Source organism: Streptomyces sp. NPDC045778 (assembly GCF_056431945.1).
This window is the reverse complement of sequence record NZ_JBWKJZ010000002.1, coordinates 170397-285739: the sequence shown is the minus strand read 5'-3', so window position 1 is coordinate 285739 and position 115343 is coordinate 170397. Positions and strand designations below refer to the sequence as shown.

The following is a 115343-nucleotide window of genomic DNA, read 5'->3' as shown; positions in this document are numbered from 1 at the left end:
GCGGTGCCCCGGGGCACTCCGGTGTACGCCATCGGCTCGGGCGTCGTCGTGCTCGCCCGCTGGTCGGGGGCGTACGGCAAGGCCGTCACGGTCCGTATGCCGGACGGCCACTACGCGGTGTACGCGCATCTGAACCGCATCTCCGTGCGGCGGGGCGCGCGGATCCGCACCGGCACCCGCATCGGCAGCAGCGGCAGCACGGGGCGCGCCACGGGCCCCCACCTCCACCTGGAGATCAGGTCCCGGCGCGGCTACGGCTCGGACATCAACCCGGTCAGGTATCTGGCCCGGCGCGGGGTGCGGCTCACCTAGCGCCGGGCCGCCCCGTGCTCAGGTCTGTACGGCGGGGATCAGCTGGGTCACCGGCTGCACCAGGTCCGTGACCTGGTGCAGCTCGTTCAGCCGGTGCAGGCCGCCGAGCTGGCTCGACACCGTCGGCAGGGCGTCGTGCTGTGCCTCGGGCAGCGGCGTGCGACCCAGCTCGTCGAGGGTGGCCATCGGCGAGATCTCCTTGGCCGGCTGAGCGCCGGTGGCCGCGTGGGCGGCGGGCGCCACGAGCGCCGCCGCGCCGGCGGCGAGGGACACAGCGGCCAGAATGCGTCGTGCTGAAGTCATGCCCTCAGCAACGGCGGAGCCGTCCGCGGGACACGGTCGCGTGCCCCATTCCGCTCACCGCTGGCACTAATGGCCTACAGAAATATTGCCCGAGCCGCCGCAGGTGTTCGATATCCAGAAGATCATCGACGATTTCACGCCGTTACTTCACATCAGAGCAACGCGTTAGAGGAATCGCGGCCACACCCACGCGGCCGTGCTTTCCAATTCGAAGGAGAACGTGATGTCTCGCATCGCGAAGGCAGCCGCCCTCACGCTCGGCGCGGGCGCCGTCGTGCTCGGTGGCGCCGGACTCGCCACGGCCGACGCCGGCGCGCACGGCGAAGCCAAGGGTTCCCCCGGCGTCCTCTCGGGCAACCTGATCCAGGTCCCGGTCCACGTCCCGGTCAACGTCTGCGGCAACACCATCGACGTCATCGGTCTGCTGAACCCCGCGTTCGGCAACACCTGCGTCAACAACGGCGGCACCGGCGGCGAGGGCGGCTACGGCCACTGAGCTAGTCCCCAGGAGAAGCCCCCGGCGAGTACCGTCGCCGGGGGCTTCCCGCTTTCCTGCGCGGCGGTGGTCCCGCTCGCGTCCTACGTAGCGGTGGATCGTCATACGTAGCGGTAGATCCGCTCGTGGTCGAGCATGTCGCCCGGTGTCGTCCGCCACGGGGGCATCGGCTCGTTCCGCGCGACGACACGGCCGTGCCCCGGCTCGCCGAGGCCGGGCGGGCGCTCAGGCAGGAACCGCGCGCCCCTGCGGTGCTCGCGCTCCCAGCGGCTCCACAGCAGGTCCACGAACGCGTGGTTCAGCCAGAACACGGGGTCGTTCACGGATCCACCGCCCAGCATGTGTCCGCCGACCCAGCGGTGCACGCGGTTGTGGTTGCGCCACCGCGCGGTGCCCACGCCGGACGTCCAGCCCTCCAGCTTGTTGCGGAAGCCGCCGTCCGCTCGCGAGTCCCAGGGCGGGACGTCGTACCGGGTGTCCTTCATCGCCCACTCCACGTCGGCGGGTGTGGGCAGGTCGATGGGGTTCGAGGGATTGCCGAACGCGCGGGTGAGGAAGTCCCCGTCGGTGACACTCTCCTTGATCGGCCAGTGGCCGTTGCGGCGGGCGAACGGGCCGGTGAGCACCTGCCGGTCGCTCTCACGCCCGTTCCCGCCAAGGAAGTCCTCGCCCCACAGGGACGCGGCCGGGGTGCGGTCGCGCGTCCAGTCCCAGTACGGGACCGTGACCGCGTCGTCGACGCGCTGGAGCGCCCGCTCGAAGTCGAGCAGGAAGCGCCGGTGCCAGGGCAGGAACGTGGGCGTCATGTGGGCGACGCGGAGCCGGTCCTCGCCGTCCGCCACGTAGAAGTCGATGTGCGTACGGACGAATTCGTCGTACTCGCCCCGGCGCTTGAGGCTCAGTACCGCGTCCACGAATCTGCGCCGCTCGGCCCCGGTCAGCCGGTTCTGGTTCTTGCGTGTGTAGGCCACGCGCGCCCCCTTCACGTTCCCGTGCGCCCCGTGCGGTCGGTCCGTCAGTGGGTGTGACCGCTCAGCCTCTCCGTCACCCCCAGCTCGTCCACGGCCCCGCGGGCCGCCGCGAGCGGGGTCTCGTACGAGCCGTAGTGGTCGACCATGGTCAGATAGCTGCCGTCGGCCCGGCGCATCAGGCCGAGCCGGCGGCCGTCGACCGTGACGTGCCACTCGGACGGGGCCGCGCCGCGCTCGCCGAGGACCGGGTCGCCCTGGATGCGCCGGCCCCGGTACATCTCGTCGAACGAGCCCTCGTCCGGGGCGCCCGGCGGGGTGGCCCGCGCCCAGCCGGCCCGCATCACCCCGACGGCGGCGAGTGTGGCCGCGGCCGCGGCGCCCAGCAGGTGGCGCCGCCCGAGGCGGTGGATCAGTGGCGTACCGGGCGCTGCGGTCATGTGCTCCCTCTTCCGCTGCCATGTGCTTCGGCGGCCATGTGTTTCATCGGCCACCCGCTTGGGCGGCCATCCGCTGCCAGACCTCTAACCACCCGACCCCCGCCGCGCGTTACGGCCCTGACCGCCAGGGGATCGGGCCCGCCCGGTCCACCGGGCCCGCGGGCGTCTAGTTGAGGCCCAGGTCTGCGGCCGGCTGGGCGCTCAGCAGGGGCTGGTGCAGGCCACCGCCGGGCAGGTTGAGCGGCGGCAGGGCGGTGCCGTCGGCGCCCGGGGCTGCCAGCGGGGCCTCCAGGGTGGCGCCGGGCGTGAGGGCGTACACATCGGAACCGCGCGCCGACAGGCCCACGCTCTTCAGGCTGTCCTCGCCCACCACGTCCGTCAGCGGGGCGGTGATCTGCACGTCGGGCAGCGCGTTCCGGACCGGGATCTGCGGGACGGCCCGCTCGGGCAGCAGCTTGCCCTCCACATAGCGGGGGCCTTCGAAGTCGCCGCCGGGCAGCGGCACCGGGAGGGTGCTGGTGATCTCGGGGGTCTGGAGGCCCAGGGAGTGCTTCACCCCGTCCAGCGGCACGGTCACGCCGGGGTGGTCCGCCGCGGCCGCGGTCGACGCCGCGCAGGCTGCCGCGGTACAGGCGAGGGCCGTGACGACGGCCCCCCTCGTGGTGTGCTTCATGGCTCGGATCCTTTCGCTCACGGCGACCACTCGGTTCGCACAGGTTCAACGAGCCCGCACCGCGCACCAGCACAAACTTCGCCCGAGCAACCGAATACTCGCTTTAACGGATGATCCCCTCGACTGATCTCCGCGCCGGATTTCCCCGGCCGCGCGGGTTCAGCCGGTCCAGAAATCCCACCAGCGGGTCAGGATCAGCACACCGACGCCACCGATGTGCACCACGGGAAAGGCCCAGGAGAATTCACCGAGAAAGGCCTTCACGGGCTCCGGCGCGGGCAGGAAGCCGTTGCGGACGTTGAAGGCGGTCACGTACCAGAACATCAGGATCGTGGCGACCCACGCCAGGCAGCACCACAGGCACAGCGCGTTGATCCGGTACAGGGACTGGAACTGCAACCACGTGCAGAACCCCACCCCGAACAACGTGCCCGCGTTGAACGTCAGCCAGTACCAGCGCGGGAAACGCGCCCCCGCCAGCAGACTCATCCCGACACCGATCACCACGGCGTACGCCGCGAGCCCCAGCATCGGATTCGGGAACCCGAACGCCTCCGCCTGCTCGCTCTTCATGATGCTGCCGCAGGCCACCACCGGGTTGATACTGCACCCGGGCTGGAAGTTCGGGTCCTTCAGCAACTCGAACTTGTCGAGCGTGATGATCCACGACGCCCACAGCCCCGCCACACCCGTGACCACCAGAAGCAACGCGAACGCCCGGCTCCCGCCGGCCGGGCCGGGCGCGTGACGAGGGGCGTGCGCCGGGCTCTCCCGGCCGGGCGGGCTCTCCTGGGCAGGCGTGTTCTCCTGGGCAGGCGTGTTCTCCTGGGCAGGCAGCCGGGCGGGGTGTCGCGTGGCCTGACGCGACGGCGCCGGGGCGCTCATCAGACGCGCAGCCGCTGCACCGGGAGCAGGCAGTGCGCGGCGTTGGTGAGGGTCTCCTCGTCGCCCGCGAAGGAGCGGAGGTTGTCCTCCGACACGGGTGTGCCGGGCGTACCCTCCGGCCACGCGCGCGTGGTCATGATGAAGTACGCGTGTCCGCGCTCCTGTACGGCGGCGAGCCACTCGGGCGGGACCACGCACTGGGCGTTGACGTGCGGCATGCTGACGACCGCCTGCCCGGCCTCGACGAGCAGTGTCACGGGCAGGCTGGGGTTCCGCGCGCCGTCCAGGAGCGGGCCGCCGATCGGCAGACCGGAGTTGTGCAGCAGCGTGCCGACCGCCTCCGCCGACGCGTCCGGGCCGCCGGCGGCATCCCCCAGGGGATAGGCCATGAGAAAGGCCATGTCCTTTTCTTCCTCGGGGTGTTCACCGCTCCAGGCGATGACACCGAGGGTGCCCATGTCGGCCGCCCGGAAAGGACGCTGCTCGCTCGGTTTCGTGGTCATGGGCGAAACCGTAGCGACGCCCGCGGCACGGATTTCGCGCTTGTCACCTAAGTGGCCGTACTACCGATCCGCATCACACGAAGGAGGGATCCGGTCGAACGCGTGCGCTGAGTACGCCTAAAGGTCATCGGTCTCGCGCAACGATCGGCACGCGGAAGGCCGGCCCGCGGAAAGAGTTCCGCCGACCGGCCTTTGAGCACCGCGTTCGCCCGGGGAGAGCGGGGTGCGGGCGCGGCGCGAGCGCGGGGAGCGCGAGGCGCCGCGTGTTGCCGCGTGGTGGGGCGTGGTGGCGCGTGAGGTCACGTGACACGGTGGGAGACCGCGTGCTGTCACGTGGCTTCACCACGCTCCGTGAGCGAAGGTCAGTCGTTCACACCGTTGTTGCCGAACGCCGGGTTCAGGGCGCCGATCAGATTGGCGGTGTTGCCCACGACGTTGACCGGGACGTTCACCGGGATCTGGCCGATGTTGCCCGAGCCGACGCCCGGGGAGTGCACGGCGTCAGCGGCGGCGTCGGCGTCGGCGAAAGCGGTCCCCGACGCGGCGCCCGCGGCCATACCGGCGGCGGCGAGGGCGAGAGCAGCCTTCTTGGCAGTGTTCATCATCAAACCTTCCCTTAGGGTTTGGCTGAAGCCTAGGGGCGCAATTCAGGGGATTCCTGGAATAACACGCCCAAGCATTTTCGGTTTCCCGTTCGGATCAGCCCACCGGAAGGGAAACGGCAATTCGGCGCCTAGTTGGCGAGCGGCAGGCCTCCGAGCAGCTGCGTCGGGCCCCCGCTCGCGTTCAGCCCGTCCGTGGCCTGCTTGACCGCGTTGACGACGGAGTTCTTGTTCTCCGTGTCCAGCATGTTGGTGTTCAGCGGCGCCGCGTCCAGGGTCGGCTGGCTGAGCAGCGTGTCAAGGCCGCCGTTCAGGCTGGTGGGCGTCATGTCGTTGGCGAACGCGGGCGCGGCGGCACCGGCGATCGCCATCGATCCAGCGAGGACAGCGGCAGCCTTCAGGGGCTTCATCGTGTTCCTTTCCTGGTAACTCTTGTCACCGTTGGCCGGGTCACCAATGGGTTTCACTACTCAGGCAATTACTTCTGCCTGTCACGTCTCTCACCAGTCCTAACGAGCGGAACTCGGCACGGAAACCCCTGGAACTCAAACTTCCCGGAACCCACTCGATGGCAGGGAACCCGCATTCTTCTCATATCAACAGGACTAAGCACACGCGAAGTTGACGAACACCTGACGGGTCCGTGCACGACGAGACCCGCCGCTCCGGAACGGGCCGGTGTGGCGGGTCTCGTCATGCGCGGACCCGGCGGAAAAGCCTTGCCGGACTACTCGCGCCGCCCCGGTTACTCCTCCACCGGCAGCTTCGGCACCTGGGGCAGGCCGGGCAGGTTCGGGGCGGGCAGACCGCCGCCGAGGACCGTCGCGACGACCGTGTTGACCAGGCTGGTGAGGACACCGGTGACGGCCGGGACAACCTTGGTCACATCGCCGCTGGTGACGGCCTTGATCAAGTTGTCCACCGCGGTCTGGAGCGCCTTCAGGGCGTCGTCCTTGATGTCGAGAGGCACCTGCGCGGCCTGTGGTCCGCCCAGCGGCAGCTTCGGCAGCGAGGCGGGCAGCTCCGGCACGGCGGGAGCCGGCGGGACGGCGGGCGCGGCCGGAGTCTCCGGGACGGCGGCGGCAGGGGCCTCGGGGACGGCGGGAAGGGCGGCGGGGACCTCGGGCACGTCAGGCAGGGCGGCGGGCTTGGGGACCGGAGCCCCGGCTTTGATCTTCTCGATCGCTTGCTTGACCGCGTCGGCGAGCTTGGTGGCCTCGGGGGCGGGCACCTGACCGTTGTCGGCCTTGAGCACCTTTTCGAGGAGGCCGGTGACGGGGGTGAGGACGACACCCAGGTCCCCGAGCGCCTTCACCTGGGCGAGCAGCGCGTCCGCCCCGGGGACGGGGGCCTTCGCGGCCGTCGCTTCCTGGCGGGTCTCCGCCTGCATGGCTATGGCCGGACCGGCCGTGCCGAGGAGAAGCGCCGCGCAGAGCGTGGTGGTCGCGATACGCCGTGCGGGTAGTGCACGCATAGGTCGTTCCCTTTCGGTGGTCCGTCGGATCTTGTGATCACCGTGAAAGGGGGTCTCGCCCTCCGCAACCGAGCGGGCGCGCCGCGTCGCCCGCTCCTTCCGGCCGGCCGGGCGTTTACGCAGGTGGGAAGCGGAAGTACGGGGCAGACCAGGGGTGTTGTGGCCAGCCGCCATTCGTGTACGGGTCCGGGAGCGCGACACGCCGACGCCGCCCGGCCGGCACGCGGCCACCGCCGCCTGGCCGTTCACCCGGATGCGGCACGGGGTGAGGATGCGGGGCCACATGGAAAAGGCCGCCCCGCAGGCTGCGGGGCGGCCTTACCGATCGGCGCGTCAGCTCAGTCGTTGACGCAGGTGTTGCCGAACGCCGGGTTCAGCAGGCCGATCACGTTGATCGTGTTGCCGCAGACGTTCACGGGGATGTGCACCGGCACCTGGATGACGTTGCCGGAGACGACGCCGGGGGAGTTGGTGGCGGCACCCTGCGCGCCGCTGTCGGCAGCGGCGACACCGGCGCCGCCGGCCACGGCGGCGGCCGCGACGGCGGAGAGGGCGAGAGCCTTGGTGGTACGCGACATGGAGAGTTGCTCCTTGGTCATATGACGCTTGTGCCGTGCGGGATGCCCGGCGCGTGGATCAACGGCCACGCCTGACGGTCGGTTGTGCCCCGGACGGGTGATGGATGGGGCGAGCCATTTCGGTGACAGCCGTGTCGCCGTGTTGCCACGCCGTGCCGCTCACACGGGCGGCGTACGCCCACGGACCCCCTCCCGCCAGGGAATTGACCACGTGCTTCACCGTTTCGACACACGCGGCGTGGTCACGGAGAAGGCTCTCGGCTCCCGCTACAGTTGCGCTTCCTCTTGAGGAATTTCAGCCATAGATGTGCTCATGCCACAAATGTGCATATTCGCTCGGTCAGCCCACATCACGCCCCCCGCACTCCCCTTCGCCCGCCCCCGTGCTCCTCAGCGTTTCTCCGTCCCTCCCACTCCGGAAGGCCAACGCCGTCATGTGCCACTCCCCGGGCCCGCGTCGCGTCCTCGCCGTCCCGCCGCCGTGCGCCGCGTTCGCGCTGGTGCCAGGGCATGCGGCGGCCGCGCCACCCGGTGGCGGGGAGAAACACGGTGAGTCGGCAAAGAGGTATCACGCGCCGCGTCGTGGAAGGGCCGTACGCGCCGCCACCCGGGCGATCACTTACCGCCGGGCGGTCACCCGGACGGCCGCGCCGGGCCCCGCCACCGGGCCTCGCCCCCTGGCCGGTCTCCGCTCCCCGGCGGGTCTTCGCTCCCCGGCGGGTCTTCGCTCCCCGGCGGGTCTTCGCTCCCCGGCCTGCTTCCGCTCCTCGGGTGGTCCTCGCTCCTCGGACGGTCCTCGCCCCTCGGGCGGCCTTCGCCCCTCGGGCGGTCCTCGCCCCTCGGACGGTCCTCGCTCCGCCGCGCGGCCCCGCGTCGTCCGGGCCGGGGTCATCGCGGCCGTCGACGCGCGGCGGTAACGCACCTTGCCTCGCACCCACCCAGAGGAATCGCGCATGCCGCAGCCGTCGGTCCTCCCTCCCCCACGTGTCCTGCACGTCAGCCAGCCCGTGGACGGCGGCGTGGCCCGTGTGGTCCTGGACCTCGTCGAGGCCCAGCGCGCCGCGGGCCTCGACGTCCACGTGGCCTGCCCCGGCGGCGTCCTCGGAGGCGGACGCGGCCACGCCTGGGCGGCGAGCCGCGCCCCCGGGCCCGCGCTGTGGTCCGAGGTCCGCGAACTGGCCCGCGTCATGACCCTCGTACGCCCGGATCTCGTCCACGCCCACAGCGCCAAGGCGGGTCTCGCCGTGCGCCTTGCCGTCCGCGGGCGCGTGCCCACCGTCTTCCAGCCGCACGCCTGGTCGTTCGAGGCCGTCGGCGGCGTGACGGCGGCGCTCGCCCGTGCCTGGGAACGGCACGGCGCGCGCTGGACCACCCGGCTCGTGTGCGTCAGCGAGGCCGAGCGGCACACCGGGCTGCGCGCGGGCGTCGGCGGCACGGCCCGGGTCGTCCCCAACGGCATCGCCGTCGACCGCTTCCCGCCCCAGGACAGGGCAGCGAGCCGGGCCGCGCTGCCGCTGCCCCCGGCGCGCGACGCCGCCACGCCCCTGGTGGTGTGCGTGGGGCGGCTGTGCCGGCAGAAGGGGCAGGACGTACTGCTGCGGGCCTGGGCGGCCGTCACCGCGGCACTGCCCGCCGCCCGCCTCGCCCTCGTCGGCGACGGTCCGGACGCCCAGGCCCTGCGGACGCGCGCCGACGACTCGGTGCTCTTCGCCGGCGCCGTCCCGGACGCGGCGCCCTGGTACCGCGCGGCCGACGTGGTCGTGCTGCCCTCGCGCTGGGAGGGCATGGCGCTGGCCCCGCTGGAGGCCATGGCGAGCGGCAGGCCCGTCGTGGTCACCGAGGTGAACGGCGCGAGAGAGAGTCTGCCGCCCGACCTCGCGCCCCACGCCCTGGTGCCCCCGGAGGACGCCGACGCCCTGGCCCGCGCGCTCATCGCCCTCCTCGGCGACCGGGCGCTGGGCGACCGGCTCGGCGCCCGGGCGCGCCGCCACGTCCTCGACCACCACGACGTGCGGCACACCGCCCGCGCCGTCGAGGAGGTCTACCGCGAACTGCTCGGCACGGCACCCCCCACGTACGCGGCCGCCACGAAGGACAGGGAGTCCACCAACCCGTGAGTGCGGAACGAACCGTCGCCACCTCGTCAGGGGAGCTGAGACAGCACCAGCAGGACCCGGCCGCGGCCGTCGTCGTGGCGCCCCGGGAGGCGCTGGCCACGCGCGTCGGGCACGGCTCGTGGCGGCCCGCGCGCCACCGGCCGGTGGTCTGGCCGCTGCTGGCGGCCGACGGGGCCGCCGCGGTACTCGGCGTATGCGTGTACGCCGTGTCCGACACCGCCGTCTCCACGTCAGGGGCCTCTTGGGGGCCGGCCGCTCCCTGGCCCCCCGTCTCCTGGGCCGCCGCGCTGGCGCTCCTGGCCACGGCCGTCGTCGCGCTGCACGCCCACGGCGGTCTCTACCGGCCCGCGCGGTTGCCCGCCGTGCTCGACGAACTGCCCGCGCTCTGCGGGCGCGTGGCCGTCGCCTGGTGCGTGACGGCCACGTGCGCGACGTCGCTGTCGGGGCTGCCCGTCCTGCCGCCGCTCGCCCCGCTCGCCACTCCTTCGCCCGCCCCGCTCCTGCTGGCGTGCGTGGCCCACTGTGCGCTGAGCGCGGTCGGCCGGGCGCTGGTGTACGGGCGTTTCCGCGGGTCCCTGGAGCGCGGGCCCCGGCCGGTGCTCGTACTCGGCCACGGCCCGCGCGCCCGCGCGCTCGTCGGCGCGCTGCTGCGCCAGCCCCGGTGCGGGATGCGCCCGGTCGGTGTCGTCTGCGACCCCGCCGACCTCGCCGCCCAGGACCAGGACGCGGCGCCCGGCCTGCCGGTGCTCTCCACCCCGGGCGAACTCCAGCGCGCCGCCATCCAGAACGACATCCGTACGGTGCTGATCGCCACCGGCCGCGGGGAATCCCGCGAGCACTGGCTGCCCGCTCTGCGCGCCCTCGGCTGTGACCTGTGGGAACTCGCCCCGGCGCAGGCCCCCGCGCGGCACCAGCACGTGGCCGGGTTCCCGTGCCGGCCGCTGCCGCCCGGCGGGCCCCTCCGCACCAGCTTGCGCAAGCGGGCGCTCGACGTGCTGGTGTCGGCCGTGCTCCTTGTCGCCGCCGCGCCGGTCCTGCTGCTGTGCGCGGCACTCCTGCGCGTGCTGGAGGGTCCCGGGATCGTGTTCCGCCAGGAGCGTGTCGGCAAGGACGGGCGTCCGTTCACCCTGCTGAAGTTCCGCACCCACCGGCCCGCCGACCCGCAGGAGGCCGCGACCCGCTGGAGCGTGGCCGACGAGCACCGGATGAGCGCGTACTGCCGCTTCCTGCGCCGCACCTCCCTCGACGAGCTGCCGCAGCTGTGGAACGTGCTGCGCGGCGACATGAGCCTGGTCGGACCGCGCCCCGAACGCCCCTACTTCGTGGCCCAGTTCAGCCAGAAGTACCCCGACTACGCGCACCGCCACCGCATGCCCACCGGCATCACCGGGCTCGCCCAGATCCACGGCTTGCGCGGGGACACCTCCATCGAGGACCGCTGCCGCTTCGACAACACGTACATCGACAGCTGGTCCTTCTGGCAGGACCTGTGCATCCTGCTGCGCACCGTGGGCTGTCTCGTACGACACTCGGGGAGCTGACCCACGGTGCCCACCGCCGACCACGCGCTGGCGCCGCCGCCCGCGTCAGCTCCGCCGTTCCTCGCCGCGCCGACGGCCGCCGTGCGGCGGGCCGCTCCCGTGCTGCCCGTCGTCGCCGTGGTGGCGCTGCTCGCGCTTCCGGTGCCCGCCGGCGGCTCCGGCGACGGCCCGCAGATCACGGTCGCCGACGTGGCCTCCGGGCTCGTCGTGGCCCTGTGCGTCCTGACCGCCGTACGTTCCGCGCGGCGCCCGCTGACCCGGGCCGCCGCGCTGCTGTTCGGCCTGCCCGTGGTCGGTGTCACGGTCGCCGCGTGCGCCGCGCCGACCGGCGGTGCCGCGCTCGCGGGGGCCGCCCGCTACCTCCAGGTCTTCGTCCTGGTGCCGCTCGCCGTCCTCACGCTGCTCCGGGACGGCCGTGACGTACGCCTGGTGGCCTGGTCGTTCGTCGGGCTCGCGGGGTGGCAGGGCGGGATCGGCGTGCACCAGTACGTCACCGGCACGGGCGCCTCGTACATGGGTGAGGACATCCGCGCGGTCGGGACGTTCGGGCCGACCGACGTCATGGGGATGGCCACCGTGGTGTCGTTCGGGGTGGTCTGCGCGCTGGCTCTTGCCTTCCGTGACGGCGCTCCCCGGCAGCGGGCCGCCGCGGTCACCTGCGCGGCCCTGCTGCTCGTCCCGCTCGCCCTGTCCTTCAGCCGGGGCGCGTGGATCGCCACGGCGGCGGCCTGCGGCGTGGTCCTGGTACTCGCCGGGATCCGGCGGGCGCTGCGGGTGCTGCTCGCCGCGACCGCCGCGGCCGTGGTGCTCGTCGGCGGCTTCGGCGTGGGCTCGCAGATGCTCCAGCAGCGCCTCGGCAGCATCACCGAAGTCGCCGACGCGCCCGACCAGTCGGTCACCGACCGGTACACGATGTGGGCCGCGTCGCTCGCCATGTGGCGCGAGCACCCGGTCACCGGCGTGGGCCTCAAGGGCTTCCCCGAGTACCGCGACAGCCACGCGTCGGTCGCGCTCTCCTCCGGCAGCGACACCGCGGGCGCGGGCCAGGGCTTCGCCCGCCAGCCGCTGCTCTCCCCGCACAACATGTATCTGCTGGTCCTCAGCGAGCAGGGGCTGCTCGGCCTGTCGGCCCTCGCGGGCTGCTGGGTGGGCCTCCTGGTGTGCGGGCTGCGGCGCTGGGCCCGTACGCGCGCGCTGCCCGCCGCGCCCGGTGACCGCCTCGACTGCGCGCTCCTGGCCTGCGGCCTCCTCGTGTGGCAGCTCGTCGACTTCCTGTACGCCGACATCGGCGGGCCCTCGACGGTGCTCACGGCCGTCGTCATCGGGGTCGCGGCCTGGTGGGGGGTCGGCGACCACACGCGGCGGCGGGAGGTGCCGGCACCATGATCACGGCCTCCGGGGGCGGGGACACGGGAGCGCTGCGGCCTCCCGGGGAGGCACCCGTCGACGCCCCTCCACAAGAGACGGCCCCTGAGGAGGAGGCGGGCCCCGGCGGCGCCGGGCCCGCGCGGGGCGGCAGTTTCCTCGCCAAGGCCGCGCTGGTCACGGCGGCGCTCTCCGTGGCCGGTTCGCTGCTCGGGCTCGCGCGGGACCAGGCGCTCGCGCATTTCTTCGGCGCCGGGACCGACACCGACGCGTTCCTGGTGGCCTGGACCGTGCCGGAGATGGCGGCGACGCTGCTCATCGAGGACGGCCTGGCCTTCTTCCTCGTCCCGGCGTTCAGCCTGGCCCTCGCGCAGCGCGGGCGCGGCCCGGGGCGCGACCCCGTGCGGGCCCTCGTCGCCGCGTCGCTGCCCCGGATGTGCCTGTGCTTCGCGGCCGCCGCCCTGGCCCTCGCCCTCGCGGCGCCCTGGGTGGTGGCGGCCCTGGCGCCCGGCCTTCCGGACCAGCGGCTGGCCGTGGACTGCACGCGGCTGACGGCGACCTGCGCCTTCTCGTTCGGCCTCGCGGGCTACTGCAGCGCCGCCCTCCGCGCCCACCAGCGCTACACCGTCCCCGCCACGATCTACGTCGTCTACAACGCGGCCATCATCGCCACGCTGGCCCTGCTCGCCGCGCGGTGGGGGGTGCGCGCGGCGGCGGCCGGGGTCGCGGTGGGCGGCACGCTGATGGTGGTCGCGCAAGTGCCTTCGCTGTGGCGGCAGTTGCGACGCGGCAGCGGATCGGGCAACGCCCGGGTGCGCGCCGAACCGGCGTCCGCGCGGCTGCGGACCACCGTCATCTGGACCGTGCTGCTCTTCGCGCTGTGCCGCCAGTCGCAGGTCCTCATCGAGCGGTTCCTGGCGTCGTCGCTGCCCGGTGGCGCCATCTCGCATCTGAACTACGCGCAGAAGGTCGCGCAGATGCCGATGGCCCTGGCCCTGATGCTGTGCACCGTCACCTTCCCCGTCCTGGCCCGGGCTCAGGCCGAGGGCCAGACCCTCAAGGCGCGCGACCGCGTGGAACGGGACGTCGTGATGGCCGGGTGCGTGGTGCTGCTCGGCGCCTCCGCCGTGATCGCCGGGGCGCATCCGACCATTCAACTCCTCTTCGAGCGCGGCGCGTTCACGCCCGAGGACACCGCCGCCACGGCCTCCGTCATGCGCGTGTACTCCATGGGCCTCCTCGGTCACACCCTCGTCGGCGCCCTCGCCCGCTCATACTTCGCCGGGGGCCGTGTCACCTGGGCACCGGTCAACGCGATGGGCCTCGGCATCGTCGCCACGGCAGGCCTCGGCGTGCTGAGCGTCGGCACCTTCGGCGTGTACGGGATCGCCGCCGCCAACGCCATCGGCATCTGCCTCACCGCCACGCTGCTGCTGCGCGGCATGGGCCCGCGCACGGTCCCCATCCGCATCCCCAAGGTCGTCGCGGAGCTGGCCGGGCTCGTCCTCGCCGCCGCCGTCGCCACGCTCCTGGGCGCGCTCTGCGCACGTTCACTGACCTCGCCGGTGCCCGCCCTGCTGGCCTGCGGCCCGACCGTGCTCCTGAGCTTCGTCCTGGTGGGCTGGTTCCTGCGCGTCGGCCCGCTGGTATCCGCCGTCTCCGCCCTCGGCCCCGCCCTACGAAAGCTGGCTTCGCGTCATGACCGCTGACACCAGACCCGCCCCCCGCACCCCCTCCACACGGGCGTGGATCGCGATGTACCACTCCGTGGACCGCTGCCCCGACGATCCGTACCGGATCACCGTCACCCCCGAGCGCCTCGACGCCCAGCTCGCCCGGCTGCGCCGCCGCGGCTTCACCGGGGTGTCGATGGCCGAGCTGCTGCGCGCCCGCGCCGAGGGCCGCGCGGACGGGCTCGTCGGCCTCACCTTCGACGACGGCTACCAGGACTTCGTGGACCACGCCTTGCCGCTGCTCCACCGCCACGGCTGCACCGCCACGCTCTTCGTCCTGCCTGGCCGCCTGGACGGTGACAATGCCTGGGACCCGCTGGGCCCGCGCAAGCCGCTCCTCGGCGCCGCGGGCATCCGCGCCGCACACGACAGCGGCATGGAGGTCGCCTCGCACAGCCTGACCCATGTGGACCTCACCCAGGCCGACGACGAACAGCTCCAGCGCGAGGTCGCGGGCAGCCGCAGCGCCCTCGTCCAGCTCATCGGTGCCCCGGTGGACGGATTCTGCTATCCGTACGGGTACGTCGACGCCCGGGTCCGTGACGCGGTGCGCGCGGCCGGGTACCGCTATGCCTGCGCCATCGACTCCGGCCCGCTCACCGGCGACTTCACCCTGCCGCGCGTTCACATCGGGCAGCGGGACATCGGCGTACGGCTGTGGCTGAAGGAGCGGCTCAACAGGGCCCGGGGAAGAACGCTGCCGACGGCGGGAGGCGCTTCGGCAGGCGTGCCCTGCGGGCATGTTTCACGTGAAACAGCCGCAGGCGGGCCCCGCGAGTCGACCGCGGCCGTTTCACGTGAAACGGCCGCGCGTGTTTCACGTGAAACACCGACCGGTGCGACGCCCGATACCCGCTCCCCGTCGAATTCGGCGACCACACCGCCCAAGGCGGTGCAACCGTGAGGGCCCTGCACGTCATCACCGGCCTCGGCATGGGCGGCGCGGAGCAGCAACTGCGTTTGATGTTGCGGCACTTGCCCGCACGCTGCGACGTCGTCACGCTCACCAACCCGGGTTCCGTCGCCCGTCAGATGATGGCCGAGGGCACCCGCGTCACCCACCTCGGCATGTCCGGCAACCGTGACCTGTCCGCCCTGCCCCGCCTCACCAAGCTGATCCGCGCCGGGCGCTACGACGTGGTCCACACCCACCTGTACCGGGCCTGTCTGTACGGCCGGATCGCCGCCCGCCTCGCGGGTGTCCGCGCGGTGGTGGCCACCGAGCACTCGCTGGGCGAGTCGCAGATGGAGGGGCGCCCTCTGACCGGCGGAGTGCGTGCCCTGTATCTCGCCGGGGAGCGCCTCGGCCGTGTCACCGTCGCCGTGTCGCCCGCCGTCGCCCGGCGTCTGCACCGGTGGGGAGTGCCCCGGCAGCGCATCAGCGTCGTACCGAACGGCATCGACGCGGAGCGCTTCCGCTATGACCCGGCCGCTCGCGCGACCACGCGCCGCCGTCTGGACCTGCCGGACGACGCCTATGTCGTCGGGGGAGTGGGCCGCCTCACGCCCGGCAAACGCTTCGACGTGCTGCTGCGTGCCGTCGCCCAGCTCCCGGGCGACGTCCTGGCCGTCCTCGTCGGCACGGGGCCGCAGGAGGACGAGCTGCGGGACCTCGCCGAGCGGCTGCGGATCACGAGCCGTGTGCGCTTCGCGGGGGAGGCCCGGCACGAGCCCGAAGGCGCCCTGTCGGACGGCACCGACCTGCCCGCCCTCCTGTCGGCCATGGACGCGCTCGCCTCGCCGTCGCCCGAGGAGGCCTTCGGACTCGCCCTCCTGGAGGGCCTGGCCAGCGGGCTCCCCGTGCTCTACGCCGACTGCCCCGCCATCGACGCCCGGCCCTGCGCCGAGCGCGGCCTCGCCATGCCCTGCGCGAGCGACCCGGACTCCTTCGCCCGCGCCCTGCACACCCTGCGCCCGCGCGGCACGGCACCCCGCACGGCACCACCCGCCGCCCACCACTACAGCATCGCCCGCAGCGCCGGGCAGCTGATGAACGTCTACGAGTCGGCCCTCTCCGGCTCGACCTCGGAGGTGACCTTCGATGCTTAACCCCTTCCCCGCCCGGCTCGGTGACGCGCGCGCCCGACTGGCCCGGCTGCCCCGGTGGTGGCCGCTGCCCGCCTGCGCCCTGCTCGGCGCCACCGCGGGCGGCGCGTACGGCGTCCTGCACACCCCGCAGTACACGGCGACCAGTTACGTCATCGCCGTACCGCAGGACCGCACGGACCCGTCGGCGGCTCTCGGCTACGCGCAGGCCTACGGCCGGGTCGCGACCCAGCTGGCCGTCCTCGGCGACGCCCAGGTCGCGGCGGGCATGTCGGCCACCCGACTCAAGGACAGCGTGCGCGTGGCGACGTCGCCGGACGCGCCGATGATCGCCATCACCGCGTCATCGGCCCACCCGGGCGAGGCCGCGCTCACCGCCAACGCGGTGGCCCGCTCCCTCACCGTCAGCGCCAACCACGCCAAGAAGAGCACCCAGATCAAGCTGCTTCCGTTCTCACGCGCGCTGAAGCCCACCGCGCCCTCGTCGGTGTCGACGCCGGTGAGCGCCCTGGTCGGCACCAGCGCGGGCGGCCTTGTCGGCGGACTCGCCCTCCTCGTCAGGCCCCGGCGCCCCGCCGGGCGAGCGGGGACGGCGGCCGTGCCCGCGCCGGCTCCGGTCCTGGCCGGGGACGCGGTGTGACGGCGGGGGACGGCCGCATGACAGTCGAACTCTGCGTACGAGAGGAGGAGTTCGAGCGCGTGAGCACGGCGTGGGGCCGGCTCTACCGGGCGTGCCACGCGGCGACACCGTTCCAGAGCCACGCCTGGCTGTCCTCCTGGTGGCAGTCGTACGGCACCCGGGGGCGGCTGCGGGTCCTGCTGGTCCGGGACGGTGAGCGGCTGGTCGCGGCGGCCCCCCTGATGCGGGCGCGCGGGCCGCTGCCCGTGCTCACCCCGCTCGGCGGCGCCATCTCCGACTTCACCGACGTACTGCTCGACGAAGCGGCCGGCGACGACGGCCTGCGCGCCCTGACCGAGGGCCTCGCGGGTCTGGCGCGCGGCGCGCTGCTCGACTTCCGCGAGGTGCGTCCGGGCGCCTGCCTGGAGCGCGTGCACGCGCGCTGGCGCGGGCCGCGCCACGTCGTGGACGACTCCCCGTGCCTCGAACTGCCCCCGCTGCCCATGGAGGAGCTGCTCGCCCGGCTGCCCGCGCCCCGGGCCCAGCGCGTCCGCGCCAAGCTGCGCAAACTCGCGAAGATCGGCGTGGAGTCACGTGTCGTACCCCCGGAGGACGTGCCGGAGTCCCTGCACACGCTGCTGCGCCTGCACCAACTCCAGTGGCAGGGACGGAAGGTGACCACCGAGCACCTGCGTCCCCGCTTCCGCGAGCACCTCATCCGCTCGGTGCGGCCCATGGTGGCCGCGGGTGAGGCGGTCGTCACCGAGTTCCGCCTGGACGGTGAGGTGATGGCGGCGGACCTGACGCTCCTGTCCGGCGGCTTGGCCGGGGGCTATCTGTACGGCGCGCATCCGCTGCTGCGGGAGCGCAAGGCGGACGTGGCGACCATGCTCCTGGAGGCCTGCACCCGGCATACCGCGGGCGAACGGCCCCGCACGCTCAGCCTGTTGCGCGGCACCGAGCCGTACAAGCGGCACTGGCGGCCCGAGCCGGTCGTCAACCGCCGCTACCTGCTGGCCCGTACCGGCACGGCCCCGCTGCTCGCCGCCGCGGCCACCGCGGCGGCCGGGCGCCGCTGGGGCAAGCGGCTGCTCGACGCCCGGCGTGAGCGTCGCGGTGACGCGGCCCCCGAGTAGGTCCGCGCCACCGCGACCGACTGTGCGGCCCGCCTCAGCGGTCCCTGCGCCACCAGTCGAAGCGCAGGCACAGCTTGCCTCCCAGCCAGTACTCGACCCAGTCGCCGAGGTCCAGTGGCGAGCACTCGGTCGGCTTGGGTGTCGGCTCGGTCGGTTTCGGCGGCGTGTCCCCGCGTCCGGTGAGGAGTTCACGGTAGACCCGCGAGGACTTGGGGTTGCTGGAGCACTGCCACACGCCGTGCGGGCAGTAGTCCGTGATGGTGTTGTAGAGCGGCTGCTTCTCGTCCATCCAGGCCAGCATGCGGCGCATGTACTCCGCGTTGTCGCCGTTGCGGAACAGGCCCCATTCGGGATACGAGATGGCCTTCTTGTGCCGTGCCGCGAACTCGACGTGGTGCTGGAGCCCGTACGGCTCGCTCACCTGCTCGTCGAACGGCATGCCCTGCGGCTGGTCGTACGAGTCCATGCCGATGATGTCGACGACGTCGTCACCGGGATAGCACTCGGTCCAGGGGATGGCGTCACGGCCGCGGCTGGGCGTGAAGTCGAACTTGAACTTCTGCCCCGGCACCGCGCGCATGGCCGTGACGATGCGCTTCCAGTACGCCTTCCAGGACTCCGGGTCGGGAGCGCACCGGTGCGTGTACGTGATGCCGTTCATCTCCCAGCCGAGGACGAGGACCGTGTCCGGCACCCCGAGGTCGACCAGGCGCCGCGCGAGCACCCGGTAGTGCTCGTCGAACTCGCCCGCCGCGCCCCGACGCAGCAGCGAGCGCACCTCGTAGTCACCGACGCCCTCCTCGTTGCGGTCGAGCATCGGCACGTTCAGGACGAACAGCCGGTCCTCCCGCTCCTTTCGCCAGTCGGCCCAGCTCTCCAGGAAGGTGGGAGCGCCCTCGATGTTGCTCCACTGGTCCCCCGGCAAATACGTGTGTCCGACCCGCAGTTTCGCGCCGCCGAGCCACTCGCTGAGTTCCTGGATGCGGCGGGGGCCGCGCGAGCCGTAGTCGACGTACGCGCCGAAGATGCCCGCCCTGGCGGGCTCGGCGGCCTCGGCGGGCGAGGGCACGGCGGGAGCGGCGGGCGGCCGCGGGGCAGCGGGGCTCGCGGGTACGGGGCCGGCAGGGGTCGCGGGGGTCTCCGGCACCCCGGGGGCCTCCGGGGTGCCGGGGGTCTTGGGTGTCGCCGGAGCAGCCGGGACCGGGGTGGCGGGCGGCGGCTCGTCGGCGCGCTGGAGATCCACCGTGTATCCCGGCCCGGTGGCCAGCACGGCCGACATAATGGCTCCGGCGGCGATAAAGACCGCGCGTTTCCCGCGTCGGTGACTGTGTCGGGTCCTCATGCCTGCTCCTCGATTCCGCCTCCGCCTACTGACGCTCAGTCATTTTTATGTTTATTGCGCCAATCGAGCTTCTAATCCTCCGCGCCGGCAGATCGCCCCTTTGGGCGATCGAACAGTAAGGGCGAAAGTGCAGCGTCTGGATACACGCATCCCTGCGGTCCTGCTGCGGATCGACAGGAATCCCTTCCACCACGGAACGCTGGGCGCGGTGCGTTCCCTCGGGCGTGCGGGAGTGGAGGTACACCTGGTCGCCGCCGACGCGCACAGCCCGGTGGCCCACTCGCGCTATCTGCACCGGATGCACCCGCCGCCCGCGCCCACCGCGGCCCCGGCGGAGGTGGCCACCGTGCTGCTCCGCGTCGCCGCCACCCTGCGCGGGCCCGCCGTCCTCATCCCCCTGGACGACGCGGGCTCACTGGCAGTCAGCGCCCTGCGCACCGAGCTGAGCGACCGCTTCCTGCTGCCCGCGATGGCGTCCGGTACGGCGGAGAGCGTGGCGGACAAGGCGGCGCTCGCCGAGCTGTGCGCGACCGCCGGGGTGCCGCACCCGAGGACGGAGCTGCCGGACTCGGCGGTCCGGGCGGCGGCGGTCGCCCGCAGCCTCGGCCCGGCGGCGGTGGCCAAGTGGAGCCGCCCCTGGTGCCTGCCGCGCGGCGCGGGCCTGCACAGCACGGTGGTCGTCCGCTCCGCCGGCGAGGCCGCGGCCCTGTTCGAGCGCGGCGCGGAGGCGGGCAGTCCACTGCTGCTCCAGGCCTTCGTGGCGGCGGGCGGCGGCGCCGACTGGTTCGTGCACGGCTATGTGGGCCGCGACGGCCGCGTGCACGGCGGCGGCACGGGCCGCAAGCTGCGCGCCTGGCCCCGGGCCGCGGGCATCACCGTGCACGGCGAGTGGGTGCCCAACCCCGCCCTTGAGGCACTCGCCGCGCGCCTCATGGCGGCGGTGGGCTACCGGGGCGTCTTCGACCTCGACTTCCGCCAGGACACCGCGACCGGCACGTACCACCTGCTCGACTTCAACCCGCGCCCCGGCGCCCAGTTCCGCCTCTTCGCCGACGGCGCCGAGCTGGACGTGGTGCGCGCGCTGCACCTGGACCTGACGCACCGCCCCCTGTCCGCGCCACGCCCCCTGCCCGGCCGCACCTTCCTGGTGGAGAACTACGCCCCGCTCACCGCGCTCCTTCCCCGCCAAAGCGCGGCGCGGGAGCTGGCCTGGCACGCCCCGGACGACCGCGCCCCCGGCACGGCCCTGCGCAGCCTCTGGGGCCGCAATGTCGTACGACGTCTGCGTGAGCGCGTCTCCGTACGCGCCGTGCCGGCGTCGCGGACGGACGTACGGGAACCGGAGCGGCTCGGAAGCTGAGCGGCCGCCGGGGAGGCTGAGCGGCCGCGGAAACACGTGAAGCGCGGGGCGCGGACCCGGTCGGGGTCGGCGTCCCACGCTTCACGTGGCGACGGTCAGTCGGGTACGTCCGGCTGTCGGCGGGCAGGGCCCGTCGGCGTACGCCTGCTACGGGCGGGCCGTGGCGCGACCGCGTCGGTAGAGGACCGCGCCGGCGGCGAGCAGTCCGGCGCTGGCCGCGGCGGCGCCGAGCAGCCCCGGCTCCGCGCCCGTCTGCGCGAGCTGGGCCCGGGGGGCGGGGACGACGTCGACCTCGGTCGCGGGCGGCGCGGCCGGGGCCTCGCGCACCGGCTCGGGAGCCTTGGGCGGGGTCACCGACCGGGGCGGAGCCTTCGGTTCCGGCACCGTGGGCTCTGCGGGGCGGACCGGCGGCTTCCCGCGCGGGGGCACCGGCGTGTGCTCCTTCGGCGGGGCGGGGGTCAGGTCCACCTCGCAGTGGTTGCCGAAGACCGGGTTGAGGGCCGCGACGACGTCCACGGTGTTGCCGCAGAGGTTCAGCACGGGCTCCAGAGGCACCTGTCCGAGGTTGCCCGACAGGAGACCGGGCGAGTGCGAGGCCTCACCCGTGGCCGTGGCTCCCGAACCGGTGGGCCGGGGCGCCGGGGACGACGGCGTGGCGGCGGGCTTGGAGACGGACTCCGCGGCGGGCCTGGGGACAGGCTTGGCCGCGTGCTTGGCGGCGTGCTTGGCGGCCGGCTTGACCGCCGGGGTCTGTGGACTCTGCGCACGGGGAGCCGCGTGCTTCGGAGCCGCGTGCTTCGGGGCCGCGTGCTTCGGGGCCGCGTGCCGGGGGGACGCCTGCGGTCGGGACTCTTGCGACTGGGGCTTCTGCGGCTGGGACTCCTTCCGCGGGGCCGGGGGCACGGTCGGGCGGTGGGAGGAGCGGTCCGCCCGGTCGGACGCACCCGCGTGCTCTCCATAGGCGGGCGCCACCGACGACTTGCGCTCCCGCGGGGGCGCCGCCTTGGGCCTCGGGGAGGCGGGCTTGGCGGCCTCCTGTGCGGGCTTGGCGGCCTCCCGGGAAGGCTTCGCCTCCTCCTGCGCGGGCTTCGCCGCCTTGCGGGCGGGCTTGGCGGCCTCCTGTGCGGGTGCCGTGGTCGCCCGGGCAGGCTTCGCCGCCTCCCGGGCGGGCTTGGCGGCCTCGCGGGCGGGCGCCGCGGGCGGCTGCTGCGCACGGGCGGCGGCACGCTCGGGTGCGTCCGACCGCCCCGTGTTCGCGCAGTTGTTGCCGAATGCCGGGTTGAGGCCTGCCGCAGCATCGGCGGTGTTGCCGCAGACGTTCACCGGCACTTCCACCGGGGCCTGCACGCTGTTGCCCGACAGAACGCCGGGAGAACCGTGGGCCGCTCCGCTCGCGTCAGCCGCGAGGGCGGAGGTGCCAGACAGAGACAGGATGCTCGAGGCCGCGGCGGCGGAGAGCATTCCTTTACTGAGGGCCTGTCGCAATCTAGTGATCTTCCTCTGTGCGGTGGAGCCGGCCTTGGCACCATGCGGTAGACCAAGGCCGGCGAAGGCGCAGCCTGAACAGCTGGGCTGGCTGCGTCAGTCGTTGACGCAGGTGTTGCCGAACGCCGGGTTCAGCAGCGCGATCAGGTCGAGGGTGTTGCCGCACACGTTCACGGGAACGTGGACGGGAACCTGGATGACGTTGCCGGACAGCACACCCGGGGAGCCGTGCGCGCCACCCTTGGCGTCGGCGTCGGCGAACGCCGGGGAAGCCATACCCAGAGCCAGAACCGCGCCGGCGACAATGGCCGCGCTCTTTTTGAGCTTCACAACATTTCCCTTCTGTCGGGTCACGCCTATACGGCGGTCGAAACCGGGCGGTCAATATTTGCTTCCCGCACCGTGACCTGAGCCCTGTTAACGAGTGACGCCGGACGAAGCAACCGCGATATTGACACGATGAGGAATTTCACTCGATTGACTCAGCGCCCCAATGCACCCTGAAGAAAGGAGAGTTGGGCCCTCGCCGCCCATAAAAAGCCGCCCGGGCCGCCGACCCCGAATATCGGGCTGGACGGCCCGGGCGGCCCGGGTCACGCGGCGGATCAGCCGTTGTTCACACCGTTGCCGGACAGCGCCGAGATGTCGTCCAGGATGTGCGACAGCGGCTCGTCGCCCTTGGCCTGCGTCGAGTTCTCGACGCACTGCTGGTTCTGCGGCGCCGACAGGATCGGGATGTCCTGGACGGCGATCGGGACCAGGCCGACGATCGAGCCGATGTTGGCCTTGACCGGCAGGCCGACACACAGCTTGTTCACCGAGCCCTGGACGGCCGAGAGCTGCGGGCTCATGTTGCCGTGCGTGGACGAGTTACCGAAGGCCGACTTGGCGTCGTTGCCGCTCATCGAGTGGGTGCCGTTGTCGTCACCAATGGCCAGCGCGGTGGGCGCGGCGGCGGCAGACATTCCGACGACGGACGCGGCGACCGCGGCCGCTGCCATTGACTTCTTAAGCATTTCCTGTTCCTTTTCCTGGACAGAGACACGGCTTGCTTCAGCCCGGTTCAACAGGCCAACCAGGTGGACGGTTGCGCATGTTCACCCCATCGGATCCTTTTCCCGGAGGGAACTCGACACCGCACCTGACAACGCGTCCGCAGCACAGAAATCAGCTGATCGCACCACCCTTGTCCTTTTGTCATTTCTTCTGCAATCCGCTGTTTCTGCAGGGAAGTACGAGTTTCGTATCCCGCACGTGCGCCATCCGGGTGAACCGGAGCAACCACTGGCCATAGCGACAGTTACCCAAAGTGCTCCTGGAAGGGGCTGAGACGGGGCTCATCAGAAGGGAAATCCTGTGCTCAAGAAGGTTATGACCGCGACCGCGGTCACCGCTTCCGCAGTAGGTATGACCGCAGCGCTCGCGCCCACCGCGAGCGCCATCGGCAACGACCACGGCACGCACTCGATGAGCGGCAACGACGCCAAGCAGGCGTTCGGCAACTTCGCCACGCACGGCAACATGAGCCCGCAGATGGCGCTCATTCAGGGCTCGTTCAACAAGCCCTGCATCGGCCTGCCGGCCAAGGCCAACGTCGGCTCGCTCGTCGGCGTGGTCCCGATCGCCGTCCAGGACATCCCGATCCTGTCGGCGCCGCAGAACCAGCAGTGCGTCGAGAACTCGACGCAGGCCAAGGGCGACGAGCCGCTGTCGCACATCCTCAACGACATCCCCGTCCTGTCCGGCAACGGCGCGGGCAACCACTGACGTCCGCCCGTCGCCCCCGGTACCAGCGGGCCGCCACGCTCTCCTCGGCGGCCCGCTGTGCTGTGGGGGTTCCCCTAGGGCTCGCCAAGGCCTCCTCGGGGCTCCTCAGGGCTGCCCGCCAAGGACCCCCAAGGACCCAAAGGGAGCCCCGAGGGCCCTCAAGGGCTGCTCACCGGGGCAGCCCTCCCGGGCTCGGCCCGACTCAGGGCCGGGGCCAGAAGTCGCGTCCCACGAGCTTCTGCCACTCCTGATCGGGTCGGCCCGGAACTGTCTTTCCCTGAGCACTCCACTTGTGCAGCAGTGATTCATAGATCGGCTCCACCCGGCATTCCGAGGGTCGCCTGCTGACCGGAATGACACCCTGCCTTTTCCATTTCCCGCCAGGGTTGCTCATGCCCTCACCTCGACACCGTGAAAGATTTCGCCGACTTACGTACGCGATCGCCTTTTGCGTACTTGACCTACATACCTGATTACCCGCCCGGCAAAACGGCGGCCGACCGCTTCGGATACGCGCAGGTGACGCCCATGTCCTACGTGAGCGGCAGCCCGGTCGGTTCCACGATTTCACGTTCTGAGCGATGAGCCCACTAATGGGCCGACCAGGTCAAGGGGCGCAACTCCGGCGCCACCACTCAGTTGATCATCACGCGGCTCCGTAACGGAGCCTCTTTCCGAAGGGAACCCACATGAAGAAGGTCCTGGCCTCCGCCGCCATCGCCGCGTCCGTCGCGGGCATGTCGGCCGTCGCGGCCCCGCAGGCCCTCGCCATCGGCGACGACACGGGCACCACGTCGAAGAGCGGCAACGGCGCCTCGCAGGCGTTCGGCAACTCCTCGACGCACGGCAACATGAGCCCGCAGATGTCACTCGTCCAGGGCTCGCTCAACAAGCCCTGCATCGGTCTGCCGGCCAAGGTGAACGCGGGCTCCATCGTCGGCCTGGTCCCGATCGCCGTCCAGGACATCAACGTCCTGTCCGCCCCGCAGAACCAGCAGTGTGTCGAGAACTCGACGCAGGCCAAGGGCGACGAGCCGCTGTCGCACATCCTCAGCGACATCCCGATCCTCTCGGGCAACGGCGCGGGCAACCACTGACACCTCCTCCCTCCCGCCATCGTTCGGGGCCGGCCACCGCCGTGGCCGGCCCCGAACGCGTCTCCGGAGGTCCCGCGCCCGCGGTTCGTCTTCCGGTCGGGTGAAGGCACGAGCGGCGCGCATCCCCTTCCGCGAGTCATCGACGGCGGAGCAAAAGTGCCCTGTTTGGATGCAGATTAACCAGATTGTCTGCATGGAGGAACCTGTCATGCGAGTTCTGAGAAAGTCCGGGACGGCCGTGGCCATGGCCGTCGGCACGGCCTGCGCCGTCGGCGTCGCGTGCGGCACCGCACTGGCCGGGGACGCCGACCAGGCACCGGGAGCAGCCAAGGTGCACGCGCCTCCCGCGGCCGCCGCGGCACCGCCCGCCCTGACGGGGTCCTCCGCGCGGAAGGCCGAGTCCACGGCGGGCGACACCACGCCCGACGGCGCGGTCGCCAAGCGAGCCGAGCCACCATCACCCGCCACCGCCAAGCGGGCTGAGCCACCGTCATCCGACAGCGGAAACAGCAACCACGGCCCGGACGCGCCCTCCTCCTCGCACCACGGAGACTCGACGGACCACGGGGCCCTGAGGGATCCCGGCCATTCCGGACGTGACCACTCCGGATACGACGACTCCGGATACGACGGCACGTACGGCTCCGACCACTCCGGAAACGACGGCACGTACGGCTCCGACTACGGCGATGCCGACGAGCACGGCCGCCACGACGACCGTGAAGTCGGCTACGGAGACGGCCACAGGGACAGCGACGAGCCCGGCGGCTACGGCGGCCCCAAGGATTCCGGTTACGGCGACGACGACCACGGCCCCACCGGCTACGGCGACACCCCCACCACTCCGCCGCCCACGACTCGACCGCCGACGACCCCGCCCCCGACGACGCAGCCGCCCACCTCGCAGCCGCCCACGTCGCACCCCCCGACGTCCCAGCCCCCCACGTCCACCCCGCCGACGTCGCAGCCGCCCACGACCCGGCCGCCCACCTCGCGGCCTCCGTCCCCGTCGCCCAGCACCTCGCGCCCGCCTGAGATGCCCCAGACCGGCTCCGGCAGCACCATCGCCCTCGTCACCGCCAGCGGCCTCCTCATCGGCGCCGGAGTGCTCGTACGCCGTCTGAACCGCCGGTTCGGTGACCGAGCGTAATGATCTGAACTAGGGTCAGCGCCCTCGCAAACCCCACCTCAACCACCCCTGACCTGCGGAAACACTACGAAGATCACCCTGGGGCCCGCCTTGCCACCGCAAGGCGGGCCCCCTGCCGGTTGCGTAAGTGAACACGTGCGCCCGCCCACCCACCCACAGGGCAACCGGCAGGCTGCGAGCCTTCCCATACCGGGACATTCTTGAGAGAAACGGCCCTCACACGGCCGGACCCCGGAGCGGGAGGCACCGCGATGAGCGAGAACACCCCGTCGGGCGTGGGGCACGGCCGGTCGGTGGTGCCGCTCGTGCCCATGACGGCCCGGCGCCGCGACGAACCGCACCGCACGGCGACCCCGCTGGAACTGCTCTTCGACCTGTGTTTCGTGGTCGCGGTGGCCCAGGCGGGCGCCCGCCTCGTGCACGCGATCGCCGAAGGCGACCCCGGCCACGGGATCGGCGGTTACCTCCTGGTCTTCTTCGCCATCTGGTGAGCCTGGGTGAACTTCACCTGGTTCGCCTCCGCCTACGACACCGACGACGTCCCCTACCGGCTCGCCACCCTCGTGCAGATGGCAGGCGTCCTCGTCCTCGCCGCGGGCATTCCCCGGGCCTTCGACCACGGCGACTACGCCGTCGCCGTCATCGGCTACGTGATCATGCGGGCGGCCCTCACCATCCAGTGGCTACGTGCCGCGCGCGGCGAGACGGGGGCCGCCCGGCAGACCGCCCTGCGCTACGCCGCCGGGCTCGTGGCCGTACAGATCGGCTGGGTCGTCCTGCTGCTGCTCCCCGACGGCGCCTGGTGGTGGGGGTTCGTGCCGCTGGCCGTCGCCGACCTCGCGGTCCCCGCCTTCGCCGAGCAGCACTACCGCACCACCTGGCACCCGCACCACATCGCCGAACGCTACGGCCTGTTCACCCTCATCGTGCTCGGCGAGACCATCGCCGCCGCCACCGTCGCGGTGCGCACGGCCCTGGACGAGTCCGCCGCCCTGGACGAGCTGCTGCCGATCGCGGCCGGCGGGCTGATCATCGTCTTCGCCGCGTTCTGGATCTACTTCGCCGTGCCCATCCACGAGTACCTGGCCACCCACCAGCACCCGTTCCTCTGGGCCTACAGCCACTACGTGATCTTCGGCTCGGCCGCCGCGATCGGCGCGGGCATCGAGGTGGCCGTCGAGCAGGCCACCCATCACGCCCACGTCTCCACGCTCACGGCGTCCCTCGCCGTCACCGTGCCCACAGCCCTGTTCATGATCACGACCTGGGCCGTGCACGCCCGCCACTTCAAGCGGGGCACCGCTCAGCACGCCGTCCTGCCCGTCGGGGCCACCCTGGTCCTGGCCAGCAGCTTCGTCGGTCACTTGGCCGTCCCCCTGGCGGGCCTCGCCATGGCCTGCACGGTCGCCACCGGCCTCCGGCTCGCCGCCCGGCCCTCCGCCGCACAGCCCTGACCCGCATCGCAAAAGAGCCCCTTCGCCCTACGTTTCCGCAGGTCAAAGGGGCTCTCCAGGGGTGGAGCCTAGGGGAGTCGAACCCCTGACATCTGCCATGCAAAGACAGCGCTCTACCAACTGAGCTAAGGCCCCGGACAACGACACCGCTCTGTGAAGATCACGGCCCGGTGAGCGTCGCAGACCAGAGTACCGGGTCCCCGGGGGGATCTCGCAAAAGGATTGGGGGTCCCCGTGCGCGACCACTCTCCGTAAGATGCTCGACGTGGTTCGCGGCAGCGAACCACGGTCCAATGGGGAAGCGATGGGGAGACGCAACATGGACGCTGCACAGCAAGAATCGACCGCAAGAGCACGGGAACTCCAGCGGAATTGGTACGGGGAGCCGCTGGGCGCACTCTTCCGTCGCCTCATCGACGACCTGGGCCTGAACCAGGCACGCCTTGCCGGGGTGCTCGGTCTGTCCGCGCCCATGCTGTCCCAGCTGATGAGCGGCCAGCGCGCCAAGATCGGCAATCCGGCCGTGGTCCAGCGCGTCCAGCTGCTACAGGAGCTGGCGGGGCAGGTCGCGGACGGCAGCGTGAGCGCCGCCGAGGCAACCGACCGCATGGACGAGATCAAGAAGTCCCAGGGGGGTTCCGTACTGACCAACACGACCCAGACCACGTCGAGTTCGGGCGCCCCCACGGTGAAGCGCGTGGTGCGCGAGATCCAGTCGCTGCTGCGCTCCGTCGCGGCGGCGGGCGACATCATCGATGCCGCGGACTCCCTCGCCCCGACCCACCCGGAACTGGCAGAGTTCCTCCGGGTGTACGGGGCGGGCCGCACCGCGGACGCCGTCGCCCACTACGAGGCGCACCAGAGCTGAGCCGTCGGCCGGGCCGCTGCCGGGCGGCCCGGAAGGGGAGCGGGGCACGACCATGGGTGAGGTCTTCGCCGGCCGGTACGAACTCGTCGACCCGATCGGGCGCGGGGGAGTAGGCGCCGTATGGCGTGCCTGGGACCAGCGGCGGCGCCGGTATGTGGCCGCCAAGGTCCTCCAGCAGCGCAATGCCCACACGCTGCTCCGCTTCGTGCGCGAGCAGGCACTGAGGATCGACCATCCGCACGTGCTCGCCCCCGCCAGCTGGGCCGCCGACGACGACCAGGTCCTGTTCACCATGGACCTGGTCACCGGCGGCTCGCTCGCCCATGTCATCGGCGACTATGGAGCGCTGCCGCCCCGCTTCTGCTGCACGCTCCTCGACCAGCTCCTCGCCGGGCTCGCGGCGGTGCACGCGGAAGGCGTCGTACACCGCGACATCAAGCCCGCCAACATACTCCTCGAAGCCACCGGGACACGGCGCCCGCATCTGCGCCTTTCCGACTTCGGCATCTCGATGCGCAAGGGCGAGCCGCGGCTGACCGAGACGGACTACGTGGTGGGCACGCCCGGATATTTCGCGCCCGAGCAAATGCTGGGCGCCGAGCCGGACTTCACCGCCGATCTCTTCGCCGTCGGCCTCGTCGCCCTCTACCTCCTCCAGGGCGCCAAGCCGGACGCCAAGGCCCTCATCGAGCACTTCGCCGCACACGGCACCCCGGGCGCTCCCCGCGGCGTGCCCGAGCCGCTGTGGCAGGTCATCGCGACGCTGCTGCAACCCGATCCGCAGGCGCGCTTCCGCACCGCCACGGGGGCGCGCAAGGCGCTCGCCTCCGCCGCCGAGGTGCTGCCGGAGCCCGAGCCCCACGAAGAGCTTGTCGAGATCTTCGACCAACTGGGGCCGCTGCCCGAGGGGTTCGGCCCCGACGGCCCTCTCGTCTCCGCGCCCCAGCCACCACCGACACGGCCGCCCGCGACTCAACACTCTGGGTCTCAGCATGCTGGGTCTCAGCATGCTGGGGCTCAACATGCCGTGCCTCCACACAGCACGCCTTCGCATTCCGCTTCTCAATACTCCGGGTCGCCGCTGTCCGCTTACCGCCCCTCCGAGCCGCAGGCGCCCGGGCCGCAGGAATCCGCATCCCAGCAGTCCTCCGCTCACCTGCCCGCTGCTCAGCTGCCCTCGTCCCAGCCGCATACTCCGCCGCCGTCCCCACCTCAGCCACCTGCGGGGCAACCGTCCGTGGACCGGCCTTCCGTGGTCCAACCGATCGCGGGCGGACCGGCCACGGGCCAGCCAGTCACCGGCCACCCTCCCCTGGGCAGGCCGCCCATGGGCCAGCCGCCCTTGCCCCAACACCCTGCGCCTCAACCAACCGCGCCACCCGCGTCGCCCCCTCCGCGCCCCCCGATGTCGGAAACCGGAAGCTTCCACCTTCCCCCGCCGACGCAGGCGCCCCCACAGCCCGCGCAGCCGCCCACTCCCCCTGCACAGCCCCCGCTCCACGCCGAACCCGCCCATGCGGCATCCCCCCGTCAGACCGCACCGACGACGGCGGAGGCAGGTCCCTCACAGGTCACCGGCTCCTCGGTGCAGCGCCCCTACGCATACGCTCCTACTCCTCAATACACCGCTCACCCGGGGCAGGTTCCCAACCCGCTCAATCGAATTCGGGGACCAGCCACGCCCGTTGAAGCTCAGCCTTCACCGCCATCGGCCCCGCTGCGGGAGGCGGCCGAGCCCCCGCCGAAGGAGCGACCCCCTCGCCCCCGCGCCGCTCGCTCCCACGCGGCCCGCCCCCAACGCACCGGCCCGCCCGTGAAAGTGGCGCTGCCCATGCTGCTCGCCGCGCTGGCCTGCTTCGCGGTGGGTTTCTGGGCCCTGTCCCGCATCTGAGGCCCCACGCAGGGCGCCCCTCAGGCCTAAGCCCCCCGCCCCGCCGCCCGTCTCCGTCCCACCAGCGTCCACACCCCCAGCACGCCCAGCAGGACCGTGCCCGTACCGATGCCCGCGGCAGCCAGCACTTTCATCGCTTCGTCGCCGCCCGCAGCCGCCGCCTCACCGGGCCCGCCGGGGGTCTCGGCCCCTCCGGCGCCGCCCCGCCCCGCCGTCTCGTCCCGCTCGGTCACGCCGAACGCGTCCGCAGGCCGCGCCGCCCCCACATACGCGGGTCCCGTACGCCGCTCCCCGGCGACATCCACCCGCAGGGTCAGGCCGACCGCGCTGTCGCCGAACTGCGCGCCGACATCCGGGTCGAGGGAGACCGCCAGGTAGTACCACCCGGCGAAGCGCACGTCCGCGACCCGGTCGATGGGCGCGTACCGGTTCTCGTAGGCCACGGGCGGCAAGGTCGGCAGCGTGGTCGACTTCTGGCTGCCGTCGTACCCCGTACTCATGTCGTCGACCGGCCCGCGCGCGGGGTTGAAGACGGACACGACGAGCGCGGACGTGATGTACGCGCGCTCTCCGCCGCCGCCCGCCCCGGGCGCGCTGGACCCGCGGGAGCCATCGGCTCCACCGGAACTCCCGATACCGCCGGGGCGCCCCGCACCCTGGGCTCCGCCCAGCTCGACCGTGGTGGAGAGGCGCTGCCCCCAGTCCACAGGCACGCGGTAGTAGCGCGTGTGCCCCGGCTCGACCCGGTCGCCCCAGACGCCCTTCTCCAGGGCCTTGGCCGTGCTGAAACTGCTGCCTCCCGCGCGTGGGCGGGCCGGGCCCCCGAGAGGGGCGGGCTCGGCGGGCGCCTCCGTGGGGGGCGGCGTCGTCGCGCTCCGCTTGGCGAGCGCGGGCTCCGACGTGACGTGCAGCTCCAGGTCCCAGCTCTCCGGAGAAGAGGCTCCCGCTATCGCGTCCTCCGTAGTGGTGGAGGAAATCGACGGCCTGGAGGCAGCGTTCCGCTCGACGACCACGTAGAAAGTGCCTGCCGTGGCGCAAGGGCCCTCGTCCGCCCCTACGGCACGCAGAGCCGACGCGGTGAGGGGGCGAGGGCTGCGTGAGGCGCCGAAGCGTGCGGAGCCCGCGTCGCATTCGAAGCCGTTCGCGTCCTCGACGGAGACCTGGATGCCGTCCGCGGAGCCCACCTGGCTGCCGAGGCCGGGGAGCGCGGTGACAGAGACGTACACGTTGTCCTTGGCGCCCAGGTCGAGCCGGTAGTAGAGCTGCGTCGTGCCTCCGGCGCCGGGGTGCTTGATGGAACTCCGGTAGGTCGATCCCGGTGTGAGCGCGCGGCTCCCGGTGCTGCTCGGCGTGCCCGGGACGGTGCGTACGCCGTCGGCGAAGGCGTACGGCTGAGGAGTCTCGGCCGCTTCGGCGGCTCCGGGCGACGCGGCCACGCACCACACCGCACTCAGGAGCGCGGCCCCCGCCACCGTCCGACGGCTCGCCCGGTGCCGCGTCACGCCGCTCTCCACCTCACCCTCCATTGATTTGCCCAAGCAAGCAATGAAATTGCGTAAGTGAATCAGGGGGCCACGGCTGCCGCGGAGGCGCCACCGCCCCCTCCCGGCGCGGCCGGGGAGCGGCCCCACCCGCAAGCCGGCAGACGCGGCCGGGGCCCGTAGCGGAAGCGGCAGGGCGCCCTAGACGGACACCCCAGGGCGCCTCACGCCCGCAGGCCGGAGGACGTCAGCGACCCGACTCGGGACAAGCGGAACAAAAGCCCCCTCGCACAGCGCAGGGCCCCGACCGCTCTAGCGACCGGGGCCCTGCGACGAGACTGCTGTCGATACTCACGAACCCGTGGGCACGGAGTCAGTCGCCTCCGTCCACAGATCCTGCTCGGCGCGATCCGCCTGGATCTGGCGGTACACGAGGAGCCCGCCGATGGCGGCCAGTGCGACCAGGAGAAGCTTCTTCACCGCGCGACCTCGTCTTTCCTTGACGTAGGGGACTTCTGGCGCCCGACTATACACACCGACCGATACCGATCGGTGACCTGGATCGGCCTCAACTCCCCTCAGGGACACCGCAGTAGATGCGGACCGAATCCCTCCGCCTACGCTCCGTTCCCAGGAGGGTTCGCCGAGCTTGCCCCGCTTCCCGGCTTTCTCGGGCCTCCTGCACCCATCTGGGTGGTGTTCATCTGAACATCGGCGCGACGGGAGCGTCGGTCCCCCACCATCGGCCTCGCATACACATCATGAGGAAAGTACGCAAATCGCCCAACCCGAAAGTGAGAGGTCATGCCCGCCACCAAGGCCATGAAGCTGTGGACCACACTCGTCTCCGCCGTCCTCGCGCTGTTCGCCGCGCTCGGCTTCGCCTCATCGGCGACCGCGGCCACGCCGGTACAGGACGTCACGACGACGTGCAAGAGCATGACGAGCGCACAGGAGCACGTGCTCGCCGCGTGGGCGATGGCGTACGAACGGTCCCTGCCGCCCACCATGAAGCAACGCATCCGCGCCGAGGCCCACGGTTCGACGCCGAGCTGCCGCCACCTCCCCACGACGGACGCTGAGACCGCGGACGACGACTCGGGGGCCCTCACGAGCGCGAGCCTCGCCGCGGAGCCGTAAAGCCGAGGACCGTGGAGCCGCACTCGACGCGGCGGACGTCACACACGCGGAAGACCCCCAGCCGGTACTGGCTGGGGGTCTTCTTGCTGAGAGGGCTCAACGGGATATGCCGTGAGCCCACCAGGCCGGGCGCGCGCCCAGGGCCTTTCACTGCTGCCGCTGGCCGAGGATGCAGAACTCGTTGCCTTCGGGGTCTGCCATGACGACCCATGACTGGTCGCCCTGGCCGATGTCGACGCGCTTCGCGCCGTGCGCCTCGAGGCGGGCCACTTCGGCGGCCTGGTCGTCAGGCCTGAAGTCGAGGTGCAGCCGGCTCTTGAACGACTTGCTCTCGTCGACCCGTACGAAGTCCAACCCTGGCAGGCGATCCGGGGCCGGACGGATCTCGTACTCGTCATCGGAGGAGTGGACCACTACCCAGCCCAGCGCCTCGGCCCACCACTGTCCCAGGGCCTCGGGGTCCACCGAGTGAACGATTACCTGTTCCCATTCCAAGGTCATCCGGCGAGTGTAGATCTCGCGGGGCATCGCGAACAGGTGTTTTCAGCGTCGGCAGGAGGCCGCGCAGCGGTCGCCGAGGAGTCCCGTCCAGCGACCGAAAGGGAGCCCCGCGCAGCAGCTGGCCGATCAGCCTTACGAGCTACCGCCAGGCCACTGTGTGAGCGGCAGCAGGGGCCCACAGATCCTGAGTACATACATGCCGAAGGCCCCCAACCGCAATCGATCGGGGGCCTTCGTGCTGGTGGGGCTAACAGGATTTGAACCTGTGGCCTCATCCTTATCAGGGATGCGCTCTAACCAACTGAGCTATAGCCCCGCCGCGCTCTGCGGGTCGCCCCGCGCGCTGACCTCTGAAGATTAGCGCACGTGGGGGCCAGTCCCAAAATCGATAGCCCGGGGGCCGGTGACCTCGCCCTTGTCAGGGGTGCGCGCGCCCGTCGATCACGGTAGGTCACGAGCCGGGACGCGGTGACCGGCGCGCGCCGGTCACCGTGCCGCCGCTACTCGTCCTCGGCCAGCGTCAGCTCCACACCGCCGACGAAGCCCGCCGAGAGGTTGTAGATGAACGCGGCGAGGGTCGCGAGGGCCGTCGCAAGGACGACGTCGATGACCGCGATGATCGAGGTGAAGATCAGCACGCGCGGGAGCGAGAGGAACGCCTGGAGGTCGAAGCCGTTGGACTCGTTCGACCCCGTGGCCTCGGAGATCGTGCCGCCGACGGTGGAGAAGACGCCCATGGCGTCCATGACCATCCACAGCACGGCCGCCGCGACGATCGTGCAGATGCCGAGCGCGATGGACAGCAGGAAGCTGACCTTCATCACCGACCAGGGGTCGGTCTTGGCCACCCGAAGCCTCGCCTTGCGCGTGCGCGGGGTGGTGCGCGCCCCCGTGCGGGGACGGCGGACCGCCCCGGCCGGGGCCGCCTGATAGGCCTGCGGCGGGTGGTACGGCTGCGAACCCTGCTGCTGGGGCGGGCGCTCGCCGGGCAGGGCGCTGGCTCCGCCCCCCGCGGAGGCGCTCTTCTTGGCGGTCCCACCCTTGGCGGCTCCGCTCTTGGCGGCTCCGCCCTTGGTGCCACCCTTGGCGGCCCCGCTCTTGGAAGCCCCGCTCTTGGCGGGGCCCTCGGTCTCGGACGTCTGCGTGCCCGGACCTCGGGTGTCTGTCACAGTCCCCCCCTGGGATCCATGAGACTCGTGGGAGTCGTCATCAGTGGCGGAGCCACGGGCACCTTCTGTGCTGGTTCCACGCGATCCAGCCGCTCCGGCGCCCGTGGCTCCACTCACGATGACTCACTCCTCGCGCTACTCGGCCGGGGACGCTGTGCCCTCGTCCGTACCGACGGCCGGAGTGCCGTCAGACGATTCGTCGACCCCGTCGACTTCCTCGGCCTCGCGCCCCGCCTCGGCGTTACGAGCGATGCCGACGACGGCATCGCGCTTGCCCAGGTTGATCAGTTGGACGCCCATGGTGTCACGGCCCGTCTCCCTGACCTCGTTGACTCGCGTGCGAATCACACCGCCGGAGAGGGTGATGGCGAGGATCTCGTCGGTCTCCTCGACCACCAGCGCGCCGACCAGCTCACCGCGGTCCTCGACGATCTTGGCGGCCTTGATGCCGAGACCACCGCGGCCCTGGACGCGGTACTCGTCGACGGCGGTCCGCTTCGCGTACCCACCATCGGTGGCGGTGAAGACGAACGTACCGGGCCGGACCACATTCATCGAGAGCAGCTGATCGCCGTCGCGGAAGCTCATGCCCTTGACGCCGGAGGTCGCGCGGCCCATCGGGCGCAGCGCGTCATCCGTAGCGGTGAACCGGATCGACTGCGCCTTCTTGCTGATCAGCAGCAGATCGTCCTCGGCGGACACCAGCTCCGCGCCGATCAGCTCGTCGTCCGAACCGTCGTCCGTCTCGCGCAGGTTGATGGCGATGACACCGCCGGAGCGAGGCGAATCGTAATCCTTAAGAGGCGTCTTCTTGACCAGACCACCCTTGGTGGCGAGCACCAGGTAGGGCACGGCGTCGTAGTCACGGATCGCGAGGATCTCGGCGATCGCCTCGTCCGGCTGGAAGGCGAGCAGGTTCGCGACGTGCTGTCCGCGCGCGTCCCGCCCGGCGTCCGGCAGCTCGTACGCCTTGGCGCGGTAGACGCGGCCCTTGTTCGTGAAGAACAGCAGCCAGTGGTGTGTCGTCGACACGAAGAAGTGGTCGACGATGTCGTCCTGCTTCAGCTTCGTGCCGCGCACGCCCTTGCCGCCGCGCTTCTGCGAGCGGTAGTCCTCCGTCTTGGTGCGCTTGATGTAGCCGCCGCGCGTGATGGTGACGACGATGTCCTCTTCGGCGATCAGGTCCTCGATGGACATGTCGCCGTCGAACGGCACCAGGGCGGAGCGACGGTCCTCGCCGAACCTGTCGACGATCGCGGCCAGCTCATCGCTGACGATCGCGCGCTGCTTCTCCGGAGAAGCCAGGATCGCGTTGTACTCGTTGATCTTCTGCTGAAGCTCGTCGTGCTCGGCGACGATCTTCTGGCGCTCCAGGGCGGCGAGTCGGCGGAGCTGCATCTCCAGGATGGCGTTGGCCTGGATCTCGTCGATCTCCAGGAGGCCCATCAGGCCCTCGCGCGCGACCTCGACGGTGTCGCTGCGCCGGATGAGCGCGATGACCTCGTCGATGGCGTCCAGGGCCTTGAGGAGGCCCCGCAGGATGTGGGCGCGCTCCTCGGCCTTGCGCAGCCGGAACTTCGTGCGCCGGACGATGACCTCGATCTGGTGGCTCACCCAGTGGCGGATGAACGCGTCCAGGGACAGGGTGCGCGGCACGCCGTCGACGAGCGCCAGCATGTTCGCGCCGAAGTTCGTCTGGAGGTCCGTGTGCTTGTAAAGGTTGTTCAGGACGACCTTGGCGACCGCGTCCCGCTTGAGGACGATGACCAGGCGCTGGCCCGTACGGGACGACGTCTCGTCGCGGACGTCGGCGATGCCGCCGACCTTGCCGTCCTTCACCAGGTCGGCGATCTTCTGCGCGAGGTTGTCCGGGTTGACCTGGTAGGGCAGTTCCGTGACCACCAGGCACTGGCGGTTCTGGATCTCCTCGACCTCGACGACCGCGCGCATCGTGATGGAGCCACGGCCCGTGCGGTACGCCTCCTCGATGCCCTTGCGGCCCACCACGAGGGCGCCGGTCGGGAAATCGGGGCCCTTGATGCGCTCGATCAGGGCGTCGAGCAGCTCCTCGTGCGTGGCTTCCGGGTGCTCCAGGGCCCACTGCGCGCCGGCCGCGACCTCGCGGAGGTTGTGCGGCGGGATGTTGGTCGCCATGCCGACCGCGATGCCCGCCGAGCCGTTGATGAGCAGGTTCGGGAAGCGGGACGGCAGGACGGTGGGCTCCTGGGAGCGACCGTCGTAGTTGTCCGTGAAGTCGACGGTCTCCTCGTCGATGTCCCGGACCATCTCCATGGACAGCGGCGCCATCTTGCACTCGGTGTAGCGCATGGCGGCCGCGGGGTCGTTGCCCGGAGAGCCGAAGTTTCCGTTCGAGTCCACCAGCGGCATGCGCATCGACCACGGCTGCGCGAGGCGGACCAGCGCGTCGTAGATCGAGGAGTCGCCGTGCGGGTGGTAGTTGCCCATGACGTCGCCGACGACGCGGGCGCACTTGTAGAAGCCCTTCTCGGGCCGGTACCCGCCGTCGTACATCGCGTACAGGACGCGGCGGTGCACGGGCTTCAGGCCGTCACGGACGTCCGGCAGCGCGCGGGACACGATGACGGACATCGCGTAGTCGAGATACGAGCGCTGCATCTCGGTCTCGAGCCCGACGGGCTCGATGCGCACCGTCTGGCCTTCGCCGTCCTCGGCAGGGATGGGGTTGTTCTCGTCGGCCATGGCCGGTCAAGATCCTTTCGTACGTCAGTCAGCAGCCGTCGGGGTGCCTGACCGGCTCAGATGTCGAGGAAGCGGACGTCCTTGGCGTTGCGCTGGATGAACGAGCGGCGCGCCTCGACGTCCTCGCCCATGAGGACCGAGAAGAGGTCGTCGGCCTGGGCGGCGTCGTCGAGCGTGACCTGGCCGAGCACGCGGTGCTCGATGTCCATCGTGGTGATGCGCAGCTCCTCGGCGTTCATCTCGCCGAGACCCTTGAAGCGCTGGACCGAGTCGTCGCGGATCCGCTTGCCGTTCTGGCGGCCCAGCTCGATCAGCGCGTCGCGCTCGCGGTCCGAGTACGCGTACTCGAAGTCGTCCTTGCCCCACTTGATCTTGTAAAGGGGCGGGCGCGACAGGAAGACGTGGCCCGCCTCGACGAGCGGACGCATGAAGCGGAAGAGGAACGTCAGCAGCAGGGTGTTGATGTGCTGGCCGTCGACGTCGGCGTCCGCCATCAGGATGATCTTGTGATAGCGGAGCTTCTCGATGTCGAAGTCCTCGTGGACCCCGGTGCCGAAGGCCGAGATCAGCGCCTGGATCTCCTGGTTCTGGAGGATCTTGTCGACGCGGGCCTTCTCGACGTTCAGGATCTTGCCGCGGATGGGCAGGATCGCTTGGTACTCCGGGTTGCGGCCGGACTTGGCCGAGCCGCCCGCGGAGTCACCCTCGACGATGAAGATCTCGCACTTCGTCGGGTCGTTCGACTGGCAGTCGGAGAGCTTGCCCGGCAGGGAGGCGGTCTCCAGGAGGCCCTTGCGGCGGGTGAGGTCACGCGCCTTGCGGGCGGCCACGCGCGCGGTGGCGGCCTGGATGCCCTTGCGGATGATGTCCGCGGCCTCGTTCGGGTTCCGGTCGAACCAGTCGGTCAGGTGCTCGTGCACGACCTTCTGGACGAACGTCTTCGCCTCGGTGTTGCCGAGCTTCGTCTTGGTCTGGCCCTCGAACTGGGGCTCGCCGAGCTTCACCGAGATGATCGCGGTCAGACCCTCGCGGATGTCCTCACCCGTGAGGTTGTCGTCCTTCTCGCGGAGCAGCTTCTTGTCGCGCGCGTAACGGTTCACCAGACCGGTCAGCGCGGCACGGAAGCCCTCTTCGTGGGTGCCGCCCTCGTGCGTGTGGATCGTGTTGGCGAAGGAGTACACACCCTCGCTGTACTGCGAGTTCCACTGCATCGCGATCTCGACCGAGAGCAGGCGCTCCTTGTCCTCGGCCTCGATGTCGATGACGGTCGGGTGGACGACCTCGCCCTTGCGGGAGTTGAGGTACGTCACGAAGTCGACGATGCCGCCCTCGTAGTGGTACGTGACCGTGCGGACCTCTTCGACCGTGTCATCGGTGGCCTCGGCGGAGTCGGCGCCCGCCGTGGCCTTGGCCGACTCGCGCTCGTCGGTCAGCTTGATCGTCAGGCCCTTGTTGAGGAAGGCCATCTCCTGGAAGCGCCGCGACAGCGTCTCGAAGGAGTACTCGGTCGTCTCGAAGATGTCGCCGTCGGCCCAGAAGGTGACGGACGTGCCCGTCTCCTCGGTGGCCTCGTGCCGCTCGAGCGGTGCCGTGGGGGCACCCCCCTTGTAGTCCTGCGTCCAGCGGTATCCGTCGGTCCTGATCTCGACGGACAGCTTCGTGGAGAGCGCGTTCACCACGGAGACACCCACGCCGTGCAGACCACCGGAGACGGCGTACCCTCCGCCGCCGAACTTGCCGCCGGCGTGCAGCACGGTGAGCACGACCTCGACGGCCGGCTTCTTCTCGACCGGGTGGATGCCCACCGGGATGCCACGGCCGTTGTCGACGACGCGCACGCCGCCGTCCGCCAGGATCGTCACGTCGATGGTGTCCGCGTGCCCGGCCATGGCCTCGTCGACGGAGTTGTCGACGACTTCCTGGACCAAGTGATGCAGACCACGCTCACCGGTCGAGCCGATGTACATGCCGGGCCGCTTGCGGACCGCGTCCAGACCCTCGAGGACGGTGATGGCGCTGGCGTCGTACGAGGCCGTGCCCTCGCCGGAGGCCTGGATGGCCTCGGGGGGTACGGCGCCGTCGCCGGCGGCAGTGGACGGGATGTTCTCGTTGGGGTTGCCGGAATCGGCCACGAAGCGCCCTTTCTGGCACAGCACAAAGCCAAGCTCCCGGCGCTGGCCGGAGCGGCTGCGGCGTGTTGCGTTGGTAAGCCTGGTTCAGCTCTTGCTCAGCTTCTCCCGCTGCTCCCCACGACTGGGGCGGGATTAGCTTCCAGTCTACCGGTAGCGCCGACAGTGATGGGGGTTTGCCGGTACCTGAGTCCGCATGTGCCGCCCTGAACCGGCATCAGCCGACTCCCCATATGCGACCCCGGGCCCTAAGAGGCTCACAGCGGCACTCAGCGCTTCGGGCGGTCAACCCCCAGCTACGGACCGGATCTCGTCATCCGTAGGTGTCGCCTGGACCCGTGCTGCCGGGCGCCCGCAAGGGTCCGAAGCGGCGCGCGGGGCCACCGGGTCCGAGGACCTTGATGAGGCGTACGGTGCCGTGCCCCAGGTCCTCGTTCAGGCGCGCGACCAGCTGCGGAGCGAGCAGGCGCAGGTTCGTCGCCCAGGCCGTGGAGTCGCACTGCACGGTCAGGACGCGCTCGTTCTCGTCGTACCGCTGCGGTACGCAGTGCTTGGCCAGGTCCTCGCCGACGATCTCGGGCCAGCGGCCCATCACACCGCCGACGGCCGCTGGGGTCTCCCAGCCGCGCTCGGTGATCAGCCGGTTGATGGCGGAGCCGAGCGGCAGCGGGTCGCGCCCGTCGGAGCGCGCGCCCGAGCGCAGGCCGCCGCGCCGGGCCTGCTTCTTCTGACGGGTCGCGTCCCCACGCGCTCGTGCCTGTTCCTTGGCGGCGCGCAGGGCTACGCGGGCGAGGTCGACGCCGGAGGGCTCGGGCGGCGCGGGCTTGGCCGCTCCGGCCTCGGCGGGCTCCGAGGGGCGGGCCGATGCCTGGGCGGGCCCCGATGCTTCGGCGGGCCCTGACGGCTTGGCGGGCTCCGACGGCTTGGCGGGCTCGGTCATACGCGCTCCACCTCGCCTCCGGACACCGCGTACCGCGCGCCCGCGAGCACAGCCGGTACGTCGTCGTTCACGGCGGCCGTGACCAGGACCTGCTCCCCGGGGGCCACCAGTTCCGCGAGCCGCTCGCGCCGGCGCGCGTCCAGCTCGGCGAAAACGTCGTCGAGGACGAGGACCGGCTCATTGCCCTCGGCCCGGAGCAGGTCGTACGAGGCGAGGCGCAGGGCGAGCGCGTAGGACCACGACTCTCCGTGGGAGGCGTATCCCTTCGCGGGCAGCTGGCCAAGTTTGAGTAGTAGGTCGTCCCTGTGGGGTCCTACGAGGGTGACGCCCCGCTCGATCTCCTGTTTGCGGGCCTCTTCCAGGGCGGCGATCAGCTGCTCGTACAGCTCCTCGCGCGCGTGGCCGACGATGCCGGGCGAGGACGGCTTGTAGTCGAGGCCGAGCGGGCCGCCGCCGGGGGCCAGCTGTTCGTATGCCTTGTCGGCGAGCGGCTGGAGCGCGGCGATGAGGTCGCGGCGCTGGGCGAGCAGCTCGGCGCCCGCCCGGGCGAGGTGCTGGTCCCAGACGTCGAGGGTGGACAGGTCCATGGAGCGGCCGCCGTGGCGCCGGGCGAGGGCGGCGGACTTCAGGAGCGTGTTGCGCTGCTTCAGGACGCGGTCGTAGTCGGAGCGGACTCCCGCCATGCGCGGGGAGCGGGCGGTGATCAGCTCGTCGAGGAAGCGCCGCCGCTCTCCGGGGTCGCCCTTGATCAGGGCCAGGTCCTCGGGGGCGAACAGGACCGTACGCACGATGCCCAGGACGTCACGGGGCCTGACCTGCGAGGATCGGTTGATGCGGGCGCGGTTCGCCTTGCCCGGGTTCAGTTCCAGCTCGATGAGCTGCTGGCGTTCGCCCTGCCGGACGGCGGCCCGGATGACGGCACGGTCGGCGCCCATGCGTACCAGGGGCGCGTCCGAGGAGACGCGGTGGCTGCCGAGCGTCGCCAGATAGCCGACGGCTTCGACGAGGTTGGTCTTGCCCTGGCCGTTGGGCCCCACGAACGCGGTGACGCCCGGGTCGAGCGGAACCTCGACCCGGGCGTACGAGCGGAAGTCGGCCAGGGACAGGTGGGTGACGTGCATGGTGTGGCGCCGACCTCCCCCGGCTTTCCTGCTTGTGGCTACGGGCCGCCGTGGCCTGGATGCCGGCGGCCCACCCGCCGCGGCCCGCCACGGTCCACACAGGCTGTGGACAACGGGCCGCGCGGGCTGTGGATCAGTGTTCGCTCTTGGACTCGACGGCGTGGCCGCCGAACTGGTTGCGCAGGGCCGCGATCATCTTCATCTGCGGCGAGTCGTCCTGCCGCGAGGAGAACCGCGCGAACAGGGAGGCCGTGATCGCGGGCAGCGGCACCGCGTTGTCGATGGCGGCCTCGACCGTCCAGCGGCCCTCGCCGGAGTCGGCCGCGAAGCCGCGGAGCTTGTCCAGGTGCTCGTCGTCGTCCAGGGCGTTGACGGCCAGGTCGAGCAGCCAGGAACGGATGACCGTGCCCTCCTGCCAGGACCGGAAGACCTCGCGCACGTCGGTCACCGAGTCCACGGCCTCGAGCAGCTCCCAGCCCTCGGCGTAGGCCTGCATCATGGCGTACTCGATGCCGTTGTGGACCATCTTCGCGAAGTGGCCCGCGCCGACCTTGCCCGCGTGCACGGAGCCGAAGTCGCCCTCCGGCTTGAGCGCGTCGAAGATGGGCTGGACCTTGGCGACGTTCTCCTTGTCGCCGCCGTACATCAGCGCGTAGCCGTTCTGCAGGCCCCAGACGCCGCCGGAGACGCCGCAGTCGACGAAGCCGATGCCCTTGGCAGCCAATTCCTCGGCGTGCTTCTCATCGTCCGTCCAGCGGGAGTTCCCGCCGTCCACCACGACGTCGCCGGGCGACAGCAGCTCGGCCAGCTCGTCGACGGTGGACTGGGTCGCGGGACCGGCCGGGACCATCACCCACACCACGCGCGGGCCCTTGAGCTTGCTCACCAGCTCTTCGAGGCTGTGGACATCCGCGAGGTCCGGATTGCGGTCGTATCCGATGACGGTGTGGCCTGCGCGGCGAATGCGCTCGCGCATGTTGCCGCCCATCTTGCCGAGGCCGACGAGACCGAGCTCCATCAGTGCGTTCCTAACTAGCGATGTGGCGTGAAGGCACGTCACGGCCGCTCGGCGCTGAGCGGCTCCACGTACCCGCGGCACGTTCGTACCCGCGTCCGAGCCTACGCCCGGACGCGGCCACACACCTGTGGGCTCAGCCGCTCAGACGTACCGGCATGATCAGGTACTTGTACGCCTCGTCCGCCTCGGCGTCCACGGCCGGCTTGCCGCTCAGGAGCGCGGGCTTCGTCGACGTCGTGAACGACAGCTGGGCGACCGGGGAGTCGATCGCGCTCAGGCCGTCGAGCAGGAACGTCGGGTTGAAGGCGATCGAGATGTCGTCGCCATCGAGCTGGGCGTCGACCCTTTCCACAGCCTGTGCGTCGTCGCTGGAACCGGCCTCCAGGATGAGCACGCCCTGCTCGAAGCTGAGCCGCACCGGGGTGTTGCGCTCGGCGACGAGGGCCACGCGCTTGACGGCCTCCACGAAGGGGGCGGTCTCGATGACGGCGACCGAGTTGAACTCCGTCGGGAAGAGCGTGCGGTACTTCGGAAGGTCGCCCTCCAGGAGGCGGGTCGTCGTGCGGCGGCCCGCGCCCTCGAAGCCGATGAGGCCCTCGCCCGCACCGGAGCCGGACAGGGCCAGGGTGACCGTGTCGCCGCTCGTGAGCGCCTTGGCGGTGTCCAGGAGCGTCTTGGCGGGCACCAGGGCGACGGCGGATGTCTCCGGGTTCTCCGGCTTCCACAGGAACTCGCGGACCGCGAAGCGGTAGCGGTCGGTGGAGGCCAGCGTGACCGTGTCGCCCTCGATCTCGATGCGGACACCGGTGAGGACGGGCAGGGTGTCGTCGCGGCCCGCGGCGATGGCGACCTGGGAGGCGGCCGAGGCGAAGACCTCACCGGGGACGGTGCCCGTGGCGGTCGGCATCTGCGGCAGCGCCGGGTACTCCTCCACAGGCAGGGTGTGGAGGGTGAAGCGGGAGGAGCCGCAGACCACCGTCGCCCGTACACCGTCTGTGGAGATCTCCACCGGGCGGTTCGGCAGGGCGCGGCAGATGTCGGCGAGCAGGCGGCCGGAGACGAGGACCGTGCCTTCCTCGTCGACCTCGGCGTCCACGGAGACGCGGGCCGAGACCTCGTAGTCAAAGCTCGACAGGGAGAGGGCGCCCTCCTCGGCCTTCAGCAGCAGGCCCGCGAGGACGGGCGCTGGCGGCCGAGCCGGGAGGCTGCGTGCCGCCCACGCCACCGCCTCCGCGAGTACGTCGCGTTCCACCCGGATCTTCACTTAGCCGCCCTCCTGCTGTTGCTGGCACTGGGGACCAGTCTGACGCACCGCACTGACAGCTGGTGCCCGTCGGGGTCAAGTCGTGCCGAGAGGTCGTGGCGGCCGGAGCGGCGAGTTGTACACAGCCCCCACTTCAAAGCGGAAACCTGACTCTCTCTAGTCGGGAGTAGTAGTAGGGCCTGTGGAAACCGTGGATAACCGCGAATGCGCAGGTCAATGCCGGTTTTTTGTCCACTGGCCCTGTGGGCGGCGGCGGTGGACAACCGGGGGTAACTGTGGACGGGCGAAAGTTCTGCACACCCGATGCACAGGAGAGGGGGACTTCTCCCCAGGCCTGTCCCCAGCTTTACCCAGCTTCCCCACAGGCCAACCCGGCACCTTTGTGTGATGCCTTTCACTCGACCCGGTGAGAGCGCGCGTCGCGTTGCCGAACAGTGGACAGGGCTGGGGAGAAGCTGTGCACAACGGGCCTCAGCCTGTGGGCCGCCGGTGGACAACTTTTCCCACCCCCTGTGGACAAGATCTTCGTCCACAGTCTGTGGACAGTCTTCGTCCACGAATCCACAACCACCTGACCTGCCCTGATGGCCATTCAGCAGGGTGCCCTGTGGACACGGTTGGGACAACTTCCCAGTCCCCAGGGTGTGGAGGGCGAAAAGGCCCCAGATCTGTGGAGAACCCGGGTGAGGTGACCATGAATCGAACAGAAGATGACGAACAGGTCGCGGGAATCAGGGGTGATCGGGGCCGTGCACAGCGGTCTGAGCGGGGTGGGAGCGGCTTCCGCGGAGGTGCCAGTGGCTCTCAGGAGGGCACTGAGGGAACCCGCGAGGGGCTTCGAGGCCTGCGGGGCATCGCCCCACAGGACGGCTCCTGCCGCGTAGGCACTGCGGGTCCTGCCGCCTGGGCACTACGGGCGCGCTACGGGTGCTGATGGCCTTCTACGTAGGCATCGAAAACGCGAGCTGCGTAGATCAGGGAAAACGTGAACTGCGTAGGCCTGGTAAGACGCGAACTGCGTAGGCCCGCAAAACGTGAAGGGCGCCCCGGAGACATGCCCCTGGGCGCCCTTCACATGGCGTACCGGCCTTGCTGTCAGCCGTTCTTGATGCGGTTGGTCAGCTCGGTGACCTGGTTGTAGATCGAGCGGCGCTCGGCCATCAGCGCGCGGATCTTGCGGTCCGCGTGCATCACCGTCGTGTGGTCGCGGCCGCCGAACTGCGCGCCGATCTTCGGCAGGGAGAGGTCGGTCAGCTCGCGGCACAGGTACATGGCGATCTGGCGGGCCGTCACCAGGACCCGGCTGCGCGACGATCCGCACAGGTCGTCCACCGTCAGGCCGAAGTAGTCGGCGGTGGCCGCCATGATCGCCGTCGCCGTGATCTCCGGAGCCGCGTCCTCGCCGCCCGGGATCAGGTCCTTCAGGACGATCTCCGTGAGACCCAGGTCCACAGGCTGTCGATTGAGCGAGGCGAACGCCGTGACGCGGATCAGCGCGCCCTCCAGCTCACGGATGTTCCGTGAGATGCGGGACGCGATGAACTCCAGGACCTCCGGCGGGGCGTTGAGCTGCTCCTGGACCGCCTTCTTGCGCAGGATCGCGATGCGCGTCTCCAGCTCGGGCGGCTGGACGTCGGTGATCAGACCCCACTCGAAACGATTGCGCAGCCGGTCCTCCAGGGTCACCAGCTGCTTGGGCGGCCGGTCGCTGGAGAGCACGATCTGCTTGTTCGCGTTGTGGAGCGTGTTGAAGGTGTGGAAGAACTCCTCCTGCGTCGACTCCTTGTCCGCGAGGAACTGGATGTCGTCGACGAGCAGGATGTCCATCTCGCGGTAGCGCTTGCGGAAGCTGTCGCCCTTGCCGTCGCGGATGGAGTTGATGAACTCGTTCGTGAACTCCTCGGAACTCACGTAGCGCACCCGCGTGCCCGGGTAGAGGCTGCGCGCGTAGTGCCCGATCGCGTGCAGCAGGTGCGTCTTGCCGAGCCCTGACTCCCCGTAGATGAACAAGGGGTTGTACGCCTTCGCGGGGGCCTCGGCGACGGCGACCGCGGCCGCGTGCGCGAAGCGGTTCGACGCCCCGATCACGAAGGTGTCGAAGAGGTACTTCGGGTTCAGCCGCGCGGTGGGCTCGCCCGGGCCGGTCGCGGGCGCGGGCTGTGCCGCCAGAGGGCCGGGAGCGCCGCTGGAGGCGGGCAGGGGGGTGCCACCGTGGCCGACGGGGCCCGAAGGCCCTCCAGGGCCCCCGTGAGGCCCTGAGCCGGGGCCCGCGCCGGCGGGGGGCTCGTGCCGGTCGCGGCGGTCGTGCTGCCGCTCGTGTCGCTCGTGGCGTTCGTGCCGTTCCTGACCTGGCCGCTCGGAGCGCTGCTGCTCGTACGGCGAGCGCTCCTGCGGCGGCTGCGAGCGGTAGTCGTGCTGAGGCTGCCCGGGGCTCGCGTACGGGTCGCGCTCGGGGAAGCCGAGGCGCGGCTGCTGCCAGCCGTAGTCGTCCTGCGGCTGCTGCGGCCAGGCGCCGGGGCGCTGGTAGTCCGGATACGCCGGGCGGGCCGCCGGCAGCTGGTCCGGGCGCGGGCCAGCTGAGCGCTCGTCCCCGGGGCGGCGGCCGTACCCGTCGTAGCTGTCATGCCCCTGCCCGGAGGCGGCCGGCATCTCCGGATCCTCGTAGCGCGGCGCGGGCTCTTCGTAGCGAGGCGGCTGCTCTTCGTAGCGGGAGGGCTGGTCCTCGTACCGCGACTGCTGTTGCTGGACCGGCGGCGCGGGCGGGCTCTGCGGCTCGCCCACGGAGTCGTCGACCGTGATGGCGATGCGGATCGGGCGCCCGCACTCCCGGCTCAGCGTCTCGCTGACGACCGGGGCGAGGCGGCCCTCCAGGACACCCTTCGCAAATTCGTTCGGAACGGCGAGCAGTGCGGTGTCGGCGACCAGCGCGAGCGGCTGGCACCGTCGGATCCAGTGCTCGTCCTTCGCCTCGACGCCCTGCCCCCGCCCTTCGCCCAGCAGCTGCTCCAGAACCCTTGGCCACACTGCGGCAAGATCGGCAGGTACGTCAGCCACAGGGCACGCTCTCTCACAGGTCCCACGAAGGTGTGGTTCTTGGGACGGGTCGGGACGGAAATCGGGAGGGGCAGGGGGAAGGGAACGAAACGGAGTTCAGCCACGGTAGTCAGGGCGACGGGTGCGGTTCAAGTTGTTGTCCACAGGCTGTGCACAGTGTCTCCCCCTGACCGCTGGTTTGACCGGATGGCGTAGCCCCGCGTACCGTAACCAGGTCGAGTTGTCGATGGCTGCTGCCGCCTGCCTCCGATGGGCAAAGATCACGATCCGTGATTGTGAAGCGGTGCACTCGGTGCCTATACGCGAGCTTCTCCGAGCTTCTCGTGGGCGCACGGTGACAGCCAGGCGATACCCGCCACCACACGAGTCATTTCTGGAGCCCCCGAGTGAGCAAGCGCACCTTCCAGCCGAACAACCGTCGTCGCGCGAAGACCCACGGCTTCCGGCTGCGTATGCGCACCCGTGCCGGCCGCGCCATCCTGGCGTCCCGCCGTAGCAAGGGTCGCGCCCGCCTGTCCGCCTAAGCGCAAATTAGGTCATGACGTCGTGCTGCCTACCGAGCATCGGCTGAGGCGGCGCGAGGATTTCGCGACCGCGGTACGCCGAGGACGCCGGGCCGGACGCCCGCTACTCGTCGTCCATCTACGCAGCGGTGCAACGGACCCGCACGTGCCAGGGGAGAGTGTTCCCCCGACACGTGCGGGTTTCGTCGTGAGCAAGGCCGTGGGTGGAGCCGTCGTACGCAATACGGTCAAGCGCAGACTTCGCCATCTGACGCGCGACCGGTTGGCCTTGGTGCCCCCCGGTAGCCTGGTAGTCGTACGAGCGTTGCCCGGCGCGGGCGACGCCACCTACGCACAGCTGGCCGACGACCTGGACGCCGCCCTGCGGCGCCTCCTCGGAGGGGGCGCGCGATGAAGTACCCGCTGCTGGCGCTGATCAAGCTGTACCAGTGGACGATCAGTCCACTCCTCGGCCCGGTGTGCAAGTACTACCCGTCGTGCTCCCACTACGGCTATCTGGCCATCGACCGGCACGGTGCGATCAAGGGAACAGCGCTCACTGCCTGGCGCATCCTGCGATGCAATCCGTGGTCGCTCGGTGGCGTCGATCACGTTCCGCCGCGCAAGCGTCCGCGGTGGCACGAGATGCTGCGCGCTGCCTGGCGCGAACGCAAGGGCGGGCCCTCCGCCGCTGGCGTGCCGACCGGAGACCTCCCACCGGCTCCCACGAGCCCGGCCGCCGAGACCCCGTCCCATGCTCAAGGAGCCTGATTAGTGGACACGATTGCCGGTTTCTTCAGCTTCATCACGACACCCGTCTCCTGGGTCATCGTGCAGTTCCACAAGCTGTACGGTGCGATCTTCGGCCCTGATACGGGCTGGGCCTGGGGCCTGTCGATCGTGTCCCTGGTGATCCTGATCCGAATCTGCCTGATCCCGCTCTTCGTGAAGCAGATCAAGGCGACCCGGGCCATGCAGACGCTGCAGCCCGAGATGAAGAAGATCCAGGAACGCTACAAGAGCGACAAGCAGCGTCAGTCCGAAGAGATGATGAAGCTGTACAAGGAGTCGGGCACCAACCCGCTCTCCTCGTGCCTTCCCATCCTGGCGCAGTCGCCGTTCTTCTTCGCGCTGTACCACGTGCTCAACGGCATCGCGTCCAACAAGAAGGTCGGCGTCATCGACCAGCAGCTGCTGGACAGCGCCCGTGACGCCCACATCTTCGGTGCCCCGCTCGCGGTGAAGTTCACGGACAGCGCCGACAAGGTCGCCTCCCTCGGCGCCTCGCTCACCGACGTACGCGTCGTGACCGCGCTCATGATCATCATGATGTCGGCGTCGCAGTTCTTCACCCAGCGCCAGCTGATGACGAAGAACGTCGACACCACCGTGAAGACGCCGTTCATGCAGCAGCAGAAGATGCTGATGTACGTCTTCCCCATCATGTTCGCCGTCTTCGGCATCAACTTCCCCGTCGGTGTCCTCGTCTACTGGCTGACCACCAACGTGTGGACCATGGGCCAGCAGATGTACGTGATCCGCCAGAACCCGACGCCCGGCTCCAAGGCCCAGGCCTCGTACCTCGAGCGTCTTCAGAAGCACATCACGACCGCCGGCAAGACCCGCGGCCGTGGCCAGGTCCGGGCCGTGAAGGCCATCGTCGCCAAGGGCCGCGACCGCAACGAGTACGAGCGGAAGTTCATCAACGGCCTGAACAAGGCCGGCTTCGCCGCCCAGGCCGACGGCACCGTGATCGTCAGCGAGACCGTGGCCACCACGACCGAGGACGGTGCGCCCGCCGCCGCGGCCCCGAAGCGGCAGCAGCCCAAGCGCCAGAGCAAGTCCCAGCGCCAGTCCGCCACCGCCACCGGCGGCAAGACGGACGGCGGTTCCAGGCCCGCCCCGGCCTCCGACGCTCCCGGCACGAAGGCGTCGCTGACCAAGGCCGGGGACGACAAGCCCCAGGGCGCCGCGGCCAAGGGCAAGTCCGCAGGCGGAGCCTCGGGCAGCCAGCCCGGCCAGGGCACCCGCAGCAAAGCCAAGTCCGGACAGCGCAAGGGTCAGCAGCGGCCCAAGCACCCGTCCAAGAAGTAAAAGGAGTCCATCCCGTGACGGAAGGCACCACCACCTCCGCCGAAGCCGAGGTCGGCGACGCTCTGACCCGCCTCGAGCAGGAGGGGGAGATCGCGGCGGACTACCTCGAGGGTCTGCTGGACATCGCCGACCTCGACGGCGACATCGACATGGACGTCGAGGCCGACCGGGCCGCGGTGTCGATCATCAGCGACGCCGGCAGCCGCGATCTCCAGAAGCTGGTCGGCCGGGACGGTGAGGTCCTGGAGGCGCTCCAGGAGCTGACCCGCCTCGCGGTCCACCGGGAGACCGGCGACCGCAGCCGCCTGATGCTGGACATCGCGGGCTACCGCGCCAAGAAGCGCGAGGAGCTGTCCGAGCTGGGTGCCAAGGCTGCCGCCGACGCCAAGAGCTCCGGTGAGCCGGTCAAGCTCAAGCCGATGACGCCGTTCGAGCGCAAGGTCGTGCACGACGCGGTCAAGGCCGCGGGCCTGAGCAGCGAGTCCGAGGGCGAGGAGCCGCAGCGCTTCGTCGTGGTCCTCCCCGCCTGATCTGTACGTCTCATCCCGGCCCCGTCTGTTCGCAGACGGGGCCGGTCTTTGTCAGCCTGATAGTCAGCGACCCAGTGCGGTACGGAAGGACGGTCCCCGTGACGGAGGAAGCGGAGCTCCCCCCGGCGCCGGAGCAGGCGCGCGCGGTTTTCGGCGAGCGATTCCCGGACGCGGTCCGGTATGCGGAGCTGCTTGCCGAGGCTGGAGTGCGGCGCGGCCTGATCGGCCCCCGTGAGGTTCCCCGGCTGTGGGAGCGGCACCTGCTGAACTGCGCCGTGCTGTCCGAGGTGGTCCCCGAGGGCGTCACGGTGTGCGATGTCGGCTCCGGGGCCGGACTGCCCGGCATCCCGCTCGCGCTCGTCCGCGAGGACCTCAAGATCACGCTTCTTGAGCCGCTGCTGCGGCGCACGAACTTCCTGAGCGAGGTCGTCGAGCTGCTGGGGCTCGACCACGTCACGGTCGTGCGGGGTCGCGCCGAGGAGGTCCTCGGCAAGCTGCCGCCGGTCCACGTCGTGACCGCGCGTGCCGTCGCTCCCCTGGATCGCCTCGCCGGATGGGGCGTCCCGCTGCTGCGTCCGTACGGGGAGATGCTGGCGCTCAAGGGCGACACGGCCGAGGAAGAGGTCAAGGGGGCAGGTGCCGCGCTGAGCAAGCTCGGCGCGGAGTCCGTCTCCGTCGTACAGGTGGGCGAAGGGGTCGTTGACCCGCTGTCCACCGTCGTGCGGGTCGAGGTGGGCGAGAGCCCCGGTGGTGTGCGCTTCGCCGCCAAGCGAGCCAAGGCCGCGCGCACCGGACGTGCCCGCCGCCGTCGCTGATCAGACATCGGCGCCGCTGTCGACGGGGACCTGCCGTGCTGGCGATGCCCGTTGGAGCGCCTGGCTGACGCGTGTTGACGTTCGTCGCTGATCCGTCCTGACGACGAGCCGTACTCCACAAAAGCTGTCAAACGTACGCGTACCGGGGTGTCGCACCAGCGGCACCCCGGTCGCCATGCATCGTGTTTCACGTGAAACGTCGCTCACTGCTGCATGGCATCATCAGTCGCGGTCGCGCTGCCGAACCTCGCGAGCGTCGGCCACTTGGTTCCCTCGATAAGGGAACGGAGTTGTCCACAGAGACGGATTCGTCCACAGAAGACCGGGCCTCGCTGGTTCACGACCCCGAAAGCATGGGAGGCTCTGTTCATTGCGAGCCTGAAGTCGAGGAGAGTGAATCCTTGCGGTCCGACGCCAACATCGCGGGACCGATGACCGATCCGGTCCCCGGCCCCCGTACCGAATCGGCGGGGGAGGATGTTTCACGTGAAACACCGAGCCCGATGGACGACACCCCCATCGGTCGTGCTGCCCAACTGGCGGTGGAAGCGCTTGGCCGCGCGGGCGAGGGTCTGCCTCGGCCTGACGACACGCGAGTCATGGTCATCGCCAACCAGAAGGGTGGAGTAGGCAAGACGACGACAACTGTCAACCTTGCCGCCTCACTGGCCTTGCACGGCGCGCGTGTTCTGGTGATCGACCTCGACCCGCAGGGGAACGCCTCCACGGCACTCGGCATTGACCACCACGCCGAAGTTCCCTCCATCTACGACGTGTTGGTCGAGAGCAAGCCTCTCGCTGAGGTCGTCCAGCCCGTCCCGGATGTCGAGGGCCTCTTCTGCGCCCCGGCCACCATCGACCTGGCCGGCGCGGAAATCGAGCTGGTGTCGCTGGTGGCTCGGGAAAGCCGGCTCCAGCGGGCGATCCAGGCGTATGAGCAGCCGTTGGACTACATCCTCATCGACTGCCCGCCGTCGCTGGGACTGCTGACGGTGAACGCCCTGGTGGCCGGCGCGGAGGTGCTGATCCCCATCCAGTGCGAGTACTACGCCCTGGAAGGCCTCGGTCAGCTTCTGCGCAACGTCGACCTGGTGCGGGGCCACCTCAATCCGCGCCTGCATGTGTCGACCATCCTGCTCACCATGTACGACGGCAGGACCCGGCTCGCATCCCAGGTGGCTGACGAGGTGCGCAACCACTTCGGCGACGAGGTGCTGCGGACGAGCATCCCGCGCTCGGTGCGCATCTCCGAGGCGCCCAGCTACGGCCAGACCGTGCTGACCTACGATCCAGGATCAAGCGGTGCCCTGTCGTACTTCGAGGCGGCGCGAGAGATCGCGCTGCGCGGAGTAGGCGTGCGGTACGACGTGCAGCACGCCCACACGGGCATCCAGAACGACCAGAACATGACGGAGGGGATCCAGTGAGCGACCGACGAAGAGGGCTGGGCCGTGGCCTCGGCGCTCTGATCCCTGCGGCTCCGACGGAGAAGGCGGCTGCCCCGAGCACGGGTGGGGCCTCCACGTCACCGACGGCCGTACCGGTCCTCACCGCGGAGCGCGGTGTGGCGGCCGCCAAGGTCGCCTCGCTTCCGCAGAGTACCCTTGCGCAGCCGCCCGCCGCCCAGGAACCGGAGACGCCGGACCATGGGACGGGGGAGGAACTGCGGAGCCCGGCCGGTGCGCACTTCGCCGAGCTGCCGCTCGACTCCATCACGCCCAACCCGCGGCAACCGCGTGAGGTCTTCGACGACGACGCCCTCGCCGAACTGGTGACCTCCATCAAGGAGGTCGGGCTCCTCCAGCCTGTGGTCGTACGGCAGGTGGGGCCTGCGCGATACGAACTCATCATGGGTGAGCGGCGCTTGCGGGCTTGCCGTGGCGCGGGCCTGGAGCACATCCCCGCCATCGTGCGGGCGACGGAGGACGACAAGCTCCTCCTGGACGCGCTCCTGGAGAATCTGCACCGCGCTCAGCTGAACCCGCTGGAAGAGGCCGCGGCCTATGACCAGCTGCTCAAGGACTTCAAGTGCACGCATGACCAGCTGGCGGACCGGATCGGCCGGTCCCGCCCCCAGGTCTCCAACACCCTGCGTCTCCTGAAGCTGTCGCCGAAGGTGCAGAACAGGGTGGCGGCCGGAGTGCTGTCCGCGGGTCACGCCCGAGCGCTGCTGTCCGTCGAGGACCCGGAGGAGCAGGACCGCCTCGCGTACCGGATCGTGGCCGAAGGGCTCTCGGTGCGGGCCGTCGAGGAGATCGTGACCCTCATGGGGTCGCGGCCGCAGACCAAGCCGAAGGCCAAGGGGCCTCGTGCCGGGGCACGGGTGTCTCCCGCGCTGACGAGTCTGGCCACGCGTCTCTCGGACCGGTTCGAGACACGGGTGAGGGTCGACCTGGGCCAGAAGAAGGGCAAGATCGTCGTCGACTTCGCCTCGCTGGAGGACCTGGAGCGCATCCTCACCACCCTCGCTCCTGAAGAGGGCTCGGTCCTCAAGCGGGGCCTGGCCGAGGCCGCCGCCGAGGAAGCCTCAGAGGGCGAGCAGGACTGAGCAGCGACAGCTCCTCCTCGGGGGCGTAAGCGCTGGGTCGGAAGCTTTCGGGAGGCCGTCCGTAGCTGACTTCCGTGGCGTATGTGAAAGCGGGCCGTGTCCGGTGTGTGCCGGAACACGGCCCGCTCTTTGCTTTCTTCCGGTATCGATGCAATCACATCGTGGATACGATGCGCTTGGGTATGGCGCAATCACCTGACGGCACCTCTTAGGGGAGGCGGGGGCCATGCGATCGGTGAGCCGCACCGGACTGATGACCGCGGGGTTCGGCCTGGGCGCGGTCGGAGGGTTCGTCGGCAGCCTGCTCAGGGAACGGAGCGCACTGACAGCTGCTCGTGGCGTCGCGGGCGAGGGAAGTGAGGAACCGCCTTCATGGGGCGACGGCTCGTACCGCTCACGCTGGACAACCTTCCGGACCTTCCCAGGCGTTGCCGCGCGTGTGTCTTCTGGGAACTGGACCCGGTCAGCGGCCAAGCCGCGCTGAAGGCCGGAACGCCCGAGCTGGAGAAGGAAGCGTGGATCTCCGCCGTCCTGCTGGAGTGGGGATCCTGCGGCCGGGTCGTCTACGTCGACGATGTCCCGGTGGGTTTCGTCCTCTACGCTCCCCCCGCCTATGTGCCGCGGTCCACGGCGTTCCCGACGAGCCCCGTCTCCCCGGATGCCGTTCAGTTGATGACTGCCTGGATCATGCCGGGCTATCAAGGGCAGGGGCTGGGCCGTGTCATCGTGCAGACGGTCGCCAAGGACCTGCTGCGCCGGGGGTTCAAGGCCATCGAGGCATTCGGTGACGCGCGCTGGGAGAAGCCGGCGTGTGTGCTGCCCGCGGACCATCTCCTCGCGGTGGGCTTCAAGACGGTCCGCCCGCACCCCGCCTACCCGAGGCTGCGACTGGAGCTGAGGACGACGCTCTCCTGGAAGGAAGACGTCGAGCTGGCGCTCGACCGGCTGCTGGGAGCGGTACAGAAGGAACCTGCTCTTCGGCCGCTCTAGGCGGTCCAGACATACGGCAGACCTCAGCGGCAGACCGGCCGACGGCCAGCGGCAGATCGGCCGGCGGCCAGCGGCGGGCCGGTCAGCGGACAACCGAAGGGGCCAACCCCACGGAGTTGGCCCCTTCGTGTTTCACGTGAAACATCGCTCTCCGCCACTGCGGCGGACACCGATGACGTGGTGCCTTACTCGGCGATGAAGTCCGCCAGGTCGCGCTCGATGGCGGCCTTCGGCTTGGCACCGACGATGGTCTTGGCGACCTCGCCGTTCTGGTACACGTTCAGCGTCGGGATCGACATGACGCCGTACTTGGCGGCCGTGCCGGGGTTTTCGTCGATGTTGAGCTTGACGATCTCGATCTTGTCGCCGTGCTCCTTCGCGATCGCCTCGAGCGACGGCGCGATCTGGCGGCAGGGACCGCACCAGGCGGCCCAGAAGTCCACCAGGACGGGCTTGTCGCTCTTGAGGACGTCCTCCTCGAAGGAGGCATCGGTCACGTTCTTCAGGTTGGCCACGGCGGGCTCCTCACATGGTGGTGCGGGTGGGGGCGGAAGAGGGTCAGACAGCAGCAGCGGCCGCGGTCTCGCTGTCCGCGAGGGCGGCGAGGAAACGCTCGGCGTCCAGAGCGGCGGCACAGCCGGTGCCGGCGGCCGTGATCGCCTGGCGGTAGGTGTGGTCGACGACGTCACCGGCGGCGAAGACACCGGGGATGTTCGTCCGGGTCGACGGCGCGTCGACCTTCAGGTAGCCCTCGCCGTCCAGGGTCAGCTGGCCCTTGAAAAGCTCAGTGCGCGGGTCGTGACCGATCGCGATGAACAGGCCGGTCACCGGCAGCTCGGACGTCTCGCCCGTCTTGACGTTGCGCAGGGTGAGACCGGCCAGCTTCTGCTCGCCCTTGATCTCAGCGACCTCGCTGTCCCAGACGAACTTGATCTTCGGGTCGGCGAAGGCGCGCTCCTGCATCGCCTTGGAGGCCCGGAGGCTGTCGCGGCGGTGGACGACCGTCACGGACTTGGCGAAGCGGGAGAGGAAGGTCGCCTCCTCCATCGCGGTGTCGCCACCGCCGATGACGGCGATGTCCTGGTCCTTGAAGAAGAACCCGTCGCAGGTCGCGCACCAGGAGACGCCACGGCCGGACAGCGCGTCCTCGTTCGGCAGGCTCAGCTTGCGGTGCTGGGAGCCCGTCGTGACGATGACGGTCTTCGCGCGGTGCACCGTACCGGCCGTGTCCGTGACGGTCTTGATCTCACCGGTGAGGTCGACGGAGACCACGTCGTCGGGCACCAGCTCGGCGCCGAAGCGCTCGGCCTGGGCACGCATGTTGTCCATGAGCTCCGGGCCCATGATGCCGTCCTGGAAGCCCGGGAAGTTCTCCACATCGGTGGTGTTCATCAGCGCGCCGCCTGCAGTGACGGCACCCTCGAAGACCAGGGGCTTCAGTGACGCGCGCGCGGTGTAGAGCGCCGCCGTGTAGCCGGCGGGCCCGGAGCCGATGATGATCACGTTACGGACGTCGGTCACGGCTTGATTCCTCGTCTCTGACGACTGCTGCGTACTGCTGGCGGGTGCCTGTCTCAGGGCTCTCACCCCACCCAACGGATCCTACGGGGCGCGCATTCCCAAACGTGTCCGAGCACACGGAAGCCACGGCATAGGGCGTAGGGGCGAGATCGACGCGTGCCCGCCGGGCCGGGTGCCGCTCAGTTGCGGGGGTAGGACTCGGTGAGCAGGACCTCGCCGGTGGCGTTGGGCGACGAGGACGCGTTCGTGCACGCGGCATCGACGATATACGCCGAGACCTTGGTGCTGTCGGACTCATGCGTCACGACGACGAGGTAGGCGCTCTTGCCTTCGTAGGTGCCCCTGTCGGCGGCCAGTGGTGCCCGACCGCCTAGGCTCCGCTCGATACAGGCGGGAATCTCGACGTAGTCGTCGCGCGTCGTCGAGCCCTTCTTCGGGCCGTTCGGGCTGGACTGCGATCCCACGCTCGGCTTGGGAGAGGGAGTGGTGTCAGTACCCGCGATCGAACGCTCCTCAGGGAGCATCTCGTTGACGCGGTCCTTGAGCTTGCCCCTGGAGAACGTGTCGGCGCTTGCCGATCGGCCCGCCGCGGCCTCCTTCGAGCCCTCAGCGTCGTTGTCCCACGGCTGAATCAGCAGTGCTCCCAGACCTAGGGCGGCGGCGGTGAAAACGGCGCCCAGGGCTGCGGTACGGCGACGCCGTCCCCGGAGGCGGCCGCCCCGGCCCGGACCGGTGGCCGCACGAGCGTGCCCGGACGGGCCGTGAGCGCCGCTGCCGCTGCCGGTGGTGGCCCCGGCTGAGACCGTGGACTTGCTCGACGAAGCGGCCGCTGTGCTCGGCTCGGAGGTCGATGTTTCACGTGAAACATGAGCAGGGGGCTGAGCAGCTGGCTCGGTGGCGACCTCTGGGTCGGTGACGGCTGCGACGACGGCTTCGCGGTCGGAAGCTTCCTCGGCCTCACGGGTCGGCAGGGCAGTGCCCACGTCCTCGGCGACGGCGGAGTCGAGGAGGGCCTCAGCCGCAAGGGCCGCGTCGATGCGCTCCGCGACATCGGCGGGCATGCGCGAGGGGCCGGGCAGGGTGCCGAGCATGCCGCGAATCTCTTCGAGGGAGTCGTAGACATCGGTACAGAGCGCGCAGCCGTCCAGGTGCTGCCGGACGTCGAGGGTGCGGATCGGCGAGAGCAGGCCTTCGGTGAGGTCGGAGATCTCGGAGACGTCCGGGTGCCCAGCCGAGTCCGTCGTCGTGGTCACGCTCGCCCACCTCCGCCCTTCACTGCCGCTGAATCGCCGGGTCCGGCGTCTGGGGACGACCCCGTACGTGAGGGGTCCGCTGCCGGTGGGACGGTTGTCCCCTGCGTCCGGTTCCTTCCTGGCGCGGCATTTTTTCCGTCGCCCGGGTTACCGGCGCGTCTCTCGCCCGGCGGCTCCGTCCGCAGATGGGTCAGGAGGGGCAGGAGCCTGGCTCTGCCCCGTGCGCAGCGGCTCTTCACCGTGCCGGTGGGGACGTCGAGCACCCGGGCGGCCTCGGCCACGGGGTAGCCCTGCATGTCGACCAGGACGAGGGCGGCCCGCTGGTCGGCCGGCAGGGTGCTGAGCGCCCGTAGGAGTTCGCGGTGCAGATCTCCGCGCTCGACCGGTGCCGCCGCGGACTCGTGCGGCTCCAGGAGCTGGTCCAGGCGCTCGGTGTCGTCGACAGGCGAGGTTTTCCGGGAGGCGGCCTTGCGTGCCCGGTCGAGGCAGGCGTTCACGGTGATGCGGTGCAGCCAGGTCGTCACGGCGGACTGGCCGCGGAAGGTGTGCGCGGCCCGGTACGCGGAGACCAGAGCGTCCTGGACGGCGTCCGCGGCTTCCTCGCGGTCTCCCAGGGTGCGCAGGGCCACGGCCCACAGCCGGTCGCGGTGGCGGCGGACCAGCTCGCCGAAGGCGTCCTTGTCGCCGTCGACGTGGCGGGACAGGAGGTCGTGGTCGCTCAGCTCACCGTGCGCGGCGTCATCCGCCACCTCGAACCCCCTCCCCCCACCGAGACGCGCGGGCCCTCAGGCCTTGAAGCCCTTGAACTGGACGCCCGTGATGCCCTGCCGGAAGCCCGGGTCCCGGTACTGCTCGGCTCCGACCGACGGAACCGCCGTCACCCAGAGGAGTACGTAACGGGCCTTGACCTTGGGGTTCGCCTTGATCTTCAGAGAGGTGCCGGTGGTCTTGCCCTCGCCGATCTTCTTCAGCGAGCTGACCGACCCCCTGGGCGCCATCGAGTCGGCCGCGTACAGCGAGACCGACGTGTGGTCGCCGTCGTACAGGAGCTTGATCGTCGCGTCCGAGAGCGTCTTCTCCGCTCCCAGGTCGTAGACGATGCCGGCGCCGGGCCTGTAGGGGGCCAGGGCCGGGCCCGCGTTGTACGTCGCGGTGCGCCAGAGTTCGGCGCCGCCCTCGGTGGACTTCTTGAACTCTCCGCCCATGCCGCTCGCCTGGGCGTTCTGGATGGAGATCGGCTTGCCGGGCTTGGGCTTGTTCTTGTCGCCGTCCCCGGACGTCTGCGACGTGCCGGAGTCCCCCGACTTGTTGTCGTGGTCCATGAGGGCGTCCGCCAGCTGCCAGCTGCCCAGGCCGAGCGCGGCGATGAGCAGCGCCGAGACCGCCCACTTGAGAGCCTTGCCCGTACGGCTCTGCAACGGGGGCGGCGGGGGCTGGATGACCTGGGTGGCGCCCGGAGGCGGTGTGCCGCGGCCGTACGTGCCCTGTTGGTACGTCGTGCGCTGGTACTCGGGCGGTGCCGTGAAGGCGGGCTCGGGCGGACGGATGCGGGGCATTTCGCCGACGGCCTTCACCAGGTCGTCCGGAGTGGTGCAGGCGGGTTCCTGGCGGGAGGCGGTCGCTCCGTCGTTGGCGAGCGCGCGCATGGACAGCTCGGACAGACCCCGGTGCACCCCGGCGCGGACCTGGTCCGGCGGGATGAGGCCGACGCCCTTGGGGAGGCCGGACAGGCCGTGCGCGTCGTTCTCGTACGGCCAGCGCTGGGTCAGGGCGGCGTACAGGAGGGCGCCGATGGCCTCCGTGTCGGTGCGCTGGGGGGTCTCGGAGGTGATGCCGCGCAGCGCGGCGTTCACGGCGAGTCCGCGGATGCGGTACTGGCCCGAGGAGGTGCGCAGCACGGCGCCGGGCGTCAGCCGCAGATGGGCGAGGCCCTCGCGGTGCGCGGCGGCCATGGCCTGCGCGACCTGGCTGACGAGCTGGTAGGCGTCGTGGGCCTCCAGCGGGCCCGAGGCCAGCAGTGTGGTCAGCTCCGTGGCGTCCGGAAGCCATTCGTGCACCACATAGACGAGGTCGTTCTCCTCGACCGCGTCCAGGACCTGCACGAAGCGCGGGTCGCCGAGGAGTGCCGCGGACCGGGCCGCGGCGAGCACCGAGCGCCCGCGGGGGTGGTCGGCGGGCAGCACGTGTACACCCACCGCCCGGCGGAGCTTCTCGTCCACCGCGCGCCAGCTGCTGAAACCGTCCAGACGGGTGACGCACTCCTCGAGGCGATAGCGTCTGGCGAGCTTGTGGCCGCTGTGCAGTTCAGGGGGCGTGGTCGCCCCGGGCGGACTCGAGGGCCCCTTCGTCTCCGCCGCGCTGTCGTCCGCCGTGTCCCGCTCCCGGGTCTGGGCCACCCCGTCGGCCGTGGACTGCTCCGCCTTCGCGGTCAGCGGCTCGTCGCCGCTGTTGTCTGCCACGTCGACGGCAGCCGTGCTCCGTTCCGCCACCGTCGTTCCTGCCTCCCCATCCGTTGCGCTTCGTCAGACGCCAAAGCCAATTGTGCCCACAGTCCGCCGCTATGCACGACACGCGGTAGCCGTCGATGGTTGTGCGGACCGCCGCGCCTCAGCGTCCCAGGCGCCCCCGTACCGTGCCGACCAGTGAGTTGAGTTCCTGGATGCGCAGGCGCCGCGCGACGAGGAAGAAGACGCCGAACAGTACCGCGCAGCCGACGACCAGCGCGGCCAGCGAGCCGAGGACGCCCTGTCCCAGCGCCTTGGTGATCGCGTACCCGGCCGCGGCGCCGAGAATCGCACCGGGCACCGAGGCGATCACGAGACGGGCGTACGTACGGACCACGTTCGCACCGTCCAGGTCGCCCCCCAGCCGCTTGCTTAGCCGTCGCCAGGCAACGCCCACCCCGATCGCGTAGGCGAGGCCGTACGAAGCGGCCATGCCCGCTACGGCCCAGCGGGCGGGCAGCACCATGTAGCAGAGCGCGGAGGCGGCGGCGTTGAAGGCGGCCACGATGACCGTGTTGTAGAAGGGGGTGCGCGTGTCTTCGTACGCGTAGAAGGCGCGGAGCACGACGTACTGCACGGAGTACGGGATCAGGCCGAGTCCGAAGGCCATCAGCATGTAGCCCATGCGGGTGGCGCCGTTGACGCCGGACGAGCCGAACATGAGCGTGCACATCGGGATGCCGAGGGCGACGAAGCTGAAGGCGACCGGCACGATCGCGACGGCGGAGGTGCGCAGGCCCTGGGAGATGTCGTCCCGGACCGCTCCGGCGTCGCCCTCGTGGGCCGCGCGGGAGAGCCGCGGCAACAGGGCGGCCATCAGGGAGACCGTGATGATCGCCTGCGGCAGACCCCAGATGAGCTGGGCGTTGGAATAGGCCGAGAAGCCGGTGCCGTCCATGCCGGAGTGCTTGACCGCCGCGGTGCCCAGCTGGGTCACCACGATCGCGCCGGCCTGGTTGGCGAGGACGAACAGGATCGTCCACTTGGCGAGCATGGCGGCCTTGCCGAGGCCCTGGCCCTTCCAGTCGAAGCGCAGGCGCGGCTTGAAGCCCGTCTCCCGTAGGTACGGGATCATCGCGAGCGACTGGACGACCATGCCGAGCAGGACGCCGACGCCGAGGAGACGCACGCCGTCGTCCGGGATGGACGTGACGCGCATGCCCGACTTCTCCGAGGTGCCGTACACCCACAGGAACATGCCGAGCGTCGCGATGATGACGATGTTGTTCAGGACCGGCGTCCACATCATCGCGCCGAACTTCCCGCGCGAGTTGAGGATCTGGCCCATGACGACGTGGATGCCCATGAAGAAGATCGAGGGCAGGAAGTAGCGGACGAAGGTGATCGCCACTTCGTTGGCCGCCGGGTCACTGGCGACCGGGGTCGACAGCAGGTGCACCAGGGCGGGCGCCGCGAACCAGCCGACCACGGTGAGGAAGCCGAGCGCCACCATGACGAGCGTGAGGAGGCGGTTGGCGTACGCCTGGCCGCCGTCCTCGTCGTCCTTCATGGCGCGCACGAGCTGCGGCACGAAGACCGAGTTGAGACCGCCGCCCACGGTGAGGATGTAGATCATCGTCGGCAGCTGGTACGCGACCTGGAAGGTGTCACCGAGCAGACCGATACCGAGCGCCGAGACGATCATGGCGGAGCGGACGAAGCCGGTGAGCCGGGACACCATCGTGCCCGCGGCCATCACGGCGCTCGACTTCAACAGGCTGGACGCGCGGCCGCCGGACTTCGCCGCGGGCGCCGCGGGCACGGGTTCCTGCGCCGGGGCCGGCACGGCGGGGGACTCGCCGGGGGGGCGCGAGATGTCGTACTGCTGCGGGTCCTGGTACGGCTGGCCCAGCTGGTTCGGGTCCTGGTAGTAGCCGCCCGCCTGCTGGTTCGCGTACGGGGCGTTCTGGTGGTTCACGTACGGGGTGCCGCTCTGGGGGTAGTACTGGGGGTCGTTCTGCGGATACGCGTACTGCGCGCCGCCCTGCTGGTCGAGGTACGGGACCGCGCCCTGTTGCTGGTCGGCGTACTGTGCCGCGCCCTGCTGCTGGTAGGGGTACGCGCCGCCCTGGTCGTAATAGGCGGCGGGCTGCTGGCCCTGGTACGCGGCGCCCTGCTGGCCCTGCTGTTGCTGGTAGCCGGCGTCCTGCTGGTGCTGATAGCCGCCCTGGTCGGGGTAGCCACCGGGCTGGTACGCCTGGCCGCGCGGGTCCTGCTGGTAGCCGTCGCCCAGGTGCGGGTCCTGCTGGTGGGCTCCGGCGCGCGGGTCGGGGTAGCCGCTGCCCTGCTGGTCGCGGAAGAGGTGGGCGAAGGCGTCCGGTTGGTGGCGCTCCTCGCCGGCCTGGGTGACGAGGTCGTCGACGCCGACGTACTGCGTCGTGCGCGGGTCGTCGCCGTACGGGAGGTGCCGGGTGGCGCCGTCCGGCTCCGGGGGCGGCGGCTGGGCCCACACGCGGGGGTCCGGGGCGTGCTGGGGCGACGGCGGCTGGGCGTAGAGCTGCTGCGGGTCCTGGTACGTGCCGGGCGGGGGCGGGGGGTGCGCGGCACGGTCGTAGAGCGCCTCGGCCACCGGGTCCTGGGCCGAGAGGTCCTGGGCGCGGTAGGGGTCCTGCGCGTAGGCGTCCTGGAGGTAGGCGTCAGGCGCCTGCTGCTGGGGTGCCTGGCCGTCGTCATGAGGTCCTGGCGGCGGGCCCCCGGCAGCGCCGGAGCCGCCCGCGCCCTGGCCGCGCTCACCGTCGTACGGCGCGTTCATGGTTTACCCCACCTCATGGTCCCCGGGCCCACCGGCCACGACATCGCTCAACGGTCCACTCTCTCACCCGTGTGCGACGGCTCGGTGCTTTCGGGAGCGGTGTCCGGGGTCGGGTCACTCGGCTGCTCGGGTTCACCCGTGTCGGGGCCGGCGTCGGGCGCGGGGTCGTCCGTGGCGTCGCCGTCGCCGTCGGGGCCGCCGTCCGGGCCCGCCTCGGCCTGCTGCCGCGCCGCGCGCTTGCGCTGGGTGTACATGCGGAACCCGGCGAGGACGAGGAGCAGGACGCCACCGGCGATGACCAGCATCACCGTGGGGGTGACCTCGGTGACGTTGACGTGGAAGTACACGGGGTCGCCGTACGGCTGGTTGTCCTCGGTGAAGAGCTGGGCGTACACCTGGACCGGACCGTTGGCGTTGGCCGTGGTGGTGAACTTCACCGACTGGGTGTGACCACCGCCCGTGATCTTGACCGGCTGCTCCTCGTAGAGGCCGTCGCCGATCTTCAGACGCGTGGGGTTCGTCGACGTCAGCCGGAGCCTGAGGTGGTCGACGCCTCTGACGAGGTTGTTCTGCACCGTCACCGGGATCGTCGCGCTGCGGCCCGACAGCTTCGCGTCGGACTTCTTGATCAGCGAGACCTGGTGCATGAGGTTGGTCAGATAGCCGTGCACGCTCTTGCGGTAGTCCTGCGCCGCCGTGGCGCGGCCGCGCCACGATGTGGACATCTCGCGGTCCATGGCCCGGCCGAGGGGCGTGATCACCCGGTCCGGCTCGGCGAGGATCATCTTGAAGACGTCGAGCTTGTCCTGGGTGCCCCGGATCTCCTCGAACGCCGACCGGGGCAGCTCCTGCTTGCGCAGGGAAGAGGGGTAGGCGGCCGCCGACGGCACCTGGGTGGTGGCGCCCGGGTCCGGCTTGGCCTTCGCGGCCGCGGACAGGTCCTGCGGCGTCGACCAGCGCTCGTCGTCGAGGGCGGTCAGCGCCTTGGCCATCGCCTGCGCCTGGCTCGTGGTGGGCGTGCGCTGCGGGGCGACGACGATGTTGCGCTGCTTGCTGTCCTGCAACGTGATCATGAAGCTCTGGGCGAGGAACTCCTGGACCGCGAGGGTCGCGTTCTCCGACCGCGTCATGTCGCCCTGGAAGGCCGTGGAGAGCCGGGCGTCGGCGACCACGGCGGTGGTGCCGCCGCCGATGGGGCGGGCCGCGTTGGGTGTGTACAACAGGCCGTGGGTCTCGCGCAGGCTGTCACTGCGGGCGATCACGCGGTGGGCGCCCGCCGACGTGGCGACGTCGACGACCGAGGGGTCGACGGCACCGTCGGCGGGCCAGGCGAAGTCGGTCGTCGGCTTCACGAAGAGGATGTCGCGCACGGCCTTGGCGCCGACCTCGGTGGCCTCCTTGAGGTGGCCGAGGGACCCGGAGACCGCCTTGCCGGTGTGGGCGAGCGAGGCGAGGTCGGGGTCCGCGAAGGGCAGCGCGACGACCTTCCTGCCCTTCACCGTCTTCTGCAGCTCGGTGAGCCACTGCTTCGCGACCGACTGGTAGCGGCCGGGAACCGTCGTCCCGCCCGGCCCCTCGACCTCGTATTCGTCCGCCATCGCCTCGACGGAGACCAGCAGGTCCGGGTCGACGACCCAGGTGACGTCGAGCTGCTCGCCGAGCGTCACCAGCTGTTCGAGGCGGCCGCCCGGCTGGATCTCCTTGGCGAGGTCCTCGTTCTTGAAGACGGGCGTCTGCTGTTCGTCGGAGCGCGTCTGCGCGGTGAGGTGCGTGGTGGAGATGAGCGGCCACAGGTACGTGGTCTTCGTCTTCGTGTCCGCGGACCCGTCCTGCCACGGCAGGAACGTCCGCTCGATGCCGAGCACCTGCGGGTACGGCTGGGCCGCCGTCTGGCCCGTCAGCGACACACCGAGCTGATAGACGCCGTCCATGCCGAGATCGAGGGCACTGACGGGCACGGAGATGCTGAAGTGCTGCGGGACGCCCGGGGCGAGCTTGGCGATCTTCTCGACGTACTTGCCGCCGACCTCCGTGCCGTCGCTCCCCGGCTGGAACCCCTCGCGCTCCGCGGCCGTGTCGATCGCGGTGCGGCTGCCGAGGGGAGGAGCGACGCGCAGGCCGACCCGCGCCGCGGTCACCGGCTGGCGGCCCTCGTTCGTGACCGTGCCGGAGACGGTGACGGTGTCGCCCTTACGAGGCGCGCTGGGCGTCAGGGCGTCCAGGGAGACGTCAACGGTCCGGGACCCCGTGGCGGCGGCCTTGAGGCCCGTCCGCACGCCGTGGGCGGCGCTCTTCACGCCCGTGGCCGCGGCCTTCACGTCCGGCGTGGCGGCGACCGCGGAGGAGCCCGCGGGCACCTGGAGCAGACCGGCCAGCAGGGGCGCTCCGGCCAGCAGTGCCGTTGTGCGCCGGAGCCACCGGCGGGCAGGTGAGGGGGTGGTCCCCGGGAAGTCTGCCGCCTCGGCCACGCGTTGCCCGTCCCTCGTCGTCGTCAGTGTCGGTGGTTGTCGGATGCTGCGTCCACGCATGGTAACGAGGCGCGCCGGGCCTGAGTGCCGCGGACCACTCCACAAGATCGGAAGACCGCGCCCGGCGGGCCGCAAGGGCCGAGGTGAGCGCTGTGGACGGTCTCCGCGGTGGCCGGGGAAATCGGGGCGGCCGCGGGGCGCCGGGGCACGTACCCTTTTCTGTTGTGCCGAACGCCAACGAAGACAACCCCCGTGCCCTGAGTCAGGTGCAGCAGCGTGCCGTGAGCGAGCTGCTGCGCGTGTCCCCTGTCGCAGACGACCTCGCCCGCCGCTTTCAGGAGGCCGGGTTCTCGCTCGCCCTGGTCGGCGGTTCGGTCCGGGACGCCCTCCTCGGCAGGCTCGGCAATGACCTGGACTTCACGACGGACGCCCGCCCCGAGGACGTACTGAAGATCGTCCGCCCGTGGGCGGACGCGGTCTGGGAGGTCGGGATCGCCTTCGGCACGGTGGGCTGCCAGAAGGACGCCCGCGTGGACGGGGCCGAGCAGCGCTTCCAGATCGAGGTGACGACATATCGATCGGAGGCGTACGACAGGACCTCCCGCAAGCCCGAGGTGTCGTACGGCGACTCCATCGAGCAGGACCTCGTGCGCCGCGACTTCACCGTGAACGCCATGGCCGTGGCGCTCCCGGAGAAGGAGTTCATCGACCCCCACGGAGGTCTGGACGACCTGGCGGGGCATGTCCTGCGCACCCCCGGCACCCCCGAGGAGTCCTTCTCGGACGACCCGCTGCGGATGATGCGGGCCGCGCGCTTCGCCGCGCAGCTGGACTTCGACGTGGCCCCGGACGTCGTCGCCGCGATGAAGGCGATGGCCGAGCGCATCGAGATCGTGTCCGCCGAGCGCGTCCGTGACGAGCTGAACAAGCTGATCGTGGCCGCGCACCCCCGCAAGGGCCTCGCCCTCCTCGTGGACACCGGCCTCGCGGCCCACGTGCTGCCGGAGCTGCCGGCCCTGCGCCTGGAGCGCGACGAGCACCACCGGCACAAGGACGTCTACGACCACACCCTGATCGTCCTCGAGCAGGCGATGGCCTTGGAGACGGACGGCCCGGACCTGACGCTGCGGCTCGCCGCGCTGCTGCATGACATCGGCAAGCCGAGGACGCGCCGCTTCGAGCAGGACGGCCGGGTCTCCTTCCACCACCACGAGGTGGTGGGCGCCAAGATGACCAAGAAGCGGATGACGGCTCTCAAGTACTCCAACGAGCTGGTCAAGGACGTCTCCCGGCTGGTGGAGCTGCACCTGCGCTTCCACGGCTACGGCACGGGCGAGTGGACGGACTCCGCCGTACGCCGGTACGTACGCGACGCGGGTCCGCTCCTCGAGCGCCTGCACAAGCTGACCCGCTCCGACTGCACGACCCGCAACAAGCGCAAGGCCAACGCGCTGTCCCGGGCGTACGACGGCCTGGAGGAGCGCATCGCCCGCCTCCAGGAGCAGGAGGAGCTGGACGCGATCCGCCCCGACCTCGACGGCAACGAGATCATGGAGATCCTGAGCGTGGGCCCGGGCCCGGTGATCGGTCAGGCCTACAAGTTCCTGCTGGAGCTGCGCCTGGAGAACGGCCCGATGGAACGGGACGCGGCGGTGACGGCGCTCAAGGGGTGGTGGGCCGCGCAGGGTACGGAGGGTTGACCGCTGGGGTGGGGTGCTGTGTTTCACGTGAAACACAGCACCCCACCCCAGCAGCAAGCGGCACGGTTCGGGAAACCTGATACCTGTTGCCTTGTTCTGGCGGCTACGCAGTCTTGAGAGTTCCCGTGGTGGTGCCGTAGATGTTGGACTGAATCGTCTGCTTCTTGTCTATCTGCCAGATTGTTCCCTTGTATTTGATGCTGCCCTCCCAGACGATGGCAGCGTTTGCATGGTGGCCTCCGCTGCAGCTGCCCCCCACTGGGCACCATCCCCAATTGCTTCGCCATGTCTTCGGTATGCCCTTGGAAATGTCGACGGTGCCGCTGTAGTTCCGCTTCGAACCATCGGCGTAGTTCACCTTGGTGATGTCTCGGCCGTTGGTGTGGAAGTTCATCCAGATCTTCAACTGGAGGAACTTGATTCCGAGCAGTTTGAAGTTGGACGTGTACGTGACTGTGTGGTTTCCCTTACGAAGCGGCTTCGACTTCTTTTTCGTTGTCAGCCCAGTCACAGTGCGCTTGGACTCAACGGCGACGTCACCGTTTCTCAGTGAACTTGAGTAACTGAAGTTTCCAGAAGCGTCAGCCATTTTGTCGGTCTGGCCTGACGCTTGGTTCAGAATCTCCTTGAGGAGGGAGGGGTCTTGAAGGTAATTGACGAACTGCTTCTGCTGATTCGGCTTGAGGGCTTGAAACTCTGAGAGGGTTTCTGACGCTCCCGCCTCATCAGAGTGGCGGAGGTAGTCCGCGTAGGCGGCCGGACTTTGGGCCGGGCTGATTCGAGTGGGTTCGACAGCTGATGCCTGGCCGACAGAGCCTGCAAGGATTGAGCAAGTCCCGAGTGCTGCGGCCAGCCATCGGGCAGTGTGACTCTTCATGAGTGTTCCCCCACGTTTCGAGTAGTGCAGCTTCTGTCATCTGCGTGGCGGGAGGTCGGCCCCGCCGGTAGCGATCTTCGTGACAGATGATCATGATGGCAAATCGGTTGGAGCGGTTCACGATGGAGGCTGAGGCTCGCCAGCGGCTGACGCGTGGTGCTGGGGGCAGAGTCGGTCATGTCGAACCGCGAAGGGCGATGTTTCACGTGAAACATCGCCCTTGAGTGTGCGCGGACCTCGGGTCACAGGAGTGCGAGGGTGTGCGGGGGATCAGGACCCAGACGGTACGTACGGCTTCAGGCAGAGAGTGAAGTCATCGCCGCCGCCCGTCTCCCGGTACTCGGCGTACTTGGTGCGGTCGCAGGACCCGCTGTCCTTCTTCTCCATGACCTTGTACCTGGCCTTCTTGTCGCCGCAGTCCACGATCTTCAGGCCCGGTTTGGTGGAGCTCTCCGGGTTACTGATGCTCATGCAGTCGCCGACCTCGGCTGCGGCGGCCTCGTCCTGACCGGCGATGACGGCCGTGACCACGAGGCCGACGACCGCGGCGAGGGCCACGCCGATGAATATGAACTTCTTCTTGCCCTTGCGCGGGGCCGCCGGGTCCGGGCCGCCCTGGTAGAAGGGGACGCCCTGCTGCGGCACACCGATGCCCTGCTGCGGCGCGCCCGGGTGCTGCGGGTACGGCGGAGGCGTCTGGCCGTAGGGGGCCGCGCCCTGGGGCTGCGGAGCACCCGGGCCCTGCGGCTGGCCGTAGGGCTGCTGGCCCTGGGCGAATGGGTTCTGGCCCTGGGGCGGCGGCGGAACGGACACGGGGATCCCCCTAGAAGAGAGCAGGACGAAGGGAAAAGAGCGCGAGGGCGCGAAAGACCTCCGTAAGTTATCCGTCTCCCGCAGGTAAGACGAAGCTCAGCGGGCCTCTGTGGCATTGATGTGACACTTACTGGGCGTCAAACCTGGCCATAGCGCCAGCAATTGCCGCGTAGACCAGTGCCATCGAGGCAACCAAAGGGACTGATTTGCCGTCCGGGGGCAGCATCAGCGCCGCCACGCCCGCCGCCCCGACGAAGGCGACGTTGAAGAGCACGTCGTACAGGGAGAAGATCCGGCCGCGGAAGCCGTCGTCGGCCGCCGACTGCACGACCGTGTCCGTGGCGATCTTCGCGCCCTGCGTGGTGAGCCCGATGACGAACGCGGCGACGAGTATCGGGCCCGGTGCGAAGGGCAGCAGGAGCGCGGGGGCGAGCACCGCGGCGGTGGCCGCGCAGACGACCATCCAGCCCCGCGCGCCGAACCTCCCGACGGCCCACGGCGTCACCACGGCGGCCGCGAAGAACCCGGCGCCGGAGACCGCCACGGCGATCCCGAGCAGGGCGAGTCCGTCGTCGTCCGTCGACGACCACGCGTAGCGGCACAGCATCAGCACCATGACGGTCAGGGCCCCGAAGCAGAACCGCATCAGGGTCATCGACACCAGGGCGTGGGCGGCCGTGCGGCGCTCGGCGAGGTGGCGTACGCCCGCCAGAAGCCCGCGTGCGGTGCCGGCGAGCGCCACCCCCAGACGTGGTTGCACCAACTCCTTCTCGGGCCCGAGCAGTGCCCGCGGCATGCGCAGGGAGGCGAACGCCGAACACAGGTAGAGCGTGGCCCCGAGGAGGACGACGGCGGCGTCCGAGTCCGCGGCGACGATGCGGACGACGAAGGCGAGGCCTCCGCCCGTCGTCGCCGCGAGCGTCCCGGCGGTCGGTGACAGGGAGTTGGCCATGACCAGGCGGTCGGCGTCCACGACGCGCGGCAGCGCCGCCGAGAGACCCGCCAGGACGAAGCGGTTGACGGCGGTGACGCACAGCGCGGAGGCGTAGAAGAGCCAGTCGGGCGCGCCACCGAGCATCAGGACGGCCGTCAGGGATGCCAGCGCGGCCCGCAGGACGTTGCCGTACACGAGGACCTGACGCCGTCGCCAGCGGTCGAGCAGGACGCCCGCGAACGGGCCGACGAGCGAGTACGGCAGCAGCAGGACCGCCATCGCGGAGGCGATTGCCGTGGGAGAGGTCTGTTTCTCCGGTGAGAAGACCACGTACGTGGCGAGCGCGACCTGGTAGACGCCGTCCGCGCCCTGGGAGAGCAGGCGTACGGCGAGCAGCCGCCGGAAGTCCCGAAGGCGCAGCAGAACGCGCAGGTCACCGACGACAGCCATGGCGCACAGCCTCACATACGAGAAGGGTCCCCGGGCCGACGACCCGGGGACCCTTGGCAGGTCAGGTGTTCAGCGCGGTCAGCGCTCGACCTCGCCCTTGATGAACTTCTCGACGTTCGCGAAGGCCTCGTCGTCGAAGTACTGCACCGGCGGGGACTTCATGAAGTACGAGGACGCCGACAGGATCGGGCCGCCGACGCCGCGGTCCTTGGCGATCTTCGCGGCGCGCAGGGCGTCGATGATGACACCCGCCGAGTTCGGGGAGTCCCAGACCTCGAGCTTGTACTCCAGGTTCAGCGGGACGTCGCCGAAGGCGCGGCCCTCGAGGCGGACGTACGCCCACTTGCGGTCGTCGAGCCACGCCACGTAGTCCGACGGGCCGATGTGGACGTTCTTTTCGCCCAGCTCGCGGTCGGGGATCTGCGAGGTGACGGCCTGCGTCTTCGAGATCTTCTTGGACTCGAGGCGGTCGCGCTCCAGCATGTTCTTGAAGTCCATGTTGCCGCCGACGTTCAGCTGCATGGTGCGCTCGAGGCGGACACCGCGGTCCTCGAACAGCTTCGCCATGACGCGGTGCGTGATGGTGGCGCCGACCTGGGACTTGATGTCGTCACCGACGATCGGGACGCCGGCCTCGGTGAACTTGTCCGCCCACTCCTTGGTGCCGGCGATGAAGACCGGCAGGGCGTTGACGAAGGCGACCTTGGCGTCGATGGCGCACTGGGCGTAGAACTTCGCCGCGTCCTCGGAACCGACGGGCAGGTAGCAGACGAGGACGTCGACCTGCTTGTCCTTGAGGACCTGGACGACGTCGACCGGGGCCTCGGCGGACTCCTCGATGGTCTGGCGGTAGTACTTGCCCAGGCCGTCGAGGGTGTGGCCACGCTGGACCTGCACGCCGGAGTTCGGCACGTCGCAGATCTTGATGGTGTTGTTCTCGCTGGCGCCGATGGCGTCCGCCAGGTCGAGGCCGACCTTCTTCGCGTCGACGTCGAAGGCGGCGACGAACTCGACGTCACCGACGTGGTAGTCGCCGAACTGGACGTGCATCAGGCCCGGGACCTTGCTGTCCGGGTCGGCGTCCTTGTAGTACTCGACGCCCTGGACCAGCGAGGCGGCGCAGTTGCCCACGCCGACGATGGCTACGCGAACCGAACCCATTCCGGTTGCTCCCTGTGTGATCTCGGTATTCCGGATGGCACCCCGCGAGTGCGGGGTGTCACTTGGCGGTGTCACCGGACGTATCCGGCGGCGGGTTGTCCTCCCGCCGCCGGGGCAGGACGTCCGACTCCCCAGATGTGCTGTTCTGCTGAGCGGAGCTCCCGGAACCGGACCGTTGCTGGTCGCGGCCCGCGCGCTCGCTCTCGATGAGCTCGTTCAGCCAGCGCACTTCGCGCTCCACGGACTCCATTCCGTGGCGCTGCAGCTCAAGCGTGTAGTCGTCGAGGCGCTCCCGGGTGCGGGCCAGGGAGGCGCGCATCTTCTCCAGGCGTTCCTCCAGGCGGCTGCGGCGGCCCTCGAGCACCCGCATCCGCACGTCCCGCGAGGTCTGGCCGAAGAAGGCGAAGCGGGCGGCGAAGTGCTCGTCCTCGTACGCGTCGGGGCCGGTCTGCGAGAGCAGTTCCTCGAAGTGTTCCTTACCTTCCGCTGTCAGCCGGTAGACGATCTTGGCGCGGCGCCCGGCGAGCGGAGCCGCCGCCAGGGCCTCCGCGGTGGCGGTTCCCGACTCCTCGATCAACCAGCCGTTGGCAACCAGTGTCTTCAGGCAGGGGTACAGCGACCCATAGCTGAAGGCGCGGAACACACCCAGTGAGGTATTGAGCCGTTTGCGCAGCTCATAGCCGTGCATCGGGGACTCGCGGAGCAGGCCGAGGACGGCGAACTCGAGGATGCCGGAGCGCCTGCTCATGGTCTCCTCCTGTCTGTCCCGGTCTGACTCGCACGGCCTTTATGCCGACCTGATGTATCGACTCGATACATCACGACGATAGAACGACGTGCCTGCTGCGACAAGAGGGGGAACGGTGAACGGCGTCACATCACCGATTCGTAGGAAGTAACTTGCCTGATTTGGGGTGAACTTCAGCGCTAAGTGGGTTTTGACGGTGCGTAGTCTGTGCGCCATGCATACCGCCGGGAACCAAGTGACGTGAGGTGGCGTTACTGTCCCGGTGCCGTACGGACGAGTGCCGGAATGGACTCGTCAGTACGTCGGGGGGACCGGAAACCAGCTGCCGTTTCCAGGTGCGGACCACCGCGCCTGCCCGAGGAGTAGTCGTTCGATGAGCGAGCACCGTCGCAAGCCGCCGCAGGGCGGCGGACGCGCCGCGGCCAGGCGGGGCGCGTCCGGCGCGCCGTCCGGCCGTCGCGCAGCACCGCGAGGCGCCACCGGATCGCCGCCTTCGTCGTACGGACCTTCGTCGTCGTACGAGTCCGGCGCCCCCGAGGACGAGGAGCGGTCCCACGGGGGGCGCGCGGAGGCCAGGCGCGCCGCCCGCAACGCCTCCGTGGGCGGAGGCCGACGCCGGGCGCCGGAGAGCGGCGGACGCGGCCGCGGGCGGGGCTACGGCCCTCCCAAGAAGCGCTTCATCGACTATCCGCGCGCGGGCCGGAGCGGGCCGCGCCGCTGGATCCCGTCGTGGCGCCTGGTCACGAGCCTGATCGTCGGTTTCTTCGGCAGCCTCCTTGCGGTCGCGGGCATCGCGTACGCGCTCGTCCAGGTCCCTGAGGTCGCCAACGCGGCCAAGGCGCAGAACAACGTCTACTACTGGGCCGACGGCTCACAGATGGTCGCGACCGGCGGGGAGACCAACCGGCAGATCATCAAGTACGAGGACATCCCCGAGGCGATGCGCAACGCCGTCATCTCGGCGGAGAACAAGACCTTCTACAAGGACAAGGGCGTCGACCCGATGGGTATCGCCCGCGCCGTGGTGAACATGGCCAAGGGCGGCCAGACCCAGGGCGGCTCGACCATCACGCAGCAGTACGTGAAGAACGCCCGGCTCGACGACCAGTCGCAGACGTTCAGCCGGAAGTTCAAGGAACTGTTCATCTCCATAAAGGTCGGCCGGACCGTCAGCAAGGAAGAGATCATGGCGGGGTACCTCAACACCGCCTACTACGGCCGCAACGCCTACGGCATCCAGGCCGCCGCGCGCGCCTACTTCGGCAAGGAGGCGCAGAAGCTGAACCCGAGCGAGTGCGCCCTGCTCGCCACGGTCCTCAAGGGCGCCACCTACTACGACCCGGCGGGCTACCCCGAGATCGACCCCTCGGCCAACTCGCAGGCGAACACCGAGCGCGCCAAGAAGCGCTGGGCGTGGATCCTCGACGAGGAGGTCAAGGACGGCAGCATGGACGCCGCCGAGCGGGCCAAGTACACCGAGTTCCCGACGCCGCAGAACCCGCGCTCGAACGTCAAGCTGAGCGGCCAGATCGGCTACCTGGTCTCGCTCGCCAAGGCGTACGTCGTCAACAACACCAACATCTCCGCCCGGGAGCTGGACCAGGGCGGCTACGAGATCCACACGACCTTCAGCAAGAAGAAGGTCGCGGCGCTCGAGAAGGCTGTGCAGAAGGTCCGCAAGGAGAACATCAAGCCCAAGCTGCGCCCGGACAAGGACAAGCACGTCCAGTTCGGTGGTGCCTCGGTCAACCCCGATACCGGTGCGATCGAGGCCATCTACGGCGGTGAGGACGCGACCAAGCACTTCACCAACAACGCCGACACGACCGGCGCCCAGGTCGGCTCCACGTACAAGCCCTTCGTGCTCGCCGCGGCCTTCAAGAACGGCATCCGAAGCAAGACCGGAGGCCCCGAGCAGGACAACAGCCAGCGCACCATCATCGACCCGAAGAGCCTGTACAGCGGCAAGAACAAGCTGAAGATCCAGAACTACGACGGCACGGTCTGGACGGACAAGGACGGCAAGGAGTGGTTGCAGGCCAACGACGGCCAGCAGTCCTACAACCCGCCGACGTACAAGATCGACTTGCGTGAGGCGATGCGGGAGTCGGTCAACTCCGCCTACGTCCAGCTCGGCATGGACGTCGGGCTCGACAAGGTGAAGGCCGCGGCCATAGACGCGGGCCTGCGGGACGACGACTCCATGGCGGGCGCCACTTATCCGTCCTTCTCTCTCGGTACGTCGTCCCCGAGCGCGATCCGGATGGCCGGCGCGTACGCCACGTTCGCGGCCAGCGGCAAGCAGCACGACCCGTACTCGGTGAAGGAGATCGAGAAGGAGGGTCAGACGGTCTACCGCCACCGCTCCAGGGCCAAGTCCGCCTTCGATCCCGCGGTGGCGAACAACGTCACGGATGTCCTGCGCACCGTCGTCGAGAAGGGCACGGGCACCTCCGCCAAGCTGCCCGGCCGGCAGGTGGCGGGCAAGACCGGTACGACCGACGGCAACAAGTCGGCCTGGTTCGTCGGCTACACCCCGCAGCTGTCCACGGCGATCAGCATGTACCGGATGGACGACGACGAGACCAACAAGAAGCGCAAGTTCCTGGAGATGTTCGGCACGGGCGGCCAGGAGAAGATCCACGGCGCCTCGTTCCCCGCCGAGATCTGGCAGGACTACATGGCCGTCGCGCTCAAGGGCCAGCCCGCCGAGAGGTTCCCCACGCCGGAGCCCATCGGCGAGATCGTCGGCCAGCCCGTCGTGCCCACGCCCACGCAGACCGAAGAGGAAGAGGAGCCGAGCGACTCCCCGACGCCCACGCCTACGGAGACCAAGTCCTCCTCGCCTCCCACGACGAAGGCCCCCGACCCGACGGACACCTGCAAGCACGGGAACCCGTCCTGTGAGGACGACGGCGGTGCCTCGGAGGGCGGGGACGACAACGGCGGCGTCATCGGTGATCCGGGCGGTGAGTCACCACCGCCCACGGGTGACAACGGCGGCAACGGAAACGGCAACGGGAACGGACACAACGGCAACGACGGAGGAATCTTCGCCGGCCCTACCGGAGGAGACTGACCGCCGAGCACGCCGCGTGTTTCACGTGAAACAAGGCCGCCGCACCCTCGTGGTGCGGCGGCCTTGTCCGTCCCTGAGCGTCCGGTGGAGCACATTGGCCTGCCCGCTGTGGCGTCCTTGAGGCCCGTCGCCGCCCGGCTGAGGGCCTCGCACGCCGACGGGGCGCGTTGGTGCTTCCAGGGTCTGACAGGGTCCGTACGGCAGGATGTGCGCCATGCCCAGCGCAGAGAAGACGCCCCCCACACGCGCACATCCGCCCCTGAGCGAGCGGGTGCCGCAACCTGTGCTTCCCACGAAGCAGGACGAGGTCGCCGCCTCCGGCAGTGAGCTGATCGGCGGGCCCATCGGCCGCAGAGCACTCCTCATGGCGACCTGGTGGACGCCCGTGCGCGTCATCGCACTGGTCGCCCTCGGCATGTTCGCACTCGGCATGGTGCAGAAGGCCCCGTGCTACAACGGCGCCTGGTTCGTCGGTGCCAGCTCGCAGTACACCCACGCGTGCTACTCCGACATCCCCCACCTCTACCAGGGCCGCGGTTTCGCCGACGGGCTCACGCCGTACTTCGACAAACTGCCCGGCGACATGGAGTACCTGGAGTACCCGGTGCTCACGGGGCTGTTCATGGAGGTGGCCGCCTGGCTGACGCCGGGCAGCGGCAGCCTGCAACACCAGGAGAAGTTCTACTGGATGGTCAACGCCGGGATGCTGATGGCCTGCACGGCCGTCATCGCCGTCTGTGTGACGCGCATCCACCGGCGCCGCCCCTGGGACGCGCTCCTGGTCGCCCTGGCGCCCGCCTTCGCACTGACGGCCACGATCAACTGGGACCTGTTCGCCGTGGCCCTCACCGCCGCCGCGATGCTGATGTGGTCGCGCGGGCGCGCGGTCGCCTTCGGCATCCTGCTGGGGCTCGCGACGGCTGCCAAGCTCTATCCCGCGCTGCTCCTCGGCCCGCTGCTCGTGCTGTGCTGGCGCGCGGGCAAATGGCGGGAGTTCGGGAGCGCGCTCGTCGCCACCACGGCGGCGTGGCTGGTGGTGAACCTGCCGGTGATGCTGCGGGCACCGGACGGCTGGGCGAAGTTCTACAGCTTCAGCCGGGAGCGGGGCGTCGACTTCGGCTCGTTCTGGCTCATCCTCGCCCAGCGCATGGACGACCCGCCGACCACGGACACGGTGAACAAGCTGGCGATGGTGCTCATGCTGCTCGCCTGCCTCGGCGTCGCCGCGCTCGGCTTCACCGCCCCCAGGCGCCCGCGCTTCGCGCAGCTGGCCTTTCTGGTGGTCGCCGCCTTCATCCTCACCAACAAGGTCTACTCGCCGCAGTACGTGCTGTGGCTGATCCCCCTCGCCGCTCTGGCCCGTCCGCGCTGGCGGGACTTCCTGATCTGGCAGGCGTGCGAGGTCGCGTACTTCCTGGGCATCTGGCTGTACCTCGCGTACACGACCAGCGGTGACGCCCACAAGGGACTGCCGACCGAGGGCTACCAGGTGGTCATCGCCGTCCACCTGCTGGGGACGCTGTACCTGTGCGCCGTGATCGTCCGCGACATCCTCCTGCCGGAACGGGACGTGGTGCGGCGGACCGGTGAGGACGACCCTTCGGGCGGGGTCCTGGACGGGGCGCCGGACGTGTTCGTACTCGGTCCTGCCGGGCAGTCACCGCGGTACGACGGGGTGCGGGCCGGTGAGGAGACGTACGTGAAATGGGGGACGGCAGGAAAGCGTTCGCCCTGAGCGAACACGTTGATCCCGGATGGCGGTGCCGAAGCGGTCGTGGGGCCATGGCCGCGAAGGGCTCGAACGCCGAGGGGCCGGCAGGGGAAAGGGCCGGGTGCGAGAGGTCTCGCGCCCGGCCCTTTCACCGTTCAGGGGCGTGCCCTTCGGCATGGATGCCGCGTGGGTCAGCGGTCGACGATCCGGTCGAACTGCGTGGTCGTGTGGCGCAGATGGGCCACCAGTTCCTCGCCCACCGTCGGCTCCGGCGCGTCCGACGGCACGAACAGGATCGACACCTGCATGTGCGGCGGCTCGGCGAACCAGCGCTGCTTGGCGCCCCAGACGAACGGCGAGAGGTTGCGGTTCACGGTCGCCAGGCCCGCGCGGGCCACGCCCTTCGCGCGCGGCATCATCCCGTGCAGCGCCTTCGGCGCCTCCAGGCCGACGCCGTGCGAGGTGCCGCCCGCGACGACGACGAGCCAGCCGTCGGACGCGGCCTTCTGCTGCCGGTAGCCGAACCGGTCCCCCTTGGCGACGCGCGTCACGTCCAGGACGGAGCCCCGGTACTCGGTCGCGTGGTGGTCGCCCAGCCACAGGTGCGTGCCGATCCGCGCCCGGAAGCGGGTCTGCGGGAACTGCTGCTGCAAGCGAGCCAGTTCATCGGCCTTGAGGTGGCTGACGAACATCGTGTGCAGCGGCAGCCGAGCCGTGCGCAGCCGGTCCATCCAGCCGATGACCTCGTCGACAGCGTCCGTGCCGTCGGGGCGGTCGAGGGGCAGATGGATCGCGAAGCCCTCGAGGCGCACGTCCTCGATGGCGGCGTGGAGATGCGGCAGGTCCTGCTCGGTGATGCCGTGGCGCTTCATCGAGGACATGACCTCGATGACGACGCGGGCGCCCACGAGCCCGTGCACGCCGTCGAGCGACGACACGGAGCGGATGACGCGGTCGGGCAGCGGCACGGGCTCCTCGCCCCGCCGGAACGGGGTGAGGACCAGCAGGTCGCCGCCGAACCAGTCCTTGATCCGAGCGGCTTCGTAGGTCGTGCCGACGGCCAGGATGTCGGCGCCGAATCGCGTGGCTTCCTCGGCGAGGCGCTCGTGGCCGAACCCGTAGCCGTTGCCCTTGCAGACCGGGACGATGCCTGGGAACTGGTCAAGCACGTGCTTCTGGTGTGCCCGCCAGCGCGCGGTGTCGACATAGAGCGTGAGCGCCATGGCTGGTCCCGGAACCTTTCTGGTGGCTGCGGTGTAACAGAGATATGGAAGGAATTACGGAAGACGACTGCGCGGGATCAGCGACGCGACATGTAGATGTCGAGCGCCTTGTGCAGCAGCTTGTTCAGCGGGAAGTCCCACTCGCCGACGTACTCGACGGCCTCGCCGCCGGTGCCGACCTTGAACTGGATCAGGCCGAAGAGGTGGTCCGTCTCGTCCAGCGAGTCGGAGATGCCGCGCAGGTCGTAGACCGAGGCGCCGAGGGCGTAGGCGTCGCGCAGCATCCGCCACTGCATCGCGTTCGAGGGCCGCACCTCGCGGCCGATGTTGTCGGAGGCGCCGTAGGAGTACCAGACGTGACCGCCCACGACGAGCATCGTCGCCGCCGAAAGATTCACGCCGTTGTGGCGCGCGAAGTACAGCCGCATGCGGTTGGGGTCCTCGGAGTTGAGGGCCCGCCACTGCTGCTGGAAGTAGCTCAGCGGCCGAGGGCGGAACTTGTCGCGGATCGCCGTGATCTCGTAGAGGCGCTGCCACTCGGGAAGGTCGTTGTAACCGCCCTGGACGACCTCGACACCGGCCTTCTCGGCCTTCTTGATGTTGCGGCGCCACAGCTGGTTGAAGTTCTTGAGGACCTCGTCCAGCGAGCGGTTGGCCAGCGGCACCTGGAAGACATAGCGGGGCTGCACGTCACCGAAGCCGGCGCCGCCGTCCTCGCCCTGCTGCCAGCCCATGCGGCGCAGCTTGTCGGAGACCTCGAAGGCACGCGGCTCGATGTGCGTGGCCTCGATGTCGCGCAGGCGCTTCACGTCGGGGTTCTGGATGCCCGCCTTGATCGCGGGGGCGTTCCACCGGCGGATGACGACCGGCGGGCCCATCTTCACCGAGAAGGCGCCCTGCTTCTTCAGGTGCGCGAGCATCGGCTGGAGCCACTCGTCCAGGTTCGGCGCGTACCAGTTGATGACCGGACCCTCGGGGAGATACGCGAGATAGCGCTTCACCTTGGGCAGTTGGCGGTAGAGCACCAGGCCCGCGCCCACCATGTGACCGGTCCTGTCGTCGAACCAACCCAGGTTCTCCGAACGCCATTCACTCTTCACGTCTGCCCATGCGGGGACCTGGCAATGGCTCGCCGAGGGCAGGCTCTGGATGTACGCCAGATGTTGCTCTCGGCTGATGGTCCTCAGGGTCAGGCTCATTCGCGGCGCTCCTCGGGCTGGTGTGTCCCCATGGGTACAGGGGCTCCGGCTCTAGCGCCGAAGCCTACTGCGCCCTGCGAGCGCCCCGTCTGGGCGTATCGCACCTTCGCCCCTGGCCTGTCTCTGACCAGGGGTGGTGCCGGCCGGTCAACGGCCGATTCGGAGGGGGCCGCGCGGCCGGGGAGTGCTCATCCTCGGCCGCCGCCGGTCACCAGAGTCCGCCGAAGAGGCCGCCGTGCGCCATGCCGAGGAAGAAGCCGATCGCGCAGGCACCGAGACCGACGATCAGGAAGAAGCGCTCCCGCGTGGTCACCGAGATGAACTGCCCGTACGCACCGGTGAAGATGCCGACCAGGCCGGTCCAGGAACTGAGCAGATGGAGGTTGTGGAACATCGCGGACACGAAGGCGATGGCGCCGAGGATCAGCGTCACGCCGAGCAGTGTGTCCTGGAGGGGATGGGGCTTGCCGTCGGTGGCGAAGAGAGAACCGGCGGTGTCGCGTCGCAATGTCTGTGCCATGGAGACACCTCCTGCGGAAAGCAGCGCATCGTAGCGCCATACACACCCGATGTGTACAGATTCTGCCCTCCCACCGACGGATTTCAACCGGAAGCCTAGGTGCGGGTAGTCTGTACCGTCTGCACCGGTGTCTGCCCAGGCCAGTCACTGATCCGTCACTGACTGGTACAGCCACACGGCACGGCTCCCCCTCGGACCTCCGCTCGGGGCGGTCGATTGTCAGTGGCGGCCGATACCGTTGCGTACGCATCACGACCCTCCTGCCACGGAACGACCGTGGCCGCTGAGTCCAAAGGAGGTGGGTTCCACATGCGTCACTACGAGGTGATGGTCATCCTCGACCCCGATCTCGAGGAGCGCGCTGTCTCCCCGCTGATCGAGAACTTCCTCTCCGTCGTCCGTGAGGGCAACGGAAAGGTCGAGAAGGTCGACACCTGGGGCCGTCGTCGTCTCTCGTACGAGATCAAGAAGAAGCCCGAGGGCATCTACTCGGTCATCGACCTGCAGGCCGAGCCTGCGGTCGTCAAGGAGCTCGACCGCCAGATGAACCTGAACGAGTCGGTCCTCCGGACCAAGGTCCTCCGCCCCGAGACCCACTGAGCCAGCCGGCTCAGACCCGTTGAGCCGCGAGGCTCGGCGGCACTCGGGATTCGAGTAGCAGCACCAGCAGCCAGCAGCAAACCCGCCGAGAGGTTCCCCCAATGGCAGGCGAGACCGTCATCACGGTCGTCGGCAATCTTGTCGACGACCCCGAGCTGCGCTTCACCCCGTCCGGTGCGGCGGTCGCGAAGTTCCGCGTCGCGTCCACTCCCCGCACCTTCGACCGGCAGACCAATGAGTGGAAGGACGGCGAGAGCCTGTTCCTGACCTGCTCGGTCTGGCGTCAGGCGGCGGAGAACGTCGCCGAGTCGCTCCAGCGAGGCATGCGCGTCATCGTGCAGGGCCGGCTGAAGCAGCGGTCCTACGAGGACCGTGAGGGCATCAAGCGCACGGTCTACGAGCTGGACGTCGAGGAAGTCGGCGCCAGCCTGAAGAACGCCACGGCCAAGGTCACCAAGACCACCGGTCGCGGCGGCCAGGGTGGGTACGGCGGCGGTGGCGGCGGTCAGCAGGGCGGCGGCTGGGGCGGTGGCTCCGGCGGCGGTCAGCAGCAGGGCGGCGGCGGTGCTCCCGCCGACGACCCCTGGGCGACCGGTGCGCCGGCTGGCGGCGGCCAGCAGGGCGGCGGCGGTGGCGGCTGGGGCGGAAGCTCCGGCGGCTCCGGCGGCGGCTACTCGGACGAGCCCCCCTTCTAGGACCCAGGGCCCCGCGCCCGGGACGAGAAGGCGGGTCGTACCCACACTTCTTGATCACACAGGAGAAACACCATGGCGAAGCCGCCTGTGCGCAAGCCTAAGAAGAAGGTCTGCGCGTTCTGCAAGGACAAGGTCACGTACGTGGACTACAAGGACACGAACATGCTGCGGAAGTTCATTTCCGACCGCGGCAAGATCCGTGCCCGCCGCGTGACCGGCAACTGCACGCAGCACCAGCGTGACGTCGCCACGGCAGTCAAGAACAGCCGTGAGATGGCGCTGCTGCCCTACACGTCCACCGCGCGATAAGGGAAGGGTGACCGACACATGAAGATCATCCTCACCCACGAGGTCACTGGCCTCGGTGCCGCTGGCGACGTCGTCGACGTCAAGGACGGCTACGCTCGCAACTACCTGATCCCGCGGAACTTCGCGATCCGCTGGACCAAGGGTGGCGAGAAGGACGTGGCGCAGATCCGCCGCGCCCGCAAGATCCACGAGATCGCGACCATCGAGCAGGCCAACGAGATCAAGGCCCAGCTCGAGGGCGTCAAGGTCCGCCTGGCCGTCCGCTCCGGCGACGCCGGCCGTCTCTTCGGCTCCGTCACCCCGGCTGACATCGCTTCGGCGATCGAGGCCGCCGGTGGCCCGAAGGTCGACAAGCGCCGCGTTGAGCTGGGCGCGCCGATCAAGACGCTGGGCGCCCACGCGACGTCCGTGCGTCTGCACCCCGAGGTTGCCGCGAAGGTCAACGTCGAGGTCGTCTCTGCCTGAGTGCCGCGTTAGCGCTGCGCTTCGCAGGATTGCGCGAGAGGGCCGCACCTATGGTGCGGCCCTCTCGTCGTGCCCGGACAGGGTTCAGCCAGGGCCTGCCAGACGTCAGCGCGGGATTGTGGTGCACACGGGTCCGCTGGGGGCTTCTGTCAGTGGGCCCTTGCTGGAACGTCCTGCTGCGGTCGCGACCCGCCGGCTGTGTATGAGGCTGCGACCCAACGCCGCGTATGCGTCTGCTTCGGCCGCCGCTCAGGAAACGGCGCTCAAACCGAGCGCACGTTTCACGTGAAACATCGCCTCAGCGCGTGGCCCCAGTGACGATCCAGCGGCCCGAGCGGGAGCGCAGCCACAGGGTGAGCATGCGCACGGTCATCATGAGCGTCATCGCGACCCACAGGGAGGTCAGCGCTCCGCCGAGCGTGGGGACGAGCAGGGCCGCGGGTGCGAAGACCGCGAGGGTGATCAGCATGGCCCAGGCCAGATACGGCCCGTCTCCCGCGCCCATGAGGACGCCGTCGAGCACGTAGACGATGCCGCAGATCGGCTGGGCGAGGGCTATCACGATCAGGGCGGGCAGCGCGGCGTCCTGGACGGCGGTGTCGCTGGAGAAGAGGGGGACGAACACGGGCCGGGCCAGGACGACCAGCAGGCCGAGGACGATGCCTGAGGCAACGCCCCACTGCACCATCCGGCGGCAGGCGTCACGGGCGCCCTGGGTGTCACCCGCTCCCAGATAGCGGCCGATGATGGCCTGCCCGGCGATGGCGATGGCGTCCAGGGCGAAGGCCAGCAGGCTCCACAGGGACAGGACGATCTGGTGAGCGGCTATGTCGGCGTCACCGAGCCGTGCCGCCACGGCGGTGGCGATGATGATGATGGCCTTGAGGGAGAGTGTGCGGGCCAGAAGAGGGACGCCCGCCTGTGCGCACGCCCTTATGCCTGCGGCGTCCGGACGCAGCGAGGCGCCGTGGCGCCGGGCGCCGCGGACCACGACGGTCAGGTAGACGGCGGCCATCGCGCATTGGGCGAGGACGGTGCCCCAGGCGGATCCGGCGATGCCGAGGCCCGCTCCGTAGACGAGGAGTACGTTGAGCAGGCCGTTGGCGACGAAGCCGCCGATGGCGACGTACAGCGGTGTCTTGGTGTCCTGGAGGCCGCGCAGGACGCCGGTGGCGGCGAGGACGGCCAGCATCGCGGGGATGCCGAGGACGGAGATCCTCAGATAGGTGACCGCGTACGGCGCGGCGGAGTCCGAGGCCCCGAAGAGGCCTACGAGGGCGGGTGCTGTGGGCAGGGCGACGGCGATCACGGCCACGCCGAGCAGGAGGGCGAGCCAGATGCCGTCCATGCCCTGCCGGATGGCGGCCTGGAGGTCACCGGCGCCGACACGTCGGGCAACGGCGGCGGTGGTGGCGTACGCGAGGAAGACGAAGACGCTGACGGCGGTTGTCAGGAGGGCCGAGGCGATGCCGAGGCCGGCGAGCTGAGCGGTGCCGAGGTGGCCGACGATGGCACTGTCGGCCATGACGAAGAGCGGCTCGGCCACGAGCGCGCCGAAGGCGGGAACGGCGAGTGCGACGATCTCGCGGTCGTGTCGTCGCCGGGCGGCCTTGGGCGCCGCGGGAGCCTGTGTCATGAGCACCAATCTAATCTTCCACAGGTAAGAGATGCAATTGACTTAGGACCCTTACTCGGGCTGCGGGCGGGTGTGGGGACGGGTGCTGTTCGATGAGATCTTGGGCCGACCGGGAAAGTTTTTCTTCTGCACAGCCGGTGGACGGGAAAAGAGCAGGTCAGGGCGGCTTTGGAAAGTCACCTGAGGGCTTGTTCACAGGGCTGTCCACCGGCCCGTGCACAGGTTTCCCGGGGTTCTCCACAGCATCGGGCCAGTCATCCACAGTGCCTGTGGATAACCAGATTGGCTGACGGTGCCGACGGGCCTACGGTTGTGCGGCGCCCGCCTCGTCCTGTCATCGGGGAAACCACGCAAATCCGACGCGTCAGAACCGGAGTTGGGCCCCCTTATTTGTCAGTGTCGTGCCGTAGGAAAGAGGGGCACGGCGAGGTCCGCGCGGCGGACGGGAGGAGGTGGCCCGGTGAGCATTTCCGAGCCCTTGGACGACCCGTGGGCCGAGAGTGGACCGGGGGACCGGCTGCCCGTGTCCCGTCCGCGCCGCGACGGCGGCCGGAGCCGCGAGGAGCAGCACGAGCGAGGCTGGGACGGAGGGAGCCCCTCCTTCGAGCGCGTACCGCCCCAGGACCTGGACGCGGAGCAGTCGGTGCTCGGCGGCATGCTCCTGTCGAAGGACGCCATCGCCGATGTCGTCGAGGTGCTCAAGGGCCACGACTTCTACCGCCCGGCCCACGAGACGATCTACACCGCGATCCTCGATCTGTACGCCAAGGGTGAGCCCGCCGACCCCATCACGGTCGCCGCGGAACTGACCAAGCGCGGTGAGATCACCAAGGTCGGCGGCCCCTCATATCTGCACTCGCTGGTCCAGACGGTCCCGACCGCGGCGAACGCCGAGTACTACGCGGAGATCGTGCACGAGCGCGCGGTCCTGCGCCGCCTGGTCGAGGCGGGCACCCGCATCACGCAGATGGGATACGCGGCGGACGGCGACGTCGACGAGATCGTCAACAGCGCCCAGGCCGAGATCTACGCCGTCACCGAGCAGCGCACCAGCGAGGACTATCTGCCGCTGGGCGACATCATGGAAGGCGCCCTCGACGAAATCGAGGCGATCGGTTCCCGCAGCGGCGAGATGACGGGTGTGCCCACGGGTTTCACCGACTTCGACTCGCTCACCAACGGCCTGCACCCCGGCCAGATGATCGTCATCGCGGCCCGCCCCGCCATGGGTAAGTCCACGCTTGCCCTCGACTTCGCACGTGCCGCCTCCATCAAGCACAACTTGCCCAGCGTCATCTTCTCCCTGGAAATGGGGCGCAACGAGATCGCGATGCGCCTGCTGTCCGCGGAGGCACGCGTGGCGCTGCACCACATGCGCTCCGGCACGATGACGGACGAGGACTGGACCCGGCTCGCCCGCCGGATGCCCGAGGTCTCGGCGGCGCCGCTCTACATCGACGACTCCCCGAACCTGTCGATGATGGAGATCCGCGCGAAGTGCCGCCGCCTCAAGCAGCGCAGCGACATCAAGCTCGTGATCATCGACTATCTCCAGCTGATGCAGTCCGGTGGCTCGAAGCGCGCCGAGAGCCGTCAGCAGGAAGTCTCGGACATGTCGCGAAACCTGAAGCTGCTCGCCAAGGAGCTGGAGGTCCCGGTCATCGCGCTCTCGCAGCTGAACCGTGGTCCCGAGCAGCGCACGGACAAGAAGCCCCAGGTTTCCGACCTGCGAGAGTCCGGTTCCATCGAGCAGGACGCCGACATGGTGATCCTGCTGCACCGCGAGGACGCGTACGAGAAGGAGTCGCCGCGCGCGGGCGAGGCGGACATCATCGTGGGCAAGCACCGTAACGGCCCCACGGCGACGATCACCGTCGCCTTCCAGGGCCACTACTCGCGCTTCGTGGACATGGCGCAGACCTAGCGCACAGGACGCGGACCTGGCGCTCGGGGCGGGGCATGGCCGTCGGGCTATGCCGCTTTGCTCCCGCGCGGGGTCAGCTTCACGAGGCTCGGGTGGCGCTGGGCCGACAGGGCGCCCCGGACGATGAATTCCTTGTACCAGGCGGCGACGCGGCCCGTGAGGACGCGTTCGACCGCGCTGTCGTCGTCCCGGACGAACTGGATGAGGCCGTCACGTCGGCCCAGGCTGATGCACTGGTTGACGTACCGGAAGCGCAGCGGGCGCGGGGTGCGGCCCGCCAGGCGGTCGCTGATCGACCGCGCCACGTGGGCCGCCGCCGGCAGGCCGGTGGCGCAGGCCATGCGCAGTTCCTGCCCGTCCTGCCGACGGGCGGCGGCCGCGTCGCCGATGGCGTAGACGTCCGGGTGCGACACCGAGCGCAGCGTCGGGTCGACGAGCATACGGCCGTGGTCGTCGACCGCGAATCCGGCCTCGCGCGCGATCTCCGGTACTCCGAAGCCTGTCGTCCACACCACCGTGTCCGCGGGCAGCAGCGCGCCGTCGGCGAGGAGCACGCCGTCCGCGCGGATCTTGGCGACCCTCGCGTGGTCGCGTACCTCGACACCGAGCCGGGCGAAGACCCGCTGGAGGTGTCGTCGGCCCCGCTCGGAGAGGGGCGCGCCGACGGCCTCGGCGGTGACCAGGCGTACCTTCAACTCCGGCCGTGTCTCAGCCAGTTCGGCCGCGGCCTCGATGCCGGTCAGACCGCCGCCGACGACCGTGACCGTGCCGCCGGCGGCCAGTCGCGTCCGCAGGCGGTCGGCGTCCTCGGCGACGGCCAGCGGGTAGGCGTGCTCGGCCGCCCCCGGCACGGCGTCGTGGGCGGCGTGGCTGCCGAGCGCGTAGACCAGCGTGTCGTAGCCGAGGGGCGCGCCCTCGGCCAGGGCGATCTCATGGCGCTCGGCGTCGATGGCGACGACGCGGTCGACGACGAGCTTCACCGGCGAGCCCGCGAGCAGTTCGGCGATCGGCCGCTGCCGCACCTGCTGACCCACCACGACCTGGTGCATCCGCACCCGCTCGACGAACCGGTCACTCGCGTTCACCAAGGTCACCTGGGTGCCGGTCTGCTTGGCGATCGACTTGGCTGCGACCACGCCCGCGTAGCCCGCTCCCAGTACCACGATGTGCGCTGCCATCACGCTCTCCCTCCGTTGCTTGCCGTCGATGCGGCGTCGAAGGGTTGACCGGACAAGGGTGCCGATCCGTGACAGGTGCTGACGAGACGTGGGTCACATGGCTGGAGAGGTGGTCACGCGGGCTGGGCCGCGGCGAAGGCGAGCTTGGCCGGGTTGACCACGTTGTGCATGGCCTGGACGCGCCCGTCCTCGATCTCCATGTGCAGCACGGCGATGAGTTCCCCCGCCAGGTGCGCCACGATCGCCGGCTCGCCGTTGACCGTACGGATGTCCACGGCCGTGCCGGTCGCGCGTGGGTGTGTGGCGAGACCGACCAGGTAGCGGGCGACCTTGTCGGCCCCGGTGATCGGGCGTCGCGCGGCGGAGGCCTGGCCACCGCCGTCCGCCCAGACCACGACGTCCTCGGCGAGCAACTGTTCGAGCCCCGTGACATCGCCCTCCGCCGCGGCAGCCAGGAACCGGCGCACGATCTTCAGGCGGTGCTCCGGGTCCGCGACGAACCGTCGCCGTGGCTGCTGAACGTGTTCACGGGCCCGCCGGTACAGCTGTCGCACGCGTGTCTCCGGTACGTCCAGGACCTCGGCGATGTCCGCGTGCGGATAGCCGAAGGCCGCACGCAGGACGAAGGCCGCGCGCTCGGCCGGCGTCAGTCGCTCCAGGAGGACGAGCAGCCCGACCGAGACCGAGTCACGCTGCTCGACCGTCTCCAGGGGCCCGAGCTGGCCGCCGTCGGTGAAGACCGGCTCGGGCAGCCATGGCCCGACATAGCTCTCGCGCCGTGCGCGTGCCGAAGTCAGCCGGTTCAGACAGAGGTTGGTCACCACCTTCGTCAGCCATGCCGCGGGCACCTCCACCGGGCCGCTGTCCGCCCAGCGCACATAGGCGTCCTGGAGCACGTCCTCGGCTTCAGCGGCCTCACCGAGCAGCCGGTAGGAAAGGCCGAACAACCGCGCACGGTTCTCCTCGTACGTGGCTAGCTTGTCCATCGGCGCTGCTTTCCGATCTTGACTCGTGGGAGGGAAGACCACTTTCTCCGGACGCACCCCCCTACGCAAGAGGGGAAGTTTCACGTGAAACATGCCGTGGCCAGGCGGGATGTGGACCCGATGGTGTCCCTGCGGCCACGTAAGCGTTCGTAATGGACTCGACGCTCGGGTACTCGCGCGTATGAACTGGCCCCATGGAAAACGAAGAACTGCTTCCCTCTACGCGCCGGGCCCTGACGCATCGGATCGCCACTGCTCAGGCGGAGGGGCGGGCGCCGTCCTTGGTCGCTGCCGTCGTGCGGGGAGGCGAGCTGGTGTGGGCCGGCAGCCGGACCTCGGTCGAAGGTCATGCGCCGGACGAGAACGTCCAGTACCGCATCGGTTCGATCACCAAGACCTTCACCGCCGTCCTGGTGATGCGGCTGCGTGACGAGGGCGTGCTCGATCTCTCCGATCCCCTGGAGAAGCACCTGCCGGGTACCGGCGTCGGTGAGGTCACGATCGCCGAACTCCTCTCGCACCGAGGGGGCCTTGCGGCCGAGACGCCGGGGCAGTGGTGGGAGCGCAGCCCCGCGTCGCTGCGGCCCGAGCTGAGCGACGTCCTCGGGGAGCAGCCCTTCAAGCACCCTGCGGGGCGCCGCTTTCACTACTCCAACCCTGGTTACACACTGCTGGGTTCGCTGGTTGAGGCGCTGCGTGGTGCCCCGTGGGAGGAGGTGCTGCGCAGGGAGGTCCTGGAACCGCTCGGTTTGAACCGTACGAGTGGGCAGCCGATGGCGCCGCACGCGGGTGGCTGGGCGGTGCACCCGTGGGCCGATGTGCTGCTGCCGGAGTCCGTCGAGGACTTGGGGCTCATGGCTCCGGCCGGGCAGCTGTGGTCGACGACGGCTGACCTGGCGCGGTTCGCCGTGTTCCTGATGCGAGGCGATGACCGGGTGCTGTGTCTCGACTCGGTCCGAGAGATGAAGGCGCCGGCGGCGGTCGCGGAGTTCGGCGACACGGAACAGACGTACGGGCTGGGGGTCAGCATCGTGCGGTTCGGCGGTGGCGCGCTCATCGGTCACACGGGTTCGCTGCCCGGCTTTCTCGCCAGCCTGTGGACCTGCGAGGAGGACGACGTCGCGGCCGTGGTCCTCGCCAACTGCACCTCCGGGCCTCCGGTGGCCCTGGTGGCGGCCGAACTCGTACGGATCGTGGCGGAGGCGGAGCCGCGCATCCCCGAGCCGTGGCGCCCGCTGCGCGAGGTCGACCCGTCCGTACTGGAGCTGACTGGTGCTTGGTACTGGGGGACGAGTGCGCAGGTGCTGCGTCTGGCCGCTGACGGCGCGGTTCAGCTGGCTCCGCTGGCGGGCGGTGGCCGTGGCTCGCGGTTCCGGCCGAACGGCGACGGGACGTGGACCGGGCTCGACGGGTACTACGCGGGGGAGACCCTGCGAGCGGTCAGGGGGCCGGACGGCTCGGTGAGCCACCTCGACCTGGGGTCGTTCGTCTTCACACGGGAGCCGTACGACGCGAAGGCCCCGGTACCCGGCGGAGTGGACCCGGAGGGGTGGCGGGGCCTCGCGTAGCTCAGGGGCCAAGGGCCGGGCTGCGGATAGGGCCCGGGCCACGACCAGGAACCGGGCCCAGGGCAAGGACCGGACCTCAGACAGAAACCGGTCCTCCCCCAGAAACCGGACCTCGCCCAGGTGCCGTGCCTCCGACAAGGACAGGACCGCCGACAAGGAGGCGCAGGCGTCACAGGCAAGGACCTGCCAGCCTCCTAGAGCCAGGCCGCAGCCAATACCCAGGTTGCCCTGTTTCACGTGAAACAGAGAAGCAGGGCAACCTGGCGCCCCCGCTGCGGGCGTCGACGACCGCGCGGAGGTGCCAACGCCTGTCTCAGAGCTGGAGTTTGAAGCCCACGTGTGAGGCCGTGAAGCCCAGGCGCTCGTAGAAGCGATGCGCGTCGGTGCGGGTGGCGTCAGAGGTCAGCTGTACCAACTGGCAGCCCTGGCGCCGGGATTCGTCGACGGCCCACTCGATGAACCGGGTGCCGAGGCCGCTGCCCCGCTCCTCCGCATGCACCCGCACCGCTTCGATGATCGACCGCGTGGAGCCCTGCCGGGAAAGGCCCGGGATGATCGTGAGCTGGAGCGAGCCGACCACACGGCCTTCGCGGACAGCGACGACCAGATGCTGGTTCGGGTCCTTGGCGAGCCGCTCGAATGCGGGGTAGTACGGGGTGAGGTCGTCCAGTGACTCACGCTGGGCGCCCAAGGGGTCGTCCGCCAGCATGGCCACGATCGCGGGGATGTCATCAGCGACGGCAGGTCGTATCTCAAGATCTCCCATGGCCGCAGCCTATGCGCAGGCCACCGCGTCAGACGTCGAGGCCTGCGGTGGCCTCGGCCTGCGGGGGCCTGCGCCCTGGCTTCATACCGGCACGCGCGCCGTTTCGACGACCCTGACCAGCGGGGCCAGCTCGGGGTTCTGCGCGGCCTCGTCCAGGGCCTCGCGCAGGGCCGCGTCGTTGGTGGGCCGGGCCTCGGCGAGGAGCTTGGTGCCGCTCTCGCTGACGTTCGTGTAGATGCCGCGTCGGTCGGTGGGGCACAGATAGCGCGAGAGGAGACCGCGCTCCTCGAGGCGGGTGACCAGCCGGGTCGTGGCGCTCTGGCTGAGGACCACGGCATCGGCGACCTGCTTCATCTGCAGATGGCCGCCCTCGCCGTCGTGCTGGCGGCTGAGCACGTCGAGCAGGCTGTACTCCCGCACGCTCAGGCCGTGCTTGGCCTGGAGCGCCCGCTCCACACGGGACTCGATCTTCCCGTGGAGCAGGGAGAGCGCGCACCAGCCCTGGGCCAGCGCGGTGAGTGCGGGGTCGGTCGCTGTCATGGCTGTTCCTCCGTCTTCCTGCGTCCCGGAGCGGCTGCGTCCAGGATAGTCCACCGCTGCAATATCCAGCGCTTGCAATTATCCCGCGTCTGCAACTATTGTGGACGCACGTTAAGCGCTCCCGCAATCGTTTGGAAGGTAGCTCCATGCCTCTCGCGCTTTTGGCCCTGGCGATCGGGGCCTTCGGAATCGGGACCACCGAATTCGTGATCATGGGACTGCTTCCCGAGGTCGCGGGTGACTTCGACGTCTCCATCCCCACCGCCGGCTTCCTCGTGACCGGCTACGCCTTGGGCGTCGTGCTCGGTGCCCCGCTGATGACCGCCCTCGGCACCCGCATCTCGCGCAAGCGGATGCTCATGCTGCTGATGGGCCTGTTCATCGCGGGCAATCTGCTCTCGGCCGTCGCACCGGCCTTCGGGGTGATGCTCGCAGGACGTGTCGTCGCCTCTCTCGCCCACGGCGCCTTCTTCGGCATCGGCTCGGTCGTCGCGGCCGAGCTGGTGGCCCCCGAGAAGAAGGCCGGCGCCATCGCCACCATGTTCTCGGGTCTGACCGTGGCCAATGTGGTCGGCGTCCCGCTGGGTACGTTCGTCGGCCAGGCCATCGGCTGGCGGATCACCTTCGTCATCGTCGCCGCCCTGGGCGTGGTCGGCCTGGCCGGTGTCGCCAAGCTCGTGCCGGACCTGCCCAAGCCCGAAGGCGTGAGCCTGCGCCACGAGATCGGCGCGTTCCGCAACGTGCAGGTGCTGCTCGCCATGGCGATGACCGTCCTGGGCTTCGGTGGCGTCTTCGCGGCCATCACCTACATCACGCCGATGATGACGGAGGTCGCCGGCTACTCGGAGTCCTCCGTGACCTGGCTGCTCGTCCTGTTCGGCCTCGGCATGGTCGGGGGCAACCTGATCGGTGGCCGCTTCGCGGACCGCGCGCTGATGCCCATGCTGTACGTCTCGCTCGGCGCGCTGGCCCTGGTCCTCGCCGTCTTCACACTCACCGCGCACAACAAGATCGCCTCGGCGGTGACGATCATGCTGATCGGCGCGCTCGGTTTCGCCACCGTGCCGCCGCTGCAGAAGCGGGTCCTCGACCAGGCCTCCGGAGCCCCCACGCTCGCCTCCGCCGTCAACATCGGTGCCTTCAACCTGGGCAACGCGCTCTCGGCCTGGCTCGGCGGCATCGTCATCTCCGCGGGCCTCGGCTACACCGCACCGAACTGGGTCGGTGCCGTGCTCGCCGCGTCCGCGCTCGCCCTCGCCATCCTGTCGGCGGCGCTGGAACGCCGGTCCCCCGCGCCGACCAAGGTCGTCACCGGTGCCATCCCCGTAGCCGAGCGCACGGTGGCCGCCCACCACTGACCCCACGCCTCCCTCGCCCCGGCTTCCACTGGCCCGGGGCGGGGGCCCTCACTGAAACACCGTTCCACCAAGAAACACCGTTCCACCAAGGAGAGACTCCTCGTGAGCACCACCCCCGCCCCCACCGCCGTCGCCCCACTGACCATCTCCGATGCTGAGGCCCTCGTGAGCGCCGCGCACCGTGCCGCCGACGCGGCCGGAGTCACGGTCAGCGTCACCGTCCTCGACGCCGGTGGCCACCTCCTCGCCTTCCGGCGCGACGACCGCGCGGTGCTGATCTCCGGCGAGACCAGCACCCGCAAGGCGTACACCGCGCTCCAGCTGAACGCCCCGACCGCCGACCTCGTCGACGCGGTGCAGCCCGGCGGCCTCTTCCACACGCTGCCCACCGCCCTCGACCGGCCGCTGCTGTTCATCGCGGGCGGCGTGCCCGTCCACCGCGACGGCCGCCTCATCGGCGCGATCGGGGTCGGCGGGGGCGCCCCGGAGCAGGACCACGGATTCGCGACGACGGCTGTGGAGACTCTCGTCTAACCCTGCCCAGACTCCGCCCGCCCTCCCAGGCCCACCCAGGGCCCACGGGAAAGCCCGCCCTCACCTGCTGGAAGTGAGGGCGGGCTTCGGCATGGGAGCGGTCGTACGCGCTCTCAGCCCGCCGCCACTGTCAGCGGGGCGAAGCGGCGCGTCCAGTCACCGGGCAGCTCCGGGATGCCGTACGTCATCACGGAGTTGAAGGCGATGGGCTCCAGGCCGTGTGCCTTCACCCAGGCGAGGAGTTCCTCGTGGCGGACGTCGATGTCCGTGCGCAGCGGGCGGTCGGTGCGGGTGCCGAGCGAGGCGATGAGCGCCTTGGCCGTGTCCGTGTCCCGAGCGATCAGCGGGCCGACGACGTGGGTCTCCATGTTCGGCCAGGCGCCCGCATAGCCGACGATCTCGCCCTGCGCCTCCGCGACCCGGAGCTGATCGGTGAAGGCCGGGAGGCGGGTGAGGACATGGGTGCGGTCGAGGCCGAAGACCTCGGTGTCGAGCCGGACCAGGGTGGGCAGGTCCTCCGCGGTCGCCGCCCGGGTGGTGATCCCCGGCACCTCTCCGGCCTGGCCGTCGGCGATGAATCGGCCGCGGACCATCTCGGCGCGGCCGGTCGTCTTGAAGCCGAGCTGCTCATAGAGGGGGCGGCCGTTGGGCGTCGCGTGCAGGGTCAGCGGGGTGGTGCCCGCGCCCTCGATGACGTAGCGCATCAGACGGCGCCCGATGCCCTTGCGGGCGTGCCGCTCGGCGACCAGCACCATGCCGATCGCCGAGAGTCCTGGGTTCTCGTACGGTCCGTACTGCGTCACGACACAGGCGGCGATGAGGCCGGGGCCGCCGGGGTCGTCGATGCCGTAGCCCGTTCCGGCCGAGAGGAGCAGCCCCCATTTGTGCTCCTCGCGGGGCCAGCCGCGGTCCTCGGACAGATCGGCGCATGCGATGAGGTCGCGCGGGGTGAGCTTGCGGATGGGCAGTGCGGAGAGGGTAGGTGTCGACACGCGGGTCAGGCTGTCTGACGCATGACCTCGGCGTCCACCTCTTTGTGGGGAGAAGCACGCCGCTTTTCGCCAAGTCGCCTCTGATCACGCTGGTGAGCGGCGCGTAGGCGGCGGCCCCGCCGGGTCTGCCCCCAGGGCTTGAGTACAGAGATGACCGTCATGAACAGGTAGGCGCTGAGCGAGACGATCGGCCCCATGATGAGGTCGGTCGAACTGGACAGCGGGTCGCCGGCCGACACCGTCGCGGCCGCTTCGTTGACCCCTGGGCGCAGCGCGAAGGCCGACGCGGCTGTCGTCGCCAGCGTCAGCCAGAACTTCGTGTACACCCAGCGATGGCGGGCGAGTCCCCAGGACGTGCCGAGTGAGAGCAGTAGCCCGCTCAGCAGGGTGAGCAGCGCCAGCGGGAGGACGAGCCAGTCGGTGAAGACCTTCATCGCACGGACGGAGGCCTCAATGGTCGGATGGGAATCGGTGGTGATCGCAGCCGCAGCGAGTGCGAGCAGCCCGAGGGTGAGCCCGAGCCAGCCGGCCGAGGCGGCGACATGGACGACGAGGGTGGCCCGGCGTGCGGGGCGACGTAGTTTCACGTGAAACACCGTGCCGCGAGCGTCAGGCCCAGGCGTCTGACAGCGGGAGTAACCGCGGGTACTAGCCTCGGCGTACATGGCACGCCTACACCTCTTCGACCTGGACGGAACGCTGCTGTACGGAACCGCGGCGCCCGTGGAGATTTCCCGGCAACTGGGCCTGGAACAAGAAATAGCCGCACTTGAACGGGATTTCGTATCGGGGCGTATCGATTCGATCCAGTACGGAGTACGGGTCCACGCGCTGTGGGCGGATCTCACTGACGCCCAGGTGGGGCTGGCCTTCGACGGGGCGCCCTGGCTGTCCGGCATCCAGGACACATGGGCGGAGATCCGGGCGAACGGCGACTACTGTGCGGTGATCTCGCTGTCGCCCTCGTTCTTCGTCGAACGGCTTCTTGGCTGGGGCGCCCATGCCGCGCACGGCTCCCGGTTCCCCTCGGTGCCGTTCAGCGAGCCCATGGATCCCTTGGGCATCCTCAACGCGGCGGCCAAAGTGAAGATCGCGAACCGGCTCTGTGAAGAGTTCGGCGTGGCTCAGGCCGACTGCGTTGCCTATGGAGACTCGCTGTCCGACCTGGATCTTTTCGCCGCGGTTCCGGTTTCGGTCGCGGTCAACGCGGATTCGCGGCTGGTCGACCTGGCCACGCACTCCTATGTCGGGCGGGACTTGCGGCAGGCGTACGAATTGGTGCGCACGTCGGCAATGGAGGCAATCGGAGAGTGCGGATCCCGGAATTCCGAATGAAGGAAGGGCACTTGTGTGTTCGACGGCTGCCGGTATGGTCGAGTCCGGTTCAAGCCGGGTGGGTTCCGGGGGGGCGGAAGTCGTGCCCCTGGAGGTGCGCACGGATCAGCAAAGTTTAACGGGGTAAAGAGATCGAAGACCCGTTCTTCCGGCTATGGGCCCCGCGCGACGGGCACGGATGCGATGCTGCCGGAGAGGCGACTGCGGCCAATGTCACATTCTTTCCTACTTGTCCGTAAGGCGTGGGGCGTCAGGGTTCAATGTGATCAGCATGGGCTGCCGAGGCAAGGCGGGGAAGCAAGCACCTTCCGGTGAGGAAGTGCGCGGACCGACTGAGAGATGTTCGAGGCGAGGCACAGCATGGACGCTCCGACCACCACGTCGGCGGGCAACGGCACTTCCGGACACGGCGGCGGCTGGTTCACGCCGCGGAGACCGCCGGAGCGGCCCGAGGAGGCGACTGCCTCCGGCGGGGGCACGGAAGGCACCGAGCGTGCCGGACAGGGCCCTGAGGGCGGCGGCCGCCAGGCACCCGAGGGCCGACGGGTAGCGACCATACGGCCCCTCGGCAGACCGGCCGCAGGGACAGCCGAAGCCGAGGCGGGGCGAATATCGCCCGGCCCGCCCGCCGCGCCCGAGCTGACGCCGGACCCAGTCCCGCAAGCCGCCCGGGAGTTCACGCCCGACCCGCTCCTCCGTACGGTCGCTGAGCCTTCTCGGCGTGAGGAGGCGGAGGGCGCCCCAACGGGTGCCGAGGGCACTGCGGTTGCCGCGGGCAGCGGTATGACCACGCGTCCAGAGGGCGGTGCAGGGGCCCCGCTTCCCTCGGCCGCGGTCGAGGCTCCGGCTGCCGCGCACACGGCCGGGGCTCCGCTGTCCGAGGGCAGGGTCAGGGAGTCCGGCGAGGCCGTCAGGAGCCCCGCCTCCGGCGACACGGCCCCGGCCCCGGCACCCGAGGTGGCGGTCGAAGCTCCGGCTCCAGCGGGCGCGCCCGGGGCCTCGTTGCCCGACGAGGTGGCCAGGGCTCCGCTGCCCGAGGACGCGGACCCGGCTCCGGCGGACGCGAGCCCGGAAGCCAGCATCCCGGCCCCGGAAGCCGCCCGCCCGGACGCCTCAGGGGGCATCGCCCCGGAAGCTGGCGTTCCGGCCCGGCCCGACTCCCCGAAGGCCTCCCCCAAGGCCCCGTCGTCCGACGCCGTCCTCGTCCAGCGCACCATGGCCGAGATCGCCCCCATCGCCGACAAGGTCACCTCGTACTTCTACGCGCTGCTCTTCACCCGCCACCCCGATCTGCGCGCGCTGTTCCCCGCGGCGATGGACACCCAGCGCGATCGGCTCCTGACGGCCCTTCTGACCGCCGCGGAGCACATCGACCAGGCCGACGTCCTCGTCGACTATCTGCGCAATCTCGGTCGTGGACACCGCAAGTACGGCACGCAGGCCGAGCACTACCCGGCTGTCGGGGAGTGTCTGATCGGAGCGCTGAGCCGGTACGCGAGCGCGGTCTGGGACAACGACACCGAGGCCGCGTGGGTGCGTACGTACACGACGATCTCCCAGGTGATGATCGACGCGGCGGCCGAGGACGAGATGCGCGCGCCGGCGTGGTGGTACGCCGAGGTGGTCTCGCACGACCTGCGGACGCCCGACATCGCCGTCATCACCGTTCGCCCCGACCAGCCCTACCCCTTCCTCGCCGGGCAGTACACGAGCCTGGAGACCCCGTGGTGGCCGCGCATCTGGCGGCACTACTCCTTCGCGTCGGCGCCCCGCTCCGACGGGCTGCTCTCCTTCCACGTCAAGGCGGTCCCGGCGGGCTGGGTCTCCAACGCGCTGGTGCATCACGCGCGCCCCGGCGACGTGCTCCGGCTGGGCGCGCCGTCCGGCTCCATGACCGTCGACCACAGCACGGACAGCGGACTGCTCTGTCTCGGTGGCGGAACCGGCATCGCGCCCATCAAGGCCCTCGTGGAGGACGTCGCCGAGCGCGGCAGGCGGCGCCCCGTCGAGGTCTTCTACGGTGCCCGCACCAACCACGACCTGTACGACATCGACACCATGCTGCGGCTCCAGCAGACCCACCCGTGGCTGGCCGTCCGCCCGGTCGTCGACACCCGCGCGCAGCTGCCGGACGCCGTGCGCGAGTACGGCCCGTGGAACGAGTACGACGCGTATGTGTCAGGCCCGCCAGGAATGATCCGCAGCGGCGTCGACGCGCTGCGGGACGTGGGGATACCGGCGGGCCGGATCCGGCACGACTCGGTGGAGGAGCTGGTCGCCGCGGGCGGCTGACCGCCGCACCACGCAGGCCCCGGCGCCGGATGCTTCAGCCCAGGTCAGCCCAGGTCAGGCGCGTGCATCGCGCGTACGCCCTCGATGTTGCCGTCCAGATAGTGCCGTAGCGACAGCGGTACGAGATGGACCGAGGCGATGCCGACACGGGTGAAGGGCACCCGGACGATCTCGTACTCGCCGCTCGGCTCCTCGACCTCGGGGCCGTGCCGCTGGCCCGGGTCCATGGACTCCAGGCGGCAGACGAAGAAGTGCTGCACCTTCACGCCGGTGGCGCCGCCGTCCTCCCCGATGTGCTCGACCGTGTCCACGAAGCAGGGCACCACATCGGTGACCTTGGCGCCGAGTTCCTCGTGCACCTCGCGGTGGAGCGCGTCCACCACCGTCGCGTCCTCGGCCTCGACCCCACCGCCAGGGGTGACCCAGTACGGATCCACGCCGGGCTTGGTCCGCTTGATGAGGATCAGATTGTCCCCGTCCAGAAGGACGGCACGTGCGGTGCGCTTGACCACTGGTCGGACGGTCATGGGGGAAATGTGGCCCGGACTGTTCCACGTGAAACATCGCGAACCAGTCGGGACGCGCCTTACACCCAGTCGACCGCAGCACGCAGGAGCCACTCGTGCGCCCGCGCGATGTGCGGCATGGCGAGTGTGCCGGTGCGTACGACGAGGAAGTACGTCCGCAGCGGGGGTACCGCAGGGTCGAGCAGCGCCACGACCTCGCATCGCTCCAGGGCGGGCGCGCACAGGTAGCGGGGCAGGACGGCGAGTCCGGCTCCCTGGATCACACACGCCAGGACGGCCCGCAGATCCGGCACGATGACGGCGCCCGACGCGGCCGGGCGGGAGTCGAAGACGGCGGCCCAGTAGCGGGAGACGAGCGGAAGCGACTCGTGGACCTCCACGACCGGCAGGTTCTCGACTGTCAGGGCGCCCTTGCGGCGCAGCTTCCCGGGGCCGATCCGGGCGGCCCAGCGGGGCGCCGCGACCAGGACGTGCTCCTCGTCGCAGAGCGGTGTCGCGGTGAGCAGGGCGCCCCGGGGGCGGGCGGTGGTGATGGCCAGGTCGTGGTGTCCGGCGGCGAGCCCCTCCAGGACCTCCTCGGCGTTGCCGAACGACGCGCGCAGGGCGAAGCCCTGCCCGTCGGCCCCGGTCAGCGCGGTGAGGGTCGGAAGAGCCCGCTCGGCCGTGAACTCGGGCGGCCCCGCGAGGTGCAGGGTGCGGATCGAGGAGTCCTCGTCGAGCCCGGCTTCGGCGATCTCCACCAGCGCGTCGAGGTGGGGGGCGGCCTTGTGGGCGAGTTCGTCGCCGATGGTCGTCGGAGTGACGCCACGGGCCTGGCGGAGGAAGAGGGGGCGGCCCAGCTGACGCTCCAGCGTGCGGATCTGGGAGGTCACCGCGGGCTGGGAGAGACCGAGGAGAGCGGCGGCACGGGTGAAGGAACCGGCCCGATGCACCGTGACGAATGTGCGCAACAGGGCCAGATCCATGGTGTAGCCCTCTCATCCGTGTCGGCCCCCGGCGCAGGACAACTATAAATTTGTCGATAGGTTGCTGTCGCTACTGTGATTGGACACTGACACAGAGTCAACTAGCCTTGTTCGCGCGGTTCTTCGCGCGCGGAACCGAGGGCGGTCCGAGCCACGAGGGGGGAGGCTCGGACCGTCCGTTGTGCGTAGCCCCGCCCGCCTGCCCCCTGCGTCTGCCGTGCAGGCCGAGCGCGAGTAATCGCTCTGGCCGGGTGGTCATGACGCGTGGGCGAGGTGATCGGAAGGGTCAGTCCGCCGTCTCATCCAGCGCACGCAGCACATCGGCCACCAGGTCCTCGGCGTCCTCCGCCCCGGCCGAGAAGCGGATGAACCCCTCCGGAACGGCGTCCCCGCCCCAGCGACCGCGCCGCTCGGCTGTGGAACGCACGCCTCCGAAGCTCGTCGCGTCGTCCACGAGCCGCAGCGCGCCGAGGAAGCGGTCCGCACGCGCGCGTGAGGGCAGTTCGAACGACACCACACACCCGAAGCGCCGCATCTGCCGCTCCGCGACCTTGTACGAAGGGTCGTCGGGCAGGCCCGGGTAGCGCAGACCCGTCACGTCGGCGTGGTCGCGCAGCGCTTCGGCGACAGCCAGGGCGTTCGCGTTCTGTCGGTCGACCCGCAGCTGGAGGGTGGCGAGCGAGCGGTGCGCGAGCCAGGCCTCCATGGGGCCCGGAATGGCCCCGACGATCTTGCGCCAGCGCCGCACGGCGGCCGCGCGCTCGGCGTCACGGCAGGTCACGTACCCGAGCAGGAGGTCACCGTGACCGGTGAGCTGCTTGGTGCCGCTGGCCACGGAGAAGTCGGCGCCGAGGTCGAGCGGGCGCTGCCCGAGCGGGGTGGCGAGGGTGTTGTCGACGGCGACCAGGGCGCCACGCGCGTGTGCCGCGTCGGCGAGGCGGCGTACGTCGCAGACATCGAGGCCGGGGTTCGACGGGGTCTCCAGCCACAGCAGCCGGGCGCCGTCGAGCACGTCGAGTTGCGCGTCGCCGGCGGTGGGCGCGGTGCGGACCTCGACGCCGTACGCGGTGAGCTGCTCACGGACCAGCGGCAGCGCCTGATAGCCGTCGTCCGGCAGCACCACGGCGTCACCGGCGCGCAGCTGGGAGAAGAGCACCGCGGAGATCGCGGCCATCCCGGAGGCGAAGACCAGCGTCTCCACGCCGCCGTTCGCGTCGTCAGGGGCTTCGAGCTGCCCGATGGCACGCTCCAGGAGCGTCCAGGTCGGGTTCTCGTCGCGGCCGTAGGTGTACGGGCCCGTGGGGTCGCCGGGCAGGTGGAAGTGCGCGGCGAAGACGGGGCCCGGGAGCGTCGGCTCGTGTTTCACGGGCTCGGGGAGTCCGGCGCGCACGGCGCGCGTGCCGTCGCCCGGGTTCAGCGGCCGCGGACGGGCCGGAGGGCTGGCGGGGGCCGTCGCCGGGGCGGGGCCCGTGTCCTCGACCGGTGCGGGGCCCGCGCCCGCCGCCCGTATCCGCTCCGCTTCCGTCATGCCGGCTGCCCTTCCACCGCTTCCCGTACGACGTCGAGCAGGCCCTCGCACGCCGCTTCGACCATCTTCAGGCACTCTTCGAAGCCTACGAAGTCCCCGTAGTAAGGATCCGGGACGTCGAGGTCGCCGACGGCTTCGGCCGAGGGGTCGAACGAGCGCAGCAGCCGCACCTTGTCCGCGTCCTGGGGAGACCGCGCCAGTCGGCGCAGGGTGCGCTGATGGCCGTGGTCGAGCGCGATCACCAGGTCGAGCCGCGCGAACCAGTCCGCCTGGAACTGACGGGCCACGTGCGCGGTGTCGAAGCCCGCCGACGCGAGGACGGCGACGGTGCGCGGATCGGCCTCGTCCCCTTCGTGCCAGCCGTCGGTGCCCGCGCTGTCCACCAGGGCGAGGCCGTCGAGGCCCGCGTCACGCACCAGGGTGCGGAAGACCGACTCGGCCATGGGCGAGCGGCAGATGTTGCCGGTGCACACGAAGCAGACGCCGAACGGCGTGGTGGCGGGGCGGGGCGACGGGGCGGTGGAGGGCATCGGTCGGGTCAGTCCTTGTGGTCGGGCAGGGCGACGTTCAGCGCCCAGGAGACGATCGAAATGATCAGGCCGCCGAACACGGCGGTCCAGAAGCCCTCGACATGGAAGCTGACGTCCAGCTTGTCGGCGAGCCACGACGTCAGCAGCAGCATCAAGGCGTTGACCACCAGTGTGATCAGGCCGAGCGTCAGGATGAACAGCGGGAACGTGAGTACCTGTACGACGGGCTTGACCAGGAAGTTCACCAGACCGAAGAGCAGGGCGACGACGAGCAGCGTGAGTGTCTTCCCGCCCGTGCTGTCGCCGGTGAGCGTGATCTTGTCGAGCAGCCAGACCGCGACGGCCAGGGCCACCGCGTTGGCGATCGTCTTGACTACGAAATTCTTCATGTGTCTGATCGTGGCAGACGTAGGTAAGCAGCGGTCGGTCCACGACCTGGGGCAAGGGGCGCACAAGAGCGATGAAGGCATTCCGACTGGACGAGCTGGAAGCGGAGCGAGCCGCCAACGACGGCGCGTATCTGCAGTTTCTGCGGGAGCGGAACATGTCGGTCGGGCTCTACGCGCTGGACGCCGGGGAGACCGACCCGCAGCAGCCCCATCGCCAGGATGAGGTGTACATGGTCGTGAGCGGCCGTGCCTCGATCACCGTGGGGATGGAGACGACGTCGGTCGCGCGCGGCAGCGTGGTGTACGTACCGGCCGGGGTGCCGCACAAGTTCCACCACATCACGGAGGACCTGCGGGTTCTGGTGGTGTTCTCACCGCCGGAGCGGTGAGCGGGGCCTCTTGTGGCTGGGGGGGGAGCTAGGGCGGTGGTGATCCGCCCGGGCGTCCGGGCGCCTGGGCGTTCGCTCGTCGGTCGGCCGGGCTCCAGCCCTCGGCTCCGAAGCCCTGAGCCCCCGGCCCTGAGTCCTTGGCTCCGAGGCCCTGAGCCCCCCGGCCCCGAACCTCTCCGGTTCCGAGTTCCTGGCCACGATGGCCCTTTGGGCCCGGGCTTCCGGCTGTCGCGCGGCCGGGTTGCTCGCTCCTGCGGCGCGGAGGCATGGGGGCCCTGACCTGGGGCAGGCGCTGAGGATCAGGGTCCGGCGCCCTGGGTTCCCTAGGGGACGAGTCAGGGGCGGACAAGGGATCTCGCGGCTCCGAACGGGCTCTTCCCGCCTTAGCATCGAATGCGAGAGACAAGGAATCCGCGCAGTGGCGGAGAACCGAACGCAGTGATGGAGAAACGGGAAAGGGCGAGGCAATGCGAGAGATCTTCGCGGGTATGCCGTGGTGGGTGAAGTGGGTCGCGGTGCCGATCGTCGCCCTGGTCGTGTTCGGCGGGCTGATAGCGAGCATCATCGGCTTCGTGTTCGCGCTGCTCTTCAAGGTGCTGCTCTTCGTGGCCCTGGTCGGCGGACTGATCTACCTGGTGCGGAAGTTCATATCCCGCTCGCCTTCGTCCCGGGGCTCGTCGCACGCTGACTGGTGAGGGGGCCGGGGCGGCGGGGGCTCTTCGCAGGGCGACGGGGGCTCTTCGCAGGTCGACGGGGAAGTGGTCAGGTCGGCTGGGCAACTGGCTGTGTCTGCCGGTGGGCTGGGCAGATTGCGCGGCGAAGCCACGTCCGGAGGGCAGTCGCCTCATGCTTGCCGGTCGGCTGAGCCCTCTCCAAGGGGCAGTCGCTTCAACGCTCGCGGTCGATGAAGCCTTGTCCAGGGGGCAGCCACCTCCGCGCTCACCGGTCGGCCAAGCGCCTTCAGGGAGCAGCCATCTCGCGCTGGCGGTCGGCGAAGCCTTGCCCAGGGGGCGGCCACCTCACGCTGGCGGTCGGTGGGGCCCTGTCCAGGGGGCAGCCACCTGACGCGCACTGATCGGCTAAGCCTCGCGCGTAGGTTGGCCACCTCACGCGCACAGGGGTGCGAGGCCCCCGCATGGATTCAGCCCACTTACGTGCCCCGGACGGCGAAGCTCCGCACAGAGGCCAGCCATGTCACGCGCTCTGAGGTGGAAGCCTCGTCCACGTTCTGCCCCCCAGGCGCGCCGAGGGGCGAAGCCCCACCCAGGGGTCAACCACCTCGCGCCCTCTGAAGAGCGAATCCCCACCCACGGACCAGCCGCCCCACACCCTGCTGGCGAAGCCCCGCACGTCTACCTGGCGAAGCCCCGCACGTCCACCAGCCCCCTCACACAAACCGATCAGCCAAGGCGCCGTCTACCAGGGCAGCCAAGGCGCCGTCCACCAGGGCAGCCAAGGCGACATCCAGCGGACAGCGAAGGCTGCAACCCCCGGAGCGTGAAGGCGACATTCACCAGACAGCGAAGGCTGCAACCCCCGGAGAGCGAAGGCATCAACCAGCGCACAGCGAAGGCGCCACTCACCGGACAGCGAAGCTGAGATCCACCGCCCACCGAAGGCATCACCCACCGATCAGCTAAGCCGTCGCCCACCGATCAGCGAAGCCGTTGCACCCCGATCAGCTAAGCCCCGCATGCCGATCAATAAACCCCTCGCGCAAAGATCAACAAATCCCTCCCACACCAACCGGCAAAGTCATCGCACACCGTTTGAAAAGGCGTCGCACACCGACCGCGGAAGGAGCGCCCAATTCCCTCCCGTGGGGGAAGTTTCCCCACGCGGGACCCCGGAGCGGTGGCCAAGGGTTAGAGTCCGAAAACCGACGCGGGGCCGCCCCCGCAGGCGGGACCACTGCCCCCTCCCGTGTATCCCCAGCACGGGTGGACCCCCATGTGCACCGGGAGTGACCCATGGCCACGGTTGACGCCTCACCCCCACACACCTCCCACCACGCCGCCGCGCCCGCACGGGAAGCCAACTCGTGTGGGAAGGCCCCGACCACCGCTTCGGCGGAACCCTCCTCGGCAGAACCCCCCTCGGCAGGGCCCGCACCGGCGGAGCCTCGCGCTTCGGCAGAGGCCGGCTCAACTGTCATGGGCCCCACCCTGATCGGCTCCGTGCAGCGGGCCATGCGGCTGCTTGAGGCCGCTGCGTCCCACCAGGGCGGGGCGCCCGCGAAGCAGTTGGCCCGTGAGTCGGGGCTCGCGCTCTCGACGGCGTACCACCTGCTCAGGACGCTGACCCACGAGGGCTATCTGCGCCGGGAGCACGGGGTGTTCGTGCTGGGCGAGGCGGCGGAGCGGCTGGGGGCCAGCGCGGCACAGCAGAACCGGCGCTCCATGATCGGTGACGTCCTGGCGCACTGGCGCGATGCCATCGGGGTGCCGGTGTACTTCGCCATCTACCGCGACGGGGAGATCGAAGTCGTCTCCATCGCCGACACCTCGGGCAATCCAGCCGTCGAGGAGTGGGCCGACTTCCGGGAGACCGGTCACGCCCATGCGATCGGGCAGTGCCTGCTGGCCCAGCTCGACGACGAGGCGAGGCGCGAGCACCTCGACCGCTACCCGGTGCGGTCGCTCACGCCGAACACGGTGCGTGACGAACGGACGTTGCTGCGCAGACTGGACGCGCTGGGAAGGATGACGCCGGTGGTCGAGCACCAGGAGTACGCGCTCGGGACGGTCTGCGCCGCGATCCCGATCACGGTGGGGACGACGGCGGCCACGATGGCGATCTCCGTTCCATCGGGTCAGGCGGACCGGTTGATGCCCGCGGCGCGCACCTTGCAGGGTGAGCTGGGAAAGCTACTAAGGACACTCGCCTTCTCTATCAGCATCTGAAAACTCACTCCTTGTGATCTGGTGTGCACGTTGAGCAAGATGACACGAGTGTCAGGAAGTTGGTTCCTGGCCACGGAAGGCTACTGACGGGGTAGGCGGCGATGCGAGAGTCGGTCCAGGCAGAGGTCATGATGAGCTTCCTTGTGTCGGAGGATCTCTCGTTCCGGATCCCGGTCGAGCTGCGGTACGAGACCTGTGATCCGTATGCCGTGCGGCTGACCTTCCACCTGCCTGGCGACGCCCCGGTGACCTGGGCCTTCGGGCGGGAGTTGCTGGTGGACGGGGTGGGCCGGGCCTGCGGCGACGGCGATGTGCACATCGCGCCCACCGGATCCGACGATCTCGACGAGGCGGTCATCAGGCTTCAAGTGGGGGGTGACCAGGCCTTGTTCAGGGTGGGGATTCCGCCGCTGCTGGCCTTCCTGGACCGGACCGACAAGCTGGTGCCGCTGGGCCAGGAGCGGACACTGGCCGACTTCGACACGCATCTGGACGAGGCGCTGCACCGCATCCTCGCGGAGGAGCAGAGCGCGGGCTGAGCGCCGCCCGGCGCGCGGGGCGGGAAGCGCGATGGCGGATTGGTGCTTTTCACGGTGAGTGACCGGGAGGGGGGCGAGGGGCCGGTCCTTGAAGGGGAGTTCAGGGTTTTCGGCGGCGGCCCGTGCCGCCACGGGTGAGGCGTGGGCGGGACGGAGAGGCGCCCGTCCGGGGTGAGGCGACACTGGCGGGCCCGGAGGGACCCGCAGACCCGGGGCCGGCCGTTCCGCCAGGGCCGCCGGGAAGGCCGGGGCCGCCGGGCCCGGCGGATTCGCCCGGCCCCACCGGTCCGCCCGGTCCGCCCAGCCCGGACGGGTGCGAGGAGCCCGCCGGGACCTCCGGTGCCGCAGCCGGGCCCGATCGGTCGGCGGAGACGACGAGGGCGGCGAGCGCGGTGGTGACGGGGACGGAGGCGACGAGGCCGATCGAGCCGATCAGAGTACGGACGATCTCCTCGGCGACCAGCTCGCTGTTGGCCACGGTGCCCACGCTGCTCTGGGCGATGGAGAAGAGCAGCAGAAGGGGGAGAGCGGCACCCGCGTAGGCGAGGACCAGGGTGTTCACGACCGACGCGATGTGGTCGCGGCCGATGCGGATGCCCGCGCGGTACAGACCGCGCCAGCCCATCGTCGGGTTGGCCTGGTGCAGCTCCCAGACCGCCGAGGTCTGGGTGACGGTGACGTCGTCGAGCACGCCGAGGGAGCCGATGATGACACCCGCGAGCAGCAGGCCGCTCATGTCGATGGCCGGGTAGAGGCCGTGGATCAGGCCGGTGTTGTCGTCCGTGTTGCCGGTCAGGGAGGCCCAGCCGATGAAGAGCGAGCCGAGCAGGCCGATGAGGAGGAGGGAGATCAGGGTGCCGAGCACCGCGACCGACGTACGCGCTGTCAGGCCGTGGCACATATAGAGCGCGATCAGCATGATGGCGCTCGCCCCGACCACCGCGACGACCAGCGGGTTCGAGCCTTGCAGGATCGCCGGCAGGATGAAGAAGGTCAGGATCAGGAAGCTCACCGCGAGGGCGACCAGGGCCATGACGCCGCGCAGCCGTCCCACCACGACGACGGCCAGGGCGAAGATGCCGGCGAGCAAGGCCATGGGGACCTTGCGGTTCACGTCGGCGACCGAATACTGCAGGCCCTTGGGGGCCTTGGGCTCGTAGGCGACCACCACGCCCTGGCCCTGCTTCAGTTGCCGGGGGGAGTCCGGCTGGACGATCTCGGTGAAGGTGTAGCCCTTGTTCGGGCCGCTGGTCACCTTGATCGTCGCCTTCTTGCAGGTGCCCTTGGCGCGCGACTGGGCGGACTGGCCCTCGGGGGTGGAGGTGTCGCCGTTGGGCGGGGTCTGCGAGGCGTTCACGTCCGCGCAGGGGAGCGTGGTGATCTTCGCGACGGTGGCCGACTGGGTCTGCCGGTCGAAGCCGACGCCGGTGCGTTCGTGATCGGGGGTGCCACCGGGCCAGAGCACCACGAGGCCGACGAGGACGGCCGTGGCGAAGGGGATCAGGACGGCGGCGATGACCTTGCGCAGATGCTGGGAGACGGGCGCGGCCGGACCGTGGCTGTGCGCGTGGCCGTGCCCGTGCCCGTGTCCATGGCCGTGGCCATGGGGAATCGGCGGCTCCGGCGGGGGCGGCGGTGTGGGGGGCTCTGTGGTGGTCACGGCCCGATCATCGCAAGAACGGTGGGGGCCCTCTGTTCACCGCGCCCGATATGACGCTAGCGTGGAGGCACCTTTGCACACGCGGGAGCTCGGAGCACCGGGCTGAGAGGGCGCTGACCTCCGTACGAACGGGAATCGGACCGTACGGAAGCCGCTGCGTCGACCGCCGAACCTGTTACCGGGTAATGCCGGCGTAGGGAGTAGGTCTCATGACCACATCGGACACACGCACGCCTGCCTCCATGCAGTCCGAAAGCGGGCAAAGCGCGCCCAACGGGCAAAGCGCGCCCAGCGAGCAGAACGCTTCGGAGGTCGGGAAGTCCACCGGCTGGCACAAGGCGTACATCGAGGGCTCGCGCCCCGATCTGCGCGTGCCGGTCCGCCAGGTGCACCTCACCAACGGCAAGGCCGTGACCCTGTACGACACCTCGGGTCCGTACACGGACCCGGAGATCGACACCGACGTGCGCAGGGGGCTCACCCCCCTGCGGGAGAACTGGATCATCGGCCGCGGCGACACCGAGGAGTACGCGGGCCGCCCGGTCCGCCCCGAGGACGACGGCATCAAGCACACCTCGCCGCGCGGCGGCCTGCGCAACCTCGACGCGGTCTTCCCCGGCCGCCCGCGCCAGCCGCGCCGCGCCCGCGCCGGGCAGGCGGTGACGCAGCTCGCGTACGCACGCCGCGGGGAGATCACACCGGAGATGGAGTACGTGGCCATCCGGGAGAACATGGCGCCGGAGGTCGTCCGCGACGAGATCGCGGCGGGCCGCGCGGTCCTGCCGGCGAATGTGAACCACCCGGAGATCGAGCCGATGATCATCGGCAAGCGGTTCCTGGTGAAGGTCAACGCCAACATCGGCAACTCCGCGGTCACCTCCTCCATCGAGGAGGAGGTGGACAAGATGACGTGGGCCACCCAGTGGGGCGCCGACACGGTCATGGACCTGTCCACCGGGCGCAACATCCACACGACCCGCGAGTGGGTCCTGCGCAACTCCCCCGTCCCCATCGGCACCGTGCCGCTCTACCAGGCCCTGGAGAAGGTCGACGGCAAGGCCGAGGAGCTGACCTGGGAGATCTACAAGGACACGGTCATCGAGCAGGCCGAACAGGGCGTCGACTACATGACGGTGCACGCCGGCGTCCGCCTGCCGTACGTCCCGCTCACCGCGAACCGCAAGACGGGCATCGTCTCGCGCGGCGGCTCGATCATGGCGGCCTGGTGCCTCGCGCACCACAAGGAGAGCTTCCTGTACGAGCACTTCGAGGAGCTGTGCGAGATCCTCGCGGCGTACGACGTCACGTACTCGCTCGGTGACGGCCTCAGGCCCGGCTCCATCGCGGACGCCAACGACCGCGCGCAGTTCGCCGAGCTGGAGACCCTCGGCGAGCTGAACAAGATCGCCAAGGCGCATGACGTGCAGACGATGATCGAGGGCCCGGGCCATGTCCCGATGCACAAGATCAAGGAGAACATCGACCTCCAGCAGGAGATCTGCGAGGAGGCGCCGTTCTACACGCTCGGCCCGCTGACCACGGACATCGCGCCCGCGTACGACCACATCACGTCCGGCATCGGCGCCGCGATGATCGGCTGGTGGGGCACGGCGATGCTCTGCTACGTCACGCCGAAGGAGCACCTCGGCCTGCCCAACCGCGACGACGTGAAGACCGGCGTCATCACGTACAAGATCGCGGCGCACGCGGCGGACCTCGCCAAGGGGCACCCGGGTGCGCAGGAGTGGGACGACGCGCTGTCGGACGCGCGCTTCGAGTTCCGCTGGGAGGACCAGTTCAACCTGGCTCTGGACCCGGTGACGGCCCGTGAGTTCCACGACGAGACGCTGCCCGCGGAGCCCGCGAAGACGGCGCACTTCTGCTCGATGTGCGGGCCGAAGTTCTGCTCCATGAAGATCTCCCAGGACATCCGCAGGGAGCACGGGGGCACGCAGGCCGAGATCGAGCAGGGGATGGCGGAGAAGTCCGCGGAGTTCGCGGCGGCGGGGAACCGGGTCTATCTGCCCATCGCCGACTGAGCCGGTCGACCGGGGCCGGTGGGCCGGTGGGCCGCGTGGCGGTGTCCGTAGCGCGTACGGGCAGGGCGGAGCGGTCTCCTGGCGCGCCGGGGCGGGGGCCTGGCGCGCCCTGCGCGGGGGGCGGCGCCCGTCCCGGAGTGGCCCCGTCGCCGGAGGGCGACCGGGCCGCTCCCGTCGCCGACCGGCGACCGGATGACGTCCGTCGGGTTACTCGGGCTTGTGCTCGGGGCCGCCGTAGTCCGGACTGGAGAAGTCCGGGCTGGAGTAGCTCGGCCGGGTGCCCGTGGTGGAGCCGCCCTCGGGGCTGCTGAATCCCGGCCTGTGATAGCCGAGTTGCGGCATGCGCCCGGTCGGTCCTGCCGAGGGCGCCCTGGGTGCGGGCGGCCCGGCCGGGTCCGCGAGTGCCTCCCGCAGGAACGGCAGGATGCCGCGCTCCAGGAGTGCCCGGCCCCAGGCTTCCCTGGCCCGTTCCACCTCCGCGTTCCGCTCTTCGTGCGAGCCTGCCTGGAGGGAGGTGGAGCCGTTGCGCAGGGCGGTCAGGAGCAGGCCGACCGCGGCGACCAGAATGGCGCCCGCTGTGAGCGCGCCGAACAGCCACCCGGCGGTGAGCAGGGTGTCCGCGAAGGCGGGCTCGGGGTTGAGCATCTTCAGGATGTAGCCGACGAGAAGGAAGATCGCGGCGGCGGCTCCGGCGAGCACCGGCGCGAGTACCGCGATCACGGCGACCGCTCCGGCCCCCGCGGTCTCGGTGACCTCGCCCATCGTGGCGAGGCTGACGCCGCCGGAACTGGATTCGGCCGGGGTGGAGCTTGATCCGCTCCCTTCACGGATCGAGGGTGAGGTGGAGCGTCCGGAGTCGCGCAGATCCTCACGGACCTTCACATATTGGCGATATTCGGTCGCTGCCGCGGCCGTGATCAGTGCGGTGGCGTTGAGAGCCATGGTGCGCAGCTGCTCGGGGTTGAGTCGCTGGCCCACCGCGGCCAGCTCCGGGCGGTTCGGTGCGGTGCGCAGCGCCTCATCAAGGATCCGCGCGAACTCGGGGCGGTCCTCATTGAGCAGGTGTGGAGCGCTGTTCATGTGCATCCCCCGATGCTCCGTAGGGCTTGGGGCTCGCAGGATCACGAGCCGTCGGGCAGAAACGGAGGGGAGCCTGCTACGGATAGAGCGATGGTAGAGCCGTGACGGCACGCGGTGACAGGGGGTTTCCAGAATTGGCCCGCTGGCCAGGGAGATCCTGTTACGGCGCGCTTACTCGTGCCCTTGCCCGGTGAACGCTCAGTTAGCCAGAGGCAGCTGGCAGACCAGTAGCTTTCCGGCCATGGTCACTCCGCCGTCCATGGCGATGGCCAGGCCGTCGGCGTAGACGTGCGGGCCTTCGATGACCGGGCGGCCGTCGTCGTCCCCGTCGTACTCGGAGCCGACCTCGCCCAGGAGGTACGGGATGGGGCTGTGGCCGTGGACGATGCGGCTGCCGCCGTAGACGCCGAGCAGCTCGCGTACGGCGGCCGGACCGGAGTCGTCGCGGAAGGCGAAGCGCTTGGTGAACTTGCGGAACAGGTCCCAGTACTCGTCCGCGTCGTTGCGCGTCAGCGCCTCGCGGATGGTGTCGTTGACCTCTTCGATCGAGTCGCCGTAGTCGAGGTAGGCGGTGGTGTCGGAGTGCACGAGCAGGTGCCCGTCCGCCTCCTCGATGGCGTCGAGGCGGGCCATCCACTGGAGGTGGTGGTCCTCCAGGCGCTCCATGTCGGTCTTCTGCCCGCCGTTCAGGAGCCAGGCGGCTTGGAACGTGGCGGTGCCCGCGCCCGAGTTGACCGGGGTGTCGCCGAAGCGCTTGGCGCCGATGAGCAGCAGTTCGTGGTTGCCCATGAGGGCCTTGCAGTAGCCGCCCGCGGCGGCGGCCTCGGCAGACAGGCGCATCACGAGGTCGATGACGCCGATGCCGTCGGGCCCGCGGTCGGTGAAGTCACCGAGGAACCACAGCCGGGTGTTGCCCGCGCACCAGGTGAGGTCGGCGTCGATGAGCCCCTCGGCCTGGAGCGCCGCGATCAGCTCGTCCAGATAGCCATGGACGTCGCCGACGACGTAGAGCGGACCCAGCTCGTCCGCGCTGGGCGCGGGCGGCGGCTCGGGCATCTCGCGCACCTCGACCCGCACGGTGTCCCCGCGGTTGATGACGGGCAGGTCGCGCTCGGTGGGGGTGTAGCCGTCGGGCAGGTCGCCCGCGGCGCCGGGGTGGGCGGGGGCGGACATGGCCTCCAGCGCGGCCGTGGGGGGCTGCGTGGCCATGGGGTGCCCCTGGTGCTCGGAGGTGTGCGCGGTGACGGGGTGCCCCTGCGCCTCGGGGGCGTGCGCGGCCACCGGGTGCGCCTGGGCTTCGGGGGCGTGCGCGTGGCGTCCGGCGCCCGGCTGGGCGGGAACCCGCGGCGGGATGGCGCCCGGCGCCCCTGAGGGAGCCTGCGGGGCGTGCGGGGCGTGCGGGGCGTGCCCGGCGGGGAACTGCCCCGGGGCGTGGCCGGGGCCCTGGCCGGCGGCGGGCGCCGGGGCGGCCTGCTCCTGCTGGGCGGCGGCCTGCTGCGCGGCGGCCTGCTGGGCAGCGGCCTGCTGAGGCTGGGCAGCGGTCTGCTCTGCGGCGGCCTGTTCGCCTCGCTCGGCAGCCTGGATGCCGGTCTCGCGGACGCCCTCGTACACATACGCGGGAACGCGGAAGTCGCGCAGCGTCGCCGTCCGCACCTCGGGTCCCTGACCGGCCCCCTGAGTCATCGACCCCTCCACCACCATTGCGCCGCATCTGCACCGGGATCGGACTGCCTGGTCGCAGCGGCCCGCGGTGTCGTCCGCCCATCATAGGAATGCGGCTGTCGCTGTGTGGTGCACCAGGGGTGGTGAATCGATGGGGAGACCCACTTCACCACGGTTTTCTCCCGAATTGGCCCGAGGTTTCCCCGCAGGTCATGGGCCCGGGGCTGGTGCCCCGGGCCCTGGTCGGAAGCGTGCGCGGTCAGCCGTGGCCGGGGGCGCGGGGCGGACTGACGGTTGTGCGCGGGGGGCGTCGCTCGGACGAGGTGCGCACGATCAGCTCCGTCGGTATCACCTGCTCGACGGGACGGCCCGTGTCCAGGCCCTCGATGGCGTCGATGAGCAGCTGGACCACGGCGGTGCCGATGCGGCGCGGCTTCAGCGAGAGCGTGGTGATGGGCGGCTCGGTGGTGGCGTACACGGTCGATTCGCTACAGCAGACGAGCAGCAGGTCGTCCGGTACGCGCAGGCCGTAGCGGCGCGCCGCGGCGAGCAGGTCGGTGCCGTTCGGGTCGAACAGGCCGTAGACGGCGTCGGGCCGGTCGGGCCGGGCGAGCAGCCGGTCGGCGGCGACGGCGCCCGCGCACGGGTCGTGCGCGGGGTAGGACTCGTACACCGGGTCCTGGCCGACGCGCTCGCACCAGCGCAGATAGGCGGTGGTGGACAGATGGGTGTACGTGTCCGTGGTGGTGCCGGTGAGCAGGCCGATGCGGCGGGCACCGGCCTCGGCGAGGTGTTCCAGGATCTCCAGGACCGCGGCCTCGTGGTCGTTGTCGACCCAGGCCGTGACCGGCAGGGAGCCGGCCGGGCGGCCGTCGGAGACCACCGGCAGGCCCTGCCGGACCAGCTCGCTGACCACGGGGTCGTGGTCGGAGGGGTCGACGACGACGGTGCCGTCGAGCGCCACGTTCGACCAGACGTCGACGGGGCTGCGGCGCGAGGTCGCGGGCAGGATGACCAGGGCGTAGCCCCGGGCGAGGGCGGCGGAGGTGGCGGCTCTCGCCATCTCCGCGAAGTAGGCGAACTCCGTGAAGGTGAAAGGTTCATCCCCGTACGTCGTCACGGTCAGGCCGATGAGGCCCGACTTGCCGGTACGGAGTGTTCGGGCGGCCGCCGACGGGCGATAGCCGAGGCGGTCGGCGACCTCGCGGACATGGCGTCGAGTGGCATCGGGCAGTCGCCCTTTGCCGTTGAGTGCGTCGGAGACAGTCGTGATGGAGACACCGGCTGCGGCGGCGACGTCTCTGATGCCGGCTCGGCTCTGCCGGTTGCCCCGGCGGGCGGTCTCCGCTCGGCTCACCTGGTGCTTCCCTGCTGCTGTCATGGCGAGCCGATAGTAGGGCTCATGGGGGTGGGTAGTGCGGGCGCATATTCACCCGTTGACAGGCACGATTCTGCATGGTGAATATCCCCCAATGACCTTGGATTGTAAGGGAGTTGGGTGTGTGGCCCGGCATCGCCCCCTTGTCGTCGTGCGGGGGCCTGCCAAATGAGCGAGGTCTCGAAGAGGTCTCAACTCACCTTCACGGGCGATGCGCGCCACGGAGTGAGCCACCGGCGCGCGCGTTGGCGGGGGGCGCCCCCTCAGCTTGTGCGCGGCAGGCGTGAGCCGGGGGCCGCCCCCTGGCTCATGGGCGACAGGCCTTGCGGCCCACGGGAAGGGGCGTCCGGGGCGGCGTTCGCGCTGATTGAGACCGTCAGGGCATTCGCAGCGGCCGCGAATCCTCATAAGGTGAGAATCATTGAAGACCGGATGATCACGAGGAGGACCGCGGTGAGCGAGACGAGCCCCAGGCTGCGTGCCGAGTTGGAGGGCATTCCCACCTACAAGCCGGGCAAGCCCGCCGCGGCCGAGGGCCCGCAGGCGTACAAGCTGTCCTCGAACGAGAACCCCTACCCGCCGCTGCCGGGCGTGCTCGAGACCGCGATGGAGACCGTGCGGTCCTTCAACCGGTACCCGGACATGGCCTGTACGGGCCTGATGAGCGAGCTGGCCGACCGGTTCGGGGTGCCCGTGTCGCACGTCGCGACGGGCACCGGCTCCGTCGGCGTGGCCCAGCAGCTGGTCCAGGCCACGTCGGGCCCCGGCGACGAGGTGATCTACGCCTGGCGGTCCTTCGAGGCGTACCCGATCATCACGCAGATCAGCGGGGCCACGTCGGTGCGGGTGCCGCTGACCTCCGGGGACGTGCACGACCTCGACGCGATGGCGGCGGCCATCACCGACCGCACCCGCCTGATCTTCGTCTGCAACCCCAACAACCCGACCGGCACCGCGGTCCGCAAGGCCGAACTCGAGCGCTTCCTCGACCGGGTGCCGAGCGACATCCTGGTGGTGCTCGACGAGGCCTACCGGGAGTTCGTACGGGATCCTGAGGTCCCGGACGGCGTCGAGCTGTACCGCGACCGGCCGAACGTCTGTGTGCTTCGGACCTTCTCCAAGGCGTACGGCCTCGCGGGCCTGCGCGTCGGCTTCGCGATCGCGCACGAACCGGTGGCGGCCGCGCTGCGCAAGACGGCGGTGCCCTTCGGGGTCAGCCAGCTCGCCCAGGACGCGGCGGTGGCCTCGCTGCGGGCGGAGGACGAGCTGCTCGGCCGGGTCGGCGTGCTGGTGGGCGAGCGCACGCGCGTCCTGGAGGGGCTGCGGACGCAGGGCTGGACGGTGCCCGACACGCAGGCGAACTTCGTGTGGCTGCGGACCGGTGACCGGACCGTGGACTTCGCCGGGGTGTGCGAGCAGGCCGGCGTCACCGTGCGGCCGTTCCCCGGCGAGGGCGTTCGCGTCACGATCGGTGAGGTGGAGGCCAACGACATCTTCCTGAAGGTGGCGGAGGCGTTTCGCAAGGAGCTGTAGGCGCTCCGTAATGAGGTCTGAGCGTTCCGTAAGGAGGCCCCGGTGTTCCGCAAGGAGCTGTAGGCCTTCGGCCGGATCTGTTCGGTCCGGCCCTGACGCCCCGCGTGGACCGTCGTGTCCGCGCGGGGCGTTCTTGTTGCCGCCGGAGATCCCGCACGTACGCGCCGGACCGCATTCGCCCAGGTCACAGTGGGGGCGGCCGTGTGGGCGGCGGGACCCCGCGCGGGCCGCGACAGGGCCGTACGGCGGCCGAAGGGCCCCTGTCGACCGCCGTGGCAGGGCCGAACGGCCCCACCCGTGATCGCGGGGCTTACCCCGTTCCCCGCAGTAACGGGACCCCCCTTTCAAGCCTCGACAGCCAGTACGACATAATGCTTGTGAATGTGAACGCGTTCACAAGCGTGTCCCGCTTGCTCCTGAGATGTCTATGACATAAGGGGCAAACTGCCGCTATGGCGACGGCATGTAAGGAGAAGTCGACGTGGACCTGGCTCTGGCGCCGGAAACACTGGCGCGTTGGCAGTTCGGCATCACCACCGTCTACCACTTCCTCTTCGTCCCCCTGACGATCTCCCTGGCCGCCCTCACGGCGATCCTTGAGACGGCCTGGGTGCGGACGGGCAAGGAGCAGTACCTCAGAGCCACCAAGTTTTGGGGCAAGCTGTTCCTGATCAACATCGCGATGGGCGTCGTCACCGGCATCGTGCAGGAGTTCCAGTTCGGCATGAACTGGTCCGACTACTCGCGGTTCGTCGGGGACGTCTTCGGTGCTCCCCTGGCCTTCGAGGCCCTGATCGCCTTCTTCTTCGAGTCGACGTTCATCGGCCTGTGGATCTTCGGCTGGGACAAGCTCCCGAAGAAACTGCACTGCGCGACGATCTGGATGGTGTCGATCGGCACCATCCTCTCGGCCTACTTCATCATCGCCGCGAACGCCTTCATGCAGCACCCGGTGGGCTACAAGATCACCGAGCGGGACGGCAAGAAGCGCGCCGAACTCACCGACTTCGCCAAGGTGCTGTTCCAGGAGACGACGCTCGTCAACTTCTTCCACGTCATCGCGGCGACCATCCTGGTCGGCGGTGCCTTCATGACCGGCATCGCCATCTTCCACCTGCGCAAGAAGCGGCACGTCCGCACGATGCGGATGTCGCTGCGGCTCGGCCTGGTCACCGCGTTCGTCGGCACCCTGCTCACCGTCATCAGCGCCGACACCCTCGGCAAGGTCATGTACGAGCAGCAGCCGATGAAGATGTCGGCCGCCGAGGCCCTGTGGGAGTCGGAGAAGCCGGCGCCGTTCTCGCTGTTCGCCTACGGAGACGTGGCCAAGGGTCACAACGACGTCGCCATAGAGATCCCCGGGGTCCTCTCCTTCCTCGCCAAGAACAACTTCAGCGCGGAGATCCCCGGCATCAACGACCTCAACAAGGAGGCGCAGGACAAGTTCGGCCCCGGTGACTACCGGCCCAACATCCCCACCGCCTACTGGTCCTACCGCTGGATGATCGGCTTCGGTGGCGTCTCCATGGCCCTGTGCACCGCCGGCCTCTGGCTCACCAGGCGGAAGGTCTGGCTCGCCCCGGAGCACCGTACGGGCGACGAGGACGTGCCGAAGCTGATGCTCACCAAGAACAAGGAGCTGGCGCCGAAGCTCGGCGTCTGGTGGTGGCGCCTGTCGCAGTGGACGCTGATCTTCCCGCTCATCGGCACCGCCTGGGGCTGGATCTTCACCGAGACGGGCCGGCAGCCCTGGGTCGTCTACGGCGTCCTGAAGACCGAGGACGCCGTATCCCCCGGGGTCTCGCAGGGTGAGGTGCTCACCTCGCTGATCGTCTTCACGCTCATCTACGCGATCCTCGCCGTCGTCGAGGTCAAGCTGCTGCTCAAGTACGTCCGCAAGGGCCCGC

At 70.2% G+C, this 115343-nt stretch carries 101 protein-coding genes, 2 tRNA genes and 2 pseudogenes (2 of these 105 cut by a window edge); 47 read left to right on the top strand and 58 right to left on the bottom strand.

Features of this window, described 5'->3' with window-relative positions; all coding sequences use genetic code 11:
* Positions 1–312, top strand: the 3' end of a protein-coding gene (locus AC07GB_RS04015; protein WP_478841627.1) for a M23 family metallopeptidase. Its footprint begins 381 nt before the window's first position; the window shows 312 of its 693 coding nt (coding positions 382–693); its start codon lies off the left edge, out of view; its stop codon occupies positions 310–312.
* Between the two features lie 18 nt (positions 313–330).
* Here AC07GB_RS04015 and AC07GB_RS04010 read toward each other — a convergent pair whose 3' ends face one another.
* Positions 331–615 carry a hypothetical protein gene (locus AC07GB_RS04010; RefSeq protein WP_478841626.1) on the bottom strand — a complete coding sequence of 95 codons (285 nt, stop codon included), beginning with the start codon at positions 613–615 and terminating at the stop codon, positions 331–333.
* A 223-nt stretch (positions 616–838) separates the two neighbouring features.
* Between AC07GB_RS04010 and AC07GB_RS04005 the strand changes: the two genes are divergently transcribed.
* Positions 839–1111: a chaplin gene (locus AC07GB_RS04005; protein ID WP_478841625.1), complete on the top strand. Its 273-nt coding sequence runs from the start codon at positions 839–841 to the stop codon at positions 1109–1111.
* A gap of 101 nt (positions 1112–1212) precedes the next feature.
* Here AC07GB_RS04005 and AC07GB_RS04000 read toward each other — a convergent pair whose 3' ends face one another.
* The 9 genes from AC07GB_RS04000 to AC07GB_RS03960 all read right to left on the bottom strand — a co-directional run bounded on the left by AC07GB_RS04000 (position 1213) and on the right by AC07GB_RS03960 (position 7234).
* Entirely contained in the window at positions 1213–2082 is an 870-nt protein-coding gene (locus tag AC07GB_RS04000; RefSeq protein WP_478841624.1) for a tyrosinase family protein, read from the bottom strand.
* Positions 2083–2126: 44 nt separating this feature from the next.
* On the bottom strand, positions 2127–2519 hold the full coding sequence (locus AC07GB_RS03995; RefSeq protein ID WP_478841623.1) for a tyrosinase family oxidase copper chaperone: 393 nt from the start codon (positions 2517–2519) through the stop codon (positions 2127–2129).
* 166 nt (positions 2520–2685) lie between these two features.
* Complete coding sequence (locus AC07GB_RS03990) at positions 2686–3192, bottom strand: hypothetical protein (RefSeq protein WP_478841622.1); 507 nt, start codon at positions 3190–3192, stop codon at positions 2686–2688.
* A gap of 159 nt (positions 3193–3351) precedes the next feature.
* Positions 3352–4077 (bottom strand): vitamin K epoxide reductase family protein, encoded by a 726-nt coding sequence (locus tag AC07GB_RS03985; RefSeq protein WP_478841621.1) that lies wholly within the window; start codon positions 4075–4077, stop codon positions 3352–3354.
* Positions 4077–4580: a DUF5949 family protein gene (locus AC07GB_RS03980; RefSeq protein ID WP_478841620.1), complete on the bottom strand. Its 504-nt coding sequence runs from the start codon at positions 4578–4580 to the stop codon at positions 4077–4079. Before AC07GB_RS03980 ends, AC07GB_RS03985 begins: the two co-directional genes overlap by 1 nt.
* Before the next feature lie 362 nt (positions 4581–4942).
* Positions 4943–5182 (bottom strand): chaplin family protein, encoded by a 240-nt coding sequence (locus AC07GB_RS03975; RefSeq protein WP_478841767.1) that lies wholly within the window; start codon positions 5180–5182, stop codon positions 4943–4945.
* A gap of 131 nt (positions 5183–5313) precedes the next feature.
* Complete coding sequence (locus AC07GB_RS03970) at positions 5314–5592, bottom strand: hypothetical protein (RefSeq protein WP_478841619.1); 279 nt, start codon at positions 5590–5592, stop codon at positions 5314–5316.
* A gap of 335 nt (positions 5593–5927) precedes the next feature.
* A complete protein-coding gene (locus AC07GB_RS03965) occupies positions 5928–6656 on the bottom strand; it encodes a hypothetical protein (RefSeq protein WP_478841618.1) in 729 nt (242 codons plus the stop codon).
* 338 nt (positions 6657–6994) lie between these two features.
* Entirely contained in the window at positions 6995–7234 is a 240-nt protein-coding gene (locus AC07GB_RS03960) for a chaplin (RefSeq protein WP_478841617.1), read from the bottom strand.
* Between the two features lie 953 nt (positions 7235–8187).
* Here AC07GB_RS03960 and AC07GB_RS03955 point away from each other — a divergent pair.
* From AC07GB_RS03955 to AC07GB_RS03920, 8 genes and pseudogenes are all read left to right on the top strand, one after another.
* A complete protein-coding gene (locus tag AC07GB_RS03955) occupies positions 8188–9351 on the top strand; it encodes a glycosyltransferase (RefSeq protein WP_478841616.1) in 1164 nt (387 codons plus the stop codon).
* A complete protein-coding gene (locus tag AC07GB_RS03950; RefSeq protein WP_478841615.1) occupies positions 9348–10892 on the top strand; it encodes a sugar transferase in 1545 nt (514 codons plus the stop codon). The genes AC07GB_RS03955 and AC07GB_RS03950 overlap by 4 nt, the downstream gene beginning before the upstream one ends.
* A gap of 27 nt (positions 10893–10919) precedes the next feature.
* Entirely contained in the window at positions 10920–12278 is a 1359-nt protein-coding gene (locus AC07GB_RS03945) for an O-antigen ligase family protein (protein ID WP_478841766.1), read from the top strand.
* Positions 12275–13966, top strand: coding sequence for a murein biosynthesis integral membrane protein MurJ (gene murJ, locus AC07GB_RS03940; RefSeq protein ID WP_478841614.1), 1692 nt, complete (start codon positions 12275–12277; stop codon positions 13964–13966). Before AC07GB_RS03945 ends, murJ (AC07GB_RS03940) begins: the two co-directional genes overlap by 4 nt.
* A pseudogene (locus tag AC07GB_RS03935) lies at positions 13956–14684 on the top strand (polysaccharide deacetylase family protein); the annotation flags it as partial. The gene murJ (AC07GB_RS03940) and the pseudogene AC07GB_RS03935, both read left to right, overlap by 11 nt.
* A 206-nt stretch (positions 14685–14890) precedes the next feature.
* Complete coding sequence (locus tag AC07GB_RS03930) at positions 14891–16039, top strand: glycosyltransferase (protein ID WP_478841613.1); 1149 nt, start codon at positions 14891–14893, stop codon at positions 16037–16039.
* Positions 16032–16676 carry a YveK family protein gene (locus AC07GB_RS03925; protein WP_478841612.1) on the top strand — a complete coding sequence of 215 codons (645 nt, stop codon included), beginning with the start codon at positions 16032–16034 and terminating at the stop codon, positions 16674–16676. Before AC07GB_RS03930 ends, AC07GB_RS03925 begins: the two co-directional genes overlap by 8 nt.
* A 17-nt stretch (positions 16677–16693) precedes the next feature.
* Positions 16694–17791 (top strand): GNAT family N-acetyltransferase, encoded by a 1098-nt coding sequence (locus AC07GB_RS03920; RefSeq protein WP_478841611.1) that lies wholly within the window; start codon positions 16694–16696, stop codon positions 17789–17791.
* Positions 17792–17825: 34 nt separating this feature from the next.
* On the opposite strand, the gene AC07GB_RS03915 is transcribed toward AC07GB_RS03920, so the two are convergent.
* The gene (locus AC07GB_RS03915; RefSeq protein ID WP_478841610.1) at positions 17826–19133 is read right to left on the bottom strand and encodes a glycoside hydrolase family 26 protein; all 1308 of its coding nucleotides are present in this window, start codon (positions 19131–19133) and stop codon (positions 17826–17828) included.
* A 232-nt stretch (positions 19134–19365) separates the two neighbouring features.
* Between AC07GB_RS03915 and AC07GB_RS03910 the strand changes: the two genes are divergently transcribed.
* Complete coding sequence (locus AC07GB_RS03910) at positions 19366–20493, top strand: carboxylate--amine ligase (protein WP_478841609.1); 1128 nt, start codon at positions 19366–19368, stop codon at positions 20491–20493.
* Positions 20494–20640: 147 nt separating this feature from the next.
* Here AC07GB_RS03910 and AC07GB_RS03905 read toward each other — a convergent pair whose 3' ends face one another.
* From AC07GB_RS03905 to AC07GB_RS03895, 3 genes are all read right to left on the bottom strand, one after another.
* Positions 20641–21954 carry a chaplin gene (locus AC07GB_RS03905; RefSeq protein WP_478841608.1) on the bottom strand — a complete coding sequence of 438 codons (1314 nt, stop codon included), beginning with the start codon at positions 21952–21954 and terminating at the stop codon, positions 20641–20643.
* A 120-nt stretch (positions 21955–22074) separates the two neighbouring features.
* The gene (locus AC07GB_RS03900; RefSeq protein ID WP_478841607.1) at positions 22075–22332 is read right to left on the bottom strand and encodes a chaplin; all 258 of its coding nucleotides are present in this window, start codon (positions 22330–22332) and stop codon (positions 22075–22077) included.
* A gap of 251 nt (positions 22333–22583) precedes the next feature.
* Entirely contained in the window at positions 22584–22994 is a 411-nt protein-coding gene (locus AC07GB_RS03895; RefSeq protein WP_478841606.1) for a rodlin, read from the bottom strand.
* Between the two features lie 340 nt (positions 22995–23334).
* On the opposite strand from AC07GB_RS03895, the gene AC07GB_RS03890 reads away from it, so the two are divergent.
* The 4 genes and pseudogenes from AC07GB_RS03890 to AC07GB_RS03875 all read left to right on the top strand — a co-directional run bounded on the left by AC07GB_RS03890 (position 23335) and on the right by AC07GB_RS03875 (position 27446).
* Positions 23335–23745 carry a rodlin gene (locus AC07GB_RS03890; protein ID WP_478841605.1) on the top strand — a complete coding sequence of 137 codons (411 nt, stop codon included), beginning with the start codon at positions 23335–23337 and terminating at the stop codon, positions 23743–23745.
* A 689-nt stretch (positions 23746–24434) separates the two neighbouring features.
* A complete protein-coding gene (locus AC07GB_RS03885) occupies positions 24435–24842 on the top strand; it encodes a rodlin (protein ID WP_478841604.1) in 408 nt (135 codons plus the stop codon).
* Positions 24843–25050: 208 nt separating this feature from the next.
* Positions 25051–25992 (top strand): LPXTG cell wall anchor domain-containing protein, encoded by a 942-nt coding sequence (locus AC07GB_RS03880; protein ID WP_478841603.1) that lies wholly within the window; start codon positions 25051–25053, stop codon positions 25990–25992.
* 251 nt (positions 25993–26243) lie between these two features.
* Positions 26244–27446 (top strand): annotated as a pseudogene (locus AC07GB_RS03875) (low temperature requirement protein A).
* Between the two features lie 62 nt (positions 27447–27508).
* Here the strand turns inward: AC07GB_RS03875 and AC07GB_RS03870 are convergent.
* Positions 27509–27581, bottom strand: a tRNA-Ala gene (locus AC07GB_RS03870).
* A 184-nt stretch (positions 27582–27765) separates the two neighbouring features.
* Between AC07GB_RS03870 and AC07GB_RS03865 the strand changes: the two genes are divergently transcribed.
* Positions 27766–28314, top strand: a complete 549-nt coding sequence (locus AC07GB_RS03865) for a helix-turn-helix domain-containing protein (protein WP_138960712.1) — start codon at positions 27766–27768, stop codon at positions 28312–28314.
* A gap of 52 nt (positions 28315–28366) precedes the next feature.
* Complete coding sequence (locus AC07GB_RS03860) at positions 28367–30205, top strand: serine/threonine-protein kinase (RefSeq protein WP_478841602.1); 1839 nt, start codon at positions 28367–28369, stop codon at positions 30203–30205.
* 26 nt (positions 30206–30231) lie between these two features.
* On the opposite strand, the gene AC07GB_RS03855 is transcribed toward AC07GB_RS03860, so the two are convergent.
* Positions 30232–31707 carry a hypothetical protein gene (locus AC07GB_RS03855; RefSeq protein ID WP_478841601.1) on the bottom strand — a complete coding sequence of 492 codons (1476 nt, stop codon included), beginning with the start codon at positions 31705–31707 and terminating at the stop codon, positions 30232–30234.
* A 330-nt stretch (positions 31708–32037) separates the two neighbouring features.
* Positions 32038–32166, bottom strand: a complete 129-nt coding sequence (locus tag AC07GB_RS03850) for a DLW-39 family protein (RefSeq protein ID WP_003999697.1) — start codon at positions 32164–32166, stop codon at positions 32038–32040.
* 324 nt (positions 32167–32490) lie between these two features.
* On the opposite strand from AC07GB_RS03850, the gene AC07GB_RS03845 reads away from it, so the two are divergent.
* Positions 32491–32826: a DUF6344 domain-containing protein gene (locus AC07GB_RS03845; RefSeq protein ID WP_478841600.1), complete on the top strand. Its 336-nt coding sequence runs from the start codon at positions 32491–32493 to the stop codon at positions 32824–32826.
* Positions 32827–32973: 147 nt separating this feature from the next.
* Here AC07GB_RS03845 and AC07GB_RS03840 read toward each other — a convergent pair whose 3' ends face one another.
* From AC07GB_RS03840 to dnaA, 10 genes are all read right to left on the bottom strand, one after another.
* Entirely contained in the window at positions 32974–33327 is a 354-nt protein-coding gene (locus AC07GB_RS03840) for a VOC family protein (RefSeq protein WP_478841599.1), read from the bottom strand.
* A gap of 239 nt (positions 33328–33566) precedes the next feature.
* Positions 33567–33643, bottom strand: a tRNA-Ile gene (locus AC07GB_RS03835).
* A gap of 184 nt (positions 33644–33827) precedes the next feature.
* Positions 33828–34613, bottom strand: a complete 786-nt coding sequence (locus AC07GB_RS03830; protein WP_478841598.1) for a DUF3566 domain-containing protein — start codon at positions 34611–34613, stop codon at positions 33828–33830.
* 18 nt (positions 34614–34631) lie between these two features.
* Positions 34632–37217 carry a DNA gyrase subunit A gene (gene gyrA, locus AC07GB_RS03825; protein ID WP_478841597.1) on the bottom strand — a complete coding sequence of 862 codons (2586 nt, stop codon included), beginning with the start codon at positions 37215–37217 and terminating at the stop codon, positions 34632–34634.
* A 56-nt stretch (positions 37218–37273) separates the two neighbouring features.
* Positions 37274–39373: a DNA topoisomerase (ATP-hydrolyzing) subunit B gene (gene gyrB / locus AC07GB_RS03820; protein WP_478841596.1), complete on the bottom strand. Its 2100-nt coding sequence runs from the start codon at positions 39371–39373 to the stop codon at positions 37274–37276.
* A gap of 286 nt (positions 39374–39659) precedes the next feature.
* Positions 39660–40286 carry a DciA family protein gene (locus tag AC07GB_RS03815; RefSeq protein WP_478841595.1) on the bottom strand — a complete coding sequence of 209 codons (627 nt, stop codon included), beginning with the start codon at positions 40284–40286 and terminating at the stop codon, positions 39660–39662.
* Positions 40283–41407: a DNA replication/repair protein RecF gene (recF, locus tag AC07GB_RS03810; RefSeq protein WP_478841594.1), complete on the bottom strand. Its 1125-nt coding sequence runs from the start codon at positions 41405–41407 to the stop codon at positions 40283–40285. Before recF ends, AC07GB_RS03815 begins: the two co-directional genes overlap by 4 nt.
* Before the next feature lie 133 nt (positions 41408–41540).
* Positions 41541–42425, bottom strand: a complete 885-nt coding sequence (gene gnd, locus AC07GB_RS03805; RefSeq protein WP_478841593.1) for a phosphogluconate dehydrogenase (NAD(+)-dependent, decarboxylating) — start codon at positions 42423–42425, stop codon at positions 41541–41543.
* A gap of 133 nt (positions 42426–42558) precedes the next feature.
* The gene (dnaN, locus tag AC07GB_RS03800; protein ID WP_478841592.1) at positions 42559–43689 is read right to left on the bottom strand and encodes a DNA polymerase III subunit beta; all 1131 of its coding nucleotides are present in this window, start codon (positions 43687–43689) and stop codon (positions 42559–42561) included.
* Between the two features lie 1095 nt (positions 43690–44784).
* On the bottom strand, positions 44785–46743 hold the full coding sequence (dnaA, locus tag AC07GB_RS03795; protein ID WP_478841591.1) for a chromosomal replication initiator protein DnaA: 1959 nt from the start codon (positions 46741–46743) through the stop codon (positions 44785–44787).
* Between the two features lie 386 nt (positions 46744–47129).
* Here dnaA and rpmH point away from each other — a divergent pair, with 386 nt between their 5' ends.
* The 9 genes from rpmH to AC07GB_RS03750 all read left to right on the top strand — a co-directional run bounded on the left by rpmH (position 47130) and on the right by AC07GB_RS03750 (position 54223).
* Positions 47130–47267, top strand: a complete 138-nt coding sequence (gene rpmH / locus AC07GB_RS03790; RefSeq protein ID WP_003956500.1) for a 50S ribosomal protein L34 — start codon at positions 47130–47132, stop codon at positions 47265–47267.
* 22 nt (positions 47268–47289) lie between these two features.
* On the top strand, positions 47290–47661 hold the full coding sequence (gene rnpA, locus AC07GB_RS03785) for a ribonuclease P protein component (protein ID WP_282791265.1): 372 nt from the start codon (positions 47290–47292) through the stop codon (positions 47659–47661).
* Entirely contained in the window at positions 47658–48017 is a 360-nt protein-coding gene (yidD, locus tag AC07GB_RS03780; RefSeq protein ID WP_478841590.1) for a membrane protein insertion efficiency factor YidD, read from the top strand. The genes rnpA and yidD overlap by 4 nt, the downstream gene beginning before the upstream one ends.
* Positions 48018–48020: 3 nt before the next feature.
* On the top strand, positions 48021–49340 hold the full coding sequence (gene yidC / locus AC07GB_RS03775) for a membrane protein insertase YidC (protein ID WP_478841589.1): 1320 nt from the start codon (positions 48021–48023) through the stop codon (positions 49338–49340).
* A gap of 14 nt (positions 49341–49354) precedes the next feature.
* Entirely contained in the window at positions 49355–49870 is a 516-nt protein-coding gene (locus AC07GB_RS03770) for a Jag family protein (protein WP_478841588.1), read from the top strand.
* 98 nt (positions 49871–49968) lie between these two features.
* On the top strand, positions 49969–50685 hold the full coding sequence (rsmG, locus tag AC07GB_RS03765; RefSeq protein ID WP_478841587.1) for a 16S rRNA (guanine(527)-N(7))-methyltransferase RsmG: 717 nt from the start codon (positions 49969–49971) through the stop codon (positions 50683–50685).
* Positions 50686–51038: 353 nt separating this feature from the next.
* On the top strand, positions 51039–52112 hold the full coding sequence (locus AC07GB_RS03760; RefSeq protein WP_478841765.1) for a ParA family protein: 1074 nt from the start codon (positions 51039–51041) through the stop codon (positions 52110–52112).
* The gene (locus tag AC07GB_RS03755; RefSeq protein WP_478841586.1) at positions 52109–53233 is read left to right on the top strand and encodes a ParB/RepB/Spo0J family partition protein; all 1125 of its coding nucleotides are present in this window, start codon (positions 52109–52111) and stop codon (positions 53231–53233) included. The genes AC07GB_RS03760 and AC07GB_RS03755 overlap by 4 nt, the downstream gene beginning before the upstream one ends.
* 372 nt (positions 53234–53605) lie before the next feature.
* Positions 53606–54223: a GNAT family N-acetyltransferase gene (locus AC07GB_RS03750; protein ID WP_478603128.1), complete on the top strand. Its 618-nt coding sequence runs from the start codon at positions 53606–53608 to the stop codon at positions 54221–54223.
* Between the two features lie 185 nt (positions 54224–54408).
* On the opposite strand, the gene trxA is transcribed toward AC07GB_RS03750, so the two are convergent.
* The 7 genes from trxA to AC07GB_RS03715 all read right to left on the bottom strand — a co-directional run bounded on the left by trxA (position 54409) and on the right by AC07GB_RS03715 (position 64721).
* Complete coding sequence (gene trxA / locus AC07GB_RS03745; protein ID WP_030676864.1) at positions 54409–54738, bottom strand: thioredoxin; 330 nt, start codon at positions 54736–54738, stop codon at positions 54409–54411.
* A gap of 43 nt (positions 54739–54781) precedes the next feature.
* A complete protein-coding gene (gene trxB / locus AC07GB_RS03740) occupies positions 54782–55744 on the bottom strand; it encodes a thioredoxin-disulfide reductase (RefSeq protein ID WP_478841585.1) in 963 nt (320 codons plus the stop codon).
* A 179-nt stretch (positions 55745–55923) separates the two neighbouring features.
* The gene (locus AC07GB_RS03735; protein WP_478841584.1) at positions 55924–56997 is read right to left on the bottom strand and encodes an anti-sigma factor; all 1074 of its coding nucleotides are present in this window, start codon (positions 56995–56997) and stop codon (positions 55924–55926) included.
* Positions 56994–57746 carry an RNA polymerase sigma factor SigM gene (gene sigM, locus AC07GB_RS03730; protein ID WP_478841583.1) on the bottom strand — a complete coding sequence of 251 codons (753 nt, stop codon included), beginning with the start codon at positions 57744–57746 and terminating at the stop codon, positions 56994–56996. The genes AC07GB_RS03735 and sigM overlap by 4 nt, the downstream gene beginning before the upstream one ends.
* Before the next feature lie 36 nt (positions 57747–57782).
* A complete protein-coding gene (locus AC07GB_RS03725; RefSeq protein ID WP_478841582.1) occupies positions 57783–59486 on the bottom strand; it encodes a protein kinase family protein in 1704 nt (567 codons plus the stop codon).
* 118 nt (positions 59487–59604) lie between these two features.
* Positions 59605–62253 (bottom strand): murein biosynthesis integral membrane protein MurJ, encoded by a 2649-nt coding sequence (gene murJ / locus AC07GB_RS03720; RefSeq protein WP_478841581.1) that lies wholly within the window; start codon positions 62251–62253, stop codon positions 59605–59607.
* Between the two features lie 47 nt (positions 62254–62300).
* Positions 62301–64721, bottom strand: coding sequence for a DUF6049 family protein (locus tag AC07GB_RS03715; RefSeq protein ID WP_478841580.1), 2421 nt, complete (start codon positions 64719–64721; stop codon positions 62301–62303).
* Between the two features lie 224 nt (positions 64722–64945).
* Between AC07GB_RS03715 and AC07GB_RS03710 the strand changes: the two genes are divergently transcribed.
* Complete coding sequence (locus AC07GB_RS03710) at positions 64946–66421, top strand: CCA tRNA nucleotidyltransferase (protein ID WP_478841579.1); 1476 nt, start codon at positions 64946–64948, stop codon at positions 66419–66421.
* A 103-nt stretch (positions 66422–66524) separates the two neighbouring features.
* Here AC07GB_RS03710 and AC07GB_RS03705 read toward each other — a convergent pair whose 3' ends face one another.
* The 5 genes from AC07GB_RS03705 to AC07GB_RS03685 all read right to left on the bottom strand — a co-directional run bounded on the left by AC07GB_RS03705 (position 66525) and on the right by AC07GB_RS03685 (position 71404).
* Positions 66525–67298: a hypothetical protein gene (locus AC07GB_RS03705; protein WP_478841578.1), complete on the bottom strand. Its 774-nt coding sequence runs from the start codon at positions 67296–67298 to the stop codon at positions 66525–66527.
* Between the two features lie 270 nt (positions 67299–67568).
* The gene (locus tag AC07GB_RS03700) at positions 67569–68111 is read right to left on the bottom strand and encodes an LppU/SCO3897 family protein (protein ID WP_478841577.1); all 543 of its coding nucleotides are present in this window, start codon (positions 68109–68111) and stop codon (positions 67569–67571) included.
* Positions 68112–68238: 127 nt separating this feature from the next.
* Complete coding sequence (locus AC07GB_RS03695; RefSeq protein ID WP_478841576.1) at positions 68239–69495, bottom strand: MFS transporter; 1257 nt, start codon at positions 69493–69495, stop codon at positions 68239–68241.
* A gap of 78 nt (positions 69496–69573) precedes the next feature.
* Entirely contained in the window at positions 69574–70656 is a 1083-nt protein-coding gene (locus AC07GB_RS03690) for an inositol-3-phosphate synthase (RefSeq protein WP_478841575.1), read from the bottom strand.
* Positions 70657–70714: 58 nt separating this feature from the next.
* On the bottom strand, positions 70715–71404 hold the full coding sequence (locus AC07GB_RS03685) for a PadR family transcriptional regulator (protein ID WP_478841574.1): 690 nt from the start codon (positions 71402–71404) through the stop codon (positions 70715–70717).
* Positions 71405–71777: 373 nt separating this feature from the next.
* On the opposite strand from AC07GB_RS03685, the gene AC07GB_RS03680 reads away from it, so the two are divergent.
* Entirely contained in the window at positions 71778–74483 is a 2706-nt protein-coding gene (locus AC07GB_RS03680) for a transglycosylase domain-containing protein (RefSeq protein WP_478841573.1), read from the top strand.
* A gap of 205 nt (positions 74484–74688) precedes the next feature.
* Positions 74689–76218, top strand: coding sequence for a glycosyltransferase family 87 protein (locus tag AC07GB_RS03675; protein WP_478841572.1), 1530 nt, complete (start codon positions 74689–74691; stop codon positions 76216–76218).
* A gap of 167 nt (positions 76219–76385) precedes the next feature.
* Here AC07GB_RS03675 and AC07GB_RS03670 read toward each other — a convergent pair whose 3' ends face one another.
* From AC07GB_RS03670 to AC07GB_RS03660, 3 genes are all read right to left on the bottom strand, one after another.
* A complete protein-coding gene (locus tag AC07GB_RS03670) occupies positions 76386–77417 on the bottom strand; it encodes an alanine racemase (RefSeq protein ID WP_478841571.1) in 1032 nt (343 codons plus the stop codon).
* A gap of 77 nt (positions 77418–77494) precedes the next feature.
* Complete coding sequence (locus AC07GB_RS03665) at positions 77495–78616, bottom strand: lipid II:glycine glycyltransferase FemX (protein WP_030676906.1); 1122 nt, start codon at positions 78614–78616, stop codon at positions 77495–77497.
* A gap of 208 nt (positions 78617–78824) precedes the next feature.
* Positions 78825–79136, bottom strand: coding sequence for a hypothetical protein (locus AC07GB_RS03660; RefSeq protein ID WP_478841570.1), 312 nt, complete (start codon positions 79134–79136; stop codon positions 78825–78827).
* A 309-nt stretch (positions 79137–79445) separates the two neighbouring features.
* Here AC07GB_RS03660 and rpsF point away from each other — a divergent pair, with 309 nt between their 5' ends.
* From rpsF to rplI, 4 genes are all read left to right on the top strand, one after another.
* Positions 79446–79736, top strand: a complete 291-nt coding sequence (gene rpsF / locus AC07GB_RS03655) for a 30S ribosomal protein S6 (RefSeq protein WP_006604399.1) — start codon at positions 79446–79448, stop codon at positions 79734–79736.
* 101 nt (positions 79737–79837) lie between these two features.
* Complete coding sequence (locus AC07GB_RS03650) at positions 79838–80431, top strand: single-stranded DNA-binding protein (protein WP_467772094.1); 594 nt, start codon at positions 79838–79840, stop codon at positions 80429–80431.
* Positions 80432–80503: 72 nt separating this feature from the next.
* Entirely contained in the window at positions 80504–80740 is a 237-nt protein-coding gene (gene rpsR / locus AC07GB_RS03645) for a 30S ribosomal protein S18 (protein ID WP_003949403.1), read from the top strand.
* A gap of 18 nt (positions 80741–80758) precedes the next feature.
* Positions 80759–81205 (top strand): 50S ribosomal protein L9, encoded by a 447-nt coding sequence (gene rplI / locus AC07GB_RS03640; protein WP_478841569.1) that lies wholly within the window; start codon positions 80759–80761, stop codon positions 81203–81205.
* Between the two features lie 298 nt (positions 81206–81503).
* On the opposite strand, the gene AC07GB_RS03635 is transcribed toward rplI, so the two are convergent.
* Positions 81504–82841, bottom strand: coding sequence for an MATE family efflux transporter (locus tag AC07GB_RS03635; protein WP_478841568.1), 1338 nt, complete (start codon positions 82839–82841; stop codon positions 81504–81506).
* Positions 82842–83301: 460 nt separating this feature from the next.
* Here AC07GB_RS03635 and dnaB point away from each other — a divergent pair, with 460 nt between their 5' ends.
* Positions 83302–84765: a replicative DNA helicase gene (gene dnaB, locus AC07GB_RS03630; RefSeq protein ID WP_478841567.1), complete on the top strand. Its 1464-nt coding sequence runs from the start codon at positions 83302–83304 to the stop codon at positions 84763–84765.
* A 47-nt stretch (positions 84766–84812) separates the two neighbouring features.
* Here the strand turns inward: dnaB and AC07GB_RS03625 are convergent, their stop codons facing one another.
* The gene (locus AC07GB_RS03625; RefSeq protein ID WP_478841566.1) at positions 84813–85943 is read right to left on the bottom strand and encodes an NAD(P)/FAD-dependent oxidoreductase; all 1131 of its coding nucleotides are present in this window, start codon (positions 85941–85943) and stop codon (positions 84813–84815) included.
* Positions 85944–86056: 113 nt separating this feature from the next.
* Positions 86057–86929 (bottom strand): RNA polymerase sigma-70 factor, encoded by an 873-nt coding sequence (locus AC07GB_RS03620; protein ID WP_478841565.1) that lies wholly within the window; start codon positions 86927–86929, stop codon positions 86057–86059.
* A gap of 194 nt (positions 86930–87123) precedes the next feature.
* Here AC07GB_RS03620 and AC07GB_RS03615 point away from each other — a divergent pair, with 194 nt between their 5' ends.
* Positions 87124–88497, top strand: a complete 1374-nt coding sequence (locus tag AC07GB_RS03615; RefSeq protein WP_478841564.1) for a serine hydrolase domain-containing protein — start codon at positions 87124–87126, stop codon at positions 88495–88497.
* 313 nt (positions 88498–88810) lie between these two features.
* On the opposite strand, the gene AC07GB_RS03610 is transcribed toward AC07GB_RS03615, so the two are convergent.
* Together AC07GB_RS03610 and AC07GB_RS03605 are read right to left on the bottom strand one after the other, a co-directional pair.
* A complete protein-coding gene (locus AC07GB_RS03610) occupies positions 88811–89263 on the bottom strand; it encodes an N-acetyltransferase family protein (RefSeq protein ID WP_478841563.1) in 453 nt (150 codons plus the stop codon).
* Positions 89264–89344: 81 nt separating this feature from the next.
* A complete protein-coding gene (locus AC07GB_RS03605; protein ID WP_478841562.1) occupies positions 89345–89803 on the bottom strand; it encodes a MarR family winged helix-turn-helix transcriptional regulator in 459 nt (152 codons plus the stop codon).
* A gap of 146 nt (positions 89804–89949) precedes the next feature.
* On the opposite strand from AC07GB_RS03605, the gene AC07GB_RS03600 reads away from it, so the two are divergent.
* Complete coding sequence (locus AC07GB_RS03600; protein WP_478841561.1) at positions 89950–91161, top strand: MFS transporter; 1212 nt, start codon at positions 89950–89952, stop codon at positions 91159–91161.
* A 102-nt stretch (positions 91162–91263) separates the two neighbouring features.
* Positions 91264–91695, top strand: coding sequence for a GlcG/HbpS family heme-binding protein (locus AC07GB_RS03595; protein WP_478841560.1), 432 nt, complete (start codon positions 91264–91266; stop codon positions 91693–91695).
* A 113-nt stretch (positions 91696–91808) separates the two neighbouring features.
* Here the strand turns inward: AC07GB_RS03595 and AC07GB_RS03590 are convergent, their stop codons facing one another.
* Together AC07GB_RS03590 and AC07GB_RS03585 are read right to left on the bottom strand one after the other, a co-directional pair.
* The gene (locus tag AC07GB_RS03590) at positions 91809–92687 is read right to left on the bottom strand and encodes a GNAT family N-acetyltransferase (RefSeq protein ID WP_478841559.1); all 879 of its coding nucleotides are present in this window, start codon (positions 92685–92687) and stop codon (positions 91809–91811) included.
* A 5-nt stretch (positions 92688–92692) separates the two neighbouring features.
* Positions 92693–93274, bottom strand: a complete 582-nt coding sequence (locus AC07GB_RS03585) for a DUF2269 domain-containing protein (protein WP_478841558.1) — start codon at positions 93272–93274, stop codon at positions 92693–92695.
* Between the two features lie 76 nt (positions 93275–93350).
* Here AC07GB_RS03585 and AC07GB_RS03580 point away from each other — a divergent pair, with 76 nt between their 5' ends.
* Both AC07GB_RS03580 and AC07GB_RS03575 read left to right on the top strand, forming a co-directional pair.
* Positions 93351–94022: an HAD family hydrolase gene (locus AC07GB_RS03580; RefSeq protein ID WP_478841557.1), complete on the top strand. Its 672-nt coding sequence runs from the start codon at positions 93351–93353 to the stop codon at positions 94020–94022.
* A gap of 783 nt (positions 94023–94805) precedes the next feature.
* Positions 94806–96314, top strand: a complete 1509-nt coding sequence (locus AC07GB_RS03575; RefSeq protein WP_478841556.1) for a globin domain-containing protein — start codon at positions 94806–94808, stop codon at positions 96312–96314.
* 44 nt (positions 96315–96358) lie between these two features.
* Here AC07GB_RS03575 and AC07GB_RS03570 read toward each other — a convergent pair whose 3' ends face one another.
* The 5 genes from AC07GB_RS03570 to AC07GB_RS03550 form a co-directional block, all read right to left on the bottom strand.
* Positions 96359–96841, bottom strand: coding sequence for an NUDIX domain-containing protein (locus tag AC07GB_RS03570; protein WP_478841555.1), 483 nt, complete (start codon positions 96839–96841; stop codon positions 96359–96361).
* Between the two features lie 59 nt (positions 96842–96900).
* On the bottom strand, positions 96901–97806 hold the full coding sequence (locus AC07GB_RS03565) for a LysR family transcriptional regulator (protein WP_478841554.1): 906 nt from the start codon (positions 97804–97806) through the stop codon (positions 96901–96903).
* 286 nt (positions 97807–98092) lie between these two features.
* On the bottom strand, positions 98093–99334 hold the full coding sequence (locus AC07GB_RS03560) for a cystathionine gamma-lyase (protein ID WP_478841553.1): 1242 nt from the start codon (positions 99332–99334) through the stop codon (positions 98093–98095).
* Positions 99331–99864 (bottom strand): low molecular weight protein-tyrosine-phosphatase, encoded by a 534-nt coding sequence (locus AC07GB_RS03555; RefSeq protein ID WP_478841552.1) that lies wholly within the window; start codon positions 99862–99864, stop codon positions 99331–99333. The genes AC07GB_RS03560 and AC07GB_RS03555 overlap by 4 nt, the downstream gene beginning before the upstream one ends.
* 8 nt (positions 99865–99872) lie before the next feature.
* Positions 99873–100253: a phage holin family protein gene (locus AC07GB_RS03550; protein WP_478841551.1), complete on the bottom strand. Its 381-nt coding sequence runs from the start codon at positions 100251–100253 to the stop codon at positions 99873–99875.
* Positions 100254–100324: 71 nt separating this feature from the next.
* Between AC07GB_RS03550 and AC07GB_RS03545 the strand changes: the two genes are divergently transcribed.
* The 4 genes from AC07GB_RS03545 (at position 100325) to AC07GB_RS03530 (ending at position 104084) form a co-directional block, all read left to right on the top strand.
* Positions 100325–100642 carry a cupin domain-containing protein gene (locus AC07GB_RS03545; protein ID WP_478841550.1) on the top strand — a complete coding sequence of 106 codons (318 nt, stop codon included), beginning with the start codon at positions 100325–100327 and terminating at the stop codon, positions 100640–100642.
* A gap of 467 nt (positions 100643–101109) precedes the next feature.
* Positions 101110–101337: a DUF5326 family protein gene (locus AC07GB_RS03540; RefSeq protein ID WP_478841549.1), complete on the top strand. Its 228-nt coding sequence runs from the start codon at positions 101110–101112 to the stop codon at positions 101335–101337.
* Between the two features lie 1458 nt (positions 101338–102795).
* Positions 102796–103545, top strand: a complete 750-nt coding sequence (locus AC07GB_RS03535; protein ID WP_478841548.1) for an IclR family transcriptional regulator — start codon at positions 102796–102798, stop codon at positions 103543–103545.
* Positions 103546–103646: 101 nt separating this feature from the next.
* Complete coding sequence (locus AC07GB_RS03530; protein WP_478841547.1) at positions 103647–104084, top strand: SsgA family sporulation/cell division regulator; 438 nt, start codon at positions 103647–103649, stop codon at positions 104082–104084.
* A gap of 100 nt (positions 104085–104184) precedes the next feature.
* Here AC07GB_RS03530 and AC07GB_RS03525 read toward each other — a convergent pair whose 3' ends face one another.
* Positions 104185–105744, bottom strand: a complete 1560-nt coding sequence (locus tag AC07GB_RS03525; protein WP_478841546.1) for a YibE/F family protein — start codon at positions 105742–105744, stop codon at positions 104185–104187.
* A 209-nt stretch (positions 105745–105953) separates the two neighbouring features.
* Here AC07GB_RS03525 and thiC point away from each other — a divergent pair, with 209 nt between their 5' ends.
* Positions 105954–107783, top strand: a complete 1830-nt coding sequence (gene thiC, locus AC07GB_RS03520) for a phosphomethylpyrimidine synthase ThiC (protein WP_478841545.1) — start codon at positions 105954–105956, stop codon at positions 107781–107783.
* A 207-nt stretch (positions 107784–107990) separates the two neighbouring features.
* On the opposite strand, the gene AC07GB_RS03515 is transcribed toward thiC, so the two are convergent.
* From AC07GB_RS03515 to AC07GB_RS03505, 3 genes are all read right to left on the bottom strand, one after another.
* Positions 107991–108869, bottom strand: a complete 879-nt coding sequence (locus tag AC07GB_RS03515; protein WP_478841544.1) for a hypothetical protein — start codon at positions 108867–108869, stop codon at positions 107991–107993.
* Between the two features lie 192 nt (positions 108870–109061).
* Positions 109062–110072 (bottom strand): metallophosphoesterase, encoded by a 1011-nt coding sequence (locus AC07GB_RS03510; RefSeq protein ID WP_478841764.1) that lies wholly within the window; start codon positions 110070–110072, stop codon positions 109062–109064.
* A gap of 712 nt (positions 110073–110784) precedes the next feature.
* Positions 110785–111906 carry a LacI family DNA-binding transcriptional regulator gene (locus AC07GB_RS03505; RefSeq protein ID WP_478841543.1) on the bottom strand — a complete coding sequence of 374 codons (1122 nt, stop codon included), beginning with the start codon at positions 111904–111906 and terminating at the stop codon, positions 110785–110787.
* Between the two features lie 450 nt (positions 111907–112356).
* On the opposite strand from AC07GB_RS03505, the gene hisC reads away from it, so the two are divergent.
* Together hisC and AC07GB_RS03495 are read left to right on the top strand one after the other, a co-directional pair.
* The gene (gene hisC / locus AC07GB_RS03500; RefSeq protein ID WP_478841542.1) at positions 112357–113436 is read left to right on the top strand and encodes a histidinol-phosphate transaminase; all 1080 of its coding nucleotides are present in this window, start codon (positions 112357–112359) and stop codon (positions 113434–113436) included.
* A 481-nt stretch (positions 113437–113917) separates the two neighbouring features.
* Positions 113918–115343: the 5' portion of a cytochrome ubiquinol oxidase subunit I gene (locus AC07GB_RS03495; protein WP_478841541.1), read on the top strand. 116 nt of this gene lie beyond the right edge of the window; 1426 of the gene's 1542 nt are visible here — the first part of the coding sequence; it begins with the start codon at positions 113918–113920; the stop codon falls past the right edge of the window.

Coding starts and splice junctions, on each gene's coding strand:
- AC07GB_RS04010 (WP_478841626.1), bottom strand. CDS start 615: ATGACTTCAGCACGACGCATTCTGGCCGCTGTGTCCCTCGCCGCCGGC.
- AC07GB_RS04005 (WP_478841625.1), top strand. CDS start 839: ATGTCTCGCATCGCGAAGGCAGCCGCCCTCACGCTCGGCGCGGGCGCC.
- AC07GB_RS03995 (WP_478841623.1), bottom strand. CDS start 2,519: ATGACCGCAGCGCCCGGTACGCCACTGATCCACCGCCTCGGGCGGCGC.
- AC07GB_RS03990 (WP_478841622.1), bottom strand. CDS start 3,192: ATGAAGCACACCACGAGGGGGGCCGTCGTCACGGCCCTCGCCTGTACC.
- AC07GB_RS03985 (WP_478841621.1), bottom strand. CDS start 4,077: ATGAGCGCCCCGGCGCCGTCGCGTCAGGCCACGCGACACCCCGCCCGG.
- AC07GB_RS03980 (WP_478841620.1), bottom strand. CDS start 4,580: ATGACCACGAAACCGAGCGAGCAGCGTCCTTTCCGGGCGGCCGACATG.
- AC07GB_RS03975 (WP_478841767.1), bottom strand. CDS start 5,182: ATGAACACTGCCAAGAAGGCTGCTCTCGCCCTCGCCGCCGCCGGTATG.
- AC07GB_RS03970 (WP_478841619.1), bottom strand. CDS start 5,592: ATGAAGCCCCTGAAGGCTGCCGCTGTCCTCGCTGGATCGATGGCGATC.
- AC07GB_RS03965 (WP_478841618.1), bottom strand. CDS start 6,656: ATGCGTGCACTACCCGCACGGCGTATCGCGACCACCACGCTCTGCGCG.
- AC07GB_RS03960 (WP_478841617.1), bottom strand. CDS start 7,234: ATGTCGCGTACCACCAAGGCTCTCGCCCTCTCCGCCGTCGCGGCCGCC.
- AC07GB_RS03955 (WP_478841616.1), top strand. CDS start 8,188: ATGCCGCAGCCGTCGGTCCTCCCTCCCCCACGTGTCCTGCACGTCAGC.
- murJ (WP_478841614.1), top strand. CDS start 12,275: ATGATCACGGCCTCCGGGGGCGGGGACACGGGAGCGCTGCGGCCTCCC.
- AC07GB_RS03925 (WP_478841612.1), top strand. CDS start 16,032: ATGCTTAACCCCTTCCCCGCCCGGCTCGGTGACGCGCGCGCCCGACTG.
- AC07GB_RS03920 (WP_478841611.1), top strand. CDS start 16,694: ATGACAGTCGAACTCTGCGTACGAGAGGAGGAGTTCGAGCGCGTGAGC.
- AC07GB_RS03915 (WP_478841610.1), bottom strand. CDS start 19,133: ATGAGGACCCGACACAGTCACCGACGCGGGAAACGCGCGGTCTTTATC.
- AC07GB_RS03905 (WP_478841608.1), bottom strand. CDS start 21,954: ATGCTCTCCGCCGCCGCGGCCTCGAGCATCCTGTCTCTGTCTGGCACC.
- AC07GB_RS03895 (WP_478841606.1), bottom strand. CDS start 22,994: ATGCTTAAGAAGTCAATGGCAGCGGCCGCGGTCGCCGCGTCCGTCGTC.
- AC07GB_RS03885 (WP_478841604.1), top strand. CDS start 24,435: ATGAAGAAGGTCCTGGCCTCCGCCGCCATCGCCGCGTCCGTCGCGGGC.
- AC07GB_RS03880 (WP_478841603.1), top strand. CDS start 25,051: ATGCGAGTTCTGAGAAAGTCCGGGACGGCCGTGGCCATGGCCGTCGGC.
- AC07GB_RS03865 (WP_138960712.1), top strand. CDS start 27,766: ATGGACGCTGCACAGCAAGAATCGACCGCAAGAGCACGGGAACTCCAG.
- AC07GB_RS03860 (WP_478841602.1), top strand. CDS start 28,367: ATGGGTGAGGTCTTCGCCGGCCGGTACGAACTCGTCGACCCGATCGGG.
- AC07GB_RS03845 (WP_478841600.1), top strand. CDS start 32,491: ATGCCCGCCACCAAGGCCATGAAGCTGTGGACCACACTCGTCTCCGCC.
- AC07GB_RS03840 (WP_478841599.1), bottom strand. CDS start 33,327: ATGACCTTGGAATGGGAACAGGTAATCGTTCACTCGGTGGACCCCGAG.
- gyrA (WP_478841597.1), bottom strand. CDS start 37,217: ATGGCCGACGAGAACAACCCCATCCCTGCCGAGGACGGCGAAGGCCAG.
- AC07GB_RS03815 (WP_478841595.1), bottom strand. CDS start 40,286: ATGACCGAGCCCGCCAAGCCGTCGGAGCCCGCCAAGCCGTCAGGGCCC.
- recF (WP_478841594.1), bottom strand. CDS start 41,407: ATGCACGTCACCCACCTGTCCCTGGCCGACTTCCGCTCGTACGCCCGG.
- gnd (WP_478841593.1), bottom strand. CDS start 42,425: ATGGAGCTCGGTCTCGTCGGCCTCGGCAAGATGGGCGGCAACATGCGC.
- yidD (WP_478841590.1), top strand. CDS start 47,658: ATGAAGTACCCGCTGCTGGCGCTGATCAAGCTGTACCAGTGGACGATC.
- AC07GB_RS03760 (WP_478841765.1), top strand. CDS start 51,039: ATGGGAGGCTCTGTTCATTGCGAGCCTGAAGTCGAGGAGAGTGAATCC.
- AC07GB_RS03750 (WP_478603128.1), top strand. CDS start 53,606: ATGGGGCGACGGCTCGTACCGCTCACGCTGGACAACCTTCCGGACCTT.
- murJ (WP_478841581.1), bottom strand. CDS start 62,253: ATGAACGCGCCGTACGACGGTGAGCGCGGCCAGGGCGCGGGCGGCTCC.
- AC07GB_RS03705 (WP_478841578.1), bottom strand. CDS start 67,298: ATGAAGAGTCACACTGCCCGATGGCTGGCCGCAGCACTCGGGACTTGC.
- AC07GB_RS03695 (WP_478841576.1), bottom strand. CDS start 69,495: ATGGCTGTCGTCGGTGACCTGCGCGTTCTGCTGCGCCTTCGGGACTTC.
- AC07GB_RS03690 (WP_478841575.1), bottom strand. CDS start 70,656: ATGGGTTCGGTTCGCGTAGCCATCGTCGGCGTGGGCAACTGCGCCGCC.
- AC07GB_RS03685 (WP_478841574.1), bottom strand. CDS start 71,404: ATGAGCAGGCGCTCCGGCATCCTCGAGTTCGCCGTCCTCGGCCTGCTC.
- AC07GB_RS03680 (WP_478841573.1), top strand. CDS start 71,778: ATGAGCGAGCACCGTCGCAAGCCGCCGCAGGGCGGCGGACGCGCCGCG.
- AC07GB_RS03675 (WP_478841572.1), top strand. CDS start 74,689: ATGTGCGCCATGCCCAGCGCAGAGAAGACGCCCCCCACACGCGCACAT.
- AC07GB_RS03670 (WP_478841571.1), bottom strand. CDS start 77,417: ATGGCGCTCACGCTCTATGTCGACACCGCGCGCTGGCGGGCACACCAG.
- AC07GB_RS03665 (WP_030676906.1), bottom strand. CDS start 78,616: ATGAGCCTGACCCTGAGGACCATCAGCCGAGAGCAACATCTGGCGTAC.
- AC07GB_RS03660 (WP_478841570.1), bottom strand. CDS start 79,136: ATGGCACAGACATTGCGACGCGACACCGCCGGTTCTCTCTTCGCCACC.
- rpsF (WP_006604399.1), top strand. CDS start 79,446: ATGCGTCACTACGAGGTGATGGTCATCCTCGACCCCGATCTCGAGGAG.
- AC07GB_RS03650 (WP_467772094.1), top strand. CDS start 79,838: ATGGCAGGCGAGACCGTCATCACGGTCGTCGGCAATCTTGTCGACGAC.
- rpsR (WP_003949403.1), top strand. CDS start 80,504: ATGGCGAAGCCGCCTGTGCGCAAGCCTAAGAAGAAGGTCTGCGCGTTC.
- rplI (WP_478841569.1), top strand. CDS start 80,759: ATGAAGATCATCCTCACCCACGAGGTCACTGGCCTCGGTGCCGCTGGC.
- AC07GB_RS03635 (WP_478841568.1), bottom strand. CDS start 82,841: ATGACACAGGCTCCCGCGGCGCCCAAGGCCGCCCGGCGACGACACGAC.
- AC07GB_RS03625 (WP_478841566.1), bottom strand. CDS start 85,943: ATGGCAGCGCACATCGTGGTACTGGGAGCGGGCTACGCGGGCGTGGTC.
- AC07GB_RS03620 (WP_478841565.1), bottom strand. CDS start 86,929: ATGGACAAGCTAGCCACGTACGAGGAGAACCGTGCGCGGTTGTTCGGC.
- AC07GB_RS03615 (WP_478841564.1), top strand. CDS start 87,124: ATGGAAAACGAAGAACTGCTTCCCTCTACGCGCCGGGCCCTGACGCAT.
- AC07GB_RS03610 (WP_478841563.1), bottom strand. CDS start 89,263: ATGGGAGATCTTGAGATACGACCTGCCGTCGCTGATGACATCCCCGCG.
- AC07GB_RS03605 (WP_478841562.1), bottom strand. CDS start 89,803: ATGACAGCGACCGACCCCGCACTCACCGCGCTGGCCCAGGGCTGGTGC.
- AC07GB_RS03600 (WP_478841561.1), top strand. CDS start 89,950: ATGCCTCTCGCGCTTTTGGCCCTGGCGATCGGGGCCTTCGGAATCGGG.
- AC07GB_RS03580 (WP_478841557.1), top strand. CDS start 93,351: ATGGCACGCCTACACCTCTTCGACCTGGACGGAACGCTGCTGTACGGA.
- AC07GB_RS03575 (WP_478841556.1), top strand. CDS start 94,806: ATGACCACGCGTCCAGAGGGCGGTGCAGGGGCCCCGCTTCCCTCGGCC.
- AC07GB_RS03570 (WP_478841555.1), bottom strand. CDS start 96,841: ATGACCGTCCGACCAGTGGTCAAGCGCACCGCACGTGCCGTCCTTCTG.
- AC07GB_RS03565 (WP_478841554.1), bottom strand. CDS start 97,806: ATGGATCTGGCCCTGTTGCGCACATTCGTCACGGTGCATCGGGCCGGT.
- AC07GB_RS03560 (WP_478841553.1), bottom strand. CDS start 99,334: ATGACGGAAGCGGAGCGGATACGGGCGGCGGGCGCGGGCCCCGCACCG.
- AC07GB_RS03555 (WP_478841552.1), bottom strand. CDS start 99,864: ATGCCCTCCACCGCCCCGTCGCCCCGCCCCGCCACCACGCCGTTCGGC.
- AC07GB_RS03550 (WP_478841551.1), bottom strand. CDS start 100,253: ATGAAGAATTTCGTAGTCAAGACGATCGCCAACGCGGTGGCCCTGGCC.
- AC07GB_RS03545 (WP_478841550.1), top strand. CDS start 100,325: ATGAAGGCATTCCGACTGGACGAGCTGGAAGCGGAGCGAGCCGCCAAC.
- AC07GB_RS03540 (WP_478841549.1), top strand. CDS start 101,110: ATGCGAGAGATCTTCGCGGGTATGCCGTGGTGGGTGAAGTGGGTCGCG.
- AC07GB_RS03535 (WP_478841548.1), top strand. CDS start 102,796: ATGGGCCCCACCCTGATCGGCTCCGTGCAGCGGGCCATGCGGCTGCTT.
- AC07GB_RS03530 (WP_478841547.1), top strand. CDS start 103,647: ATGCGAGAGTCGGTCCAGGCAGAGGTCATGATGAGCTTCCTTGTGTCG.
- thiC (WP_478841545.1), top strand. CDS start 105,954: ATGACCACATCGGACACACGCACGCCTGCCTCCATGCAGTCCGAAAGC.
- AC07GB_RS03515 (WP_478841544.1), bottom strand. CDS start 108,869: ATGCACATGAACAGCGCTCCACACCTGCTCAATGAGGACCGCCCCGAG.
- AC07GB_RS03510 (WP_478841764.1), bottom strand. CDS start 110,072: ATGGCCACGCAGCCCCCCACGGCCGCGCTGGAGGCCATGTCCGCCCCC.
- AC07GB_RS03505 (WP_478841543.1), bottom strand. CDS start 111,906: ATGACAGCAGCAGGGAAGCACCAGGTGAGCCGAGCGGAGACCGCCCGC.